Genomic DNA, 110,131 nt, shown 5'->3' with positions numbered 1-110,131 from the left:
GACGAGAGCCCCTCCCGCACGGTGCGGGAGGGGCTCTCGGCGTTCGCGGGGCTCAGGCCTCGGGGGTGTTGGGCATCTTCCCGGTGACCATGAAGACGACGCGTCGGGCGACCGCGACGGCGTGGTCGGCGAAGCGCTCGTAGAAGCGGCCCAGCAGCGTCACGTCGATGGCCGGGGCGACGCCGCTCGGCCACTCCTTGCTCAGCAGCAGCGTGAACAGGTGGCGGTGCAGGTCGTCCATGGCGTCGTCGTCGGACTCCATGGTGAAGGCGAGCTCGACGTCGCGGGTGAGGATCACCTGGCGCGCGTCCTGGGCGAGGTCGAGCGCCACGCGGCCCATCTCGGCGAAGTACGGGGCGACGTCCTCGGGCAGCACCTTGGCCGGGTGACGCCGGCGGGCCGCCTTGGCGACGTGCAACGCCAGGTCCCCCATGCGCTCGAGGTCGCCGGCGGAGTGGATCGCGGCGATCACGGAACGGAGGTCGCCGGCGACGGGCGCCTGCAGGGCGAGCAGACCGAACGCCTGCTCCTCGGCGCGGGTGCGCAGGGCGTCCAGCTTGGTGTCGTCGGAGATGACTTCCTCGGCCAGGTCGAGGTCGCCCTCGAGCAGGGCGGTGGTCGCCTTCTTCATGGCTTCGCCCGCCATCTGGGACATCTCGGCGAGCTCGCCCGAAAGGGCGTCGAGCTTCTCGTGATAGGCCGCGCGCATACCGCGCAACCTACGCGGAGGCGCCATCGCGGACCCGACGGCGGCATGAACCGCGGGTGAACGCGGTCGCCGCGACACCCGCGCCGACCAGCGGTGACGTCAGGCGCAGGTCGCGTCGGCGGCCGTGATGGTCGGGTTCACGGGCGCCGTGGCGGTGCTGCCCTCCGGTGCGGCGGCGGACCGCACGCGGCCGTCGAAGTCGTCGCCGAGGACGAGCGTCAGGACACCGCGTCCGGTCGCGCTCGGTTCGAGGGTCGCGCCCGGCACCGCCGCCGAGAGGGACTGTGCCGCGGCCGCCTGGTCCGGCGAGTACCGGATGGTCGTCGCGCCGCCCGACCCGGCCGACCCGGTTCCCGAGTCGTCGGTGACGACCCCGAAGCCGTCGGCCCGCAGCCGCCCGGCCACCGCGGATGCCGAGGGGCCGTGCGAGGACGACGCCGACCCGTCCCCGCTCTCGTCGCCGTACCCGTCGGAGCCCCCGGAACCCTCGGAGCTCCCGTCGACCGGCGAGCGCCCGTCGACGAGCCGGATGTCGGCCGGCGCCGCCGGGGTGGCGGGCCCGGGCGTGGCGGGGGCGGCGCCGGGCGTCCCGGGCAGCGGGCGCTCGCCGATGATCGCGTCGAAGAGCGCGCGCTCCTCCCCGGCGCGCAGCACCTCGTTGCCGCGGTCGTTGGCGATGCCCGTGGTCGGCACGGTGACGAAGTTGACCGTGCGCGGGTCCAGGCTGCCGAGCGACTGCGCCAGCGTGAGCAGCTGGTCGGAGCCGATGTTCTCGCCGAACGTCGAGCGCGAGACCGCCTCGACCAGGCCCTCGAGGCGGGTCGGGTCGAGCAGCGTGCCGGCGGAGAGCACCGAGCGCAGCAGCGCGCCGAGGAAGCGCTGCTGGCGCTGGATCCGCCCGTAGTCGCTCGACGGGTCGCCCTCGACGTGGCGGGCGCGCACGAAGTCGAGCGCCTGCTGTCCGTTCAGCTGCGTCAACCCGGCCTGCGGGACGATCGGGCCGAGCACGGAGTCCTCGACGGGTCGCTCCACGCAGATCGGCACCCCGTGCACGGCGTCGACCATGCCCTGGAAGCCCTGGAAGTCGACGCCGAGGAAACGGTTGATCGCGAGCCCGGAGAGCTCCTGGATCGCGCGGGTCACGCACCGCGGGCCGCCGGCGGCGTACGCGGAGTTCAGCTTGACCCGCGGGGTGGGCGGCAGCATCTGGGGCGAGTAGGCGCCGCTGACGGGGTCCCACCGCTCGCACGCCGGCCGGGTGATCTCCAGGTCGCGCGGGAACGACACCACGGTCACGCCCGCCCGGTCCTCGGGCACGTGCACGACCATGATCGTGTCCGTGCGCGCGCCGGGGACGTCGGCGGAGTCGCCCGCGTCCTCCGACGGCGGCGCCCCGGCCCGGCTGTCCGAGCCGACGACGAGGAAGTTCTGGTCCCCGGCCTGCGCGGCGGCGTCCTGGATGGCCGGCGAGTCCGGGTCGAGGGCGCCGATCTGACGGACCGCGGCCTCGACCCACGACGCGGCACCCCAGCCGAGCCCGCACACGACGACCACGAGCACGGCGCACAGGGCGGTGAGCACCCGCAGCATCCGCGGCAGCGTCCACCGGCGTCGCCAGGTCGCCACCCGCGCACCGGCCGAGGCCAGCACGGCCGACGTCGCCGCGAAGTGCTCGTCCCCCTCGCGGGCCGCGGTCGCCACCGGGCGCCGCGTGACGGCCACGGGCTCGCGGACGGGGGCCTTCGCGGGAGCCGGGGCCGGCGGGTCGTCCGCCGGCGGGTCGTCGACCGGGGCCGCCGTGTCCTCGGGCGGCGCGGGGACGGACGCGACGCTCGCGGCGCGGACGTGGCGCACCGCGGGCGACTCCGGCGCTGCCGTGGCGCCGCGGTCCTCGGGGGTCGGCTCCGGGGCCGGTGTCGGGATCGGTGTCGCCTCGCGGACCGGTGGGGACGGCGCCGATGGCCGTGCGGGAGGTCCGGCCGCGGCACCGGGGGGCTGCAGGCGAGCGCGGGGTGGTTCGGCGCGGGGTGGTTCGGCCCGGGGCGGCTCCGGGCGCGCCGGCGGGTCCGCGGGTGCCGGGCGGGCGCCCGCCTGCACCGGCACTCGGCCCGCGGGCAGGGTCACGGCGTCGACCGGAGCCCGGGTGGACGGCGGTGCGGGGGCGGCCGGGGAGGACGGGGAGGGCGGCGAGGCGGCGCTGCCGGACGCGGGACCCGGGGGCGGGAGCGTCGTCGGTGACGTCACGAGCGCCGCGCCCGGCGGACGCAGGCCGAGGCGGGGTCCGCGGCGGCGGGTCAGCGGCACCATCGTCGGGCGACGTCCGGCGACCGACGGTGTCGCGACCGGGACGCGGAACGGCACGGACGTCGGCGCCGACCCCCGGGTGGCGGCGCGGTCCGCGTCCGAGCCCGGTGTCGCGGGGCGGGAGCCCCGGACCGGGTCACCGGCGCGGTCGTCGGTCACGCATCTCCTCGCGGGTCGCGCCGTGGGGCCGTCGGCCCAGGTGGTCGGGGGCTCAGCAGCGGAATAGTACGGCGCGGCCGGACCCCGATCCCGCCGGGTCCACTACGCCACGCGGGCATCCGGACACAACCGTCGCCACACGACCGGGCGACACGCGGCGTCCGTTCGCTCACCCGTCCGTTCAGGTTCGGCTCAGGGCCGACCACGGCCGGGTGACGGACCTCAGGACGAGGGGAAGGCGCGGCGTGCTGCGGCCTCGATGCCCCGCCGCGCGGAGGCCGGTCCGGCGAGGCGGACCGCGCCGTCCGCGGCGTCCCGGTAGGCGACCGCGTTGCGGCCGGCGCGCTTGGCGACGTAGAGGAGCGCGTCGGCGGCGTCGAGACCGGGCGAGCCCGGCCGGTCGCCGTCGTCGAGGCACGCGACACCGACGCTGACCGTGACCCGCAGGTCGGCGGCGACCTCGTGCCACGGGTGGGCGTCGACGCGCGCACGGGCCTCCTCGCACACCCGCACGGCGTCGGCGGGCTCGAGCCCGGGCAGGACGAGGGCGAACTCCTCGCCGCCGTACCGGGCGCAGAAGCCGTCCTCGGGGAGCCCTTCGCTCATGAGGTCGACCAGGCGGCGCAGGACCTCGTCGCCCAGGGCGTGGCCGTGGTCGTCGTTCACCGCCTTGAAGTGGTCGACGTCGGCGAGGGCCACGCAGACCGGCGCGTCGACCGACGCGCTGCCCTGGTCGCCACGCAGCGTGCCCAGTCGCTCGTCGAGGTAGCGCCGGTTCCACGTGGCCGTCAGGCTGTCGCGGCGGCTCTGCTCCCGGGCCTCGGCGCGTTCGCGACGGAGACGGTCGACCTCGAGGCGTAACTGATCGGGCACGCTGGCCGGCGCTGTCCGCTCGTCACGGACGATCGAGACGGCGGCCTTCAGGTGCTGGTACGCGCGGCGCCAGTCGCCGCGGTCGGCGAGGACCTCCGCCGCGGCCTCGTGGGCGCGCGCCCGATCGGCGCGACCGTCGGCCGTGGGGGCGTCGGACGGGACGGTGGTGAGCCCGACGATCGGCGAGGTGGGGAAACCGCAGGTGACGGACTTCTCGGCGGGCTCCGGGCCGGTGGCGGTCGTGCCGGTGTCGGTGTCGTCCGGGGACGGCGCGGTCGTCACCGCCGCGTTCCCGCGCCCGTGGGGCAGCCCGGCCAGCCGCACGCACACCACCTCCGTCCCGCCTACCAGTGTCGCCCTCGATCACCGCATCGTCACGGCCATTCGCCGTCACGCCATCAACGTCAATCGTCCGGCGCAGGTGACGCTGCGTAGATGAACCAGTGGCCGACCCGTTCGGCCCACCTTGAGTCGCCCGCAGCGGTGGTCCTGCGGGGCCGTCGCGTGCCGGCGGTGACGTGAGATCGGTGTGTACCCGAGTCCGGGTACGAAGCGTAGCGCTTCCGCGGCGTGTCTAGCCGCCGGAGTGCATGACGTCGGCGGCCGTCGGGACGGTGTCGTCCTCGGGGTCGTCGAGCCAGCCCTCGGGCAGCGTGACGTGCGCGGGCGAGCCCTGCCGGCCGCGGGGTCCGTCGGCGTCGGCGGGGAAGGGGAGTTCGGGGTCGAGGCGGGCCAGCAGCTCGTCGAGGCGCTCCAGCCCGTCGATCATGCCGAGCTCGCGGCGCAGCTCCGAGCCGACCGCGAAGCCGTGCAGGTACCAGGACATGTGCTTGCGGGAGTCGCGGACGCCTTTGTGGTGGCCGTGGTGGGCGATCAGCAGCTCGACGTGCCGGCGCATCACCGCCGCGACCTCGCCGAGCGTGGGCGGCGTCGGGATCGGGCGGCCGGCCAGTGCGGCCTCGAGCTCGCCGAACAGCCACGGCCGCCCCAGGCAGCCGCGTCCGACGACGACCCCGTCGCACCCGGTCTTCTCCATCATCGCGACGGCGTCGGACGCGGCGAAGATGTCGCCGTTGCCGAGCACCGGCGTCGTGGCGGGCAGCGCGTCGCGCAGCTCGGCGATGCGGTCCCAGTCGGCGTGACCCGAGTAGCGCTGGGCCGCCGTGCGTGCGTGCAGGGCCACCGAAGCGGCCCCGGCGTCGGCGGCGATCCGCCCCGCGTCGAGGAACGTCACGTGGTCGTCGTCGATCCCGACGCGCATCTTCACCGTCAGCGGCAGCCCGCCCCGGGACGCGGCCTCGACGGCGGTGCCCACGATCGACGCGAACAGCCGCCGCTTGAACGGCAGGGCCGCCCCGCCGCCGCGGCGCGTCACCTTGGGCACCGGGCAGCCGAAGTTGAGGTCGACGTGGTCGGCGAGGTCCTCGTCGACGATCCGCTCGACGGCGCGCCCGATGGTCACGGGATCGACGCCGTAGAGCTGCATCGACCGGGGCGTCTCGTCGGCGTCGAACGCGATCATCTCGGCGGTGCCGGGGTGCTTCTCCACCAGCGCCCGCGCGGTGATCATCTCGCAGACGTAGAGGCCGGCGCCCTGCTCGCGGCACAGCCGGCGGAACGCGACGTTCGTGATGCCGGCCATCGGCGCGAGCACGACCGGTGTCGGCAGCTCGAGCGGACCGATGCGCAACGCCTCCATGGCCCTCCATTGTGCGCCCCGCCGGGGAGCTCTCGCTCCGAGCCCCGGACGTGGTGGACTCCCCGCATGGCCGCGCCGACCGTCGACGAGCTCGAGGCGCTGCGCGTGCCCCTGGCCGCGCACTGCTACCGGATGCTCGGCTCCGCCGCGGACACCGAGGACGCGGTGCAGGAGGCCATCGTGCGGGCCTTCCGCCACCGCGAGCGCTACGACCCGGACCGGGGCGCCCTGCCCACCTGGGTGTACCGCATCGCGACGACGGTCTGCCTCGACCTGCTGCGCGCCGCGCGCCGGCGGGCGCTGTGCGTCGATCTCGGACCCGCCGCCGTGCCCGGGGCCGACATCGGTCTGGCGCTGCCGGCGGACCGTTTCGTCGAACCGATGCCCGACGCCCGCCTGGTGGCCCCGGCCGACCCGGCGGAGGTGACGGCGCAGCGGGAGACCGTGCGGCTCGCCTTCGTCGCCGCCCTGCAGCACCTCCCGCCCCGACAGCGGGCGACGTTGCTCCTGCGCGACGTCCTCGCGTTCTCCGCCGCGGAGACCGCCGAGATCCTGGGGACGACCACGGCCGCGGTCACCAGCGCGCTCCAGCGCGCCCGCGAGACCCTCGACCGTCACCGGCCGGCCCCCGGGGACCCGCTCGACGAGACCGACCCGGAGCAGCGGCGCCTGCTCGCGCGCTACGTCGACGCCTTCGAGGCCCACGACGTGGTCCGGCTGACCGACCTGCTGCGCGAGGACGCTCGCACCTCGATGCCGCCCTACGGGTGGTGGATCGAGGGTGGCGCGACGATCGCCGGGCTGGTCGGACTCGGCGGGTGCGCGGGCGCGCGCCTCGCGCCGGTCGCGATCAGCGGGCAGCCGGGGTTCGGCCAGTACCGCCCCGACGAGGGCGGCGTGCTGCGCCCCTTCGGCCTGGTGCTGGTCGAGACCCGCGGGGACCGCGTCGCGCACATGACGACGTTCCTCGGTACCGCGGACCGGTTCGCCGCGTTCGGCCTGCCCGCGGTGCTCGACCCGGATTCCTCCCGGGCGACCGATGAATCCGGGGCGGCACGGACGTAGCACCTGGCGGACAGTCCGTCGTCGGAGGAGACCGCCGTGCCGCGTCAGCTCGATCGCACCGACCCGCTCGCCCGCGAGACCGCCGCGGAGCGCGAGCGGCTCGCCGACCTCTACGCCGCGCTCGACCCCGACCAGTGGGCCGCACCGTCGCTGTGCACGGGGTGGCGCGTCCGGGAGGTCCTCGCCCACGTCACGATGCCCTACCGCCACTCGAGCTGGCGGGTGCTGCGGGGGATCGCGGCGGCGCGGGGCGACTTCAACCGCTTCGCCGACCGGATCGCGCACGACGACACCGCGCGGCACGCCGACGCCGAGCTCCTCGCGGCGCTGCGCGACAACGTCGCCCACCCCTGGCGACCGCCGGGCGGCGGCCAGGCGGGCGCGCTGAGCCACGACGTCATCCACGGTCTCGACGTCACCGAGGCGTTGGGCCTGCCCCGCCCGCCCGCCGAGCGCGTCCGTCGGGTGCTGGCCTCCGCGACGCCGAAGATGCTCGCCTACTTCGGCGCCGACCTGGCCGGGACGCGCCTGGTGGCGACCGACACCGACCTGTCCGTCGGCGAGGGACCGCGGACCGTCGAGCTGCCCGCGGTCGACCTGCTCCTGCGGGTGACCGGACGGGCGCCGCTCGAGAGTTAGTCGTCCAGCTTCTGCGCACGGATCTCGTGGCCGGCGCTGGTCAGGCAGCGCCCGGTCGCGAGGTTGAACTTCCAGTTGTGCAGCGAGCAGGTGAGCACGTCGCCCTCGACGGAGCCGAACTTCGACAGGTCCGCCGAGAGGTGCGGACAGCGGGCCTGGACCTGCCAGCCGTCGATGACCACGTCGCGGCCGTCGTCGTTCTGCGCGTCGTACCAGTTCTCCACGTAGTCCATCCGCTCCTCGGACAGACACTTGAAGAACGTGTAGAGGTACTCGTTGTACTGGCCGACACGCGAGGCCCCGAAGCGCACCGACAGGAACAGCGAGTTCGACCAGTCGACCTCGCCGGTCGCGATGTTCGTCGCCACGAGCGTGCCCGGCACGGTCCAGCGGTAGCGGGCCTGCTCGCCGCCCCAGATCCGGATCTCGCGGGCGGTGAAGTCGAACGACAGGGGCAGCGTGCCCTCGTCGTCCACGCCCGGGACGCCGGCGGGCATGTCGGTGAGGTCCATGCGGACCGGGCCGCCGATGCCGTCGCACATGTGGTCGGCGCGCTTCATCAGCGGCTCGATCCACTCCTTGAGCTGGCGCAGGATGTCGGGCTGCGGCGTCGCCCACCGCGCCTTCTGCGCGTCGATCGCCGGGCGGACGCGCTCGGCGAAGTCGCGGAGGTAGCGCTCCTTGTCGACGAAGATCGTCTCGACCTCGTCGTCGGGGAGCGGGTGCGTCAGGTCCTCGACGGTGCCGTGCCCGATCTCCGCGGTGGTGCCCGGCAGCAGCAGGTGCCCACCCTCGTGCCCCAGCTCGCGCATCCGGCCGAGGAACTCCCACTGGTCGGTGAAGATCGACTCGCCCTCGACGCCCTCGTAGCCCAGACCGTTCCACCGGAACAGGTCGTCGTCGAGGAAGCACGGCGGGCCCGCGGTCGGGAAGACGTGCGGCGCCCCGACCTCGCGGATGTAGCGCATCGCCCGGTCCTCCTGGCCGATGCGCTTGCGGCGGGCGAACTCGCGCTTGGCGGCCTTGGGCAGGTCGTAGACCATCGGCCACCAGATCGCGCCGGAGAACTGCGTGAAGTGCGCGTCGTAGGCGCCGAACTCCAGCAGCTTCGGGATGTCCAGCGGGTGCGCGTCGTTCTGGTTGACGACGCGCGCGGTGCCGTCGTCCAGCGAGAGCGCGGAGTCGCCGATGGGCCCGTCACCGGGGCCCTTCAGCGACGTGATCATGAACCGCAGGCCGCCGTCGAGCTCCTGCGGCACGCCGGTCTCGGTGCGCACGAAGTGCCGGAAGCCCAGCGCGCGCAGCTCGTTCTCGAGCTCGTCGGTGGGGTAGTCCGGCAGCAGCACCCGCGCGTCCTTGGCGACGTGGGCCCGCAGGTTCTCCGCGTCGAAGTGGTCGCGGTGCAGGTGCGACACGTAGAGGTAGTCGCAGTCACCGAGGGCGTCCCAGTCCAGCTGCGTGTTGTCGGGGAACGGGACCCACGACGCGAAGAACGTGGGGTTCACCCACGGGTCGCACAGCACGCTGCCGCCCGCGGTCTCGAACCGCATCCCGGCGTGCCCGACTCCGGTCACCCGCACGAGCAGACCACCTCCCAGACGTCGCTCACCGCCGATTGTCCGTGGTGGCGCGCTCCGTGGGGGCTCCGGGTGGGGTATCCCTGGACACGTGACCGCCCTTCCCGTCGACGGCGACCCCGTGGCCGCCCTGCGCGCCGTCGCCTTCTACCTCGAGCGTGAGCGTGCCGAGACCTACCGGGTGAAGGCCTACCGCTCCGCGGCGGACAAGCTGGCGGAGCTGGGGCCGGACGAGGTCGCCACGCGCGCGCGGTCCGGCACGCTCACCGACCTCAAGGGCGTCGGGAAGAAGACGGCGGCGGTCGTCACGGAGGTCCTCGACGGCGGCACCTCGGCGACGCTGACCGACCTCGAGGCCCGCCACACCGAGCCGGTCGGCGGCGGCGCCGCGATCCGGGCGGCCCTGCGCGGCGACTGCCACACCCACTCGACCTGGTCCGACGGCGGCAGCGACGTCCTCGAGATGGCCCGCACCGCCCGCGACCTCGGCCACGAGTGGATGGTGCTCACCGACCACTCCGAGAACCTCACCGTCGCCAACGGTCTGACCCCCGAGCGCCGGCGCCGGCAGTTCGACGTCATCGCCGAGGTGAACGAGGAGCTCGCGCCGTTCCGCCTGCTGCGGGGGATCGAGGTGGACATCCTCGAGGACGGCGACATCGACGCGCCCGACGACCTGCTCGAGGAGCTCGACTTCGTCGTCGCCAGCGTGCACTCGAAGCTCCGGGCGCCCAGCGAGCTGATGACCGCGCGGATGGTCGCGGGCGTGTCGCACCCGCTGGTCGACGTGCTCGGGCACTGCACGGGCCGTCTGGTCACCGGCGGGCGCGGGACCCGCCCGCCGTCGACCTTCGACGCGGAGGCGGTGTTCGACGCGTGCATCGAGAACGGGGTGGCCGTCGAGATCAACTCGCGGCCCGAGCGCCTCGACCCGCCCCGGGATCTCCTGCGCCAGGCCCTCGCCGCGGGCTGCGAGTTCGTCGTCGACACCGACGCCCACGCCCCGGGCCAGCTCGACTGGCAGCCCTACGGCTGCGAGCGCGCCGAGGAGTGCGAGGTGCCGGCCGACCGGATCGTCAACACCCGCTCCGCCGACGCCCTCACCGCCTGGCGTTCCCGGGGCTGAGCGGGGGTTGTCAGCCTGGCGTCCACGCTGACGTTCAACGTCAGGAAAGCCACCACGATCACCCGGTGACGGCGACCTCGCCGGTCTCCAGCACCGACTTGAGGTTCGACAGGATGCCGGGCCAGCCCTGCTCGACGCCCCGCTTCATCTCGCTGTCGGGCACGAAGTCGTCGTGGGTGACGGTGAGCTTCACGGCCTGACCCGCGGGCTCGATGTCGAACGTGACCTTCGAGCGCTTCTCCTGCTGCAGCTCGGCGAGGCGTTCATCGCTCCAGCCGAACATCTCGGCCATCTCCGGCTGGTAGTTGTGCCAACGGTACGACAGCCGACGCGGCGGATCGGCCTCGAGGATCTGCTGGTCCCAGTCGTGCGGGCCGTCGCCCTCCCACATCGACCAGAGGACCTTCGACCCCACCCGGAAGTCCGACCGCGGCCCGCCGCCGTCGAAGTAGCGGCCGATGAAGGCCGGCTCGGTGAGGGCCTGCCAGAGCTTCTCGGGCGTCGTGCGGATGTAGGTCACGTAGACGAAGGCGTCGGACATCGCGGTCTCCTCGGTGTGGTCTTCCAGGGCCGTCCTGAGGTCGGCGAGGGCCTCCGCCCGCGCCCGGTCGTACCGCCGGATCCACCGGTCGGCGACCTCGTTGATCGGCGCGGCGTTGAGGTGGTGGTGCTTCTCCCGCCCGTGCCACGAGGTGACGACGAGCCCCGCCGCCTCCAGGACGCCGAGGTGCTTGGCGACGGCCTGCCGGCTCATCTCCAGCCCCTCGCCGAGCTCGCGCAACGACTGCCCGCCCCGGGCGTGCAGGGCGTCGAGCAGCGCCCGCCGACTGGGGTCGGCGAGGGCGCGGAACACCTCGTCCATCACCACTCCGATCAGGCAACCATGCGGTTGCCTGTCCGACGATAGGGAACCTTCTGGTTGCCTGTCAACGGGCGCCCGCGGAAGCCGTTTGCGGGGTGATCGCGACGCGCCTAGCGTGGCGTGTACACGGGAAAGGAGGTGGTCCAGCGTTGAAGAACGACAGGACTCGTGAGGTGTCCGTCAGCTAGCCGCTCGAAGGCCGTGGAATGGCCGGTCCGCGGGCACGATGATCCCGCGGCAGGGCGGCCAGCGAATCCAGGCAGGACACCAGCCCCCGGAGCCCCCGACCCCAGTCCAGTCGGGGCCCGATCCGCCCGGCACCGCCGGGACGCGACGGGAAACCGCTCCGGGGGCCTGCCTGTCTCCGGGGCCGGGTCGCCGGCCCCGGAGCGGGCGTCAGGAGGCCGACGTCACCAGCGGGCGTGCGGCCGGTCGTCGATCCCGAACGAGGAGCCGTACGGCGCGTCGAAGTGCGAGCCGTAGGGGCGCTCGCCCGTCGCGGTCGGCAGCGCGGAGTCGCCGAGCGGGTCGCCCGCGAAGGGGCGGTCGTCGAACCCGCCGCCCGACGGCCGCGACCAGTCGTTGCTCGAGGGGCTGCTCCAGCTGCCGGTCGAGGGGTAGGAGCTCGCCATCGGCGCGGATCCCCACTCGTCCGACGACGCGCGGGAGGAGCTCGCCATCGGCGCGGAGCCCCACTCGTCCGACGACGCGCGGGAGGAGCCCACGGGCTCGGGCTCGCGCGACGGCTCCCGCGTCGGCTCCGGCGGGCTGACGCGCGTCCGGCTCGGGCCGGGGCCGTGCGGGCCGGTGCCGGGCAGGCCGCCCTCGGCGACCCACTTGGCCTCCTGCGCGATGCGGTAGGTCTGGCACGGCCAGCTCGCCCGGCCTCCGTCGTGGAGGCAGGCGCGGCAGAGCTGGCGCTCGTCCGGGACGTGCTCGGCGAGCACCTTGCGCCAGACGTCGGGCATCTCGGACATGACCACGGCCATCGACATGTCGGTGGCCTCCTCTCCGTGCGGTCGGGGCGGCTGGTGATCAACCGACCCGTCGGGGCCCGCGGGGACCTGCGCCGCGCGGAGGGGTCGAGGCGTCGAAGCCGGGGAGCCGCTCGCACCCATCACGCGGGTCGTGCCCACCGGAGGCGCGACCCGCCGGTGTTCCGTGGTTGGTACTCGTTTCTCGCCCGCGGCACGACCGTGACCTGACGGTGACGTACGGGTACGGTCCGTCACCGGTTGCTCCGGCGCGTCGTCCCGGCGTGTCGGGTGCGGGTGACGTCGCCGTGAGTTTCGTGAGCCGCTGACCAGCGACGATGGGCGGAGGCGGTCTCCTCGGTGACCGCCACTCACCCGTCCGGGAGCAGTCACTGAGCCGACCGGCCGCTCGGATGGAGTACGGGACGACGGCTCGGTGCCCCTGCCCGCGAGGCGCTGAGTGGGCGGCCCGTTGCGCCGGACGGCCTACTCAGGGCCGGTCTCGCGTCGTCCGCCCGTCCGCGTGATGCCGACCCGCGGTGGCCCCGGCGTCCCGCTCGACGGGCCGACCGCAGTGTGACCCGGGCGCCGACCACGGGCCTTAGGATCACCCTCGGCCGTACCGGCCGGGGCCTCTAGCTCAATGGGCAGAGCCGCGGACTTTTAATCCGTTGGTTGTGGGTTCGAGTCCCACGGGGCCCACCAGCCTCTGGCCGACATCGCTGACGCCGAGGCGTCAGACGCTGACCTGCCCGGCGGCCGCGGTGAGCTGGAGCTCGTGTGTCCAGCACGATCGGTCCTGCTGGTGCAGGTAGTGGAAGGCGTCGGCGATGCCGGCGGGGTCGATCAACAGGTCCGGGCGCTCACGCAGTGCGGGGAGTGCCCGCGTCCCGGGCGAGTCGATGAAGCCGTCCACGACGACGTTGGCGACGTGGATGCCGTGCTCCGAGTACTCCTCGGTGAGGGCTTGAGCGAGGGCCCGCATCATGGTGCGGGGGTAGTAGAGCGACTGACCGGTCGACCGCTTGCGCCCGCGCAGCGAGTACTGGTTGTTGGAGAACAGGATCGAGCCACGGCCCCGCTGTCGCATCGCGGGCAGGACCTCCTTCGCCACCAGGAACGGGCCGCGGCACGCGGTGTCGAGGGCGACCTCGAAGAGGTCGACGGGGAAGTGCTCGAGCAGCTCCTCGTCCGCGGACAGTTCACGGCCCGCCATGTAGCCGGCGTTGTAGATCAGCACGTCCGGGGAGCCCGCCTGCTGGCGGATGGACGCGAAGGCGTCGGTGACCGACACCGTCGAGCCCACCTCCAGTTCGACGATCGAGCAGGAACCGCCCGCGCTGTCGATCGTCGCGGCGAGCGCCTCCGCGTTGGCACGTCGTCGCGTCGTCAGGACCACGTGGTGACCCTCGCGCGCGAACCGGTGGGCCAGCGCCCCACCCAGTCCCCACCGGATCTCGGGCGGGAGGTCCTGCCCGATGACCTCGCCGTGCACGAGACCGGTGTTCGGCCCGTCGGGCTGCCACTTCGAGGTCGCGCCGACGATGACGGTGACGGGCAGGTCACGAGGGTTGTCCGCCGTCGTATCCACTCGATCTCCTGTCGTCGGGACGGTGCGCGTCCTACTGCAGCAGAGCTCGAGGTGATGAGCGACCACGCAGCGGTCGTCACCGAGGTCATGATCCGCCCAGCTGCTCCATCGACCCCATGACATCGGGTCGGAGGAGCACCGGCAGCGATCATGGACGGGGACGCCGTCAGGTGGGCTGCACGACGGAGATCACCTGGCCGTCCGGGTCGCGGAACCACGCGATGAGGACGTCACCGAAGTCGGCGATGCCGCGCTCGTCGGTCCGCCACGGGGGTTCGCCGTCCATGGCGATCATGGTGACGCCGCGGTCGCGGAGCTCTGCGACGGTCGCGGGCAGGTCGTGCGCCCGGAACGAGGCGAGCGGCCAGCCGGCCTGACCGGCGTAGCCGGTGCCGGCCATGAGGTAGAGCAGCGTGCCGTCGCCGGCCCGCAGCACGTGACCGCCGCCGGGCACCGGGTCGCCGGCCAGACCGAGCGTCTCCTCGTAGAACGCCCGGGAACGGGCCATGTCCGACACGGGGATGACGGTCGCGACCGGGAGGTCGGCGGGGGACGTCGACGTCATGCTCTTCTCCTTCGCCGGGGCGCCAGGCACGGTAGTCCTACATCAGGATCAGATAGTAGGTCAAAGGTATCGAACAGGCCGGCGTGATGGCGGACCGGAATCGTCCGCCACCTCCGCCAGCGTCGTCGCCGTCCCCACCGCCACGGACCCCGGAGGCCGCCCGATGTACGCACCCGCCCGGCACGACGAGGTCACGGGCCTGGTCAACTACCTCGACGAGCAGCTCACCGCGATCCGTGCCGCCGCGTTCGGTCTGACCGAGGAGCAGGCGCGGGCGACGCCGTGCCGGAGCGCGCTGTCGATCGGTGGCCTCGTCAAGCACGCGGCGTACGGGATGCGCGGCGCGGTGGCGCGGTTGGACCGCCCGGTCGTCGAGCAGACCATCGACGCGGCCGCGTACGCCGCGTTCGCCGACAGCTTCGCCGTGCGCGACGACGAGACCGTGGCCGGCACCATCGAGGAGTTCGACAAGGCCCGAGCCGGGCTGCTGGCCACGGTCGCCGCGACCGACCCGGACGCCGAGACCACGGCTCCTCCCGCGCCGTGGCACGGGATCACCGACGCCCGGCCGATCCGCGCCCGCTACTACCGGGTGCACCTGCTCGAGGAGTACGCCCGGCACGCGGGGCACGCCGACATCGTCCGCGAACAGATCGACGGCGTCGCCGTACCCGCGCTGGTGCTCACCCTGGCCGAGGCGGGCGCGAACGACTTCTTCACGCCGTACCAGCCGGCTCCGGGGACCCTGCTGGCCTGAGCCCACCGCGCCGTTCGGCGACGGATTCCGGCGGTTCGGCGGCAGGGGCGCCGTCCTCGGGACTCCCCGGTTTGGGCCGGCGCGCGGCGAGGAATCGGGTGGGCGTCCACGCCGCCATCGATCTGTTCGACCGTTGTGGTCGCCACCGGGCACGCTCCCCCTCGAGCCCGTCGGCGTCCGTCAAGCTGCCGGGCCCCGAGCCGGCGCTGCCACGGTCCACGGCTCGGTGGCGGCGTGGCGCACGTCGGGGAGGTTCCTGCTTCCGTGGACGGCCCGCGGTGCCGGTCGGAGCAACCCTCCCACTCCTCACCCCCGGACGGGTCACCCGGCGTTCGTCCGGGTGGCGATCCGCGTCGGCGCTGGTACAACGGCCGCGAGGTCGGGGGACCAGGGGCGCCTGAGGAGGCGGCGCCGTGCAGCAGGGGGGAACGTGGGGGCAGGGCAGGATTCGCCGGTGCGGCGGTTCGACGTGGCGTCGTCGGACCCGGAGGTCGCCGACAGGTGGCTGCAGGACACGTACGTCAACTACCGCCGCCGGCTCCACGGTGATCCGTCGGCCTTCTCGTTCACCTTCACCGGCGCTGCCGCGCCGCGCTACTCGATCGCGACCCTGCACCACAGCCTCGGGTTCGAGACGAGGACCGAGCTGCTCGGCGACGCCGTCATCCTCAACACCACCGTCAGCGGGCGGGTCGCGATCTCGGCGGGCCGCACGACGGTGGAGCCCGGGCCCGGCGAGCCCTACCTCATGCCGCCGGGGCACCCGTGGTCGATCCGGTGGGACGACCTCACGAACCGGGCCGTGTGCCTCGCGCACCCGGTGCTGCGGCGGGCCGCGGCCGACCTCGGGTGGGACGGCGGCGAGGTGCGGTTCACCGGGTACCGGCCGGCGTCGCCCGGGCTGGGGCGCTACCTCGAGCTGGAGGTGGCGCACGTCCGCGACGACGTCCTGGCCGCGGAGGACATCGCGTCCAGCCCGCTCCTGCTGGACCAGGCCGGGAGGACGCTCGCCGGCGCGATCCTCGCCGCCTTCCCCAACACCGCGTGCGCGGCGATCGGGGAGCGCGCGCGACGGCCCGACGGGGGCGAACCCGCCGTGGTGCGCCGGGCCGTGGAGTACATCGAGGCGAACGCCCACCGCGACATCGGCACGTCCGACATCGCCCGGGAGGTCCGCATCGGCCCTCGGGGACTCCAGCAGGCGTTCCAGCGGCACCGCGGCCAGACCCCGATGAACTTCCTGCGGTCGGTCCGCATGGAGCGCGCACACCGCGAGCTCGAGACGGCCGATCCCACCCGCGGGGACACCGTCGGCGCCATCGTCGCCCGCTGGGGATTCAGCAACGCCGGGCGGTTCGCCGCGGCGTACCGGCGCGTCTACGGGCGCACACCGCAGGCCACGCTCCGGTCCTAGACGCCGGGTCGAACCCCGTCCACACCCGAGGATCATCCTCCGCGGGTGGGGACGCCCCGGCACGGCGCTTGCTATCACCGCAGCGTGTGCCTGCTCATCCTCCTGCTGGTCTTCGGCCCGCGCTTCGTGATCGTCGTGTGGTGGCTGCTCGCCCCGCTGCAGTGGAGCGTCACGTTCGGGACGCTGCTGTGGCCGATCCTGGGCTTCCTGCTGCTGCCGTGGACGACGTTGATGTACATGCTCGTCGCGCCGGGCGGCGTCGTCGGGCCGGACTGGATATGGCTCGCGGTCGCGGTGTTCGCCGACCTCGCGAGCCACGCCTGGGGCGGGGCCTACCGCCGCCGGCGCAACGCCGTGGCCTGACGCGGCCGCGCGGTCGCCATGACGCGACGCGGGAGTTGTTCACCCGGACGTGGACTAACGGTCCTGATCATCGGTGCGACATCCCGGGCAGATCGCGCGAGCGACGAGCCGGCGGGCCGCACCGGGCAGGGTGCGGCCCGTCGGTGTGCCCGCACCGGGACCGCGCGCACGGCCGGACGCGTGCCGACGCCGGGAAGCTTCGGGCGGCCCCGCCGGCACGTGTCAGAGAACCGGCGGGACCTGAGCCGACGATCAGCCCGCGGGCGTCCGGTCAGCTTGGCCGCGATGTACCCGACGGGGCGGCGGCCCCTAACGTCAGAACCAGCTGTGGAGCTGCCAATCGGGACGGTCGGCGACCCGCCCGCGGGCGTCGGGCTCCGGGCGCCACGCGAGGTCCAGCCCGGAGACGCCGCGCTCGGCCATCACCCGGCGGAAGTCGCCGTAGTGCCGGTGGTCGCGCGGGTCGGCGCCCTCGACCGCGTCGGCCAGGCGCACCAGCAGCCAGAGGCCGACGAACCGCAGCTCGAACCCGGCGACGATCCCCAGGACCGCCGCACTCAGGACGACGAGCACCGTCACTGCTGCTCCTCCGACGACCCGGCGTGACGATCGATCATCGGCGGGACGATCACGGCCGTTACGGTGCGCGTCCCCTCTGGACACACCACGGCCCCGGTACCGGCGTCGTGCCGGTCCGGGGCCGTGGGCGGGGTGTGGCCGACTACTGGTGCTTCTTCTGGTCGGCTTCCTTCTTGTCCGCCTGGGCGCGGGCCTTCTGGGCCTCCGCCTCCTTCTGGCGGGCGGTGTCCTCGGCGTCGGCCTTCTTCTGCTGCTCCTGGCCCTCGCGGGCCCAGTCGTCCTGGCCCGTGATGGCGCCGACGGCCTCCTTGGCGCGGCCCTTCAGGTCCTCGGCGGCGGTGTCCTCCGCCATGGGTGCCTCCTGCGATCGGTGGTCCTCGGTCGTGCGCGGGCCTACCCGATCGTCACCGCGATCGACACCACCGCGGCTGAGAACGCGCGCTACGCCGTCCGGGCTACCCGCCGACCGCTCGTCGTGCCCGACGGCGACGGTCGTCGGACGGGTCGTCGGGGGTTCTCAGCTCCGGGCGCCCGCGCGGAGGCGCCCCCTAGCGTCGCGCCGTCGATCGACGACCGGATGTGGGAGGTGGCGGCGTGGCGACCGACGTCGCGGATCACGCGGGGCCGTCCGGGACCCCGACGGTGACGACGGAGCTGGCCGTCACCGGCATGACCTGCGGGACGTGCGCCGCACGGATCCAGAAGAAGCTGGGCCGGCTGCCCGGTGTCGAGGCGAGCGTGAACTACGCCTCGGGCCGTGCGCGGGTCACCCACCCGCCCGAGCAGGACCCCGCCGAGCTCGTCGCGGCCGTGACCGGGCTCGGCTTCGGCGCCACCCCCGCCGCGCCGCTCGTGCCCGCGGCGACCCCCGGGGCACACGACCCGGCCGACCCCGCCGTCCCGGCACCCCGCCCGGCGCCCGACGGCACCGCCCGGCACGCGACCGCGAGCCCGGCGCCCGGCACGGCGGCCGAGGCGCCGCCCGACCCCGAGATCGGCGTCCTGCGCCACCGCGCGCTGGTGTGCCTGGCGCTGACGCTCCCGATCATCGCCGTGTCGATGAGCCCCGCCTGGCAGTTCCGGTACTGGCAGTGGTTCTGCCTGGTGCTCGCCGCGCCGGTCGTGATCTGGGGCGGGTGGCGCTTCCACAGCGCCGCCGCGCGGCACCTGCGTCACCTCTCGGCGACGATGGACACGCTGGTCTCGGTGGGCACGCTCGCCGCCTTCGGCTGGTCGCTCTGGACGCTCTTCTTCGGCGGCGCGGGCCTGGGCGGCATGCGCCACGGCATCTACCTCGTCCCCCAGCCCGACCAGTTCGACGGCTCCCGCACGATCTACCTGGAGACCGCGGCCGCCATCACGACGGCGGCCCTGCTGGGGCGCTGGATCGAGCGGCGCGGGCGGCGGCGGGCCCTCGGGGTGTCGGCGGCGCTGATGACACCGCCGGCGCTGGAGGCGCGGGTCGTCGCGGGCGCCCGGGAACTGCCGGTCCCGGTCGACCGGGTCCAGCCCGGTGACCACGTCGCGGTCGCCGCGGGCGAGCCGTTCCCCCTCGACGGGCGCGTCGTCGAGGGCCGGTCGAGCGTCGACGCCGGCGCCATGACCGGCGAGTCGACCCCGGTCGACATCGAGCCCGGCGCCGAGGTGCTCGCGGGCACCCGCAACGAGACCGCCCGCGTCGTCGTCGAGACCACCCGCGCGTCCGGCGACACGCAGTGGGCGCGGATGGCGCGCCGGGTGCAGGAGGCGCAGGAGGGCAAGACCGCCATCCAGCGCCTCGCCGACCGCATCTCGGCCTTCTTCGTGCCCGTCGTGATGCTCGTGGCGCTGTTCACGCTGCTGTTCTGGGGCGTCTCCGGCGAGGGCTGGGGCTTCGCGGTCGCCGCGGGGATGGCCGTGCTCGTCGTCGCGTGCCCCTGCGCGCTCGGGCTCGCGACCCCGACCGCGCTCGCCGTCGCGACCGGCCGCGGTGCCCAGCTCGGGATCCTGCTGCGCGGGCCCGAGGTGCTCGAGTCCACCCGCCGGGTCGACACGATCGTCCTGGACAAGACCGGCACGGTGACCACCGGCCGCATGACCCTGCGGGGCCTGGCGACGACGGGCGGCGTCGGGCGCGACGAGGTCCTCGCCCGCGTCGGCGCCCTCGAGGCGCGCCTCGAGCACCCGGTCGCGCGCGCGATCGCCGCCGCCGCCCGCGACGAGATGCCGCGGTACCTCGAGCGGGCCGGCGTCGCCGACGTCGAGGCCCTCGACGGGCTGGGCGTGGTCGGCACCGTCGACGGCACCCGCGTGCTGGCGGGGCGCCGGCGCCTGGTCGACGAGTGGCGCGTCCCGCTGCCGCCCGAGCTGGACGCGGCCCTGGACGACGCCGCCGCCCGCGGCGCGACGACGGTGGTCGTGGCCTGGGACGACGGGTCCGGGACGCTGCGGGCGCGGGCCGTGCTCGCCGTCGCCGACACCGTCCGCGAGGGCTCCGCCGAGGCCGTCGCCGAGATGCGGGCACGCGGCCTGCGCCCCGTGCTGCTGACCGGCGACAACCCCGCCGCCGCGCGGTCCGTCGCCGCCGAGGTCGGTATCGACCCGGCCGACGTCGTCGCGGAGGTGCTGCCCACCGAGAAGGCCGACGAGGTCCGGCGCCTGCAGGAGAACGGGGCGACGGTCGCGATGGTCGGCGACGGCGTGAACGACGCGGCCGCGCTCGCGCAGTCCGACCTCGGCGTCGCCATGGGCACGGGGACGGCGATGGCCATCGAGGCCGGCGACGTGACGCTCGTCCGCGACGACCTGCGCGCGGTGCCCGACGCGCTGCGCCTGGCCCGGCGCACGCTGGGCACGATCCGCGGCAACCTCTTCTGGGCGTTCGCCTACAACGTCGCCGCGCTGCCGCTCGCGGTCGCCGGGCTGCTCAACCCCATGATCGCGGGCGTGACGATGGCGCTGTCGAGCGTCTTCGTCGTCGGCAACAGCCTGCGCCTGCGCCGGTTCCGTCCCTGACGCGTTTCCTCCGCGCGCCGATCGGCAACGCCGTCCGGCGGCGCACGAGGAGGTGCACGGTGTCGGAGGATCCGGAGGAGCTCGCGCGGTCGGTGTCGCAGGTGGCGTCGCGTGACGGGCGTCGGCTGGCGATCGTCGAGTCGCTGACGGGCGGTCTGGTGTGCAGTGACCTGGCGGCCTCGCCGGGGTCGAGCGAGTGGTTCCGCGGTGGCGTGGTCGCCTACGACCGGACGACGAAGCACGGCGCGCTCGGCGTGCCCGACGGGCCCGTCGTCTCGGAGCCCGCGGTGCGGACGATGGCCGAGAAGGCCGCCGACCTGCTCGGCGCGGACCTGACGCTGGCGGTCAGCGGGGCCGGCGGCCCGGAGCCGCAGGACGACCAGCCCCCGGGCACGGTCTGGTTCGCGGTCACCGACCGCGGCGAGACCGAGGCGTGGCTCGAGCAGACCGACTCCGACGACCCGCAGGACGTCCTGCGGCACACGCGCGTGCGGTCCCTGCAGGCGTTGCTGGACCACCTCGACCGGTAGCGGATCATGGGTGTCGTGGTCGACCACGTCGTCTGGGACTGGAACGGCACGTTGCTCGCCGACGTGCACGCGGTCGTCGACGCCTCCAACGCCAGCCTGGAGGCCGTCGGGGCGGCGTCGTCGCTGGACCTCGAGCGCTACCGGTCGACGTTCCGCCGCCCGCTGCGGGCGTTCTACGCCGATCTCGTCGGCCGGGAGGTCCCCGACGAGGAGTGGGCCCGCCTGAACGCGGTGTTCGGGCGGCACTACCGGGACGCGGAGCCCTCGCTGTCGCTGGCCGACGGGGCGCAGGACGCCCTGGAGCGGTTCGCGGGTGCCGGGTTCGGCCAGTCCGTGCTGAGCATGCTCGCCCACGACGAGCTCCACGCGACCCTCGGGCGCCGCGGGCTGCACGACTGGTTCGCCCGCGTCGACGGCGACCACCACCACGACGGGCGCAGCAAGGCCGACGCGCTCGCGACGCACCTCGACACCCTCGGCCTGGACCCGGCGCGGGTCGTGCTGGTCGGCGACACGCTCGACGACGCGGCCGCGACGGCCGCGGTCGGCAGCGCCTGCGTCCTCGTCGCGGAGCACTCCACCCACCACGAGGCCGACCTGCGGACCGTCGCCCCGGCGGTCGCCACGCTGCCCGAGGCCGTCGAGATCGTCCTCGCGCTGCGCTGACCGTCGTACGCTGCACGGGTGGCCGTGCCGTCCGAACCGTCCCCGATGCCCGCCTACGACCGGGTCGTGCTCGTCTACAACCCGCAGAGCAGCGGCGACGGCGAGCAGCGCGCCCGGCAGTGCCGCGCCGCGCTCGAGGAGACCGCGCCGCAGCTGGCGGTCGCGCTGCAGGCCACCGAGTACGCCGGGCACGCGCGCGTCATCGCCGAGCAGGAGGCGCGGGCGGGCCGCACGCTGGTGGTGTCCGTCAGCGGGGACGGCGGCTACCACGAGGTCGTCCAGGGCGTGATGGCCGCCGGCGACGGCACGGTGGCGGCCGCCCCGGCCGCGGTGCTGCCGGCCGGCAACGCCAACGACCACCGCCGCGCGACCCGCGAACGCCCCCTCGTCGACGCCATCGCCGCGGCCCGGCTCCAGCACCTCGACCTGCTGCGGGTGTCGGTGGACGGCGACGAGCCGCGCTGGGCGCACTCCTACTTCGGGCTCGGCATCACCCCGACCGTGGCCCTCGAGCTCGAGCGCGGCGGCAAGGGCTCGGTGCGCGAGATCGTCACCACGGTGCGCGCGTTCTCCCGGTTCCGCCCGTTCGCGGTCGACGTCGAGGGCGAGGGCGAGCGGCGCTTCGACAGCCTGATCCTCGCCAACACCACCGAGATGGCGAAGTACGTGACGCTCTCGGACGGCGACCCGGCCGACGGGCTGTTCGAGGTCGTCACGCTGCCGCACCGCTCGAAGCTGCGGCTGCTGGCGTACGCGGTGCGGGCGGCCGTCGGCGGCCTGGGCCCGCAGCCGCGCACCGACCGCTTCGCGTTCCGCACCCTCTCGCCGCTGCCGGTGCAGCTCGACGGGGAGGTGCTCGACCTGGAGGCCGACCGCGGCGTGACCGTCGAGATCGCCCCGCGGGCCCTGGCGACCGTGGTGTGAGCGGGCTCGACGGGGCGCACGACGACGCGGTCGCGCGCATCGCGGCGCTGGAGGCCCAGCTCGCGGGGATCGTCGAGACGGCCTCGGCGAGCTCCGGCGACGACGAGCACGACCCCGAGGGCCAGACGATCGCCTACGACCGCGCCCAGGTCGCCGCCCTGCTCGCCGCGGCCCGCCACGACCTCGCCGAGGTCGACGCGGCCCGGGCGCGCGTCGACGCCGGCACGTACGGGGTCTGCGAGCGCTGCGGGCGCCCGATCGCCGCCGAACGCCTCGAGGCCCGCCCGGCCGCCCGCACCTGCGTGCGCTGCGCCGACCGTCGTACGTGAGCGAACTTCGGGCCTATGGCACCAAAGTTCGCTCACATGGCTACGGACGGCGGAAGGGGACGGAGGGGTCGCGGTCGGGGCGGGGGCCGCCGGCGGCGGCGAAGCGCTCGCGCGCGGACCGGGCCGTGGCGCCGTCCTCGCGCAGCCCCGGCGCCATCGCGTCGCGCACCGGCCCCAGGAGCAGCTTGCGGTCGGGGTGGAGCACGCTCGACAGGCGCAGGTGCGCGCGCATCCACTCGCTCAGCCGGTCCTCGTCGGCCCGGGTCAGGATGACGTCGGCGGCCCACGTCGGGGCGAGCCCGAGGTCGTCGAGCAGCAGGCCGGCCAGCGCGCGCCGGAACGGGGAGACGCCGGCGCGGTAGAGGTCCTGGCGGGTGACGCGGTTGCGCAGCATCGTGGCGTCGCCGACGTCGAGCAGAGTCCAGCCGTCGTCGGTCGGGTGGGCGGGACCGTCGATCGCGACGTCGGTGCCCCACCACGCCACCAGCCCCGCGTCGCGCCCCAGCGCCGCGACGGCCTCGTCCAGCGGGGCGAGCGGCGCGGCCAGGGCCCTCACGACGTCGTCGAGATCGCTCACCGCGCCAGTGTCCCCCGCGGCCGCAGCGACCCCGCCAGCACGATCGCGACGACCGCGGAGATCGGCACGAGGGCGAGCCCGGCCCCCACGGACACCCGGTCGGCGACGGCGCCGATGACCGGCGGGAACACCAGGAAGCCCAGCCGCGCGAGCCAGCCGACCACCGCGATGCCGTCGCCGGGGCGCACGCCGGGCACCCGGCCGGCGGCGGCGAAGCCGAGGGGGAACAGCGTCGACACGCCGAGCCCGGTCAGCGCGTAGCCCGCGACGGCCGCGACCGGGTGGGCCACGAGCAGCGCCGTGCCCATGGCGACCGCCGCCAGCGCCGCCCCGGTGCGCGCCACCGCGACGGGACCGAAACGGTCGACGACCCGGTCGCCCGCGAGGCGCCCGAGCGTCATGAAGGTCTGGAACGCGACGAACGGCAGGCCGGCGACGAACGCGCCGCCGCCGAGGTCGTCGCGCACGTAGATCGCGCCCCACGACGCCGCCGAGTCCTCGATCCCGCCCGAGGCCACGAGCAGCGCGGCGAGCGCGAGCAGCGGCCCGGCGGCCACGAGGACGGCGCGGATCGGGCCACGACGGCCGCCGGCCTCGTCGGACCCCTCGTCGTGCTCGGCCTCCGGCTCCGGCCCCGGCAGCGCCCACCGCCACGCGAGCACCGAGACGACGACCAGCACCGCCGCGACGACCCCGAGGTGCACCGGCAGCGGCACCCCGAACCCCGCGGCCGCGGCGCCGAGCAGGCCCGCGCCGACCGCGGCCATGCTCCACACCGCGTGCAGGCCGTTGACGATCGAGCGCCCGTAGCCGGCCTGCACCCGCAGGCCGTGCGCGTTCATCGCCGCGTCCGCCCAGGCGTCGGTCAGGCCGAGGACGAACAGCGCCGCGGCGAGAGCGGACCACGACGGCGCCAGGGCCACCGCGGGCAGCAGCACGGCACCGGCGAGCCCGACCCCGGCGCCGGCCCGCCCGCTGCCGACCCGGGCGATGAGCGGGCCCGCGAGGATCCCGAACAGCAGCGCCGCGAGGGGGAAGGCCGCGATCGCGGTGCCCAGGGCCGCGTTCGACAGTCCGAGGTCGTCGCGCAGCGTCGGGAACCGCGGGACGATGCTGTTGTACGTCGCCCCGTTGACGACGAACATCGCGATCACTGCGACCCGGGCGCGGCGCAGCTCGGGGGTCACGGGCTCCACGTGCCCGAGCGCCGGGCGACCTCGAAGATCTGGGCGACGGCGAGGTCGGACAGCGGCGCACCGAACGCCGAGAGCAGCCGGGGCAGCTGGCTGATGCGCGAGACCGTCACCCCGCGCGGGCGCCCCGCCCCGGAGAGGATCGCGCCGACGACGGCGATCACCGGGTGCACGGCGGGCGGGTCGAGGGTCTCGCTCGCGCCCGCGGCGTGGGCCAGCGCCACCGAGACGCGCTCCGCAGCCTCCGCCGCGATCTGCCGGCGCTCCTCCAGGCTCATGATCGTGCCGTCACCGAGCTCGACGGTCTGGTTCTCGAGGACCACCCGGCCCCCGGGGACGTTGACGTCCTCGATGACGAACAGCCCGGGCGGGCCGATGAGCACGTGGTCGAGGACGACGTCGCCGTCGGGCGCCGCCATCGGCACCGCGTGCAGGATGCGCCAGCGGGCGCCGCGCCCGCGGCGCAGCGTCGGGGGGCGGGTCAGCTTGCCCAGCGCCTCGGCCACCGCGTGCTGGCCGTCGGCGCGCAGCCGGTAGGGCCGGTCGGCCCCGGCGCCCTGGGCGGCCCGCACCTCCGCCGCCTCCTCCAGCAGCCCGTGGCCGGGACGGTGCAGGGCGAGGTCGTCCCTCCCCGGATCCCACCCGCCCGCCGGGGGTTCGGCGCCCGCGCCGAGGGCCGCGGGCTCGGCGACCTCGGCCGGGCCGCCCATCGGCGGCAGGCCGTTCTGCCACAGCCAGGCGTTGGCCTCCTGGACGAACCGCTCCCGGTACCCGGCCGGCACGTCGTGCGCGACGCGGGTGACGAGGTCGAGGTGGCCGAGGGGCAGGCCGTCGGACGACGTGACGTAGAGCCGGTCCGACCCGGGCCGGCGACGGCGGCGTGCGGGCATCAGCCCGCCCGCTCGGCGCCGGCGAGCCAGCGCGAGATGCGGTCGTGCTCGGTGCCCGTGAGCCCCCGGATGCCGGTGACCACGGAGCGCTCGATGCCCCCGCCCAGCAGCGGCACCGCGGCCGTGATCGCGAGGTCCACGGCGAGGCGGCTGTGACCCGGTTCCCCGGGCCGCACGGACATGGTGCCCGCGGCGCTGATCGGCGTGCCCGGCACGGCGACCTGGGCGCGGCCGTCGCAGCGGTCGGGTCCCAGGCGCCACTCCTCGGTGCGCTCGATGACGAGCACGCCGGCGAGCAGGCGCTCGACCACCGCCGGGACCTGCCCCGGGGGCACGGGCTGTCGCAGCACGACCCGGACCCGCTGCCGCCCGCCGGGCTCGTCGTCGCGCGCGAACGCGACCACCTCGATGCGGCCGGAGCCGTCGACGTCGAGCTTCACGCGGTGGAACTCCGGGTCGGCGAGCGCGGCCGCGAAGGCGGGGACGCCGTGCGGGTAGTCGCGGCTCAGCGCCAGCCGGGTGCTCACGCGCGCCGAGCCTAGTGCCGACGCGCCGCTCGGTCAGAGCGTGCGGACACCGCGCCGGGCGTGCGTCCTGTGATCGAGGGAACCGGCGGATCCGCGCGAGATCTTGGTCCGTGGAGGGCGCTCGGGGCGGCCGTGCGGTGACCGCTCGTCGGCCGTTCGTCGCCGTGACCTGCGAACTCGGCACGCGTAGCGGTCGCGGGGCTGCGGCCAGCGGCGGGTGCAGCATCTGCACGTGAAAACCGTGATGTTGACCACAAGGGTCGCTGCCGCGTTCAGTGACCTCCGCACGACGGCGAGCGAGCGGCCGGTCGGAGCAGCACGGACCACCCGACGACGGGGCCGACGACGGGGAGGAGGCACCATGATCGAACCGCGCCACGGCCGCGGTGTCGGCGGGGGCCGCTCCCTGAAGACCGCAGCCGAGGCGCTGGCGGCGCTGCGTTTCCTGGGCGCCGCCGACGGCGGTGTCACCGCCGAGGCGCTCGCCGCCGAGCTCGGCAAGAGCACCGCGACCGCGCGCTACCTCCTCAACACGCTGTGCCAGGAGGGCTTCGCGGTCCGCGACCGTCAGGCCGGCACGTTCCGGCTGCAGGAGACCCCGCCGTGGGGCGAGTCCTGGGGCGAGTCCGAGGCACACGACGAGTACTCCCGCTACGAGCTCCCGGAGCGCCTCTCGGACGCGGTGACCGAGCTCTACTGGCGCACCCGCCAGCGCACGTACCTCGCGCGGTGGGAGGACGACGACGCGACGGTGATCGTGGACGCGCGCGGCCACCAGGGCCTGGCGCGCATCCCCGACCTCGCCGAGCGGATCCCGCTCGCCTCCGCCCACGCGCTCGCCGTGACGAAGGCCCTCATCGCCTCGTCCGGCACACGCACCGCGCTCATGACGACGCGGGGCGACCTCGCGGCGTTCACGGGCACCACGATCACGAGCACCCCGGCGATCGAGCTCGAGCTCGCCCGGGTCCGCCGGCGCGGCTACGCGGTGGACCGCGAGGAGTACGCCGAGGGCTTCTGCTGCATCGGGGCACCGATCTTCGCGCCGGACGGGCAGGTCGCGGCCAGCATCGCGATCTCGACCCCGGCGCGGAAGTTCGCGACCGACGCCGACGAGCTCACGAGCGCCGTCCGCGACGTCGCGAGCACCGCGACACGCGGCTGGCTGGAGTCCGACCGGGACCTCCCGCCACCGCTGCCGGCCGATCCCGTCCCCCGGGGGAACTGACACCCCCGCGACGCCCGGCCACACCACCACGAACCACGGCTGCGGAACCCCGTACGCCGAGCTGGAACTCCACAAGGAGAAGAAGATGAGCCGTCAGAGTTTGGCGAAGGCTCACCAGAAGATCCAGGAACTTTCCTGGGAGCCGCAGTACCACGAGCCGTACATGAAGTACGGGACGGACTACACGTTCCGTAAGGCGGCCAAGAAGGACCCGCTCAAGCAGGTCCTCCGGTCCTACTTCCCCATGCAGGAGGAGAAGGACAACCGCGTGTACGGCGCCTCCGACGGGGCGATCCGCGGGAACATGTTCCGCCAGGTCCAGGAGCGTTGGCTGGAGTGGCAGAAGCTGTTCCTCTCGATCATCCCACTGCCGGAGATCTCGGCCGCACGGTCGATGCCGATGCTGTTCCAGGCGGTTCCGAACCCGGAGCTGCACAACGGCCAGGCGATCCAGATGATCGACGAGGTTCGGCACAGCACGATCCAGCAGAACCTCAAGCGGCTGTACATGAACAACTACATCGACCCGGCGGGCTTCAACAACACCCTCCGGAACTTCCACTCGGACTACTGCGGCACCATCGGCCGTCAGTTCGCCGAGGGCTTCATCACCGGTGACGCGATCACCGCGGCCAGCATCTACCTCACGATCGTCGCCGAGACGGCGTTCACGAACACCCTGTTCGTGGCCATGCCGGCCGAGGCCGCGGCCAACGGTGACTACCTGCTGCCCACGGTGTTCCACTCGGTCCAGTCCGACGAGTCGCGGCACATCTCGAACGGCTACGCCACGCTGCTGATGGCGCTGTCGGACGAGGACAACCGCCAGCTGCTCGAGCGCGACCTGCGCTACGCGTGGTGGAACAACCACCGCGTGGTGGACGCCGCCATCGGCACGTTCATCGAGTACGGCACCAAGGACCGGCGCAAGGACCGTGAGTCCTACGCCGAGATGTGGCGCCGCTGGATCTACGACGACTACTACCGGGCGTACCTGCTGCCGCTCGAGAAGTACGGCCTCGTGATCCCGCACGACCTGGTCGAGGAGTCCTGGAACCAGATCTGGAACAAGGGCTACGTCCACGAGGTCGCGCAGTTCTTCGCCACCGGGTGGCTCGCGAACTACTGGCGCATCGACGGCATGACCGACGAAGACTTCGAGTGGTTCGAGTACAAGTACCCGGGCTGGTACGACAAGTACGGCAAGTGGTGGGAGAACTACAACCGTCTGGCGAAGCCGAACGGTCACCACCCGATCGTCGCCGAGGACGTCGACTACGTGTACCCGCACCGCTGCTGGACCTGCATGGTCCCCTGCCTGGTGCGCGAGGACATGGTCGTCGACAAGGTGGACGGCCAGTGGCGCACGTACTGCCACGAGGCCTGCCGCTGGACGGACGCCGAGGCGTTCCGCCCGACCTACCAGGGCCGCGAGACCCCGAACATGGGCAAGCTCGTCGGGCACCGCGAGTGGGAGACGCTGTACCACGGCTGGAACTGGGCCGACGTGGTCTCCGACATGGGCTTCGTCCGCGACGACGGCAAGACCATGACGGCGCAGCCGCACCTCGATCTCGACCCGAAGAAGATGTGGACGCTCGACCACCTGCGGCGCATGCCGCACGTGGCCAGCCCCAACGTCATCCTCAACGAGATGAGCGACGCGGACCGCGAGGCCTTCGTGGCGGACTACAACCGCCAGGGCCCGGCCGGACGTCCGGCCGACGCGACCAGCTAGCAGTGGCCGGCTGGTCCAGACCAGCACGGTGAGGTGAGAGGGGGGCCGGGTCACACCGGCCCCCCTCGATCCCTCACGCCCTCGTCCGGGCATTTCTGACCGATTTGCCCGGATTTCGGCATCTAGCTCCCGAACGGAGAAGCCATCGATGGGTGACAAGCACCGGGTCCGTTTCGAACCGGTGGGCATCGAGATCGAGGTCGACGAGGACCAGACGATCCTGCGAGCCGCCTCAGAGCAGGGTCTGCAACTGATGCACGGCTGCAAGGAGGGCCAGTGCGCCGCCTGTAAGTCGTTCGTCCTCGAGGGCGATGTCGACGACATCGATCTCGACAAGTACTCGACCTTCGCGTTGCCGGACATGGAGCGCGAGGAGGGGCAGACGCTCCTCTGTCGCGCCCACGCCTACGACGATCTCGTGATCGAGCTCCTCAACTACGACGAGGAGATCATCCGGAGTGGCCTCCCGCTGCGGAAAGGCACCGTCGAGGTGGTGTCCAACGAGCCGGTCACCAAGGACATGCGCCACCTGGTGGTGAAGCAGGTGGCCGGCGAGGACATCAAGTTCTTCCCCGGTCAGTACATGGACCTGACGGTGCCGGACACCGGCGAGGTCCGGTCGTTCTCGATGGCCAACCTCCCGAACCGCGAAGGCGTGTTCGAGTTCGTCATCAAGATCTACCCGGACGGCGCGTTCTCGCAGTTCCTGGAGAACAAGGTGGCGGTCGGCGACCGCATCGAGGTGGAGGCCCCGTTCGGGACCTGCACCCTCCGGGAGAACCGGACCTCGGACATCGTCTTCATCGGTGGCGGCGCCGGCATGGCCCCGCTGCTCGGTCTCCTGCGGGCCCTCGCGGAGAAGGACGGCGAGCGCAAGGCGCGCCTGTACTACGGCGCCCGCACGAAGGCCGACCTGTGCTTCGAGGACGAACTGCACGCCCTCGAGGAGAAGATCCCCGGTTTCAAGTACGTCCCCGCGCTCTCCGAGCACGACGGCGACGACTGGGACGGCGAGACGGGCCTCATCACCGAGGTCGTCCGGGCGAACGAGCCGGGGCTGGAAGGGATGGATGCGTATGTGTGCGGGCCGCCGCCGATGGTGGATGCGGCAATCGCCCTGCTGACCCAGCGCGGAATGGACGAGCAGCACATCTACTACGACAAGTTCACCACCACTGGAGAGCCGGAGGACGAGGGCTAACCCATGACAAGCACCGAAGAACGTCCAGAGCGGAGCGTTCCGAAGCCCGTCTTCACCGACGCGGAGGCGGGCGCCAAGGAGTTCCCCGACTCCGGGCCCGGCGCCCGGCGCTACAACTACTTCAAGCCGGCGAAGCGCAAGCAGACCCACTACGAGGACGTGACGGTCGAGGTCCAGCCGGACCCCCGCCACTACCTCTCCCAGGGCTGGATCTACGGCTTCGCCGACGGCTCCCGCGGCTACCCCCTGAACTGGACCAAGCTCAAGGCGTGGGGCGTCGACAACCCCGAGCCCGAGCGCGGCCCCGGCTCCGGCGGCAAGCCGGTCCAGGACTGGCCTGCCCACGGCTGGCACGAGTTCCGTGATCCCAACGAAGAGTGGGAACTCACGATGTACCGGAACAACGCCAACGTTGTCCGGCAGGTCACCCAGAACGTCGAGAACGCCCGCCAGGCCAAGGCCTTCGAGCAGTGGACGCAGAACTGGGTCCGCTTCGTCGAGCGCAACGTCGGCGCCTGGATGCACATCGAGCACATCCTCGGGCTGTACGTGTTCGCCGGCTGCAACCGCTCGGGCCCGACGAACATGCACAACACGGCGATGGTCGTGAACAGCGAGCACAAGATCCGCTTCGCGCAGGACCTGGCGCTGTACAACCTCACCCTCAGCGAGGAGATCGAGGGTTTCGACGGCTCCGCGCACACGGCGGCCTGGAACTCCGACGCCGAGTGGCAGGGCGTCCGCAAGGTCGTCGAGGAGATCACCGCGATCGAGGACGACTGGGGCGAGATGATCTTCGCTACCAACATCGTCTTCGAGCCCCTGCTCGGCGAGCTCTTCCGCTCGAACCTGGTCATGCAGTCGGCCGCCGGCAACGGCGACTACGTGACGCCCACCGTGATGGGCGCCGGCGAGTACGACTTCGCCCAGCGTGACCTGCGCTGGACCGTCGCCGCCTTCGCCCCGCTCACCCAGGACCGCGAGTTCGCGGACCACAACAAGCAGCTGTTCAACAGCTGGCTGGCCAAGTGGGTGCCGAAGTGCCTCGAGGCGGCCCGCACCATGCAGCCGCTGTGGTCGCAGCCCGACGCCAAGCCCCCCCGATTCGAGGACAGCCTCGACCGCGCCAAGAGCCGCTTCGCCGGCATCCTCTCCGACCTCGGACTCGAGCCCCCGAAGGAGCTGAACCAGTGACCAGGAGCTTCAAGACGGCCGAGAGCCCGTTCAAGCAGGACAACACCGAGTCCGGCATGGCCGGCGTGACGCTGATGAACAACCAGGTCGGCGTGGTCGTGGCGGAGGTGATGGACCGCCAGGACAACGTGACGGTCAAGCACCTGCCGTCCATGATCCGCGTGGACTGCCAGGGCCGCATGGACTTCGTCTACGCGGACATCTCCGAGGCGCTCGGCGAGGAGCCCGACTTCTACAACGCCGCCGAGTTCGAGGAGAACATGTCGACCCACTACGGGAAGATGATCCACATGGATGACCGGACGATCATGTTCGGGAATCTGGAGGAGGCCGCCGAGTTCATCGGCGACATGCTGCCTCCGGTGGTGAACAAGTAGGACGCCGGCTCTCGGGTCGTCGCACGTCCGCACGGGGTGGACGTGCGACGACCCGGTGCCGTTCGTGACAGAACCGTTGACTCCCCGTTCGCGCCCCAGAGCACCGGAGAAGTGAGGACATGGCCAAGGAACTGCGATTCGGCGCCGACGCGCGCAGGGCTCTCCAGGCTGGAGTCGACCAGCTCGCCGAAGCGGTCAAATCGACGCTCGGGCCCAAGGGACGCAACGTCATCCTCGAGAAGATCACCGGCACCCCGGAGGTCACGAACGACGGTGTGACGATCGCGCGGGAGATCTACCTGCGCGACCAGTTCGAGAACATGGGCGCGCAGGTCCTCAAGGAGGCCGCCGTCAAGACCAACGACGTGGTCGGTGACGGCACCACCACGTCGACCGTGCTCGCCCAGGCGATCGTCCGCGAGGGCCTCAAGGCCATCGGCCAGGGCGGCAACCCGGTGCTCGTGAAGCGCGGGATCGACGCGGCGGTCGCCCGCGTCGTCGACCACCTCGCCTCGGTCGCGCACCCCGTGGACGACGTCGAGGCGCTCTCGCGCGTCGCCGCGATCTCGGCGAACGACGACGACTCGATCGGCCGCGTGGTCGCCGAGACCCTGCACACGGTGGGCGACGACGGCGTCATCACCGTCGACGACGGCCCGATGCTGGGCCTGCACGTGAACTTCGTCGAGGACTTCGAGTTCGACAACGGCTACGTCTCGCCGTACCTCGTCACCGACCCCGGCTCCATGCTGGCCGTCCTCGACGACCCCTACATCCTCTTCTCGGCCGAGAAGATCACCGACGTCCGCTCCCTGATGCCGGTGCTCGAGCGGATCATGCGCGACCCGCGGCCGCTCGTGATCGTCGCCGAGAAGGTCGAGGGCTCGGCCCTCCAGATGCTCGTGCACAACCACGTCAACGGGCACCTCAAGGTCACCGCGATCCAGGCCCCGGGCTTCGGCGAGAAGCGCGTGCACCTCCTCGAGGACATGGCGGCGCTGTGCGGCGGCAAGGTCTACTCCAAGGCGTCGGCGTTCTCGCTCGAGCAGATGGGCGCCGAGCACCTCGGCCGCGCGACCCAGGTCCGCGCCACCAGCGAGCAGACCGCGATCATCGGCGGGCTCGGTGACCCGGCGGCCCGCGAGACGCGCGTCCAGCAGCTGCGCGCCGAGCTCGACCGCGCGACGATCGGCACCGACGAGGACTGGTTCTCCGAGCGCATCGCGCGGCTCTCCGGCAAGGCCGCGATCCTCGAGGTCGGCGCGCCGACGAACGCGGAGCTCAAGGAGGTCCGCCACCGCGTCGACGACTCCCTGCAGGCGACCCGCGCGGCGATGGCCGAGGGCATCGTCGCCGGCGGCGGCGCGGCCCTGCTGCACGCCGAGGCGGCGCTGGGCAACCTCGACGGACTCACCGGCGACGGGCGCATCGGCGCCGAGATCGTGCGCGCCGCGCTGTCCGAGCCGGCCAACCTCATCGCCACGAACGCGGGCTACGAGGGCGGCGACGTCGTCAAGCAGGCCCGCGACCTGGGGGTCGACGAGGGCTTCGACGCCCTCGAGGGCCGCTTCGGCAACATGGTCGAGCTCGGCATCATCGACCCGCTGCGAGTGGTGCGCTCCGCGCTCCAGAACGGCGCCTCGGTGGCCGGTCTGATCCTCACGACGAACTCGCTCGTCGCCGAGGAACAGACCCCCTGGAACAAGTCCCTCATGACAGAGTTCGGCCAGCTCGACGAGGGCCTGCCGCAGCCTGCGCCCGACTCGAGCACGCCCCAGTCGATGGGCCTCGGCCCGTCCATGGGGTGACCACCGTGACCACCGAGAGGAGCTCATCGTGAAGGCCGTGCGGGTGCATGGGTACAAGCAGGACCCGAGCATCGACGACATCCCGGAGCCCAAGCTCCAGGGGCCGCTCGACGTCATCGTCAAGATCGGCGGCGCCGGTGTGTGCCGCACCGATCTGCACATCGTGGACGGCGACTGGGCGGACATCCAGAACCCCGAACTGCCCTACGTGATCGGGCACGAGAACGCGGGCTGGGTGCACGAGGTCGGTGACGCCGTCACCAACGTCCGCCCCGGCGACACGGTGATCCTGCACCCGCAGCCCTCCTGCGGGCTCTGCCTCGCCTGCCGGGCGGGGCGGGACATGCAGTGCACCGGGGACGCCTTCTTCCCGGGCCTGTCCAACAACGACGGCGGGATGGCGGAGTACCTCCGGACGACCGCCCGCGCCTGCGTGAAGCTGAACCCGGACACCAACCCGGCGGACGTGGCGGCGCTGGCCGACGCGGGCATCACCGCGTACCACGCCGTGCGCAAGGCGGTGCCGTACCTGTACCCGGGGACGTCGGCCGTCGTGATCGGGGCCGGCGGCCTCGGACACATCGGCATCCAGGCGCTGGCCGCGCTGACCGCCACGAAGATCATCGTGGTGGACAAGAACCCCGCCGCGCTGGAGCTGGCCAAGCAGATCGGGGCGGACGAGACCGTGGTGGCCGACGGCAACCACGTCGGCGCCGTGCAGGACCTCACCGGGGGCGGCGCCACCGTCGTCTTCGACTACGTGGCCGAGCAGGGTGTGGAGCTCGAGGCCTGGCAGATGACCGGGCCCGCGGGCTACCAGTTCAACCTCGGCTACGGCGGGGAGTTCCGGGCGCCGACGCTCGATTTCGTCGCCGGCGAGAAGAACGTCATCGGCAACATCGTCGGCACCTACAACGATCTCGCGGAACTGATGGTCCTCGCCCAGAGCGGCAAGGTCACCCTCCACACCGCGCAGTACCCCCTCACCGGGGCGCTGGATGCCCTGCACGACCTGGACGCGGGGAAGGTCCGCGGCCGGGCGATCCTCGTCCCCTAGCCGGCCGAGTACAGGAAGGACACCACCACATGTACGAGAAGGACGGCGAGAAGTACTTCATCGTCGATTCCCACATGCACTACTGGGACGCCTCGCCCGAGAACTGGGTGCAGGGGGCGGAGCAGTACGCCAAGGGCTGGATCGAGTGCTTCCACGCCTACCAGGGACTCGGCCCCGCCGACACGCACCAGCCCCTCGAGGAGTTCCAGAAGGTCTCCGAAGAGCAGCTGATGCGCGAGGAGTTCGAGGAGGGGCACGTCGACGTCGCGATCTTCCAGTCGACGTACCTGCGTGAGTGGTACAAGGACGGCTTCAACACCACCGAGCGCAACGGCTACCTCGCCGAGAAGTACCCGGGCAAGTTCATCCTGAACACGCGCTTCGACCCGCGCGACGGCGACGCCGGCATGCGCGAGTTCGAGGAGAACGTGCGGAAGTTCGGCTGCAAGGGCGCGAAGCTCTACACCGCCGAGTGGAACGGTGACTCGCGCGGCTACAAGCTGACCGACCCGGAGGCCTACCGCTTCCTGCAGCGCGCCGAGGAGCTCGGCGTGAAGAACATCCACGTGCACAAGGGCCCGACGATCTGGCCGCTGGACAAGGACGCGTTCGACGTCTCCGACGTCGACCACGCGGCCACCGACTTCCAGGGTCTGAACTTCATCGTCGAGCACGTCGGCCTGCCGCGCATCGAGGACTTCTGCTTCATGGCGACGCAGGAGCCCAACGTCTACGCCGGCCTGTCCGTGGTCATCGGCGGCCTCATGCACGCCCGTCCCAAGTTCTTCGCCAAGGTCATGGGCGAGCTGCTGTTCTGGGTCGGCGAGGACAAGATGACCTTCGGTTCCGACTACAACATCTGGGAACCGAAGTGGCAGATCGAGGGTCTCGTCGACTGGTCGATGCCCGACGACGACCAGTTCGCCGACTACCCGCGGCTCGACACCAACGGCAAGAAGAAGATCCTCGGTCTCAACGCCGCGAAGCTGTACGACATCGAGGTGCCGGCCGAGTGCCGGATCACCGAGGGTGAGGGCGCCCAGCTCGTCGACGAGCGCGAGGTGGCCCAGGCATGACGCTCACCTCCGACACCCCGCCGGTCACCCTGGCCGGCGGGGTGTGGGAGGCGCTGCGCACCGTGCGCGACCCCGAGCTCGATGCCGACGTCGTCTCGCTCGACTTCGTCGCCGAATGCCGGGTCTCCGACGAGGAGCCCGGCCCCGTCGCCCACGTGCGCCTGCGCCTGCCCACCTACTTCTGTGCCCCGAACTTCGCGTTCCTCATGGTCGCCGATGCGTGGGACGCGGTGTCGCAGGTCCCGGGGCTCGCCGACGTCGACGTCACGCTCATCGACCACTTCGCCTCCGACGCCATCAACGCCGGCGTCGCGGCGCGGGCGGGCTTCGTGCACTCGATGGCCGGCACCGAGGTCGGCGAAGCGGTCGAGGAGCTGCACGACCTCCGGCGCAGCTTCACCGAGCGCGCGATGCTCGCCGGCACCGACCTCGTCGTCCGGCCGCTGATGCGCGCCGGCGCGACGCCCGAGGACGTCGCGGCGATGACCCTCGGCGACGCCCCGGAGAGCGGGGACCTGACACGGCTGCGTGCGCGGCGGCGCGAGCTCGGCATCGCCGCCGACGACGACGCCCCGCTCGTGGTCGACCCGGTCGGGCGGACGGTCGGGCTCGAGGCCCTGCCGCTGCACCTGCGCAAGGCGCGCTCGTACCAGGTCGGGGTCGACGCCAACACCAGCATCTGCCGGGGCCAGCTCGCGGCCCGCTACGGGCTCGCGAGCCCGGTCGCGGCGCCCGAGGACTAGCGCGAGGAGGGAACGCCCGCCATGCCGTGTGACCCGGTGGGGGATCCCGTCCGGCTCGACGCCGGCAACCACGACGACCCCGGATCCGGCCGCTGCCTCATGGAGCACGTCTCGGTGCTCGCGGGCGAGCCGTTCCGGGCGTGGCCCCGGTGCACCCACCCCGCCGTCGCGGCGCTGGCCACCCAGGTCAATGACCGCTGCTCGCCGGCGGGGCGGGCGCGGCTGGCACGCCGGGCCGAGGCGCTGGCCCGCGCCGACAGCGACGACCCGGCGCTGACCTGGCGCCTGGTGGCGCTGGGTGCCGAGGCGGTGCTGGCGCTGCGCCCGGGTGATCCGGTCGCGACCCGGCGGCTCGCCCGCGCCCGCCGGTCCCGGCGGGTGTGGGGCGTGCTCGTCCCCCGTCGGCTGGCCCGCGGGCTCCCGCGCTGGGCCGCGGTCGGGTGCGGCCTCGCCGCGCTCGACGAGCTCGTCGCGGCGCTGCACGCCCTGCTGGCCGTGTCCGGCCCTCCGCAGTCCCCCGAGCGCGACATCGCGCTCGTCGCCCTGCTCGACAGCGTCCTCGACCTCGTCCTCGACGAGGTGCCCGACGAGGACGCCCCCGAGCCCGTCCCCGACACCGGCGCCCGGCGCGGCATCCCCGCGCCCCGGACCGGCAGAGAGGAGCTGTGCGCATGACCGCGCCCAGCGAGACCCCGCGCACCGTCCGGAGGGTCGGATCGCCGGCCGCGTCGGCGCTCGCCGACCTCGCCGCGATCTTCGACGACCTGCAGACCGTGCTCCTGTGCTGCGAGCGGCTCGTCCCGCAGCTCAACGTCCCCGAGCCGGACCCGGTGGTCGTCGAGTCGCTGTGGACCACCGCGCTGCTGTCGTACGCCCGCTGCTTCACGCCGGGCGGACGGGGCATGGGGCTCACCGAGGACGACGTCCAGGGCCTCGAGCTCGAGGGCGAGGTGCTCGGCTGGCACAAGATGCTGCGCCAGCTCAAGAAGCACTACGCCGACCCCGCGGTCAACCCGCGCGAGTCGTTCGAGGTCGGGGTCGCGGTCGTCGACGGCACCCCGCAGGGCGTCGCCATCACCTCGACCCGCCAGGACCTGCCCGACACGATCTCGGTGCACCAGACCGGGGCGATCGCCTACCAGCTCTCCCAGCTCGTCGACCGGCGGATCGCCGAGCACCAGGGGACCGTCCTGGAGGGCGTGCGCAGCCTCAGCCCGGCGGAGCTCGAGACGCTGGACGAGGTGGAGCTCACCGACGTGCCCGGCGACGGGGAGTGATCTCGGAGTGATCGAGAAGTACAACCCGTGGACCGTGGTCAACCTCGTCTTCTCCCACCTCGCGGAGAAGGGGCTGCACCCCGTGCTCGGCGAGTCCGGCGACCCGTCGCAGGCGGCCTCCGAGCTGCTGCGCTCGCTCGGCATCGAGCCCGGGGACCCGTCGTGGGGCGAGGGGCAGGACGCGGTGCGCGTGAAGGACGACCTCGCCAAGCTGCGGGCCGCGTTCGAGTCCGACGAGTCACGGAGCTGAGCCGTGGTCGCGATGCGCTTCGCGCGGCTCGTGGTGCACCGGATGACCCGCGAGCCGCTCGCGCTGCTGGTCGAGGAGGACGCCGACCGGTGTCTCGTCGTCTCGGTGCGCGCACCGCAGGCCGAGGTGATCGACCGCGGGCCCCGTTCCGCGGAGCCGACCGACGACGACCGGATGACCCAGGACCTGCTCGCCGAGCTCGCCGGCCTCCTCGGCCGCCGCCTGGACCGGGGCGAGATCGTCGACCTCGTGGACGACCGGTTCAAGGCCGAGCTGGTGCTCGACGACGGCACCCGCCTGCCCGGGCGCCCCAGCGACGTGCTCGCGGTGGCCGTGCGGGAGGGCCTGCGCATCGAGGTGGCGGACGCCGTGCTCGACGCGGTGGGCCAGTCGTTCTCCGAGCTCGGGGGCGACCGCCCGGAGCCCGCCCGCGAGGCCGCGGAGCAGGTGGAGCAGATGCGGGAGTTCCTCGAGGAGGCCACCGCGCAGGACTTCGCCCGGCCGCCGGACGGCGGCGAGGGCCGAGATCCGGGCCGAAGTCCCGGGTGAGCCCCCGGTGAGCCCCGGCCGGCCGAGGCCCGACCGGCCCTGACCTGCGACATCGCGTCGCCGGTCGTCTCGATCCGAGACAGTCGAAGGTCCCTGCGGAGGCCGTTCGGGCCGTACGATGCCGTGTTAACCATCACTTCGGCGTGGTGGGAGATGGCGAGGTGGCCCATGGACCGACGCGCCCAGAGCGCCCTCGGTCGCGCGCGCGAACACTTCGTCGACGAGGGCTCGGTGAGTGCCCGCGGTGTCGTCCGGCCCGAGATCGTCGACTCCTGGGAGCGCTCGCGGCGCGCCGGCGTCGACGCCACCCACCTCGCGCTGCCCTACGAGCCGGACCTCGACTTCGACGGCAGCCTCGCGAACTGCGCCCGTCCGGTGCTCGACGACCTCGCCGAGCGGCTCTCCGGGATGTCCGTGGCCGTCGTCCTCACCGACGCCGACGGCCGGGTGCTCGAGCGGCGGGTCGGCGAGGGCGAGCTGCAGCGCCGCCTCGACGCGATCTCGCTGGCCCCGGGCTTCTCGTACGCCGAGGAGTTCGCGGGCACCAACGGCGTGGGCACGTCCCTCGAGGGCGCGATGCCGGCCCTGGTCGTGGGCGCCGAGCACTTCAGCGAGCGCCTGCAGGCCTTCGCGTGCGCCGGCGCGCCCGTGCGCGGGCCCGACGGCGGCCTGGCCGGGATCCTCGACGTCACGTGCCTGCGCGCCGAGGCCAACGACCTCATGCGGTTCCTCGCCCAGCAGGCCGCGACGGACATCGAGGACGTGCTGCGCGAGCGCGGCGGCGTCGGCATCCGGCGGGTGATGGCCGCGTTCCGCGCCACCTGTGCGCGCGCCCGCGGGCCGGTGCTCGCGCTCACCGACGACCTCGTGATGGCCAATCGGCCGGCTCGCCTGCTCTCGGCCGCCGACCAGGACCGCATCACGATGCGGGCTCTCGAGCTGGGCTACGGGGCCCGGGCCCACCAGGACCGCGTGCTGCTCGCGGACGGGCCCGCCCGCCTGCTCATCACGCCGGTGCCCTCGGAACGCCCGTCCGGCGTGGTCGTCGAGGTCGTCCCCAGCCGCAGCAACCTGCGCCTGGCGCACGCCGACGACCCGCCCCCGATCATGCTGCCCGCGGCCACGCCCCCGGCCACCGCCTCGCGCGGGGCCGAGATGCCCGCACCCCCGCCGGCCGCGGACCGGCCGCTGCCCGGGCTCGCCGGCAACTCCCGGCCGTGGCGGTCCGCGGCCGCGTCCCTGCGCCTCGCCGCGGGTTCCGCGCGCAGCACCGTCGTGCTCGGGGAGCCGGGCGTCGGCAAGGCCGCCGCGGTCCGGGCCGTGCACGGCGAACTGCGCCCCCACGCCCGGTGGGTCACCGTCGACGGCTCCGACCCGGAGGCCGCCGTCACCCTCGGCGGGTACGCGGCCGAGGCATCCGACCCCCACGCCGGACCCGTCACCGTCGCCGTGCGGCACACCGAGGCCCTCGACGCGGCCGGGGCAGGCGCGCTCACCGCGCTGCTCGGCGAGGTCCCGTCCACGTGGTGGGTCGTCGGGATCGTGACCGCCGACCGGGCGCCCGAGCAGGGCGCGGTCGGCGACGTCCTCGCGGGGTTCGCGACCTCGGTGCTGATCGAGCCGCTGCGCCGGCGCCCGGACGACGTCCCGTTCATCGCCGCCGCGCTGCTCACCCGTCTCGCTCCGTCGCGGCGCGCCTCCTGCACCACGGAGACCGCGGCGCTGCTCGCCGGCGCACGGTGGCCGGGCAACGTCACGCAGCTCGCGGACGTCCTGCGCCGGGCGCTGGCCGCCCGCCCGGCCGGGGACGTCGAACCCGCCGACCTACCCGCCGAGTTCGCGGTGAGCGGCACGCGCCGGCGGCTGACGCCGCTGGAGACCGCCGAGCGCGACCTGATCGTGTCCGCGCTGGTGGAGGCGGGCGGCAACCGCTCGCAGGCCGCGGCCGCGCTCGGGATCGGCAGGGCGACGCTCTACCGGCGCCTGCGCGCCTTCGGCATCACCGACGTGGGCCGCTGAGCCCGCCGACCAGGGACTCGTCGACGCCGTCGGGCGTCGACACGGGGAGGCCCGACGCCTCGACGGCGTCGCGCACCGTGGGGACGGCCGGCACGGGACGGGCCCGGTTCTCCCCGGCCCACTGCGCGCTGGCTCGCCGCGCCACCTCGCGGACGGCGTCGACCAGCTCGTCCTCGTCGAGGGCGAGGCGGCGCGCGGAGCACGAGAGGCCGACCGCGACCGTCGACGACCCGGAGGGCGACACCACGGGCGCCGCGATGGTGCAGAAGCCCTCGGCGTACTCCTCGCGGTCGAGCGCGACACCGGACTCGCCGACGTCGGCGAGGTCGGCGCGCAGATCGTCCAGGTCGGTGAGCGTCGTCGGGGTCAGGGCCTGCAGGGGCTCGGCCTCGATCGCCTCGCGGTAGGAGGGCGACACCGCGAGCAGCACCTTGGTCATGGCCAGCGCGTGGGCGTGGTGCGGCGGCACGTGGGTGCCGAGACCGGGCAGCTTGGCGAGACCCTGGTGGCCGCGGGAGTCGGTCACCGCTGCCACCAGGGTCCCTGTGCGGCGGACGAGATAGGAGCGCTGCCGCGTGCGGCGGTAGAGCTCGGTGGTGGCCTCGGCGAGCACGGCGCCGGGGTCGGGGTCGCCGGGCACCGGGCTCAGCGTCTTCTCCTCGGCGCCCCACGAGCCCCACGGGGGCGCGTCGGTGAGGCGGCAGCGGCCGGAGCCGTCGCGCTCGGCGTAGCCGGCGTCGCACAAGGTGTTGATCATGTAGCGGGCGGTCGCGGCGCTCTTGCCCAGGCACGTGGCGAGCTCCGCCGCGCACAGGCCCGCCGGGTGGTCACCGAGCAGGCGCAGCGCGCGCAGGACCGTCGCCGCGGTCTTCAGGGACCGCGCGCCGCCTCCCGCGGGCACTCCGTCGTCGTCCACGAGGCTCAACGTAGGGCCAATGCGTCGTGATGCCTGTCTCAATGTGGGACGACCTCGGGCTCCGACCCCCGTGTGGGCGATCTCCCCCGACCCGCCCGGACCCCGGCGATCGGGGTTTCCCCGGCGAATGTCCGGGTCGGGCACGTAGGCGGCGCCCCGCACGTTGGAGGAGTGTCGGTCCCGGGGAACCCTCGGGACGGGCCCGGGGGCGAGGAGATCGGAGGCGTCATGGCCACGCTGACCAGGCCGAGGAACAACGCGGTCATCGCCGGGGTGTGCGCGGGGCTCGCGCAGCGCTTCGGTGTCTCGGCGAACCTGGTGCGGGTGCTGTTCGTGCTCTCGTGCCTGCTGCCCGGGCCGCAGTTCGTCATCTACCTGGCGCTGTGGGTCGTCATGCCGAAGCAGTAGGGAGTCGGCGATGGAAGCGTTGCTCGTCGCGCTGATCGTGGTCGTGGTGCTCGCCCTGGTCACGGTGAGCGCGTCGGTGCAGGCCGTGCAGCAGTACCAGCGCGGGGTCGTGCTGCGGTTCGGCCGGCTGCTGCCGGCCGTCCGCCAGCCCGGTCTGCGGGTGATCGTCCCGTTCGCGGACCGCATGCGGAAGGTGCCGGTCCAGACGACGGTGCTCGACGTGCCGTCCCAGAACGCCATCACGCGGGACAACGTGACGATCGGCGTCGACGCCGTCGTCTACTTCCGCGTCAACGACCCGGTGCGCGCGGTGGTCAACGTCGACGACTACCTGCGGGCGACGTCGCAGGTGGCCCAGACCTCGCTGCGCTCGGTCATCGGCCGCGCCGACCTCGACACGCTGCTCTCCGACCGGGAGGCCATCAACTCGGAGCTCAAGGCGGTCATCGACGCGCCGACCGAGGACTGGGGCGTGGCCATCGACCGTGTCGAGATCAAGGACATCGCGCTGCCCGAGGGCATGCGCCGCTCGATGTCCCGGCAGGCCGAGGCCGAGCGCGACCGCCGGGCCCGCGTGATCTCGGCGGAGGCCGAGCTGGAGGCGTCGGAGAAGCTCACCCAGGCGTCCGAGCGGATGAGCGCCGCGCCCGGGGCGCTGCAGCTGCGCCTCCTGCAGACCGTCACCGACGTCGCGTCGGACAAGAACTCGACGCTGGTCATGCCGCTGCCGGTGGAGCTGCTGCGGTTCTTCGAGAACGCCCCGGTGTCGACCCCGACCCCGACCCCGACACCGCCGCCGCCGCCACCGCCGCCACCGGAGGTCGAGGCGGGCGACGACGCGGCTACCAGAGATGACCCGGGAGATCCTCGGTGAGGGCCGCGAGCTCGCTGCGCGTGCGGGCGGCGTAGGCCTTCGCCGAGCGTTCGTCGAACTCCTCGACGGTCAGCCGCCCGGTGCCCACCGCGCGCGCCAGCCGTTCCACGGTGAGTTCCCGCTCCGCGTCGGAGGCCCGGACGTCGCGCTGCACGGCTCCATCATCCCGTGCCCGCCGTCGGGTCGCGGGGGGACAACGGGACGGCGGGCCGACCGAAGCGCGCGTCCTCGGGGTCGGCGAACACGTGCAGGCCGAAGGTCGCGGACAGCTCGCGGCACAGCGCGACCCCGCGCACCGAGTTGCCGTGCACGTCCAGCCCGGGGGAGTACACGCCGAACCCGAAGTACCGGGGCAGCACGCAGACGATGTCGCCGGAGACCCCGCTCTTGGCCGGGATGCCGACGTCGTTGGCCCACTGACCGGCGGCGTCGTACATGCCGCAGGTCATCATCACGCTGACGATGTCGCGGACGTGCTCGCGGGGAACGGCCCGGTGGCCCGTCAGCGGGTTCGTCCCCCCGTTCGCCAGGGTGGCGCCCATGACGCTGAGGTCGGCCGCGGTCACCGTGATCGAGCACGCGGACAGGTAGGTCTCGACGACCTCCTCGATGTCGCCGGTGATCATGCCGAGCGAGCGCATGATGTAGCAGAGCCCGAGGTTGCGGTCGTTGCTGCGCAGCTGCTGGCGCAGGATCCGCTGGTCGACGGCGAGGCCGGGGTTGCCGGCGTACGCGCGGTAGCGCTCGAGGATGCGGTCGACCTTCTCGTCGACGTCGCGGCCCGCCACGAGATCCGCGGCGACCAGCGCGCCCGCGTTGATCATCGGGTTGTAGGGCCGGTGGTGCGCCTCGTCGAAGGTGATCGAGTTGAACGGGTCGCCGGAGGGCTCGACGCCGACCCGGCGCAGGGTCTCCGCGGCCCCGTTGTCCTCCAGCGCGAGCCCGTAGGTGAAGACCTTGGACACCGAGTGCAGGGGGAACGGGACCGAGCAGTCGCCCGCCTGCCACTGCATGCCGCGCACGTTGGTGCCGGCGACCCCGAACAGCGCGCCGTCGGCCTCCGCCTCGGGCGGGTAGTAGCTGACGACCTCGTCGGTGCCGTACGTCCGGAACCGCTCGTGGATCTCGTCGAGCTGCGTCCGGATCAGCTCGGGTTCGCCGGAGGCCGCCACGTCGTCGGATTCTGCCGCGACCGGCCCGGCGTGGGGAGCCCGTCAGGCGCGGGTGAGTCGCGGACCGCCGGTGCGCCGGAGGCGGCCGAAGCGCGTCTGGTCGGGCGTGGCGAACATGTGCAGTCCGTACCGGGCCGAGAGCTCCCGGAACACCGCCTGCCCGCGCACCGAGTTGCCGTGGGCGTCGAGACCGGGCGAGAACGTCGCGATCCCGAGGCGCCCGGGCATGACCGCGACGATCCCGCCGGAGACGCCGCTCTTCGCCGGGATGCCGACGTCGGTGGTCCACTCGCCGACCGCGTCGTACATGCCGCAGGTCATCATCACGCTGACGACGTCGCGGACGTGGGTCGCGTCGAGCGCGCGCTCGCCGGTGACGGGGTTGCGGCCCCCGTTCGCGAGGGTCGCCCCGAGCGCGGAGAGCTCGCACGTCGTGACCCGCACCGAGCACATCGAGAGGTAGACGAGCAGGTTGTCCTCGATGCTGCCGGCGATCATGCCGAGCGAGCGCATGAGGTAGCTGATCGCGAGGTTGCGGTCCGCGGCGGCGAGCTGGTCGGCGAGGAGATCGGTGTCGACCTCGAGGTCGGGCACGCCGGTGAACGCCCGCAGGCGCGCGAGGATCCGCGCGACCTTCTCCTCGGCGGTGTCACCGTGCACCAGGTAGGCGGCCACGAGGGCGCCCGCATTGATCATCGGGTTGTGCGGGCGCTGGTGCTCGTCGTCGAACGTGATCGAGTTGAACGGGTCGCCGGAGGGCTCGACGCCGACGTGGCGCAGGGTCGTCTCGCGCCCGTTGTCCTCGAGCGCGAGCGCGTACGTCACGACCTTCGAGATCGACTGCAGGGCGAAGCGGAACTCGCAGTCGCCGACGGTCCACTGGGTCCCGTCGACCGACGTGCCGGCGAGCCCGAAGACGTCCTCCTCGCCGTCCGCCGCGGGCAGGGCGATCGAGACGATGTCGTCCTCGTGCGCCTCGGCGTGGTGGTCGTGCAGCTGCTCGAGCTGCTCCTGGACCAGTGCCTCCTCGGCGTCGCTCACCACGGGCGGGCATCCTGCCTCCCTCCCACCTGGTGGATGCGCCGCGGGGGGGATCCGGGGCATCCTCGTCGGCGTTCGACAACGACGTCGACGACGCATCCGAGGTCTGCCATGGAAAGCCTGCCCGAGCCCCGACCCTCCGCCCTGACCGACCGCGAGCGGGTGGCGCTCGACCGCCTCGCGGCCCACGAGACCGCCGCGGACCCCGGCTTCGCCCGCCGCCTGCGCGGCCGTCGGACCCGCTTCTCGCCCTGGCTCGTCGTCGCCGGCCTCGCGGTCATCGGCGTGGCCCTGCTGCTCGTCCCGGGCGTGTTCGTCCTGGCCGCCGTCGCGACCCTCGTGCTCGTCGTCGTCCCCGCCGTCCTCGTCGCCTGGGCCCTGCGCCAGGGCGACCTGCCCCCCGGCTGACCCCCTACGTGAGCGAACTTTGGTGCTATGGCACCAAAGTTCGCTCACGTGAGCTTGGCGAGGGCCCGGGTGATGCGCTGGACGGAGACGGGCCCCGAGGTGCCGATCTCCTGGGCGAACAGGCTCACGCGCAGCTCCTGGACCATCCAGCCGACCGCGTCGTACGCGTCGGCGTCGAAGGTCCGCGGTTCGCCGGCCGCGCGGTGGCGCTGCGCCCTGTAGGCGCCCTCCACCTCGTGCACCGTCGCGGTCGCCTCCGCGTCGCGGCGCGGGGCGGTCGGGAGCTTCTCCAGCCGCTTCTGCGCCGCGCGCAGGTACCGGGCGACGTCGGGCAGGCGCGCGACCGGGGTGCGCGCGACGAAGCGGTCGCCGACGAGGACGCGCAGCTGCTCGCGGACGTCGTCGAGCGCCGCGCCCAGCGTGCCGCCCGGGCGCTGGGCGAGCTCCTGGAGCGCGAGCTCCACCCGCCCGGCCTCGCCGAGCACGGTCTCGGCGCGCGAGAGCACCTCGGCGGCCGCGGCGGGCAGGCGCGCGGCGACGTGGCCGCGCAGGGTCTCGAACGCGGCCGGGTCCCACGCCGGCCCGCCCCCGGTGGCGACGAGCGCGTCGATCGCGGCGTCCACGCAGTCCTCGGCGAGCGCGTCGACGTCGCGGTAGCCGCCGGTGCTCATCGCCCCGCGCAGCCGCAGCACCGCGCGGTTGTCGAGCGAGCGCACCAGCGAGCGCGCGGGCGACGACAGCGCGAGACGCAGCAGCCGGCGGGTCCCGGCGCGCATCGCGTCGCGGGCCTCGAGCGCCGAGTCGAACACCCGCACGTCGACCGCTCGGCCGGTGTCGACCAGCGCGAGGTGCGCGGTCACGGTGCCGCCGGCGCGGCGCTGCTCGCGGGTGCGCGGCAGCTCGCCGATCTCCGCGAACGACGTCAGCCCCCGGCGCTCGGCGCCGTCGGCGACCGCCGCCACGGCCGCCCTCGTCGCCGCGGCGTGCCGCCGGCGCAGGGCGCCGAGGTCGGGACCCTCCGCCACCACCCGCTCGGCGCCGGCTCCGCTGCGCTCCGCGTCGCTGCCGCCCGCGTCGTCGGTCACCCTGAACGTCAGCCGCAGGTGCGAGGGCAGGCCGGCGACGTTCCACGCGTCGACGGGGACGTCGAGCCCCGAGAGCCGGCGCACCGCGTCCGACAGCGCCGGCAGCAGCGGCTCGTCGGCCTTCGGCCGCCCGTCGTGGGCCAGGCGCGCCAGCAGGGCGCGCGCGGAGTCCGGCGCGGGTACCAGCGAGCGCCGCAGGTTCTTGGGCAGCGAGCGCACCAGCGCGGTCAGCATCTCCTCGCGCAGGCCCGGCACCTGCCACGCGAGGTCCTCCGCGCGCACCTGCCCGAGCACCGCCAGCGGCACCGTCACCGTCACGCCGTCGCTCTCGTCCCCGGGCGCGAAGGCGTACGACAGCGGCAGTGTCAGCCCGCCCGAGGTCCACGTGTCCGGGTACTGCTCGGCGGTCGGCGCCTCCCCGGCCAGCAGCGCCGCCGGGTCGAGGTCGAGCAGGTGCGGGTCGCGGCGTGACGCCTTCTGCCACCACCGGTCGAAGTGGCGCACCGAGACCACGTCGGCGGGCACCCGCGCGTCGTAGAACGCCACGATCGTCTCGTCGTCGACGACCAGCTCGCGGCGGGCGCGACGCTCCATCTCGGCGACCTGCTCGAGGCGCTCGCGGTTGCGCGTGACGAACGCGTGGCGGGTGTTCCACTCGCCCGCGACGAGGGCGTGGCGGAGGAACAGGTCGCGCGAGACCTCGGGGTCGATCCGCGCGTAGTCGACGGTGCGGTCCATGGCCAGAGGGACGCCGAACAGCGACACGCGCTCGGTGGCCACCGCGGCGCCGCGGCGCTTCGACCACCGCGGCTCGGAGTGGGTGCGGGTGACGAGCTCGCCCGCGGCCGCCTCGACCCACGCCGGGTCGACACCGGCGACCGTGCGGGCCCAGAGCCGCGAGGTCTCCACCAGCTCGGCGGCCATCACCATCGTCGGCGGCCGCTTGGCGACGGTCGAGCCCGGCCAGATCGCGAACCGCGCGCCGCGGGAGCCCTCGTACTCGATCAACGCGCGCTTCCGCGGCTTCCCCGTCCTCGGGTCCTTCGGGGGCTCCTGCGCCAGCCCGATCTGCGAGAGCAGGCCGGTGAGCAGCGCCTGGTGGACGCGCTGCGCGAGATCCTTGGTGATCTCCGGCGACGGCTCGTTGCGCGTGAGCCCGAGCTCGTCGCCGAGCTGGCGCAGCTGTGCGGCGAGGTCCTGCCACTCGCGGATGCGCAGGAAGTTGAGGAACTCCGCCTGGCAGCGCTTGCGGAACTGGTTCGACGAGAGCTCTCGGCGCCCCGAGCGCACGTGCTCCCAGAGGTGCACCCAGGACAGGAAGTCCGAGCGCGGGTCGGTGAACCGGGCGTGGGCGGCGTCGGCCTCGTCCGTCTTCTCCGCCGGCCGCTCCCGCGGGTCCTGCGCCGAGAGCCCGGCCGCGATCACCGTGACCTCGTGCAGGCAGCCCAGCTCGTCGGCCGCGAGCACCATCCGCGCGATGCGGGGGTCGACGGGCAGGCGCGCGAGCCGCCGCCCGGTGTCGGACAGCCGCGTCGCGTCGCCGTTGACCAGCGCGCCCAGCTCGGTGAGCAGCCGGACGCCGTCGCGGACCGCGAGCCGGTCGGGCGGGTCGACGAACGGGAAGTCCTCGATCGGGCCGAGCTTCGCGCCCGCCATCTGCAGGATCACCGAGGCGAGGTTGGTGCGCTGGATCTCGGGGTCGGTGAACTCCGGGCGGGCGTCGACGTCCGACTCCGCGTAGAGCCGGATGCAGATGCCGTCGGCGACGCGCCCGCACCGCCCGGCGCGCTGGGTCGCCGACGCCTGCGAGATCGGCTCGATCGGCAGGCGTTGCACCTTGGTCCGCCGCGAGTACCGCGAGATGCGCGCGAGACCCGGGTCGACGACGTAGCGGATGCCGGGGACGGTCAGCGACGTCTCGGCGACGTTGGTGGCGAGCACGACCCGCCGCCGGCCACCCGTCGCGGGCTCGAAGACGCGATGCTGCTCGGCCGCGGACAGGCGCGCGTAGAGCGGGAGCACGTCCAGGTCCTCGACGTGCGCCTGCTCGGCGTGCTCGCGCAGCGCGTCGGCCGCGTCACGGATCTCTCGCTCGCCGGAGAGGAACACGAGGACGTCGCCCTCCGGTCCCTCGCGCCGCAGCTCGTCGACCGCGTCGACGATGCCGTCGACCTGGTCGCGCTGGTCGCCCTCTTCGTCGACGAGCGGCCGGTACCGGATCTCGACCGGGTAGGTGCGGCCGGAGACCTCGACGATCGGCGCGTCGCCGAAGTGCCTGCTGAAGCGTTCGGGATCGATCGTCGCCGAGGTGATGATCACCTTGAGATCGGGTCTGCGGGGCAGCAGCTGGGCGAGGTAGCCGAGCAGGAAGTCGATGTTCAGGCTGCGCTCGTGCGCCTCGTCGATGATCAGCGTGTCGTAGCGGCGCAGCAGCCGGTCCTGCTGGATCTCGGCGAGCAGGATGCCGTCGGTCATGAGCTTGACCAGCGTGTCCTCGCTCGCCCGGCTGGTGAAGCGGACCTGGTAGCCGACCGTGTCGGTGCCGGTGGTGCCGAGCTCCTCGGCCACGCGCTCGGCCACGGTGCGGGCCGCGATCCGGCGGGGCTGGGTGTGCCCGATCGTGCCGAGCACCCCGCGCCCGAGCTCGAGGGCGATCTTCGGCAGCTGCGTGGTCTTGCCCGAGCCGGTCTCCCCGGCGACGACGACCACCTGGTGCTGCTCGAGCGCGGCCCGGATGTCGCCGACGCGCTCGGTGATCGGCAGGTCCGCGGGGTAGGTGACGGACGGGACCGACGCCCGACGTCGCCCGAGGCGCTCCTCGGCGGCGGTGACGTCGCCCGCGATCTTCTCGAGGGTGCCCGCGCGCCGGGTGGTGTCGTCGATGCGCTCCGCGCCGGCGAGGCGCCGCCGCAGCCGGTGCGCGTCCGCGGGCCCGAGGGCGCCGACGCGGGCACCCAGGTCCGCCTCGACGGCGGTCGCGCGATCGGTGGCAGCGGGCACCGGGCGGTCTCCTCCTGGTGGGACGGTGGGTGTGATGACGGGTGGTGTGGCGGCCTCGACAGTCTGCGTGTGTCGACCGGCGGCCTCGACTCCATTGTCAGCGCCGGCGCGCGCTGCGCTGTTCCCGGCCGTTCTGGTCACGCAGCGAAACCAATACTAGGCCGTACGAGTGAGTCATGTGGCTGTCGTGGTCGACAGAACGTAACCTCTGGGCCTGGGTCAGGGCGTTCCGGTCACCCCGGGTGACGCCACGGAGAGCGAGTCGGCGGAGGGGTCGTGGCGGTGGGTGCGGACGAGCGGCCGGACACCGAGCTGGCCGTGCTCGCCGCGGGCGGCGACCAGCCGGCCTTCGCCGAGCTCATGACCCGGCACCGCCCCCGTCTGTACGCGGTCTGCCGGCGGATCACCACCAACGACCAGGACGCCCAGGAGGCCCTCCAGGAGACGATGATCATCGCCTGGAAGCGGCTCGCGGAGTTCGACGGCCGGTCGGCGGTCGGCACGTGGCTCTACCGCGTGGCGACCAACGCCGCGATCGACGAGGTCCGCCGCCGCAAGCGCACGCCCGAGCCCACCGACGCCGAGGCGATGCCCGAGCCGACGCCGAGCCGCGGGGCCGACCGGGGGGTCGTCGCCCGGATGGACGTCGACCGTGCGCTCGCGCAGCTCCCGCCGCAGTACCGTGCCGTCGTGGTGCTGCGCGAGCTCTGCGACCTGACGTACGCCGAGATCGCCGAGCTGCGCGACATCCCCATCGACACCGTGAAGTCCCAGCTCTCCCGCGGGCGGCAGGCCCTCGTCGAACTGCTGAGCGACCGGCCGGCCACCCAGAAGGCATGAACCAGGGTCCCGTCGGGCCGGTGACGTCCCGTCTCGTCGCGCTGTGCGCGCAGACCCGCGACCGGCTGCGCACCCCCGAACTGCGCGACCGGCTCGACGGCCTGGTGACGCGGCTGTCCGAGCCGCGGATCCGCGTGGCGGTCGGCGGCCGGATGAACGCCGGGAAGTCGACGCTCGCGAACGCCCTGCTCCAGGAGCGCCTCGCGGCCACCGGGGCCACCGAGACGACGCGGCTGGTCACCTGGTTCTGCCACGGCCACCAGGCCCGTCTGCGCGTGCACCGCCGCGACGGCACCGAGCGCGTCGTGCCCCTCGCGGCGACCGGCGGGGTCGGGGCGTCGATGACGGGCGCGGACCCCGGGGAGATCGGCCACCTCACCGTCGAGACCCCGAACGACGCCCTGAGCCGCCACACGCTCATCGACACCCCGGGGATGGACTCGCTCTCGCGGCTCGACCCCGACTCCCTCGCCGCCCTGGGCGACGCCGACGCCGTCGTCTACCTCATGCCCCACCCCGGCGAGCGGGACGTCGAGGCCATCGACGCGGTCCGGTCCTGGACCGGCGACCTGCGGCTCGGCGCCGCGAACATGATCGGCGTCCTGTCCCGCATCGACACGCTCTCCGGCGAGGACGACCCGTGGCCCGACGCCCGCCGCGTCGCCGGGCGCTACGCCCGCGAGCTGCGCGCGGTGCTCTCCGACGTCGTGCCCGTCGCCGGGCTGCTCGCCGAGACCGCGCGCGGCCCGGACTTCGGCGAGCCCGACGCCCGGGCGCTGCGGGCCCTCGCCGAGGCCGACCGGGGGACGGCCACCCGCAAGCTGCGCACCGTGCAGCGCTTCCGGGGGTGGGAGGACGGCCCGGTCCCCGCGGAGGAGCGCGAGCGGCTCCTCGAGCTGCTCGGCCTGCACGGCATCCGGGTGGGTCTCGCGCTGCTCGACGACGGCCGTCGCTCGACGCCCGCGCTGCTGGAGGGCTTCGCCGCGCGCTCCGGGATCGACACGGTGCTCGAGCGCATCGACACCGTGTTCGTCGCGGGCGCCGACCGGCTCCGGGCGAGCGCCGGCATCGCCGCCCTCGAGCACCTCGGGTGGGACACCCCCGACGAGCTCGACCGCCGCGTCCTGCTCACGCTGCAGTCCGACCTCGACCGCCTCCGCCTCGAGCCCGCGCTGCGCCAGGTGGACCTCGCGGCGGCGCTCGTCGACCTCGAGGCCGGGCGGATGCGCCTCGGCGACGACGACGTCGCCCGCCTGCGCGACCTCGCCACCGGGGTCGACGACGCGCGCCGTGTCGGCCTCGATGCGGGAGCGGGGCGCGAGGAGATCGTCGCCGCCGCGAGGGCCCAGATCCCGCAGTGGCGCCGGCTGGAGGCCCGTCCGTCGCGCGTCCTGCAGCGCCACGTGCGCACCGCCCGCGAGCTCTGCGAGCGCATCCTCTTCTCCGGAGCCGACGAGCCCGACGATCCTGCGGCGCCCACCTCGCCGAGCTGGCAGGCTCGGACACCGAGTCCGTGATCGTCGCGCGACACGGAGCGCAGCGGGGGCCGGAGCCGAGGGGCGGGGAGGAGGCCGCGGTGGGGGTGCCATCCCGGGCCGGTCCGCCGGCCCTCGGGCCCTACGTGGTGTCCGACGTCCTCCACCGCGGGCGCTCGGGCGAGGTCGTGCGCGCCCACGACCAGGCGCACGACCGCGTCGTCGCCCTCAAGATGCTCGCCCCCGACGGCGCCGACCGGGAGTTCCGCACCCGCTTCGAGCGCGCCTGCGCCGTCGCCCGCACGCTGCACGAGCCCCACGTCCTGCCGGTGCTCGACCACGGCGAGCTCGCGGGCCGCCTGTTCGTCGCGACCCCGCTGCTCGCCGGGCCCGACCTGCGCACAGTCCTCGGCCGCGACGAGGTGCTCGACCCGGCGCGGGCGGTCGCCCTCGTCGAGCAGGTCGCGGGCGCCCTGGCCGCGGCGCACGCCCGGGGCCTCGCCCACCGCAACGTCAAGCCGTCCAACGTGCTCTTCGCCGACCCGCAGGCCACCGAGGTCCGCGTCGGCGACTTCGGCCTCGTCTCCCGCAACGGCCTGTCGCTGGACCACACGGCGCCCGAGCGCTTCCGCGGCGGCCCGACCGACCACCGCGAGGACGTCTACGCCCTGGGCTGTGTGCTCTTCACCTGCCTCACCGGCGAGCGCCCCTACCCCGGGCGCAGCCTGCCCGAACGGATGCGCGGGCACCTCGAGAGCCCGGTGCCGAAGCCCTCGGAGCACCGCCCCGGCGTGCCGGCCGCCTTCGACGCCGTGATCGCCGGCGCCCTGGCCAAGACCCCCGCCGAGCGCACCGCCACCGTCGGCACCCTCGCCGCCGCCGCCCGCGCGGCGCTCTAGGAGACGACCCGCCGAGAAATCTCGGCCCACGCCGGAACATCCGGGGGTGCCCGGACCGTCTGACGGCGTGAACGGTCCGCCGACGGCGACGGACCCCGCGACGAGGACGGGACGCGATGAGCGGCACCACCGGCACCGGCGACATGTACTTCAGCGCCGACGGCGGGGTCTACGACGCCTCCGGCACCATGATCGGCACGTACGAGACCGACGCGTCCGGCCAGGTCGACCTCGTCACGACCGACACCGACGCCGACGGCCGGCTCGACACGTCGATCTCCGACACCGACCACGACGGGACCTTCGAGACCGGCGTGGTGGACACCGACGGCGACGGCTACTACGACACCATGATCATGGATACCGACGGCGACGGCGACTACGACACCGCCGCGGTCGACGCCGACCACGACGGCACCGCCGACACGACCGCGTACGACCCCGCCGGGTTCTGAGTCCGGGATCCCGACATGACGGCCACCTCCGCGACCCTCGCGTCCGACCGGACGGTCCTCGTCGATCTCTGCATCGACCTCGCCGACCGTCTGCGCGACACCGGGCCCGGCCTGCGGGCCCGGGTGCACCGCGGGCTCGCCGAGGTGGGGGTGCACCCGGTCGAGCCGGACGGGCGGCCCTTCGACCGCGCCGCGCACGACGCCGTCGACCGCGAGCCCACCACCGACCCCGCGCGTGACCGCACGGTCGCGAGCACCGAACGCACCGGATACCTCGACCACGGCCGCGTCCTGCGCCGGCCCGAGGTCGTCGTGTACGCCCTGGAGAACCGATGACCACCGACTCGCGCACGGCACCGGCCGGGACGGGGCGCCGCCCCCACCCGATGGCCGACGACGTCCTGCGGCTCGTCGCCGAGGTGCGCGCCGCGGCCGAGGAGGACGGCGAGACCGAGGCGGCCGCGGCGCTCGACGCCGACGTCGCCCGGGTCGCCCGCGCCAGTGCCGCGGTGGTGGTCGTCGGGGAGAAGAAGCGGGGCAAGAGCTCGCTGATCAACGCGCTCGTCGGGCGCACGGGGCTGCTGCCCGTCGACGCCGATGTCGCCACCTGCACCCACATCGTCGTCAGCCACGGCCCCGACGGCGCGTCGGTGGTGTTCGGCGGCGGGACCGAGGGCCGCGAGGTGCCCCTCGAGGGCGTCGCGGAGTACGCGGCCCTCGACCCCGGCGCCCGCGCCCCCGAGCACGAGGACGTCAGCCAGGTGCAGGTGCGGGTTCCCGCGCCGCTGCTGGCCGGCGGGCTGGAGCTCATCGACACCCCCGGCGTCGGCGGTCTCGTCGCCGGGCACGCCGCCCTGACGCTCGCGACGCTGGAGCGCGCCGACGCCCTCGTGTTCGTCCTCGACGGGTCGAGCGAGATCACCGCGTCCGAGCTCGCGTTCCTCGAGCGGGCCACCGAGCGGGTCGCGACCGTCGTCTTCGCCCTCACCAAGATCGACCAGTTCCCGGCGTGGGAGGCCGTGCGCGCTCGCGACGTCGAGCTCATCGCCCGGCACGCCCCGCGCTATGCCGACGCGCCGTGGTTCGGCGTGTCGAGCCGCGCCGTCGCCGACGCCCTGGCCGCCGAGGCCGACGGGGAGCCGCAGGAGGCCGCCGAGGAGTGGGAGGCGAGTGGCATCGTGCCCCTGTCCGGCCACCTCGCCGGCCTCGCCGAGGGCGCCGACGGCCTGCGGCTCGCGAACCTGCTGCACCAGACGCAGGCGCTGGCCAAGCGCCTGGCGGCGCTGCAGGTCCGGCGGGCCCTGTCGCTGTCGCTGAGCCCGGAGTTCGCCGCGTCGGTCAAGCGCGAGAAGGACGCGCTGACCGCGCTGCAGGGGCAGAACGCCACCTGGCGCCAGACGCTCTCGGAGCGGGCGGTGCGCCTCGAGCAGCGCATGCGCACCGAGCTCGCCCGGCGCCTCGAGGACGTGCGCAAGGAGGTCGGCGACCGGATCGCCTCCGGCGACCACAAGGTGTTCGACGAGGTCGCGACCGACCTGCCGCCCCGCGCGCAGGCGATCTGGATCGACCTCGACACGATGCTGCGCCGCGAGCTGACCGAGCTCGCCGCGGCCCTGCTCGCCGACCTCCAGGGTGTCGAGGCCGACCTCGGCGGCGTCATCCCGGAGACCCCCGAGCGGCTCGCCCAGCTGCCCGAGGCCGCCCGCGGCCAGGGCAGCACGAGCTTCGCCGAGCAGGGCGTGATGTCCGCGAGCCTCGGCATGGGCATGGGGCACATGGCCTACCTCGTCATCCCCGCCGTGCTCGGACCGTTCGCGGTGGTCGGCGCGGTCGCCGCGGGCGTCGGCGTCGTCGGCTTCTTCACCTGGCGGCGCTGGGCGAAGGAGCGCGGGGCGCGCAGCCGTGAGGACGCGCGCCGCTACCTGCAGGACGTCACCGCGCGGCTGAACAACGAGATCCCGCCGGTCGTGAGCCAGGCCGTGGCCGGCGCCCGTGAGGTGCTCTCGCAGAGGATCACGACCGCGCTGACCGCGGAGAAGGACCGCCTGACCGCGAGTCTGGCCGAGCACGAGAAGAACCTGGCGGGCGAGAAGAGCGCACTGGCCCGCCGCAAGGCCGAGGTCGAGGCCCGGCTCAAGAAGCGCAACCAGATGCGGGAGAACGCCGAGCAGCTGGCCCACACGCTGCCGGCCCGGACCGGAGAGGAGTCGTCGTGACCGCGCCGCAGGAGGCCGGGGGAGCCGGATCGGACACCTGGCTGGACATGTCCCGCTACCCCGACACGGACCCGGACGCCGTGCTGAGCCCCGACCAGCACGAGCTGCTCAGCTCGTCGCTCGCGGTCGACGACGCCGCGCTCCCGGACGCCGTGTGGGAGCACATGCTCGCGGTGGTCACGGGGGATCCCGCGGGCGACGACGCGACCGACGGCGCCGATGACCCGGACGCCGCCGCCGGTGCGGACGACCCCGCCGTCGACGACGCCTGGTCCGAGGACCTGGCCCGCGCGTTCGGGCTCTCCGACGAGCACGACCCGGGTGGGCACGACCCGGGCGAGGACGGCGTGCACGACGGCCACACCGACCCCCACGACCACGGCGGCTGGGTGTGACCTCTCCCGGCTGGGACCTGGCGATCGACTTCGGCACGTCGTTCACCACGACCGCCACGCTGGCGGGCGGCCGCGTCGAGGTGCTGGAGATCGACGGCTCGAAGTACGTGCCGTCGCTGGTGTGCCTCGACGACGACGGCGCGATCCTCGTGGGACGGGACGCGCTCACCGAGGCGGCGATGGCCCCGGACCGCACCGAGCGGGTGCCGAAGCGGGCCCTGGTCGCCTCGGAGCAGGTGCTGCTCGGCGACCGCACGATCGCCACGGTCGACCTCGTCGCGGCGGTGCTCGCCCGCGTGGCCGGCGAGGCGGTCCGCCGGTTCTCGGGGCGCCGGCCCTCGCGGGTGGTCCTGACCCACCCGGCGCGCTGGCAGGCCGGGGGCCTCGAGCTGCGACGACTCGCCGAGGCCGCCGAGCGCGCCGGGCTCGGCGAGCCCGACCTCGTCGCGGAGCCCGTGGCCGCGGCGCACCACTACGTGCGCAGCGGTGACACGGTCCCGGACGGCGGCATGATCGGTGTCTACGACTTCGGCGGCGGCACCTTCGACACCGCGGTGCTGCGCCGCCGCGGCGACGGGTTCGAGCTCGCCGGGTCGCCGGGCGGGGACGTGGCGCTGGGCGGCGAGGACCTCGACGCCGCGTTCATGGAGATCCTCGCCGAGCACGCCGAGGCGCTCGACGCCGACCGGTGGTACGCGCTGTGGGAGGCCGAGGGGCGCACCGCGGAACGCCACCGCACGCTGCTGCGCCGCGACGTCACCCAGGCCAAGGAGACGCTCTCGCGCCGGCCCGCGGTGAACCTCTGGGTCCCCGGCTACGACGACGAGATCCGCGTGACGCGCCGCGAGTACGAGAGGGCCGTCGAGCCGCTGCTGGCGCGCAGCGTCACCGAGCTGCGCGACACCGTCGCGCGGGCCGGCACCACGCCCGACGGGCTCGTCGACGTCTACCTCACCGGCAGCACCAGCCGGACCCCGCGGATCAGCACGCTGCTCGCCGACGTGCTCGGCCACGTGCCGGGGATGCGCGACGACCCCAAGGCGGTCGTCGTGCTCGGGGCGCTGTCCACGGTGCCCGGCTCGGTCAGCGCCACCCAGCACGTCCGGATCGCCGTGCGGCCGCGCCGCCCGTCCGGTCCGCCCGCCGATCCGACGCCGCCGCTGACACCCGCCGGGTTCGAGGTGCCGGCGGCACCCTCGTCCGACGAGACCGAGACGGTCCGGCGGGCTCCCGCTGCCCGTCACGCCGCGCCCCCCGACCGCGACGTCACCGGGGAGATCGCCCGCGAGATCGCCGCGATCGCGGAGGCCGCCGGCGTCACCGACCTCGTCGGGACCGTGGCGCCGACCGTGCGGGCCGGGGGGCCGCCCGAGGTCCGGGCGAACCTGGCCGCGGCCGCCGACGGCGTCGGGACCGCGATCGGCACGCGCCACACCCCGTTCCCCGGGCTCCCGCCGCACGTCGCGCTGCAGGTGCTGCGCGAGGGCCGCGGCGAGCTGGAGACGCTGGGCCCGTGCCTCACGCGTCTCGACGCCGTGGTGGAGCGGGTCCAGGCGCTGTGACCGGTCGGCGTCCTAGAAGACCGGGACCGCCGCCTCGCCGCCGGACAGGACGGCGCCCGCCGCGGTCAGCACGTCGCGCTCGACCAGGAAGTGCTGGCGCAGGACCCCGATGTCGCGCAGCCGGCGCGCGAGCGTGCTGTCGGCGTGGACCGCGTCGCTGCCGGCGGCCGCGCTGTGAGATCGCTGTGGAATCCGGCATCGGTGATCGAGCCGGACACGATCCGGGTAGACCCGGGGGCGACCACCACGAAAGGTTCGTCCATGACCCACACCGCGACCGCGCGCCCGACCTCGGCGCCCGCCGTCACGGCCCTGCGTGTCCTCTCCGTGCTCACCGTCGTCGTGCTGCTGTGGCAGTTCGTCACGGCCGGCTCCCTCCTCGGCCCGCAGGGCTCCGAGGCGGCCGAGGGGCTCCACGCCACCGGCGCGATCGTGCTGCACGTCGTGTCCGGGCTGGCGATGATCGCCGCGGCACTGGTGTGGCGGGGCGGGGCGGCGCTGTGGCCGACGGTCGTGGCCGCGCTCGTGTTCGTGCTGAGCTTCGTCCAGGCGTACTTCGGCAGCGGCGCGACGCTCGCCGTCCACGTCCCCGGCGCCATGATCCTGACCCTGGGCGCGACGCTCCTCGCGGTGTGGTCCTTCACCGGGGGCGCCCTCCGGGCCCGCTAGTCGTTCGGGTTCGCCTGCCGCACGGGGCCGTAGAGCTGCCCGACGAAGTCGCACGTGGGCGCGGCGTCCGGGACACCGCTGCCGGCACAGGCCTCGAGGCCCTTCTGGAAGACGTCGACCTGCTGGGCCTCGCCGGGGTCGGCAGGCCCCGGGAGCGGTCCGCCGACGCCGGTGAGGTTCGGCGCCCGGCAGCCGCTGCTGGTCGGGTCGCACGGCGGCGGGTCGGCCGGGGCGGCGACCGCGACGCCGGCGGCGCCGATCGAGCCGGAGAACGCGGCGAGTCCGAGCACGCCGCCGACCAGCGTCCGGGACAGCGTGCGGGGCAGGGTGTGGGTCATCCGGGGCACCTCGATGTCGACGTCGTCGGGGGAGCACATGCGAGCCGGGACGGGCGGCGCGGGGAGCGGTGACGTCGTCACGGTCGCGAGGTGGGCGGGACGCTAGATCACCGGCGCCGCCGCCGGACCGGTGACGGCACCCGACCCTCCGGACGAGTGACGGGTGCCTACGGCACGTGAGCACTTCGGAGTGCTGGGGCACTCCGAAGTGCTCACATGCGCGACGCGCACCCCGGGGAACTCGGCGGGCCGGTGGCTGACGACGAGCATCGTGCGATCGCGCCCGGCGGCCAGGAGGTCGGCGCACAGTTCCTCGGCGGTGGCGGGGTCGAGGTGGGCGGCCGGCTCGTCGAGCACGAGCACCGGGCGGTCGGCCAGCAGCACGCGGGCGACACCGAGGCGCTGGCGCTCGCCGCCGGACACGGCGCCGCCGTGCGCGCCGATCGGGGTGTCGAGCCCGTCGGGCAGCTCGGCGAGCCAGGAGCCGAGGCGGGCGCGCCGCAGCGCGTCCACCAGATCGTGGTCGGTCGCGTCGGGCCGGGCGAGCAGCAGGTTCTCCCGCACGGTGGAGTCGAACAGGTGGCTCGACGCGCCGCACCAGGCCTGCCGTTCCCTCACCTCGTCGCCGGCGCACGATGCGACGTCCACCCCGTCGACCGTGGCCCGCCCGGCCCGCGCCGGCAGCGTGCGCGCGAGGGCGGCGAGCAGCGTGCTCTTGCCGGCGCCGGACGGTCCGGCGACCACGAGGGCGTCGCCGGGGGCCAGGTCGAGGTCGACGCCGTGCACCGCGTCCCGCGTCGCCCCGGGCCAGCGCACGGCGAGGTCCTCGGCGCCGAGGTGGTCGCCCGCCCCCACTGCCGCGGGCGCCACGGGATCGGCCACCGGCGCGGGCGTGCCCTCCAGCTCGGCGAGGCGACGCACCGCCGGCCCTGCGGTCGCGAGCCGCGTGGCGGCCTCGGGCAGCCCGGCCACGGCGTCGGTGCACGCCAGCGGGACCAGCGCGAGCACCGCCAGCGCGGTGCCGGCAAGGTCACCGCGCGCCAGGGCGGCGAGACCCAGCCCCGTGGTCGCCACGGTCGTCGCCCCGAGGGCGAGCACCCCGAGGCCCGCGCCGAGGCCGGTGGAGAACGCGGCGCGGCGGGAGGCGGCCGTGAGACGGGCGTCGACGGCGGCGAGGTCGCGGCGACGGTCCTCCGCGGCCGAGAACGCGACGATCTCGGCGGCGGCCTCGAGCGTCTCGGTCGTGCTCGCGAGCACCTCGCCTCGCAGCCCGGCGGTGCGCGCCGCCGCCGTGCGGACCGCGCGCAGGGCCAGGGCGGGCGCGACCACGCCGGCGACGAGCAGCCCGAGCGCGAGCGCGAGCCCGGCCGAGGGCAGCAGGAGCGCGAGCGCCGCCACCGCCGCGAGACCGACGAGGGTGGCGCGGGCGGCGGGCAGCGCCACGCGCACCACGATGTCCTCGGCCGCGTCGACGTCGCCCACGAGGCGGGCGAGCAGGTCCCCCCGGCGGCGCCGGGCGGTGGCCGCCGGGCCCAGGCGCACGAGCGCGCTCCAGATCCGCACGCGCAGGTCGGCGCCGAGGCGCAGCGCGGCGTCGTGGCCGACGAGCTGCTCGCCGTAGCGCAGGACGCCCCGGGCCAGGCCGAAGGTGCGCACCGCGACGATGGCGACCATCAGCGTCAGCACCGGCGGGTGCAGCGCGGCGGCGGAGATCAGCCAGGCGGACGTGCCGGTCAGGGCGATGCCGCAGCCGGTGGCGAGCGCGCCGAGGAGCACGGCGAGCGCCCAGCGTCCGATGCGCGGGCGCAGGAGGCGGGCGAGCCAACGCCACGTGCCCTCCGGTCCGGACGGGGTCACGAGGTCGGTGGCCGACGGGATCGGGACGGGGGCGCGGCGGGTCGTGGCGGGCGGGGCGACCTCCCCAGCGGTCGACGGCGCTGCGACCACGCGGTGCGGCACCTCCACGACCCGGTCGCACAGCGCCAGCACGGCGTCGCGGTGGCTGACCACGACCGCGCTGCGCCCGGCGAGCGCGGCGGGCAGGGCGTCGAGGATCGCCGCCTCGGTGTCGGCGTCGACGCCCTCGGTCGGCTCGTCGAGCAGGAGCAGCGGCCGGTCGGCGAGCAGGGCGCGCGCGAGCGCGACGCGGCGCCGCTGCCCGGTGGACAGGCCGGCGCCGCCGTCGGAGACCGGCGTGTCCAGCGGGACGTCGAGTGCCGCCGCCGCGGCCGCGGCCGCCACCTTCTCCCCGGAGGCGCCGGGCGCGCCGAGACGCAGGTTGTCGCCGACGGTGCCGGCGAGCAGCACCGGTCGCTGTGGCACCCACGCCACCCGGTCCCGCCAGGCCGCCGGGTCGATCGCGGTGAGGTCGACCCCGCCGACCTCGACGCGGCCGGTGTGGGGCCGGCGGGCACCGCGCAGCAGGTCGAGCAGCGTGGTCTTGCCCGCGCCGCTGGCGCCGGCGACCCCGACGACCTCGCCGGGGGCGACGTGCAGGCAGAACCCGGAGAGGACGGGATCGCCGCCGCGCCCGGCGACCCCGACCTCCCGGACGCGCAGCGGGACGCGGCGCGGGTCGGGGGCGGGCCGGCGCTCGCCCGCCCCGGCGGACAGGGGTTCGAGCTCGAGGACCGCGAAGGCCTCCTCGGCGGCGGTGAGGCCGCCGAGGCTGTCGTGGAACCGGGCGCCCACCGCCCGCAGCGGGAGGTAGACCTCCGGCGCCAGGACGATCACCAGCAGCGCGGTGTGCAGGTCGAGGTCGCCGTGCACGAGGCGCAGGCCGACCGCGACCGCGACGAGTGCCACCGACAGGGTGGCGAGCAGCTCGAGCGCCAGCGCGGAGAGGAACGCGACCCGCAGCGTGGCCATCGTCGCGGCGCGGTGGCGCTCGGCGATCTCGCGCATCCGCCCGGCCTGGCGCCGGGCGCGCCCGAAGGCCACGAGCACGTCGAGCCCGGCGACGAGGTCGAGGAAGTGGTGCCCGAGCACCGCGAGAGCCCGCCACCGCCGGGCGACCGCCCGCTGGGTGTACATGCCGATGAGGATCATGAAGATCGGGATCAGCGGGACGGTCACCGCCACGACGACCGCCGAGAGCGGGTCGGCGCCCAGGACGAACACCCCCACCGCGAGCGGCACGACGGCCGCCACCAGCAGCGTCGGCAGGTAGCGGCGCACGTAGCCGTCGAGCCCGTCGACACCGTGGGTCGCGAGCGTCGCCAGCCGGCTCGGCTCCGGCAGCCGGGGGTCGTCGGGCCCGAGCTCCAGCGCCTTCGCGACGAGACGGCCGCGCAGGCTCGCGACGACCGACGCGGCCGCCCGGGCGCCCGCGACCTCGCCGCCCCCGGCGAGCAGGGCCCGACCGGCGACGACGGCGAGCAGCGCCGCGAGCACCCCGATCAGCGCGGTGGGGCCCTCCCCGCCCAGGAAGCCGCGTGTCACCGCGGTGGCGAGGAGATCGGCCTGGACCACGACCAGCCCGGCGGTCGCGATCCCGATCCCGGCGCAGAGCACGACGTGGCGCCGCACCGGCGCCACGTGGCGCAGCAGGCGCGGGTCGAGAGGCCTCACGCGTGCTCCTCGACGGCCGGGTCCTGTACCGGCTGCCGCTCCCGGCGGGGCTCCGGGCGCGGCTCCGGTGTCCGGGCGGGCGGCGCGATGTGGGTCCTCGCGATCCGCTGGCGGAACACCCAGTACGTCCAGGCCTGGTAGCACAGGACGATCGGGGTCATGATCGCGGCGACCCAGGTCATGATCGTCAGCGTGTAGGGCGTGGACGCCGCGTTGGTGGTCGTCAGCCCGAACGCCGGGTTGATCGTCGAGGGCAGCACGAACGGGTAGAGCGCGGTGAACAGGAACGCCGTCGCCGCGACGATCGTGCCCGCGGTCAGCGTGAAGCCCCAGCCCTCGCGTCCGGCGCGGGTGGTGAGGATGCCGCCGACCAGCGCGGCCGCGGCGACCAGCGCGAGCACCGCGGTGACGACGGTCGCGCCGTGGGCGAGCCAGGTCCAGAGCAGGAACGCGGCCGCCACCGGCACCGCGACGACACCGACGCGCACGGCGAGCGCCCGGGCACGCGTCCGGATGTCCCCGTCGGTCTTGAGCGACAGGAACACCGCGCCGTGCAGGACGAACAGCGCCAGGGTCGTGAGGCCGCCGAGCAGGGCGTAGGGGTTGAGCAGCGTGAGGAAGGTGCCGACGTACTCGTGGTCCGCGTCCAGCGGCACGCCGCGGACGATGTTGCCGAACGCGACGCCCCAGAGCAGGGCGGGGACGGCGGAGCAGACGATGATGACGCGGTCCCAGGTCGCCCGCCAGCGCGCCGAGTCGACCTTGCCGCGGTACTCGAAGGCCACGCCGCGCCCGATCAGCATGACGAGCACGAGCAGGAGCGCGAGGTAGAAGCCCGAGAACAGGCTCGCGTACCACTCGGGGAACGCCGCGAACGTCGCGCCGCCGGCGACGAGCAGCCAGACCTCGTTGCCGTCCCACAACGGCCCGATCGTGTTGATCATGACGCGGCGGTCGGTGTCGTCGCGCCCGAGCACGCCCAGGAGCGCGCCCACGCCGAAGTCGAACCCCTCGAGGACGAAGTAGCCGGTCCAGAGGATCGCGATGAGCAGGAACCAGACGTCGGTGAGTGCCATCTCTCCTGCCTCTCAGTAGGCCACGGCGAAGGGGCGGTCGGCGGCGTCGTCCTCCCGGGGCGACACCGCCTCCGGGGGCGGTGCGGGCGCCGGGCCGGCGGTGATCGTGCGGATCAGCAGCCAGCCCTCGATCACGGCGAGCCCGCCGTAGAGCAGGGTGAACACGATCAGCGAGGTCAGGACGGACGCGATGCCCACCGACGGCGAGACACCCGAGGCCGTGCGCATCTGCCCGTAGACGACCCACGGCTGGCGGCCCATCTCGGTGAAGATCCAGCCCATGGAGTTGGCGAGCAGCGGCAGCGCCATGGACAGCAGCGCCACGCGGGCGAACCAGCGCGCGGGGACCCGGTCCCGGCGGCCGAACCACAGCGCCGCGATCGCCACGAGGGCCGCGAGGGCGCCGAAGCCGATCATGAAGCGGAAGGTCCAGTACGTCACCGGGATCATCGGCCGGTAGTCGCCGGGGCCGAAGCGGGCCTGCTCGGCGCGCTGGACGTCGTTGATGCCCTCGACCGTGCCGTCCGTCGACCCCGTGGCCATGTAGGACAGCACTCCGGGCACCCGCACGCTCCACAGCTCCTGGGAGCCGTCGAGGCTGCCGATCGTGAACAGCGAGAACGAGGCCGGTGTGGAGGTCTCGTAGAGCGCCTCGGCCGCGGCCATCTTCATCGGCTGCTGCTCGGTCATGATCTTGGCCTGGAGGTCGCCGCTGACGATGACCGCGACGCTCGCGACGAGCACCGTCCACGCCCCGAGCCGCATGGCGGGCCGGAAGAGGCCGTCCTCGCGGCGCCGGGCCAGGAACCACAGGCTGACGCCCATCACCGCGGCGCCGGCCACGACGAGGGCCGCGGTGATCGTGTGCGCGAACGTCACCAGCGCGGTCTTCTGCGTCAGCACCGCGAGGAAGTCGGTGAGCTCGGCGCGTCCGGAGACCGGGTTGAACCGGAAGCCGACCGGGTGCTGCATCCAGGAGTTCGCGGCGAGGATGAAGTACGCCGAGAGCACGGTGCCGATCGCGGCGAGCCAGATGCACGCGAGGTGCACGCGACGTGGGAGGCGGTCCCAACCGAAGATCCAGAGGCCGAGGAACGTCGACTCGAGGAAGAACGCCACGAGGCCCTCGATGGCCAGCGGCGCGCCGAAGACGTCACCGACGAAGCGGCTGTAGTCGCTCCAGTTCATGCCGAACTGGAACTCCTGGACGATGCCGGTCACGACACCCATCGCGAAGTTGATCAGGAAGAGCTTCCCGAAGAACTTGGTCGCCCGCAGCCAGTGCTCCGACCCGGTGCGGTGCCAGGCCGTCTGCATGACGGCCACCAGGAGCGCGAGGCCGATCGTCAACGGCACGAACAGGAAGTGGTAGACCGTGGTGATCCCGAACTGCCATCGGGCCGCATCCAGTGGAGACACCGTGCGCTCCGCCCCGTCTCGTGGTGGTGGCTGACGCCGGTCAGGATCACCCGCACCGCGTGGTCGAGATCAGGTCCGCGAGGTCCCCGGTCGCCGGGACCTCGGTCCCTCCTGCGCCGGGACCCCCGTGCCGGCGGCGCCTAGGCTGAGGGGCGTGATCCGCGTCTTCCTCGTCGACGACCACGAGATCGTCCGTCGCGGGGTCGCGGGCCTGCTCGCCGACGATCCCGACCTCGAGGTGGTGGGCGAGGCGGGCACGGTCGCCGAGGCCGTCGCGCGCGTCGGGGCGGCCGTCCCCGACGTCGCCGTGCTCGACGTGCGCCTCCCCGACGGCAACGGCATCGAGTTGTGCCGGGAGCTGCGCTCGCGTCATCCCGACCTGGCGTGCCTCATGCTGACGTCGTTCACCGACGAGCAGGCGATGCTGGACGCGGTGCTCGCGGGCGCGGCCGGTTACGTGATCAAGGACGTGCGGGGCAGCGACATCCCGGCCGCGGTGCGGGCGGTCGGCTCGGGGCGCTCGCTGCTCGACCACCGCGCCGCCGCCGCGCTGATGGCCGAGCTGCGTACCCCGGCGGAGGCGCCGGACCCCACCGCCGGGTTGACCCCGCAGGAGCACGCGGTGCTCGAGCTCATCGGCGAGGGCCTGACCAACCGCCAGATCGGCGAGCGGCTGTTCCTGGCCGAGAAGACGGTCAAGAACCACATCACGCGCCTGCTGGCCAAGCTCGGCCTCGAGCGCCGCGTGCAGGCCGCGGTGCTGGCGACGGAGGTCCGGCGCCGACGCGGGTGATCACCGGCGGAAGTAGTGGCCCTCGTCGAGGTCGGCGAGGACACCGGGATGCGTCGGCTCCCAGCCCACCAGGACGCGGGTCTCCGCGTTGTCCATCGTGAAGTCGAAGCCCATGAAGGCGCCGAACGCACCGAAGTGCTCCGTGGCCCGCTCGGCGGGGACGCTGACGGCGGGCACGTCGATGTGGCGTCCGATGCGCTCGGCGATCGCGCGGACGGTGACACCCGGCTCGGTGGCGCCGCGCAGCGTCGTGCCGGACGGGGCCTTCTCCAGGCCCAGGCGGTAGAGCGCCGCGAGGTCCAGGGTGTGGGCCGCGGGCCAGTGCTGGGTGCCGTCGCCGACGTAGCCGGACACCCCGGTGCGCCGGGCGATCCCGATCAGCGTCGGGAGGAAGCCGCCGCGGTCCCGGTCGCTGTGGACGACCGGCGGGATCGCGACGAGCAGGGTCCGCACGCCGCGGTCGGCGAGCGCGGTGACCGCGCCCGCGACGGCCGACCGGGGGTTCGCGTCCATGACGCGGTCCAGGTCCGCGTCGCCGGTGCGGGTCATCCCGACCCCCACCAGGGTCCCGCCGGTCGGGGCCAGCGCCTCGCCGAGCGCCCGGACCACCGCGACGTCCGCCGCCGCGGCGTCCGCGAGCGCCCCGCGGTGGACGGCGTCGTGGTCGTAGGCGAGGTGCACGACGGCGTCCACCCCGTCCGTGGCCGCGCGCAGGCCGTCGAGGTCGGCCACGTCGCCGCGGCGGGCCTCGGCGCCGAGCTCCTTCACGGTGATCGCCGAGGCCTCGGAGCGCGCGAGGCCGACGACGTCGTGGCCCGCCCGGAGCAGCTCGGGGACGACGGCCGAGCCGATGTGGCCGGCGGCGCCGGTGACGAGAACGCGCATGATGCCCTCCAGGGACATGACGGTACTGAGTACCGTCACCGTAGCACTGTGACGGTACTGAGTCGCATCACTAGGCTGGGACCGTGGCCCGCTGGGAACCGGACGCCGGTCCGCGGCTGGTGCGCGCCGCGCTCGACCTCATCGGCGAGCAGGGCTACGCCGCCACCACCGTCGCGCAGATCGCGGAGCGGGCCGGGCTGACGCGGACGACGTTCTTCCGGCACTTCGCCGACAAGCGCGAGGTGCTCTTCGCGGGTCAGGAGGTCCTCGGGCGGCTCCTCGCCGAGGGCATCGCCGGGGCGCCCCCCGACGCGACGCCGCTGGGGGCGGTCGCCGCGGGCCTCGACGCCGCCACCGGGGTGTTCACCGCCGAGCAGCGGGAGTACGGCCCGCGCCTGCGGGCCGTCATCGCCGAGAACGGCGAGCTGGCCGAGCGGGCGGCCTTCAAGCAGGCCTCGTTGCGCGCGGCGATGGCGGACGCGCTGCGCGCCCGCGGCGTCGCCGACCCGAGCGCGGGACTCGCGGCCGACCTCGGCGTGGACGCCTTCTACCGCGCCTTCGAGCGGTGGTGCGCCGGGTCGTCCGGGCCGACCTACCCCGAGCTCGCCCGCGACGAGCTCGCGGCGCTGCGGGCGGCGGCGGCCGCGCTCGGCTGAGACCCGGCCGGCGAGGTCAGCGCTTGCGTGAGCTGATCACGCCGGTGTCGAAGCCCGCGAGGTGCAGGCCGCCGTGGAAGCGGGCGTGCTCGACCTTGAGGCACCGGTTCATCACGACGGTGAGACCGGCCGCCTCGGCCCGCGCCGCGAGGGCCTCGTCGTAGAGCCCGAACTGCAGCCAGAACGTCGACGCCCCCGACGCGATCGTCGCGTCCAGGACGTCCGGCAGGTCCTCCATGCGGCGGAAGACGTCGACGAGGTCGGGCGTGACGGGCAGCGCGTCGAGCGACGGGTAGATCGGGTGCCCGAGCATCTCGGTGGCGTTCGGGTTGACGAAGTACACGTCGAGGTCGGTGGACAGCAGGTAGGTGGCGACGAAGTTCGACGCCCGCGCGGGGTTCGGCGACGCGCCGACCATCGCGACGGAGTGCGTCTTGCGCAGGATGGCCTGGCGCTCCTGCGCGCTCGGCGGGGTCCAGGTCACGCGCTCTCCTTGGTGGCTTCGGTGAGCGCCTGGTCGAGGTCCCAGAGGATGTCCTCGGGGTCCTCGATGCCGACGCTGATGCGGATGAGGTCGGGCCGCACGCCGCCCTCGCGCAGCTGCTCGGCGGTGAGCTGCTGGTGGGTGGTCGACGCCGGGTGCAGCACGAGCGTGCGGGCGTCGCCGATGTTCGCGAGGTGGCTGCACATCTGCACCGACTCGATGAAGCGCCGGCCGGCCGCGCGGGCGGCGTCCTCGTCGTCGGACGCGCCCCGGACCCCGAAGCTGAACACCGCGCCGGGGCCCCTGGGCAGGTAGTGCTGCGCCCGGGCGTGGTGCGGGTGGCCCGGCAGCCCGGCGTAGCTGACCCACGCGACCCGCTCGTCGGCGTCCAGCCACTCCGCGACCCGCTGGGCGTTGGCCACGTGGTCGTCCATGCGCTGCGGCAGCGTCTCGAGGCCCTGGAGCAGCAGGAACGCGGAGTGCGCGGACAGGGTCGCCCCGATGTCGCGCAGCTGCTCGGAGCGCACCTTGGTGAGGAAGCCGTACTCCTGGAAGTTGCCCCACCACGTCAGCCCGCCGTACGACGGGATCGGCTCGGTCATCTGCGGGAAGTTGCCGTTGCCCCAGTCGAACCGGCCGGACTCGAGGATCACCCCGCCGATCGTGGTGCCGTGCCCGCCCAGGAACTTGGTGGCCGAGTGGATCACGATGTCGGCGCCGTGCTCCATCGGGCGGCACAGGTACGGCGTCGCCATCGTCGCGTCGATGATCAGCGGCAGGCCGCGCTCGTGGGCGACCTCCGCGAGCGAGGCCACGTCGGTGACGTCGCCCGACGGGTTCGCGACGATCTCGGCGAACACGAACCGCGTCCGCTCGGTGATCGCGGCGCGGAACGCGTCGGGGTCGTCGCCGGCGACGAACGTGGTGTCGACCCCGAAGCGGCGCAGGGTCACGTCGAGCTGCGTGACCGTGCCGCCGTAGAGCGCGGCGGACGCGACGATGTGGTCGCCGGCGCCCGCGAGGGTGGCGAAGGTGAGGAACTCCGCGGCCTGCCCGGAGCTCGTCGCCACCGCCCCGAGCGCCCCCTCGAGGCTCGCCATCCGCTCCTCGAACGCCGCGAGTGTCGGGTTCGCGATCCGGCTGTAGATGTTGCCGTACTTCTGCAGCGCGAAGAGGTTCGCGGCGTCCGCGGTGTCGTCGAAGACGAAGCTCGTCGTCTGGTAGATCGGCACGGCGCGCGCGCCGGTCGACGCGTCGGGCACCGCGCCGGCGTGCACCGCGCGCGTGCGGAAGCCCCAGGGGCGGTCCTGTCCAGCCACCCCGCCGTTCTACCGCACCCGGGCGACGTCGGCTCCGCTCAGAACCCGAGCTTTCCGAACCAGGCGGTCGACGCGGCGTTCCATGCGTTGATCAGCGCGAGGGTGCCCCCGGCGAGCACGACCGCGCTCGTGGCGAGCGCGATGATCCCGTAGACGGGCAGGAAGGCCAGGAGCACGAACGCGCCGAAGAACGAGAAGACGCTCGACAGCATCGCGAGGCCGGTCAGGACCGTGAGCACGATGCGCGCCCACTGCGCGCGACCGCGGAAGTGCAGGGCGAGGAACACGCCGATCGCGCCGCCGAGCAGCGCGAACACGATCCCGACGCCGGAGAACACGTCGCCGACCCCGATCGTCGACAGGACCGTGCCGACGACGTTGACGGCGATGATCCCGATCCAGAGCAGGAACGCGCGCTGCACGGTCGGCGGGATGTCGACCGGCAGCGGGACGCCGCCGAAGCCCGGGGGGATGAGGGCGTTGGCGCCGGGGGTCGAGGGAGCGGACGGCCGTGGCTGACCGGCGGGTGGCGGCGGGCCGAACGACTGCTGACCGAACGGCTGCTGGCCGGGCTGCTGGCCGAACTGCTGCTGGCCGAACTGCTGCTGGCCGCCGGTGGGCGGGCCGTACTGCTGGCCGCCGGTGGGCGGGCCGTACTGCTGGCCGCCGGTGGGCGGGCCGTAGCGGGGTGGGCCGTACTGGGGTGGCCCGTACTGGGGTGGCCCGTACTGCGGGGACGGGCCGGACGTCGGGGGCGGGCCGTACGGCGGTCCGCCGGCGGGGGGCTGCTGGCCGTAGGGCGGGTTCGGGGCGCTCATGGCGAGAACGTAGGGCGCCCGTCATGACCCGGACAGACGAAGCGAATACTCAAAATCTGCGTGACCGGCGCCACCGATTACTCATGCGCGGGCGCGGAAGTACGGGTTCGCCGTGGCCTGGTAGGAGAAGATGATCGCCGCGACGATCAGCGCCGCCTGCACGAGGTTCGCGATCGTCGGCACCAGGGGCAGGCTGAAGCCGATGCCGGCCGAGAGCAGCAGGCCCAGCACCGTGAACAGCACCGAGATGCCGCCGACGATCGCGAGCGTCAGCCGTGCCCAGTTCATGCCCTGGCGCATCTTGACGGCGCCGACGACGAACAGCACGAGGAAGACGACGCCGACGACGAGGCCGCTGACGGCGCCGGCCGTCGCTCCGGGCAGGTCCGGGATCGGCGGGGCGGTGACGAAGCCGATGACACTGCCGAGGAGTCCGACCACCACGGCGGCGATCCAGAGCACGAACGAGCGCTGCACGGGGGCGGGCGGGGCTTCGCGGGGCGCGGTCACGGCGGCACGGTAGATCATCAAGGGGAGTTCAGGGGACCGTTCGGCTCAATCGAGGTCCCGCACCCAGCGCCACACCGTGCCCTCGTCGGAGTCGTCGGCCTCGCCGTCGAAGGTGAAGCCGCACCGGCGCAGGACGCGCACCGAGGCGTTCTCCTCGGCGCGCGTGTGGGCCCGGACCCGCCGCACGCCGCCGGCCCGCGCGCGCTCGAGCCACTGCCCGACCGCCGCCGTCGCGATGCCCCGACCCTGCCGCGACGGCGCCACCGAGTAGCCGATCTCGACCTCGCCGTCGGTCGGCGGACCCGTGAAACCGCCGAGCCCGACGACCTCGCTGCCCTCGACGAGCAGGTGCGCGAACCACGACGGGTCGACCCCGCCCTCGAGCGCGCGCACGGTGGGCTCGAGGGCCTCGGGGAAGGCGAGGTAGCCGTCCACGAGCGTGAGCCCGAAGCGTTCGGTGAACGCCTCCGGCTCCGTCAGCAGCGTCACCGCCTGCTCCGGCGGCAGCGGCACGACCCGCACTCCCATGTGAGTAGTTAACGCCCTCACCGGGGCGCCAACTGCTCACATGCCGTGCATCTTCGCGATGACCTGGAGCATGACCTCGTCGGCGCCGCCGCCGATCGAGGTGATGCGCATGTCGCGCAGGAACCGCGCCGTCCACGTCTCCTCGATGTAGCCCAGCCCGCCGTGGTACTGCAGACAGGTCCGGGCGACGTCCTCGCAGAGCCGGCCGATCGCGAGCTTGGCGATCGTCGCGAACCGCGACGTGTCCTCGCCGCGCATGAACGCCTCGGCGCACGCGTAGTTGTAGTGCCGGCACATGTCGACGCGGGCGTAGAGCTCGGCGAGCTGGTAGCTCAGGTACTGGTTGGTGATCAGCGGGCCGCCGAACGCGTGCCGGTTGCGCAGGTAGGTCGCGGTGCGGTCGAGGGCCCGCTCGCAGGCGCCGACGCGGCCGTAGCAGGCGACCATGCGCTCGTTCTGGAACTGCGCCATCTGCTGCTGGAAGCCGCGGCCCTCGCGGCCGATGGTGTTGCTCAGGGGGACACGGGCACCGTCGAACGACAGCTCCGCGGTGTCCGAGCAGCGGTTGCCCAGCTTGTCGAGCGTGCGCGAGACCGACACCCCGGGCGTGTCCGTCGGGACGATGATCTGCGACATCCCCCGCGCACCCCCCTCGTCGGACGTGCGCGCGAGCAGGCACAGCCAGTCGGCCTGCACCCCGTTGGTGATGTAGAGCTTCGACCCGTGGATCACCCAGTGGTCGCCGTCCCGGACCGCGCGGGTGCGCAGCCCGGCGACGTCGGACCCGGCGTCGGGCTCGGTGACCGCGATGGCGGTGACGTGCTCGCCGCGGATCGCGGGCGCCAGGTACCGCTGCTTCAGCTCCTCCGACCCGAAGCGGGCCAGCGAGGGCGTCGCCATGTCGGTCTGCACGGCGATCGCCATGCCGACCCCGGCGGCGTCGGCGCGCCCGATCTCCTCGGCGAGCACCACGGAGAAGAGGTGGTCGGCACCGCCCCCGCCGTAGGCCGGGTCGTACTCGAGGCCCAGGAAGCCCAGCTCGCCGAGCTTGCCGAACAGCTCGTGGGTGGGCATGCGCTCGTCGCGCTCCCACTGGTCGACGTACGGGTCGATCTCCCGCTCGACGAACGTCCGGACGGTCTTGCGGAACGCCTGGTGCTCCTCGGTGAAGGCGACCACTACTTCCCTCCCTGCAGGTGCGCCAGGGCCGGCCCCCAGCGGTCGGTCTGGGAGCCGGTCGGCGCGTAGAGCGGGATGCGCTGGGCGATGCCGCCGAACCGCGCCTCGAGCGCCGGACCGACCTGGTCGGGCTCGGCGACGATCGCGATGGTGTGCAGGACCTCGTCGTCGACGGCCTCCCCCATCGCCTCCCACTCGCCCCGCTTGGACAGCGTGTTGAGCTCCCGGGCGAGGTCGCCCCAGCCGTGCAGCTCGAGCACCGGGTGGTACGCCGGGGTCGAGCCGTAGAAGGCGACCTGGCGGCGGACGTCGCGGACGCTCTCCGCGAACTCCTCCTCGGTGTTGCCGGTGGCGATCAGCGCCGTCGCCGAGAACTCGAAGCCGGTGCCGTCGCGGCCGCTCGTCTCGAAGCCCTGGTGCAGCGCCGGCAGGGTCACCTCGTGCAGGTAGCGCTCGGTGGAGAACGCGTGCGCCATGAAGCCGTCCGCGACCTCGCCGGCGACCGCCGTCATCCGCGGGCCGACCCCGGCGAGGTGGATCGGCGGGGTGCCGTACGGATTCGGGTCGGGCGAGAAGAACGGCGTCATCAGCGTGTGCGTGTAGAACTCGCCGCGGAAGTCCAGCCGCTCACCCGTGTTCCACGCGGCCCAGATCGCGCGGACGGCGCGGATGTACTCGTGCATGCGGTCGGCGGGCCGCGACCACGGCATCGAGAAGCGCTTGGTGACGTGCGGCTTGATCTGGGTGCCGAGGCCCAGGATGTAGCGCCCGCCGGTGACCTGGTGCAGGTCGTTGGCGGTCATCGCCGTCGTCATCGGGGTGCGGGCGAACGCGACGGTGATCGCCGTGCCGAGCGTGATCGTCTCGGTGCGGGTGGCGGCCAGGGTGATCTGGACGGCGGGGTCGTGCTGGGTCTCCGACGCCCAGACGGCGTCGTACCCGGCCTTCTCCGCGGTGACCGCGTCGTCGGCGAACGCGTCCAGCCCACCCGTGACCACGGTGGCGTCGACCTTCATCGCAGCAGCTCCTCCGGGACCTCCGTGCAGCGAACGAGCTGTTCGCTGCTTCTCTGCGCGCGAACTCCCCGTTCGCGCCCGGCGCCGTCGCTCACTCGGCCACCGCCAGGGTCACGAGTGTCGCGTGCGCCTCGACGTACTGGCCGACCGCGACGTGCACGGTCTCGACGACGCCGTCGGCGGCCGCGAGCGCCGGGTGCTCCATCTTCATGGCCTCGAGGACGACGAGCTTCTGACCGGCGACGACAGGGTCACCCGCGCGGACGAGCACCTCGACGACGGTGCCGGGCACCTCGCTCACGGGGCCGGCGCCACCGGCCGCAGCATCCGGTGCGGGCAGGCGCGGCATTTCCCGCCAGGCGCTGTGCCCCTCGCCGTCGTCGACGTGGGCGGTTCCGTCGTGCTGGGTGACGCGGCAGCGGAACTCGACGCCGTCGAGGGTGACGCGGACGCTCTCGGGCGACAGGTCGCGCAGGCCGAGGTGTCGGCCGTCGAGGTCGATCCCGTCCGCGGTGTGGCGCGCGGCGACCGCGACCTCGCCGTCGGGGCCGGCCCAGGTGACGGTCGGGCGGGGCGCGCCGCGCAGGGGCCGCCAGCCGGGCGGGGCCAGCACGGCGAGTGGGTCGTGCCCCCGCCGGGTGGCGGACGTGCACGCGACGGCGGCGGCGAGGTGCACGAGTCGAGGGGTCGCGGGCTCCGGGGCGCGGAGGCCGGGGTGCTGATCGAGGAAGTCGGTACGGGTCCGCCCCGCCAGGAAGTCGGGGTCGCGCAGCACCGCGACGAGCAGGTCGCGGTTGGTCGCCGGGCCGTGGATCTCGGCGGCGGCGAGACCCGCGGCGAGCCGGCGCGCGGCCGCGACGCGGGTCGGGGCGTGCGCGATCACCTTGGCGATCATGGGGTCGTAGAAGGCGCTGACCTCGCCCGACGTCCCGAGCGCGTCCTCCCAGCGGAGCTCCGCGTCGTGGGAGTAGCGGTGGAGCGTCCCCGGGCTCGGACGGTCGCCGGCGGCCGGGTCCTCGGCGTAGAGCCGCACCTCGACGGCGTGGCCCCGCGGCTGCAGGTCCTCCTGGGTGAACGGCAGCGGCTCCCCGTCGGCGATCGCGAGCTGGAGGGCGACGAGATCGACGCCGTACACCTCCTCGGTCACCGGGTGCTCGACCTGCAGCCGGGTGTTCATCTCGAGGAAGTAGTAGCTCGCCGGTGTCAGCCTGGCGTCCACGCTGGCGTCAGACGTCAGGAAATCCGCATCCTCGAGCAGGAACTCCACGGTGCCCACACCGACGTAGCCGAGCTTCTCCGCGAGCGCGACGGCCGTCGCGCCCATCTGGTCGCGGAGCTCCGGCGTCACCACGGGCGACGGCGCCTCCTCGACGACCTTCTGGTGCCGGCGCTGGATCGAGCACTCGCGCTCGCCGAGGTGCAGGACGTGGCCGTGGGTGTCGCCGGCGACCTGGATCTCGACGTGTCGGGGCGCGTCGAGGAGGCGCTCGAGGAAGACGGTGTCGTCGCCGAAGCTGCGCGCGGCCTCGGCGCGGGCGGAGCGGACGGCGTCGGCGAGCGCGTCGGGCGACCGGACCTCCCGCATCCCGCTGCCCCCGCCGCCCGCGCTGGCCTTGACCAGCAGCGGGAAGCCGACGCCCTCGGCCGCCCGCCCCCAGCCGTCGGGGTCGTCGGTCTCCAGCAGGGCGTCGGGCAGCGTCGGGACGCCCGCCTCGCGCGCCAGCGCCTTGGCGGTGTGCTTGACGCCCATCGCCTCGATCGACGCCGGGTCCGGACCGACCCACGTGAGCCCGGCGTCGCCGCACGCCCGCGCGAACGACGCGTTCTCCGAGAGGAACCCGTAGCCCGGGTGCACCGCGTCGGCGCCGGTCGCCCGCGCGGCGGCGAGGACCTGCTCGGCATCGAGGTAGGTCTCGGCGCTCGTCGAGCCGCGCAACGCCACGGCGCGATCGGCCTCGGCGGCGTGCGGCGCGTCGGCGTCGGGCTCGGAGTAGATCGCGACGGTGCGGATCCCGAGCGTGCGCGCGCCGCAGATGACCCGTCGCGCGATCTCGCCGCGGTTGGCGACGAGCAGCGTACGGATCACCGGCACTCCCCTGTGATCGAAGTACCGATACGGACGCTCAGTGTCTGCAACGGCACTTCGCTGACACACCCGCCCACCCCGCTCACATCCGGAACGGCGCGAAGCGGGTCGCGCCGGTGACGGGGGCCGAGTGGACGGCCGAGAGCGCCAGTCCCAGCACGGTGCGGGTGTCGCGGGGGTCGATGACGCCGTCGTCCCACATCCGCCCCGACGCGTAGATCGCGTTGGACTGCGCCTCGACGCCGTCCTCGATCGCCTTCCGGGTGGCGCGGTCGGTCTCGTCCGAGTACCCGCGCCCCGCCCGCTCGGCCGACCGCCGCTGCACCATCGACATCACGCCGGCGAGCTGGGTGCCGCCCATGACCGCGATGCGGTGGTTCGGCCACGTGAAGACGAAGCGCGGGTCGTAGGCGCGCCCGGACATGCCGTAGTTCCCGGCGCCGTAGGACGCGCCGACCATGAGCGTCAGGTGCGGGACCTCGGAGTTCGACACCGCGTTGATCAGCTTGGCGCCGTCCTTGATGATCCCGCCGCGCTCGTAGGCCGACCCGACCATGAACCCGGTGATGTTCTGGACGAACAGCAGCGGGATCGACCGGGCATTGGCGAGCTGGACGAACTGCGCGCCCTTCTGGGACTCCTCGCTGAACAGGATGCCGTTGTTCGCGAGCACCCCGACCGGGAAGCCGCCGATCGAGCCCCAGCCGCAGACGAGCGTCGTGCCGTAGAGCGGCTTGTGCTCGTCGAAGCGCGAGCCGTCGAGCACGCGGGCCAGCACGTCGCGGACCTCGACCGAGCGTTTCGGATCGGACGCCGCGCACGCGAGCAGCTCCTCGGCCGCGAACACGGGGGCGTCGGGCGCTGCCGACGGTCCCGGCCCCGCCTTGCGCCACCCCAGGTCGGCGACGATCCGCCGCCCGATGCGCAGGGCGTCGCGCTCGTCGGCGGCGAGGTGGTCGGCCAGCCCGGACTCGCGGGCGTGCATCTCCGCGCCGCCGAGCGTCTCGTCGTCGACGTCCTCGTTGATCGCCATCTTCACCAGCGGCGGCCCACCCAGGTAGACCGTGGCCTGCCCGCGGACGAACACGGTGTACTCGCTCATCCCCGGCATATAGGCCCCGCCCGCGGTGGACGAGCCGAAGACGACGGCGATCGTCGGGATGCCCGCCGCCGAGAGCCGCGTCATCTCGCGGAACGTGCGGCCGCCGGGGACGAACAGGTCGGCCTGGCGGGGCAGGTCGGCGCCGCCGGACTCGACGAGGGCGACGACGGGCAGCCGGTTGCGCTCGGCGATCTCCAGGGCGCGCAGCTGCTTGGTGACGCCGATCGGGGTGATCGAGCCGCCCTTCACCGTCGGCTCGTTGGCGATGACCAGGCACTCGACGCCGCTGACCGCCCCGATCCCGACCACGAGGCCCGCGCCGGGCGTCGTCAGATCCGGCTCGTGGGCCCCGGCCAGCGCGCCGATCTCGAGGAACGCGGCGTCGGGATCGAGCAGGAGGTCGACGCGCTCCCGCGCCGTCAGCCGGCCGCGGTCGTGGTGGCGGTCGACGTACTTCGCCCCACCGGCGGCGAGCACCGTCGCGGCCACCTCGTCGACCCCGGCCAGCGCGTCGAGCATCGCGGCGCGGTCGGCGGCGTACTCCGGGGTCGACGGGTCGAGCCGCGAGCCCAGCACCGCCGGCGGCGAGATGTCGGGGGCGCTCACGACTCCAGCCCCAGGCGCCCCGCGACGACCTCGGTCATGATCTCGTTCGCGCCGCCGCCGATGCCGAGGATGCGCGCGTCGCGGTAGTGGCGCTCGACCTCCACGCCGTGCATGTAGCCCATGCCCCCGTGCAGCTGGACGGCCCGGTCGACGACGGCGTCGCACGCCGCGACCGCGGTGTTCTTGGCCATCGCGAGCTCGGTGACGACGTCGGCGCCCGCCTGCCAGCGTGCCAGGACGTCCCGGACGTAGGTCCGCGCCACCGTCGCCGTGCGCGCCATCTCGGCGATCTGGTGGCGCACGACCTGGCGCCGGGCCAGCGGTTCGCCGAACGTGCGCCGCGTCCGGGCCCAGTCGATGGTGAGGTCGACGCAGCGCTGGGCCGTCGCGTAGGCCTGCACGGCCATCGACATCCGCTCGGCCGCGAAGTTGACCATGATCTGGCGGAAGCCCGTGTTCTCGGCGCCGACCAGGTTCGACGCCGGCACCCGCACCCCGTCGAAGCGCAGCTCGGCGGTGTCGCTGCAGTGCCACCCCATCTTGCGCAGCCGCGAGCGTGACACCCCGGGGCGGTCGGTCTCGATCACCAGCAGGGAGATGCCGCGATGCCCGGGTCCGCCGGTACGCACGGCGGTGGTGACGATGTCGGCGCGCGTTCCGGAGGTGATGAACGTCTTCGCCCCGTCGACGACGAACTCGTCGCCCTCCCGCCGGGCGCGCGTGCTCAGTGCGGCGACGTCCGAGCCGGCCTCGGGCTCGGTGATGCCGAGGCTCGTGATCGTCCGTCCCGCGAGCGCCGGACGGACGAAGCGCTCGATCTGGTCGGGGTCGCCGGCCGCGGCGATGTGGGGGACGCCGATGCCGTGGGTGAACAGGCCCGCGCAGACCCCGCTCGACCCGCCGGACAGGATCAGCTGCTCGGCGACGAGGCAGGCGTCGAGGTGCTCGCCGGTCCCGCCCGCGGCGGCCGGGAAGCCCAGCTCGAGCAGGCCCAGGTCGCCGGCGCGCTCGTGCAGCGACCGCGGCAGCGCACCCTCGTCCTCCCAGCCGTCGAGGTGCGGGACGATCTCGCGCGCCGTGAAGTCGGCGACCAGCTCGCGCAGCGCCCGGCGCTCGGGCGTCGCCCACGCGTCGTGCGCCGAGCCGGTGGAGCGAGGGTGACCCTCGCTGCCTCCCACGCACCCAGGGCGTCCCTCGCTCCTCGCACTCGCCGACCCCGTCACCGGCGGACCGCCTCGGCCTGGCCGGCGAACTGCTCGCGCAGGACCCGCTTGAGGAGCTTGCCCGTGGCGTTGCGGGGCAGCTCGTCGACGATCTCGACGCGCCGCGGCGCCTTGAAGTGCGCGATGTGCTCGCGGGCGTACGCGATGACCTCGTCCGGGTCCAGCGGCCCGGAAGCGACCACCACCGCCAGCACCGTCTCGCCCCACTGCGCGTCACCGACGCCGACGACCGCGACGTCCGTGATCCCGGGATGGCGGTGCAGCACCTGCTCGACCTCGATCGGATAGACGTTCTCGCCACCGGTGATGATCATGTCCTTCTTGCGGTCGACGAGCGTCACGAAGCCCTCGGCGTCCCGGACCCCGAGGTCGCCGGAGTGGAACCAGCCGTCGCGCATGACCTCGGCGGTCGCCTCCGTGCGGTTCCAGTAGCCCGCGAACACCGTCGGCCCCCGCAGCACCAGCTCCCCGACCTCGCCGACCCCGACGTCCTCGCCGCGCTCGTCCACCAGCCGCGCGTCGACGTGCATGAACGGCCGGCCCACCGATCCGGCGTGCGTGAGCACGTCGGCGGCGTCGAGGAAGAGCGCGGCGGGCGAGAGCTCGGTCATCCCGAAGCCCTCGGTGAACGTCCAGCCGAGGCCGGTGAAGTGCTCGATGACGGTGACCGGGCACGGCGCGCCGCCCGAGATCGCCCAGCGCAGGCCGGGCAACGGCGGCAGGGACGGCAGCCGTGTCAGCGCCGCCCACATCGCCGGGACGAGGAACTGTGTGGTGACGCCCTCGCGGGCCATGAGATCGACGAACGCCGCGGGGTCGAACGACGGCACCACGACGACCGTCCCGCCGGCGTAGATCAAGGGGAGCGCGGAGAGGCCCAGCGCGCCGATGTGGAACAGCGGTGCCGCCGCGATCGTCACCTCGGTGCCGCCGATGCCCGGACCCGCGGTGACCATGTTGATCGCGTTCCACAGCATGTTGTCGTGGGTGAGCACCGCGCCCTTCGGGACGCCGGTGGTGCCCGAGGTGTACATGATCACGCAGGGGCTGCCGCCGTCGACCGGCTGTCCCGCGGCGGGCTCGTGCCCCGGCTCCGCCCCCAGCTCGACGACCGCCGCGCCGGGCTGCTCGTCGAGGGCCGCCTCGGCCAGGGCCGTGAAGGTCGTCGAGCGCACCAGCACCGACGCGCCGGAGTCGGCGAGCACGTGGGCCACCTCGGCGGGCGCGAGGCGGTGGTTCACGGGCACGGTCACCGCACCGAGCCGGGCGGCGCCGAAGAGCCACTCGAGGTACGCGGCCGAGTTCTCGCCGAGCAGCGCCACCCGCGTCCCGGCTCCGACGCCGAGCGCGGCGAGCGCCCCGGCGCGGGCGCCGACGCGACGGTCGAGCGCGGCGTAGGTGTGGCGGGCGCCCGTCGCGACGTCCACGAGGGCCGTCGCGTCGGGCCGGCGCTGTGCACGCCGGGCGACCCAGTCGGCGATCCCACCGTCCACGTCCGCTCCTCCCGCCTCGACGCGACCTCGGCTACTCTGCCCGTACGTGCGGTCAGTCCACAAGGGAGTGCCATGAGCGAGCCGGCCGTGGCCCCGGGACGTCCGCGCGGCGGGCGCCGCGACGAGATCCTCGAGACGTTCACCCGCCACGTCGCCGAGCGCGGCTACGACCGCGCCAACTTCGGTGACGTCGCCTCCGAACTGGGGATGAGCAAGGGCACGATCGTCCACCACTTCGGGACGAAGGACCGGATGCTCGCCGAGGTGCAGGAGCGCTACATGCGCCGCCGGCTCGACGAGGCCCACGGGCTCCTGGCCCGGCTCCCGGCACCGGCGGAGCGGATCGCGGCGTTCGTGCACGCCGGCGTGCGCTACTCGGTCGACGAGCCCGCGACCACCGTCGCCTTCCAGCGCGAGGTCGTCCGGCTCACCGACGAGCCCGGGATGGAGACCGCGCGCGCCCAGCGCGACGCGTACCGGGACCTCGTCGTCGCCGTCCTGCACGACGGCGAGGCCGCCGGCGTGTTCGTGCCCGGCGACGCGCGGCTGCGCAGCCTGCAGATGTTCGGCTCGCTGCACTGGATGTGGACGTGGTTCGACCCGCGGGGCCGGCTGTCCGCCGCGGACGTGGCCGCCGAGTTCTGCCGCACGCTGCTGCGGGGTCTCGGCGTCGACGAGCCGACCCTCGCCGCGACCGCCGACCCGGACGGTCCCGTCGCCCGCTGCGTCGCCGAGGTGTGCGCTCCGCGCACGTGAGCACTTCGGAGTGCCAGGACACTCCGAAGTGCTCACATGCGCTAGCGCACCCGGCGGTACGACGCGATCAGGGTGCCGGTCGCGGCCTGGGTGACACCGGTCAGCTCGAGCGGGCGGGCGACGCCGGTGGTCGGGAAGACGCCCTTGCCGCCGCCGAGCAGGATCGGCTCGATCATCAGCCTGTACTCGTCGACGAGGTCCGCCTCGGCGAGTGCCGCCGCGAGGGACGCGCTGCCCTGCACGAGCAGCGCCCCGCCGTCGCGGTCCCGCAGTTCGCGCACGGCGCCCACGGCGTCGTCGGCCGGCAGGAGCACCGAGCCCGACCACGTCATGTCCGCGTCGGTGAGCGTGCGGGAGGCGACGTACTTCGTGATGCCGTTGATCCGGTCGGCGAACGGGTCACCGGCCTGCTGGGGCCACGCGCTCGCCGAGACCTGCCACGTCCTGCGACCGAAGAGCATCGCCTCGGCCTCCTGCAGCGCGGCGTCCCAGGCGGCGCCCATCGTCTCGGGATCGAAGTAGGGCATCGACCAGCCGCCGTGGACGAACCCGCCGTCGGTGTCCTCCTCGGGACCGCCGGGCGCCTGGGTGACGCCGTCGAGGCTCGTGAACTGGGTGACGAGGACGCGCATCGTGCTCTCCTCCCGGACCGGTGGGTGGGTGATCAGTGCCGCGTGTACGCCGGGATGAGGACGGCGGCGACGGCGAGGTGGACCAGCGTCAGCCCGATGCGGGTCGGCGTCGTGGCCTCGACGAGCACGATCGGCACCAGCGACGCGGCGGTGACCACGACGGCGAGGACGGTCCAGGCGGCGCGGCCGTGGCGCGAGACCTTCTCGGCGAGGGCCAGGACGCCCCACCCGAGCAGCCCGAGGACGACCGTCGTGCCGATCGTGGCGGTGACGTCGACGCGGGCCGAGCCCATCGAGTCGGTGATCCAGTAGTCGGCGCCGACGAGGGCACCGACACCCCACGCGACCAGGGCCGCGGCGACGGCGCCGACGATGCCGAGCGCTCGGGTGCGGACGCGGGATCCGGTGGTGGGGGCGGCGGTGGCGGCGGGAGCGGTGATCGCGGACATGGTGACCTCCGGTGGGGCGCCTGGTGGGCGGTGCTGCCCTCAGGTCGAACGGCGGCCACGGTCCTCGACACGGGCCCGGAGATTTCTCGAGACTGTGTCCGCTGTAAACAGTATCTACAGGACACAGTAAGGCTGCAAGCCCCTGGACACACACCCGCCCGCACCGGAGGGACCGGTGCGGGCGGGCTCGGGGGAGTAGCGGGACTCGGGCGGGCTCAGACGGAGGCGCGGCTCCCGCGGTGCATCAGCAGGTACACCGCGCCGCTGACGAGGAAGCCGACCTCGAAGGCGATGTCGCCGACGGAGGGCACGGCCGACGCGACGAGACCGGTGAACGCCACCTGGTTGGCGAACAGCACGATCGACACGACGATCCCGGCGAGCATCGCGACGGGACCGGCGATGTTCCGGTGGGTCACGTCGAAGAGCAGGCCCTCGGCCTCTGAACCGCGGCGCAGCCACCAGTCCGCGAAGACGACCGCCAGCCACGGCCCGATCCAGTAGGCGATGATCAGCAGGAAGCTCTCGTAGGCGTGCCCGGCGTCGGCGAGGCCGAACAGGGCCACGACGAACCCGAGCACCCCGAAGGCCCCGACGGCGAGCGCCCGGCGCAGGTGCAGGGGCATCCGGAGGCCCATGGCGACGAACGACATGGCGCCCGAGTAGATGTTGATCGCGTTCGCGGCGACGGCGCCGACGGCGATGCACAGCAGGGTCAGCGCGGCGAGCCAGCCGGGCAGGTGGGCGGTGAACGCGCCGGTCGGCGTCGCGTCCGGGTCGCTGACGAGCGTCGCCGACGCCGCGCCGACGGTCTCGAGGATCACGCACGGCACGAACACCCCGAGCCCGGCGGCCCAGCCGGTGGCGCGCGGGCTCGTCGCCGGCGGGAGGTAGCGGGTGTAGTCGGTGGCGTAGGGGTTCCAGCCGGCGGCGTAACCGAACGTGGCGCCGACCGTGAGCAGGAACCCCGCGACCGGCCCGGCGGGCTGGCCGTCGGTGGGGACGAATGACGGGTCGACCTGGCTGAGGATCACCACCGACGTGATCGCGAAGACCACCGCGAGCACCGGCAGCACGACCTTCTCGAAGCCGTGGATGAGGTTGTGCCCGAGCAGGGCCACCCCGATCTGCACCGCCGCCACGATCAGCAGGCCGAGCCAGGCCGGCATGCCGGTCAGCGTCGCGAGCGCCAGCGCGCCGGACACGCTGTTGACCGCGAACCAGCCGATGCCGCCGACGATCGCGTTCAGGCCGGCGGGCAGCGCGTTGCCGCGGAACCCGAACCCGAGCCGGGAGAGCACCATCATCGGTACGCCCGTGGCCGGACCGCGCGACGAGAGCAGCCCGTGGGTCAGCGATCCCAGCGCGGTGCCGACGACGATGCCCAGCACGGCGCCCCAGAACGACAGGCTGAACGCGCTGACCGCGAGGACCCCGACGAAGATCGTCGCGAACTCGAGGTTGGGGGAGCACCACGTCCAGAACAGCTGGCGCGGGTGCCCGTGCCGCTCGGCGAGCGGGATGAACTCGGCGCCGCCGGGCTCGACGGCGACGACCTTGTCGCCGTAGACGCCCTCGCGGACGACGACGTCGGACGGATCCTGGGCGATCGACATCGCGGGGTCTCCCCTCACTGCACGGTGATCGCCGCCAACTTCGCGGCGAGGTACTCGCGGGCGCGCACCGGTGCAGCGGCCACGTGTCCGACGGGCGGGCCGAGGGCCTCCACCGTCGTGTCCGGGTCCAGCTCGTAGAAGTAGACGAGCGAGACCAGGTCCTCATCGGGCGCGACGTCCTGCGGCGGGAGCACGCGGTGCCGGGTGGAGCGCCAGCGCTCCCCGGTCCACCGCGCCAGCAGGTCGCCGATGTTGATCGTGAAGGCGCCCGCGTGGTGCGGGGCGTCGACCCAGCCCAGGCCAGGGACGTCGACCTGCAGCCCGCCGGCCCCGACCTCGCGGTCGAGCACGGTCACCGTCCCGAAGTCGGTGTGCGCGCCGATGCGGAACTGACCCGCGGCGGGCTCACCGGTCTCGGTCAGCGGCGGGTAGCGGTTGACGTTGAGCGTGTAGGACGGGTGCCGGGTGCGCCGGGTGAAGAAGTCCTCCGCCAGCCCCAGCGCGCAGGCCCCGATCACCAGCAGCTTGTCGGCCAGCGCGCGCATGTGCGCGAGGTGCTCGGTGAGCGCCGGGCGCAGCGCCGGCACCTCGCGCGGCCAGACGTTCGGGGCGAACCAGACGGCGTCCACCTCGGGGTCGCCGGTGGGCGTGTCCGCGCCGCAGGACCAGCTCTCCTTGAGGTCGGGCGGGGTGGTCACGCCCTCGGCACCCGCGTTCGCCTCCGCGCCGGGCGGGAGCCAGCCCCGGCCCCCGACGCCGACGGCGTACGCGTTCTTGACCTCGGCGGGCATGGCGAAGAACTGCCGCGCCGCCGACCGGGCCGCGGCGCGCACCGCGCCCGGCACCTCGTGCCCGGTGACGAGCAGGAAGCCCGAGGTGCACAGGGCCTCGTCGACGCGGCGCGCGACCGCGGCACGGTCGTCGGCGGTGCCGTGGAACCACGGCTGGAGATCGACCAGGGGGACGGGAGCGGTCACTCCGGCCCCCCGATGTCCTCGAGCCACGCCTCGGGGTGGTCGGCGGCGAAGCGCGCCATGAGTGCCGCGCACTCGGCGTCGTCGAGCACGCTGACCTCGACGCCGAGGTCGGCGAGCCAGGCGTGCTGGCCGCCGAAGTTCTCCGCCTCGCCGACCACGAGGCGCGGGATGCGGAACTGGCGGATGAGGCCGGCGCAGAACCAGCACGGCGACAGGGTCGTGACCATGGTCGTGTCGCGGTAGTGGGGGCGTCGCCCGGCGGCGCGGAACGCGGCGGTCTCGCCGTGGGTGGCGGGGTCGCCGTCCTGGATGCGGCGGTTGTGACCGCGCCCGAGGATCGCGCCGTCGGGGCCGAACAGGGCCGCGCCGACCGGCACGCCTCCCGCCGCCGCACCGGACCGGGCCTCCTCGAGCGCGACGGCGAGCATCGCGGTGGGGGTGAGCACGACGGTCACGCTGCCACCCTGCGCCTGCGCACCGGCCCGGAGGTGTCGTGGCTGTTACGTGTCGGTCGTGCACGACCGGGCATGCTGGTGCCGTGCCCGAGCTGCCCGAGGTCGAGAACGCGCGCCAGGTCGTCGAGAAGGCCCTGGACCGGGTGATCGCGCACGTCGACGACACCGACGAGTACGTGTGCCGCCCGCACCACCCCGGCGAGATCGACCAGGCCCTCAAGGGCGGCCGCCTGGTGGCCGCGCACCGGCGCGGCAAGACGATGTGGTGCGACACGGTCACCGCCGACGGCGCCGCGGGTCCGCACCTCGGCATCCACCTCGGGATGGGCGGCCGGATCTTCGTGACCGGGCCGCAGGGGGACGCGTCGAGCCTCTACGCCGGCGGCGACCCGCACGTCGGCGGCATGCCGAAGAAGCCCGGCGAGCGCCCGGACAAGCCGGAGTGGGACCGGGTCACGATCAGCTTCGACGACGGGGGCGCGCTGCGCCTGTTCGACAAGCGCCGGCTCGGGCGCGTGCACCTCGAGCCCGACGTCGACGCGCTCGGCCCGGACGCCGCCGAGATCACCCGTGACGAGTTCCGCGCCCGGGTCGGCAAGGGGATCGTCGCGATCAAGGCGAAGCTGCTCGACCAGTCGGTGCTCGCCGGCGTCGGCAACCTGCTGGCCGACGAGACGCTCTGGGAGGCGAAGCTCTCGCCGTCGCGCCCGGCGGGGGAGCTGTCGGTCGACGAGCTCGACGACCTGCGCCGCGTCCTGCGTAAGGCCACTCGCGACGCGATCAAGCGCGGCGGCGTGCACACCGGCGAGGTCATCCCGCACCGCGCGAAGGACGAGACGTGCCCGCGCTGCAGCGCGCCGATGGAGCGCGGGACCGTCGGCGGCCGGACGACGTGGTGGTGCTCGGCCGAGCAGGCGGACTGAGTCCGCCGACCGGCGGGTAACAAGCCCAGCGCACCGTACGGAACAACGACGTTTCGGAGGACCGCGATGGCGCGCGCCCAGGACGACGACCTCGGTCGGCTCCGGGAGGTGTGGCGCGACGTGCTGCGCCGCGACCCGGACCAGGAGCTCTTCCACGGCGTCGTGCGCGCGGTGCTGGAGAGCATCGGTCCCGTGCTCGTCGAGCACCCCGAGTACGCCGAGGTCGTCGGGCGGCTCTGCGAACCGGAGCGGGTGATCTCGTTCCGCGTGCCGTGGGTCGACGACGCCGGGACCGTCCGGGTCAACCGCGGGTTCCGCGTCGAGTTCAACTCCGCGCTCGGGCCGTACAAGGGCGGCCTGCGGTTTGCGCCGTCGGTGACGCTCGACGTCGTCAAGTTCCTCGGCTTCGAGCAAGTGTTCAAGAACGCGCTGACCGGCCAGGACATCGGCGGGGGCAAGGGCGGCGCGGACGTCGACCCGAAGCAGCTCTCGCCGGGCGAGATGATGCGCTTCTGCCAGTCGTTCGCCACCGAGCTCGCCGGCCACGTCGGCTCGTCGACCGACGTCCCGGCCGGCGACATGGGCGTCGGGCCGCGCGAGATCGGCTGGATCCTCGGGCAGTACCAGCGCGTCGTCGGCCTCCACGAGCCCGGCGCCTTCACCGGCAAGCCGGCCGCGCTCGGCGGGTCCGCGCTGCGCCCCGAGGCGACGGGTTACGGCACCGTCTACTTCACCCAGCGGATGCTCGCCGAGCAGGACCGCGACCTCGACGGCGCCCGCGTCGTCGTCTCCGGCAGCGGCAACGTCGCGCTGTTCGCGATGGACAAGGTGATCGCCGCGGGCGGCACCGTCGTCGGGTGCTCGGACTCCCGTGGCTCGGTCGCCGAGCCCGACGGCGTCGACGTCGACGCGCTGCGCGAGGTGAAGGGCCAGGGCGGGTCGGTCGCGGACTACGCCGAGAAGCGCGCCGGCGCCACGGCGGGCGACGGCTCACCGTTCACCGTCGACTGCGACGTCGCGCTGCCGTGCGCGACGCAGAACGAGATCGGTCCCGACGAGGCTCGCGCGCTCGTGGAGAACGGGTGCTGGGCGGTCGCCGAGGGCGCGAACGGCCCGGTGACCCCGGAGGCCCTCGCCGTGCTGCGTGACGGCGGGGTCGCGTTCGGGCCCGGCAAGGCCGCCAACGCCGGCGGTGTCGCCGTGTCGGCGCTGGAGATGCAGCAGGCCGCGGGTCGGGAGCGCTGGAGCGCCGAGGTCGTCGACGAGCAGCTCGCCGCGATCATGACCGACGTCCACGCCCGGGCGCGCGACGCGGGCGAGCGCTACTGCGGCGACCCGTCCGACATGGAGAACGGGGCCAACGCCGCCGGCTTCCTGCGGGTCGCGGAGGCGATGACCAGCCTCGGCGTGGTGTAGGACTCGGGTCATGTCCCACGCCGCACCCGTCACCCCGGCCGCGTTCAGCTTCGCCGAGCTGACGCCGACGGCGTTCCTGGACCGCTCGGCCCACGCCTTCGCCACCCGCGACGCGATCGTCGACGGCGACGGCCGCTTCACCTACGCCGAGTTCGGCGCCCGCTCCCGGCGCCTGGCCGGCGCCCTGCACGAGATGGGCATCGAGCCCGGCGACCGCGTTGCGGCGCTGGCGACCAACAGCCACGTCATGCTCGAGTGCCACCACGGCGTGCCGTACGCGGGCGCGGTGCTCGTGCCGCTCAACACGCGGCTCTCGGTCGACGAGATCGTCCACATCGTCGAGCACTCCGGCGCGCGGCTGCTGATCGCGACCCGCGAGCTGGTGGAGAACGCGCGGGCCGTGGCCGAGCGGACCGGGGTCCAGCTCGTCGAGGAGGGCGAGCGCTACGAGTCGCTCGTCGACGACGCCGACGAGCGCGTCGTACCGGTGTCCGACGAGCGGAGCCTCCTCGCGATCAACTACACCTCGGGCACCACCGGCCGGCCCAAGGGCGTCATGTACCACCACCGGGGCGCGAACCTCCAGGCGCTCGCGATGGCGTTCCACCTGCGTCTCGAGCCGGCGTCGCGCTACCTGTGGACGCTGCCGATGTTCCACTGCGACGGCTGGTGCTTCCCGTGGGCGGTCACGGCGGCGGGCGGGCTGCACGTGTGCCTGCGCGCGGTCGACGCGGAGGAGATCTGGCGGCTCATCCGCTCCGAGGGCGTCACGCACTACTGCGCCGCGCCCACCGTCCTGACGATGATCGCCCACGCCGACGCGGCGAAGGACGGCCCGGCGCCCGAGCGCGTCACGGTCGCGACCGGCGGCGCCCCGCCCTCGCCGACGCTGCTCGCGCGGATGGACGAGCTGGGGATGTCGGTGACCCACCTCTACGGGCTCACGGAGACGTACGGGCCGGCCAGCGTCAACGACTGGCACCCCGAGTGGGACGACCTCCCCGCCGACGAGCAGGCCCGGCTCAAGGCGCGCCAGGGCGTGGGCAACGTCGTGGCCCAGCGGCTGCGAGTGCTCGACTCCGCGGGCGGCGACGTGCCCTCCGACGGCGAGACCCTCGGCGAGCTCGTGCTGCGCGGCAACGACGTCATGCTCGGTTACTACCGCGACCCCGAGGCCACCGCGGAGGTCGACGCCGACGGGTGGTTCCGCACCGGCGACCTCGGCGTCGTGCACCCCGACGGCTACGTCGAGATCCGCGACCGGAGCAAGGACGTGATCATCTCGGGCGGCGAGAACATCGCCTCGGTCGAGGTCGAACGGGTGCTCGACAGCCACCCCGCGGTCATCGAGTCCGCCGTCGTCGGCGTGCCGGACGAGCGATGGGGCGAGATCCCGGTCGCGTACGTGACGGTCGCGCAGGACGTCGAGCCCGACGAGCTCGTCGAGCACGTCCGCACCCACCTGGCCCGGTTCAAGGCGCCGAAGCGGATCGTCTTCGGCGACCTGCCCAAGACGTCGACCGGGAAGATCCAGAAGAACGTGCTCCGCGAGCAGACGGAGTAGTGCCCGTGTCAGCGAAGTGCCGTCGCAGACTCTCAGCGTCCGTATCGGTACTTCGATCATGGGTGCCTACGGTGGCGGCGTGACCCCGCTGCCCTACGGCTCCTGGCCGACACCGATCACGTCCGAACTCGTGGTCGCCGCCGCGGTCCGGATCGACGGCGTCCGCCCCGACGGTCGCGGCGGTGTCGTCTGGGGCGAGGCGCGCGCGACCGAGGGCGGGCGCACGCAGCTCGTCCGCCGCGACGCCGAGGGCTCCGTGGCGGACCTGCTCGCCGACGACGCCAACGTCCGCACCGCGGTCCACGAGTACGGCGGCGGGGCCTGGTGGCTCCACGGGGACGTGGTCTTCCACGTCGACTGGTCCGACCAGCGCCTGCGCCGTCGCGCGGCGGACGGGTCCGTCACGGTCCTCACCCCGGAGCCCGCCGCCCCTCGCGGCGACCGCTTCGCCGACGGCGACGTCGCCCCGGACGGCACGTGGATGGTCTGCGTCCGCGAGCACCACCCGCGCGAGGGCGCCCCGGCCACCGAGGTCGCCAACGAGATCGTCCGCCTCGACGCCCGGGCACCCGGCACGCCGGAGGTCGTCGTCACCGGGACCGACTTCGTCGCGGCCCCGCGCCTCTCACCGGACGCGTCCCGGCTCGCCTGGATCTCCTGGGACCACCCGTCGATGCCGTGGGACGAGACCGTCCTCACGGTCCGCGACCTCGCCACGGGCGCCGACACCGTCGTCGCCGGCGGGCCGGGCGAGTCGGTCGGCGAGCCCGCCTGGCAGCCCGACGGCGCGCTGCACTTCCTGTCCGACCGCTCCGGCTGGTGGAACCTCTACCACTGGGAAGGAGCCACGGTCAGCCCGCTCGTGGTGGTGGACGCCGAGATCGGTCTGCCGGCCTGGCAGCTCGCCGGCTCGCGGTTCGCCACCGTCGGCGACCGGGTGGTCTTCGCCCGGTCGTCCCAGGGCTTCGACGCCCTCGCGGTGCGGGCCGCCGACGGCACCGTCACCGAGATCGACACGCCGTTCACCGCGATCCGGTCGGTGCGCGCGGACGGCCCGGACGCCGTGGTGTGCGTCGCCGGGTCCCCGACCGCGGAGCCCGGGGTGCACCGCATCGGGATCGACGGCACCGTCTCGACCCTGCGCCGACCCCGCGACCTGGGTCTCGACCCCGCGATGGTCTCGGTGCCCGAGCCGTTGACGTTCTCCTCGCTCGACGGCCAGGGCCGCCCGCGCGACGCGCACGCCCTGTACTACCCGCCCGCGGGAGACGGAGCGGAGCGGAGCTCGACCCGAGAAGGCGACGACGGGCCGGCGGACGAGCTGCCGCCCCTGCTCGTCGTCATCCACGGCGGCCCCACCGGATCGGCGCAGCCGGTGCTGGCCATCACCACCCAGTACTGGACGAGCCGGGGCTTCGGCGTCGTCGACGTCGACCACGGCGGCTCCACCGGCTACGGCCGCGCGTACCGCGAGCAGCTCCGCGGCGCCTGGGGCGTCGTCGACGTCGCCGACTGCCTCGCCGCCGCCCGGGCGCTCGCCGACGCCGGCCGCGTCGACCCCGCGCGGATGGCCATCCGCGGCGGCTCGGCGGGCGGCTTCACCACCCTCGCCGCCCTGGCCCGGGACGACACCCCGTTCGCGGCGGGTGCCGACCACTTCGGCGTCGCCGACCTCGAGGCGCTCGCGCGGGACACGCACAAGTTCGAGTCGCGCTACCTGGACGGGCTCGTCGGGCCGTATCCCGCGGCCCGCGAGGTCTACGTCGAGCGCTCCCCGATCACGCACGTCGAACGGTTCGCGACGCCGTTGATCGTGCTGCAGGGTGACGAGGACGAGATCGTGCCGCCCAACCAGTCGGAGGCGATCGTCGGGGCGCTGCGCCGCCGCGGGGTGCCCGTGGCGTACCTGCTCTTCGCGGGCGAGCAGCACGGGTTCCGGCGCGCGGAGAACATCCGCCGGGCGCTCGACGCCGAGCTCGCCTTCTACGCGCGGATGTTCGGTTTCGCGCTGCCGCCGGGCGAGGACATCGCGCCGGTGCCGATCGAGGGGTGAACGTCGGGTCCGTCCGCTTCCGTCCGGACCCCTCCGAGGTGCACAGTGGTCGATGTCACTCCGGGTGAGGAGGGGATCGCCATGGCGGGCTCACGACTGGGTCGGCTCTTCGGGCGGGGCCGGGACGACCGGGCGGCCGACACCGCGCCGCCCGAGTACACCGGCATCGGGGCACCGCGCCCGTACGACGCACCGCGCGGCGCGCCGGGCCACGGCCTCGCGGGGTACGGGCAGTCCGTTCCCCCGCCGCGTCCGGCGTCGCCACGCACGCGGTACGACGAGGCCGCGCGGCACCGGCGCGACGCCGACCAGCAGGTGGGCGTCCTGGAGCGCTTCGACGCCAAGCTGAGCCACCAGATCCACGAGGCGACCCAGGAGGAGCGGTTCGACTACGTGCGCGAGCTGCTCTCCCGCCAGCGCGCGGTCCGCTCGCGGCTCGAGGAGGCCACGATGCGCCGCAACCGGCTGCTCGCCCGCGAGGAGGAGCTCGGTGCCGACCGGGCGGGCGGGACGGCCGGCTGGGGTCGCTGAGCGTTACCGCTGCGCGGACGGCACGACGTAGACGGCGGTGCCGTACGCCGCGATCTCGCTGGCCGACTGGGCGATCTCGTTGCAGTCGAACCGCAGGGCGAGCACCGCGTTGGCGCCGTGCGCCATGGCCTCCTGCGAGAGCCGGCCGAGCGCCTCGTGCCGCGAGTCCGACAGCAGCTTCGACAGGCCCTTGAGCTCGCCGCCGGCCATCGCCTTGAAGCCGGCGCCGAGGTTCGAGAACATGTTCCGGCTGCGCACCGTGAGGCCGAAGACCTCGCCGAACACGCGCACGACCTGGTAGCCGGGCAGGTCGTTCATCGTCGAGAGCAGGATCGGGTACTGCTGGCCTGGCTGCTGCCCCGGGTGCTGGGGGAGGGCCTGGCCCGGAGGCTGCGAGGGCGGCTGCTGAGGCTGGTTCACGATCAGGAGAGTAGCCCCGATCACACCCGGATCCGGCCGTCTCGACGCGGCCGATCGGGTCAGGCGTGCTGGGCGTGCAGCGCAGCGCGGGTCATCGCGACGAGCACGGGCGCGGCCACCTCGGGGTGCGTGTGCCCGGCGCTGCGGGGCGTCGAGTTCATCAGGCCGAACGCGGCGTGGGCCCGGACGCGCGCCGCCTCCCCGCTCGCGGCGAGCCCGGCCCGCTGCAACGCGTCGACCCAGATCTCGACGTAGGCCCGCTGCAGCCCGCGGACCCGGCGGCGTGCCTGGTCGGGGAGGTTGGCGAGGTCGCGGTCCTGGACGGTGATCAGCTCGGGCTGGCGCAGCGCGAAGTCGGTGTGGAACGCGACGAGGGCGTCGAGCAGCTCCACGGGGTCGGCGTGCTCGGCCGCCCGCTCCTGACCGCCGGCGAGCAGGTGCTCGCTGATGCCCACCAGCATCTCCGCGAGCAGCCCCTCCTTCGACGGGAAGTGCCGGTAGAGCGCGGGGCCGCTGACCCCGACCGCCGCGCCGATCCCGTCGATGGACACGCCGTGGAACCCGTGGGCGGCGAACAGGCGCGCGGCCTCGGTGAGGATCTGCTCGCGGCGGGACACGGTGACGGGCACCCTCGGGAGCCTACGGCCTCCTTGCCGCCGACGTGAACGCTTGCTAACGTCGTGTTAGTCATCGTTAACTCGCCGGCGAGGAGGCCGACCGTGGCCGCGCCCAGCACCGACCATGTGAGCGAAGTTCCGGGCTATAGCACCGAAGTTCGCTCACATACCGGCCACCGCGCCCTCGTCGCCGACCTGCGCGAGCGGCTGGCGACCGCACGGCTCGGCGGCCCCGAGCGGTCGCGGCAGCGGCACGTCGAGCGGGGCAAGCTCCTGCCGCGCGACAGGGTCGACGCGCTGCTCGATCCGTCGAGTCCCTTCCTCGAGCTCTCGCCGCTCGCCGCCACCGGCATGTACGGCGACGCCGCGCCGGGCGCCGGGATCATCACCGGCATCGGGCGCATCGCCGGGCGCGAGTGCGTCGTCGTCGCCAACGACGCCACCGTCAAGGGCGGCACCTACTACCCGATGACGGTGAAGAAGCACCTGCGCGCCCAGGAGGTCGCGCTGCACAACCGCCTGCCGTGCATCTACCTCGTCGACTCCGGCGGCGCCTTCCTGCCCGAGCAGGACCAGGTCTTCCCCGACCGCGAGCACTTCGGGCGCATCTTCTACAACCAGGCGACGATGTCCGGGCTCGGCATCCCGCAGATCGCGGCCGTCCTGGGCTCGTGCACCGCCGGCGGCGCTTACGTCCCGGCGATGAGCGACGAGGCGATCATCGTCCGCGACCAGGGCACGATCTTCCTCGGCGGCCCGCCGCTGGTGAAGGCCGCGACGGGCGAGGAGGTCACGGCCGAGGAGCTCGGCGGCGGGGTGCTGCACGCGCGCACGTCCGGCGTCGTCGACCACCTCGCCGAGGACGACGCCCACGCCCTGTCGATGGTGCGCGACATCGTGGACACCTTCGGCCCGCGCGCGCCGGTGCCCTGGGAGCGGCGCTCCACCGTCGAGCCCGAGCACGACCCGACCGAGCTCTACGACGTCGTCCCGGTCGACGGCCGCACCGCCTACGACGTGCACGAGGTGATCACGCGGCTCGTCGACGGCAGCGCGTTCACCCCGTTCAAGCCCGACTACGGCACGACGCTGGTCACCGGGTTCGCCCGCCTGCACGGCCACCCCGTCGGGATCGTCGCCAACAACGGCGTGCTGTTCCGCGAGTCGGCGCTCAAGGGCGCGCACTTCGTCGAGCTGTGCGACCAGCGCGGCATCCCGCTGGTGTTCCTGCAGAACATCACCGGGTTCATGGTCGGCCGCGAGTACGAGGCCGGCGGCATCGCCAAGGACGGCGCGAAGATGGTCACCGCCGTCGCCACCACCCGCGTGCCGAAGCTGACCGTGGTCATCGGCGGCTCCTACGGCGCCGGCAACTACGCGATGAGCGGACGCGCGTACTCGCCGCGCTTCCTGTGGATGTGGCCGAACGCGCGGATCAGCGTCATGGGTGCCGAGCAGGCCGCGACGGTGCTGGGGACGGTCGGGTCGTCGGACGCTGAGGGCGTGCGCGAGCAGTACGAGCACCAGGGGCATCCGTACTACTCCACCGCGCGCCTCTGGGACGACGGCGTGATCGACCCTGCCGACACCCGCACCGTCCTCGGCCTCGCGCTCTCCGCCTGCGCCAACGCCCCCCTCGACGCGCCGCACTTCGGCGTCTTCCGGATGTAGCGGGGGGTTGTCAGCGTGGCGTCCACGCTGACGCTCGACGTCAGGAATCCACCCAGCTCGAGAGGCCACTGTGTTCACCAGCGTGCTGATCGCCAACCGCGGCGAGATCGCCGTGCGGATCACGCGGACCCTGCACGCGCGGGGCCTGCGCGCCGTGGCGGTGTACACCGACCCCGACGCCGGGGCGCCGCACGTGCGCGCGGCCGACGTCGCGGTCCGCGTGCCCGACTACCTCGACGGCGCCGCGATCGTCGAGGCCGGCCGCTCCGTCGGCGCCGACGCGGTCCACCCCGGCTACGGCTTCCTCGCCGAGAACGCCGCGTTCGCCCGCCAGGTCGCCGACGCCGGGATGACGTGGATCGGCCCGCCGCCCGAGGCCATCGAGGCGATGGGCGACAAGATCCGGGCGAAGGCCACGGTCGGGCCCGCGGGCGTGCCGCTGGTGCCCGGGTCCGACGGCTCCGGGCTCGACGACGCCCAGGTGGCCGCGGCCGCCCGTGAGATCGGCTTCCCGGTGCTGCTCAAGCCCAGCGCCGGCGGCGGCGGCAAGGGCATGCACGTGGTCGAGCGCGCCGAGGACCTCGAGCAGGCCGTCGCCGCCGCGCGGCGCGAGGCGCGCGGGAGCTTCGGCGACGACACGCTGCTGGTCGAGCGCTACGTCACCGACCCCCGCCACGTGGAGATCCAGGTCCTCGCCGACCGGCACGGCGGCGTCGTCCACCTCGGCGAGCGCGAGTGCTCGCTGCAACGCCGGCACCAGAAGGTCGTCGAGGAGGCGCCGTCGGCGGTGCTCGACGCGACGCAGCGCCGGGCGATGGGGCAGGCGGCGGTCGAGGCCGCGCGCGCCTGCGGCTACGTCGGCGCCGGGACCGTCGAGTTCGTGACGAACGCCGACGCGAGCGAGTTCTTCTTCCTCGAGATGAACACCCGGCTACAGGTCGAGCACCCCGTGACCGAGGAGGTCGTGCGGGTCCGCGGGCAGCGCCTCGACCTCGTCGCCGAGCAGCTGCGGGTCGCCGCCGGCGAGGAGCTGGGCTACGACCAGGGCGACGTGACGCTCGAGGGCCACGCCGTCGAGGTGCGCCTCTACGCCGAGGACCCGGCCCGCGGCTTCCTGCCGACCGGCGGGCGGATCCTGGACATCGAGTGGCCGGCGAACGCCCGCGTCGACGCGGGCGTCGCGGCCGGCACCGAGGTCGGGTCCCGCTACGACCCGATGCTCGCCAAGATCATCGCGAGCGGGCCGGACCGCGCCACCGCGCTCGACCGCCTCGACGCCGCGCTCGCCGCCACGGCCGTGCTCGGCGTGCGGACCAACCTCGCCTGGCTCCGGATGCTGATCACGGATCCGGACGTCCGCGCCGGGCGCCTCGACACGGGGCTCATCGGGCGCCTGCCGGCGTTCGAGGACCCCGTGCCCGAGGACGTCCTCGCGGCCGCGGCCCTGGCCGGCCTGCTCGACCTCCCGACCGGCGACGCCCCGTTCGACCGCCTCGGCGGCTGGCGTCTGGGCGCCGACCCCGCGCCCGCGCGCTGGCGCCTCGTCCCCGCCGCCGGCGCGACCGGCGACCCCGTGGACGTCGCGGTGGCCGGCCCGCCCGCCGGCGCCGTCGTCACCGTCGGCGAGGAGGGCACCCCGCGCCCGGCGGCGGCACTGCGGGACGGCGGCGGGACGCTCGTCGTCACCTTCGACGGCGCGACCCGCCACTACCGCGGGGCGGTCGCCGACGGCGTGCGCTGGCTCGCCCGCGACGGCGGCGCCTGGGCCCTGCGCGAGCAGGAGCGGCTGCGCGCCGCCCGGACCGCCGGCGGCCACGGCGACGGTCCGCTGACCGCGCCGATGCCCGGCACCGTCACCGCCGTCGAGGTCGCCGAGGGCGACCACGTCACCGCAGGCCAGCGACTCGTCGTGGTCGAGGCCATGAAGATGGAGCACGTCGTCTCCGCGCCGACCGACGGCGTCGTCAAGGACCTGGCCGCGAAGGCCGGGGCCGCCGTCGCCCTGGACGCGCCGCTGGTCACCGTCGTGCCCGAACCAGGAGAATGATCATGCAGTTGTCGGAGGAGCACGAGGCCCTGCGCGCGACGGTCGAGGACTTCGCGCAGAAGGAGATCGCGCCGGTCATCGGCGAGTACTACATCAAGGAGAAGTTCCCCTACGACATCGTCGCCTCGATGGGCGAGATGGGCCTGTTCGGCCTGCCCGTGCCCGAGCAGTACGGCGGGATGGGCGGCGACTACGTCGCGCTGTGCGTCGCGCTCGAGGAGCTGGGCCGGGTCGACCAGTCGGTCGCGATCACGCTCGAGGCCGGGGTGTCGCTGGGGATCATGCCGATCCTGCGGTTCGGGTCCGACGCCCAGAAGGACCGGTGGCTGCCCGACCTCGCCGTCGCCCGCACCCTGGGCGCCTTCGGGCTCACGGAGGCCGGCGGCGGCTCCGACGCGGGCGCCACGCGCACCACGGGCAAGCTCGACGGCGACGGCTGGGTGATCAACGGGTCGAAGGCGTTCATCACCAACTCCGGCACCGACATCACGTCGCTGGTGACGGTGACCGCGGTGACGGACCGCGCCGACGACGGGAAGAAGGAGATCTCGGCGATCCTCGTCCCGTCCGGCACGCCGGGGTTCACGGTGGCCCCGAGCTACTCGAAGGTCGGGTGGAACGCCTCGGACACCCACGAGCTCGCGTTCGACGACTGCCGCGTGCCGGAGGAGAACCTCGTCGGGCAGCGCGGGCGGGGCTACGCGCAGTTCCTCTCGATCCTCGACGAGGGCCGTGTCGCGATCGCGGCGCTGTCCACCGGCGCCGCCCAGGGCTGCGTGGACGAGTCGCTGCGCTACGCCCGCGAGCGCGAGGCGTTCGGCGCCGCGATCGGGTCCTACCAGGGCATCCAGTTCAAGATCGCCGAGATGGAGGCGCGCACCGTCTGCGCCCGCCTGGCCTGGCACGACGCAGCCGCGAAGATGGCGGCCGGGGCGCCGTTCAAGAAGGAGGCGGCCGTCGCGAAGCTCGTGAGCTCGAACGCGGCCATGGACAACGCCCGCGACGCCACCCAGATCTTCGGCGGCTACGGCTTCATGAACGAGTACCCCGTGGCCCGGCACTACCGCGACTCGAAGATCCTCGAGATCGGCGAGGGCACCAGCGAGGTCCAGAAGATCCTGATCGCGCGCCACCTCGGGCTGTAAGGCCCCTCAGCAGCGCGTGAACGCGTGGGGCAGGGCGTCGACCGCGGCCAGGAGCGCCTTGTAGCGCGTCCCGGGCACCGAGCGGGTCCGGCCGCGATCGCGGTCGGCCAGCGCCTGGTCGACGACCTGGTCCGCGTCGAGCCACCAGGACGACGACGCCTCGGGTGAGTCGCTGCCCGAGCGCGCGTGCAGCTCCGTCCGCGTCCAGCCGGGGCAGATGGCGAGCACGCGGACGCCGGTGATGCCCTCGGCCGCGCCGATCCCGGCGGTCGCTCCGGTGATCAGTGCTGTCGCCATGGCTCCATCTCCTTGCTGGCGTTCGGAAGTTATCACGTGTAACGCCAGCGAACAGCGGACGCGGAAGCGCTGCGGAGGGAACCCTCATGCCACTGGACACGGGTTACGGTGTCCCGATTCCGAGGTCATCGGGGCCGTCGGCCGCACGGGCGTCGGGATCAGGGAGGCGTGATGACCAGCGCAGCGAGGACGTCGGTGGGCTCGGACGAGACGCCGAGCCGCCGCGAGCGCATGCGCGCGCTGACCGTGCGGGAGATCCTCACGATCGCGCGGGAGCTCGTCGTCGAGCTCGGGCACACCGGGCTGACGACGCGTGCCGTCGCCCGCCGGATGCAGATGAGCTCCCCGGCGCTGTACCGCTACTTCGCGAGCCACGAGGAGCTCAAGGACGTCCTGCTGGCGGAGCTCTTCGACGAGCTGAGCGCGCACCTGCGCGAGGCGGCGGCGGCCGCGGACGACACGACGCCGCTCGATCCCCTCGTCGCCGCCAGCCGGGCGATGCGCGGCTGGGCGCTGGCCCACCCCCACGAGTTCGAGTTCATGCTCGTGCACCCCATGGGCGACCCGAGCGTCGAGTCCGACCAGCTGCGGGCCCGCCGGGAGTTCGGCGGCGTGATGCTCTCGCTGCTCGCGGACGCGGCCCGGCCGGAGACCATGCCCGCGCCCACGCCCGTCCCGCCACCGGACTCGGTCGACGCGATGGTGCGCTACTGCGCGAACACCGGGGTGGACCTCGAGCCGGCGGTCGCGCCGATCGCCGTGCAGTGCTGGGTGCGCCTCTACGGCTCGGTCTCCATGGCGACGATGGGCCAGCTGGAGCCGCTCGGCGAGCACTCCGCGGCGGTCTTCGAGCAGGAGCTGGACGCGATGGCGCGCCTGCTCGGCCATCAGGGCGGCCTCCCGGAGGACACCGCGCCCGCACCCGACCGGCGGACCTGACCACCTCCGGGTCCCCGGCCACCGTCTCCGACGTCACGGCCCCCGGGGGGAACCCGAGTGGGGCGAACACGCGCAGCGCGCCGCTCGCGCCAGGCGGCAGCCGCGCGCCGCGAGCAGCACGATCCGCAGGCGCGTGGTCCTCCCGATCATGCGCGACGTGCCGGTCGTGCCGACGAGATCTCGGGATCCGTGGCGAGCTCCTGGCACTGAAGGCCTGGTGGGTAGGTCAGCCCGCCGGGACCGGGGCGCTGTCGTGCGCGCGGTCGCCGATGCGGCTCGCCGAGGTGCTGGACGCGTCGAGCGTGCGTCCGCCCGTGGCCGCCCGCAGCCCGACCTCGGGCATGTGGCTGTAGACCGTCTCCCACGTGCCCTCCGTGACCCGGTACGTCTCGTGGAACACCCCGACCGCGTCGGTGTGGCGGGCGGCCCGGTTGAACGCGCGCCAGGCGGGGACGTGGCGCTCGTCGGCGCTGCGCGCGTAGGCGATGAGCTGGTCGTAGGAGCGCCAGTACTGCAGGACGGCGGGGCCGCCGAACATCCAGCCGAGCTCGGCGCGCAGCATGCCGAGCTCGGGCCTGCGCTGGAGCTCGACGATCATCGGGCGCATCGCGGTGGCGACCGGGAGCCACTCGCGGACCCGCCACGGGCGATTGATGTGCATCCCGAGCACGAACACGACGAAGTCGCCCTCGATCTCGGCGCTGACACGATGGTTCACGGCGTCCTCCTCGGACGGTGGGTACAGCAATATGGATAGTCCTACTATCCGATAGTGTCAAACGACGACGTTCCGGAGGTGTGCGGTGCGCGTGGGTGAGCTCAGCCGGCAGTCGGGCGTGAGCGTCCCGTCGATCAAGTACTACCTGCGCGAGGGCATGCTCCCCGCGGGCGAGCGCACCGGTCCCAACCAGGCCGACTACGGCGAGGACCACGTCCGCCGGCTGCGCCTGGTCCGCGCGCTGCTCGACGTCGGCGGCCTCTCGGTGGCCGCCGCCAAGGACGTGCTCGCCGCCGTCGACGGCGACGTGCCGCTCTACGAGGCCCTCGGCGCGGCCCAGGACGCCGTCGTGACCGTGCCCGAAGGCGTGAGCGACGAGGCGGCCGCCGAGGCCCGGGCGAAGGTCGACGGTCTCGTGGCGCGCCGGGGCTGGCGGGTCACGGAGGCCAACCCGGGACGGCGCGCCGCCGCCGACGTCCTGGCCACCTACGCGCGGCTGGGCTGGCCGCAGTTCGGCGAGGCCATCGACGACTACGCCGCGGCGATGGAGCAGCTCGCGGCGCGGGAGGTCGAGTCCGTGCTGTCGGGCACCGACGGCGGCGGGCGCGAGCGCGCCGTCGAGGGGGCCGTGACGGGCACCGTGCTCGGCGGCTCGCTGCTGCTGGCGCTGCGGGTGATGGCCCAGGCCGACGCCTCGGCCCGGCTGCTCGGCGCCGATCCATCGGCTAAGTTCACTACGGATAGTTGAATTATCGGGCGAAGCGGGCGAAGGTGGAGGCGCCCGTCGAAGGAGGAGTACTACCGAGCCAACCCGGTCGTGCGCCGCCTCTTCCGCGTCAGCGCGCTCGTGTGGGGGCTGGGGCTCGGCATCGAGTCGGTGGCCCGCATCCCGCTCGTCTACGCCCTGCCGGTCGAGGTCATGGTCGGGGTGTCGGCGGCGCTGCTCATCGCCACCAACGCCGGGCTCGCGGTGTGGAACGTCGTGTACGGCATCCGCCAGGGCCGCCGCGCGACGGCGTGGGCCGCCGAGCACGCGCCCGCGCCCGCCGGGGGTTAACGTCCGGGCCGTGGCCGCACCGATCGATTTCCCGTCCCGCATCGGCGTCTGGTGGACCAGCGACAGCTGGTCGATGCCCGACGCCCAGCAGGCCGCCCGCGACATCGAGGCGATGGGCTACGGCTCGCTGTTCTACGGCGAGGCCTACGGCAAGGAGACGCTGACCCAGGCCGGCGCCTTCCTCGCCGCCACCGACCGCCTCGTCGTGGGCACCGGCATCGCGAACATCCACGCCCGCGACCCGATCGCCGCCGAGAGCGGCGGGCGGACCCTCACCGCGCTGCACCCGGGCCGGTTCGTCCTGGGTCTGGGCGTGAGCCACGCCCCGCTCGTCGAGCGCGGCCGGGGCGGGACGTACGCCAAGCCGCTCGCCACGATGCGCGACTACCTCGAGCGGATGGCCGCCGTGCCCGAGCAGATCGAGCCCGGCGTGGGCCGCCCCGCACGCCTCGTCGCCGCCCTCGGCCCGAAGATGATCGAGCTGGCGGGCGCCGAGACCGACGGCGTGCACCCCTATCTCGTCACCCCGGGCCAGACGCGGGTCACCCGCGACGCGCTCGGCCCGGACAAGTGGGTCGTCTCCGAGCAGGCCGTGGCCGTGGGCGGGGACGCCGACGACGCCATGCGCCGGGCGCACACCCACCTCGAGATCTACTCGGGCCTCCCGAACTACCGGAACTCCTGGCTGCGCCAGGGCTTCGACGAGTCCGACCTGGTCCGTGGCGGCTCGGACCGCCTGAAGAAGGCCCTGGTCGGCATGGGCGACATCGACACCGTCGCCGCCTCGGTGACCGCCCACCTCGACGCCGGCGCCGACCACGTCCTCGTCCAGGCCCTCGGCGACAACCCGATGGCCGACCCCCGCGAGCACCTGCGCGAGCTGGCCTCGGCCCTGGGTATGTGAGCAGCTCTCAGCGGGTGTCGGTGCGGATCGGGTGGCCCGGGGGGATCTCGACGAGGACGATCGCGCGGCCGTCGGGGTCGGCGATCCAGCACTCGTCGAGGCCCCATGGCTCGCGGACGGGCTCGCGGGTGATCGTGACGCCCTTGTCCCGGAGCTCCTCCACGGCGGACGGCAGCGAGCGCACCTGCAGCCACAGGGCGTCGTCGCCGATCGCCACCGCACCGGCCTTCGACAGCTCCAGGTAGCCCGTGCCCAGGAAGAACACGACACCGCCGGGGAACTCGCGGGCCACCGCCAGCCCGAGGGTGTCGGCGTAGAAGGCCCGCGAGGACGCCCAGTCCCGCGGCCGGACGAGGATGCGGCTCGAGAGGATCTCCACGGTCGTTCCCTCCGTCGCGTGTCACGATTGGCCAGGTGGCGGCAGGGAAACTCACGGGCGTGAGTTCTCCCGAGCCCGACCCACGACGCTGGCACGCCCTCGCGGTGTGCCTGATCGCGGGCTTCATGACGCTGCTCGACGTCAGCATCGTCAACGTGGCGCTCCCCGCCATGCAGCGGGGCATCGGCGCGTCGTCCGCCGAGCTGTCGTGGGTCGTCTCCGGCTACGCCCTGACCTTCGGTCTCGTCCTCGTCGCGTCGGGCCGTCTCGGCGACGACCGCGGCCGCAAGAAGATGTTCATGATCTCGCTGGCGCTGTTCACGCTGACCAGCGCCGCCGCCGGGTTCGCGCCGAACGCCGCGTCCCTCGTGGTCTTCCGGCTCCTGCAGGGCGCCGCGGGCGGCATGCTGAACCCGCAGGTCATCGGCTTCATCCAGCAGCTGTTCACCGGACGCGAGCGCGGTCGGGCGTTCGGTTTGTTCGGCGCCGCGATCGGCATCTCGACGGCCATCGGCCCGCTGCTCGGGGGCCTGCTGCTGCAGTGGGGCGGCGACACCGACGGCTGGCGCTGGGTCTTCTACGTCAACGTGCCGATCGGGATCGTCGCGCTCGCCCTGGGCGCGCGCCTGCTGCCGCGGGACACGGCGGGCGACGGCGTGCGGCGCCCCCTCGACGTCGTCGGCGCGATCCTGCTCGGCGGGGCTGTCGTGGCGCTCATGGTGCCGCTGGTGCTCTCCGAGCAGGACCGCTCCGGCGCGCCCTGGTGGCTCATCGCCGTCGCCGTGGTGCTGCTCGCCGTGTTCGTCGCCTGGGAGCGCCGGGCGCGCCGGACCCACGGGCACCCGCTCGTCAACTTCGCCCTCCTGCGCACCCGCAGCTACGCCCTGGGGACCTCACTGGGCCTGCTGTACTTCGCCGGCTTCACGGCGATCTTCTTCGTCGTCACGCTCTTCCTGCAGAACGGCCGCGGCTACACCCCGCTCGAGGCCGGGCTGGCGCTCACCCCGTTCGCGCTCGGCTCGGCGGTGACGTCGGCGGTCGGGGGCCGGCTGGTCTCGCGCCTGGGCAAGTCGCTCGTCGTCACGGGGCTCGTGGCCGTCGGGGTCGGGCTCGTCGCCGTCGACCTGGTGCTCCGGCTCGATCCCGCCCAGGTCGGCTGGGCGATCGCCGGGCCGCTGCTCCTCGCGGGCATCGGCAGCGGCTTCGTCATCGCGCCCAACCAGACCCTCGCGCTCGAGGAGGTCCCCGCCCGCGAGGGCGGCACGGCCGCGGGCGTGCTGCAGACCGGTCAGCGCGTCGGCTCCGCGATCGGCATCTCGGCGGTCGGCGCCGTGTTCTTCGGTCAGCTGACGAGCACCGGCGGCGACTGGTCGCTCGCGATCAGCCGCGGCCTGGTGGGTGCGGTCGCGTTCGTCGTGCTGGCGCTGGTCCTGGGCGTCACCGACCTCCTGCTCGGGCGCCGGCGCCGCTCCCGCGCCGCCCGGGAGGAACCGCCGCCTCCGGTCGCCCACGCCCCGGCGCACGCCGCCGATCACGATCCCGACCCCGCCGACGAGGCCACCGACGGGTCGGGCCTGCGCGGGCACGTCACCGACGAGGCGGGAGCCGGGGTGGGCGGCGCGCGGCTCACCCTCGTCGACCCCGACGGGCGCGAGGCCGCCACGGCGGCGACCGACGCCGCGGGCGCGTTCGCCCTCGTCCCGCGGGGCGCGGGCCGCTTCCAGCTCCTCGCGCGGGCCGACGGGCACCATCCCGCGGTGTCGTGGGTCGACGTCCCCCGCGCGGGGCGGGCCGTGCGCGACGTGGTCCTCCCGGGCGTCCTCCCGAGCGCGAACGGGACGAACGGAGCAGCACGGGCCGCCGAACCGGCACGCGGATTGCCCTCCTCGGACGGGGGGTAATGGTCCTCCTACCGGAGGACGTCCGTCGGTGGCGTCGGAGAGGAGCCCACATGTCGGCCGAGGACAAGTTCGACCACAAGGCCCAGGAGCTCAAGGGCAAGGCCAAGGAGGCGCTCGGCGACGCCACCGACAACAAGGAGTGGCAAGCCGAGGGCAAGAAGGACCAGACCGCCGGCAGCCTCAAGCAGGCCGGCGAGAAGATCAAGGACGCCTTCAAGAGCTGACGTCAGCGCGTCGCCGTCCCTCAGAGCCGTTTGAGGGGCGGCGGCGCGGCGCCGTCGTCACCGGAGAGCGAGGCCTGGGCGGGCGAGCGGGCCAGCACGACGACCCCGCCCAGCGCGAGCACCAGCCCCAGCAGGAACCACGGGACCCATCCCGGCCGCACGCCGTCGCCGAGTGCGACGAGCCCGAGCAGGCCCGGCGCGAGGGTCTCCGTCACCGCCAGCACCGCGACGACCGGCCCGACCGCGCCGCGCCCCAGGGCCACCGTGTAGAGCCCGAGCCCGAGGGCGGCGAACCCGAGCAGGCACCACACCACGGGGTCGGTGGCCGCGTCGCCGGCCATCTCGGCCAGGGATCCCCGCAGGTCGACCATGCGCACCGCGACGGCCGTGCCGCCGAACGCCAGCCCGGCCAGGAACGAGACGAGGATCGCCCGCCGGCTGCGGATCGCCACCGGCACCGACACGGCCGCGAGCACGACGAAGACGGCCACGAGGGCGACCACGCCCGCCGTCGACGGCGTGATCAGCGACGTGTCGGTCCGCGCGCTGGCCACGAGCAGGGCGAGCCCCACGATGTTGGCGCCGGCCGCCACCAGGTCCACCCGCCGCAACGGGGTGTCGAACACCCAGTGCGACGCGATCACCGTGATGCCCACCTGGCCCGCGACGATCGCCTGCACCGCCACGATCGGCATGTAGCGCAGCGCGAGCACCGTGAGCACCCAGCCGCCGATGTCGAGGGCGAGCCCGCCGAGGTACATCGGGTGCAGCACCACCGTCGCCGCCCGGGTGGCGCGCCGTGTCGCGCTCGCCTCGAGCAGCGCGGCACCGGCGTTGGCGCCCGCCGACGCGAGCGCGGCGAGCAGCCCCAGGAGGAGCACCCGCACAGTCTGCCCCGGGATGATCGGCTCAGCGCGGCGCCGACCCGGCGTTTCGCCCACCGCCCCGCGGGACACCACCGGGGCACCCGGTCCCGAGGAGGTCGTCCGTGGCCCTCGACGTCACCGCCGTGTCGCTGCTGGTGCTCGGTGTCCTCCTCGGCGTGGCCGCCCTGGCCGACCGGCTCGCCGGCGGCGCCCTCGCGGCCGTGCCCGGGGCGCTGCGGGACACCACGATCGTGGCGGGCCTCGTCCTGGCAGCCGGGCTCGTGTTCACCCTCGTCGCCACCGACGAGGCCCTCGCGGACGCCGACGCCCCGGTGCTCGCCGTCGCGGTCGCCCACCGCACGCCGGGCCTCACCGCCGCCGCCGAGGCCGTCTCGCTGATCGGCGGCACGGCGGGTACCGGCGGGCTCGCGGTGGTCGCCGCGGTGGTGCTCTTCGCCCGCGGCCACCGGCGCACGGCGGTGATCTGGGTGGCCGGGGTCGCGGTCGGGGCCTCGACGATCCGCCTGGTGAAGCTCGCCGTCGAACGTCCGCGTCCCCCCGAGGCCACCCGCCTCGCCGTGGAGACCACGGCGTCGCTGCCCTCGGGTCACGCGCTCATGGCCGCCCTCGGCCTGGGCCTCACCGCCGCCGCCGTGGCGGCGCTCGCCGCCGGCTCCCCACGGGAGGGGACCGTCCGGGTGGTCGCCGTCGTGCTCGCGGTCCTCGGCGCCCTCGTCGTCGGCGCCAGCCGGGTCTACCTCGGCGTCCACTGGACCACGGACGTGCTCGCCGGGTGGCTGCTCGGCGCCGCGCTGGCGATCACCTGTGTCACGCTCGCCCGGGTGCTCGACGCGCGGTCACGCCTCGGCGACGCCCCGGATCCGGCGCCCTCGCTGCCCGGTGACCACCCCGACGGGTCTCATGCGTCGGAGTGACCCCTGTCCGAGTGTCGGTGACACAGCTCGCACACAGATCGACCTCGGATTGCTCCGTCCGAGAAGCTTTGCCTACGCTTGTCTCGTCCGCGCGGGTGAACGAGGTGAGCCGTGGTTGCCGTACCGCTGCTCGTGCTCGGCTCCCGCTTCGCGGGCCTGACCACGGCGCTCTTCCTCGCCCACCAGGGTTTCCCCGTGCACGTCCTGGAGCGCGACCGGGCCGACGACGTCGACACCGGGCTCGCCGTGCTGACCCCCGCCGCCCTGCGCGAGCTGTCGGTGCTCGGCCTGGCCGACCCCGTGGCCGCCGCCTCCTGGGAGCCGCGACGCCTCACCCACGGCGACGCCGGGTCGGGCGCGGTCCTGCGCGTCGCCGAGCTCGGGCCGGTCGTGCGGGCCCGCTTCGGGCGCCCGTACGTCCTCGCGCCCTACGCCGCGCTGCGCCGGCGGCTGGTCGCGGCCTGCGACGCCGACGAGATGATCACCGTCGAGTACGGCCGGAGCGCGTCGGCCGTGGAGGACCTCGGCGACGCCGTGCTCGTCACCGACGACACCGGGGCGACGTACCGTGCGGAGGCGCTCGTCGGCGCCGACGGCCCCGGCAGCCGGGTGCGCCCGTTCCTGGGGGGCGGTCACGCCCTCTCCAGCCCGTACCTCGTCCACCGGGCGCCCGGTCCGGCCCCGCCGGACGACGTGCTGCGGCTCTGGTCCTCGCCGTCGCTGCACGTCACGCAGTCCGCGACGCCGGGCGGCGGGGGCGAGGTGTCGGTGACGGTCCGGGTCGACGCCCTCGACGACATGCACCGCGACGGTGTCGCGGCTGTCGTGAGCCGGCTGCTCGCGGGCACCGCGGCCGAGGTCCGGGCCGCGGCGGGCGACGCCGTCGCGTGGGCGCCCTCGCGGGTGCACCGCCACCACGCCCCGCTCGAGCGGGGCGCCCGCCACCGCATGACCGTGATCGGCGGCGCCGCGCAGCCGATGCTGCCCCACTCGGCGCAGGCCGCCGCGGTGGAGATCGTCGACGCCGCCACGCTCGGACGGGCCTTCGACCACGCCGACGGGCGCATCGTCCCGGCGCTCGAGGAGTACGCGTACGTCCGCGAGACGCCCCGGGCGGTGACGGCCGCCCGCGCGCAGGACTTCGCGGCCCTCTGCCATGCCGAGGGCCTCGTCCGCCGCATGCGCGACCGGTTGTGGCGCACCGGGACGGTGGACGCCACCTCGGCGATCGTCGACGCGGGTCGGACCCCGGGGTCCGGTCCAGGACGCGGTGCGTCGCGCCCTGACGGCGGAGGTGAGGCGCACCGGCCCGCTGCCGTCCACCCGCACCCCGGAACGACCGCGGACCGGCCGGGGCCGGGGCCGGGCGGCCCTGCCGGTCCACCCGCCGGCCCCATGGCCGGCTGAGCCCTCCCGATCCGCGTGGCCCGGCGACCGCCGTGCCGGGCAGGATGCGGCCGCGTGACGATCCCCGGACCCCTCACCCCCGACACCGCCGTCGTCCACGGCGTCCGGCTGCACTACCGCGTCGGCGGCAGCGGCCCGCCGGTCGTGCTGCTGCACGGCTGGCCGCAGACGGGGTACTGCTGGCGCCACGTCGCCGGCCCGCTCGCCGCCGACCACACGGTCATCGTCCCGGACCTGCGCGGCTACGGCGCCAGCGACAAGCCGACCGGCGGCTTCGACAAGCGCACGATGGCCGCGGACGTCTCCGCGCTCGTGCGCGGCCTGGGGTTCGACCGTGTCGCGGTCGTCGGGCACGACCGGGGCGGGCGGGTCGCCCACCGGTGGGCCCTCGACCGTCCCGACCAGGTGACCCGCCTCGCGGTCCTCGACATCGCCCCCAGCCGGGCCACCTGGCAGCGGATGGACGCCGACCTGGGCGCCAAGTACTGGCACTGGCTCTTCCACCTCCAGCCCGACCTGCCCGAGCGCCTGGCGGGTGCCGACGTCGAGGGCTACCTGCGCTACTTCCTTGAGAAGTGGACCTACGCCCGCGAGGGGCTCGAGCCCGCCGCGGTCGCCGAGTACGTCCGCGCCTTCTCCCAGCCGGGCGCGCTGCGCTGCGGGTTCGACGACTACCGCGCCCACCCCGTCGACTCCCGGCACGACGAGGAGGACTTCGCCGCCGGGAAGCGGGTGGCCCAGCCCCTGCTGGCGCTGTGGGGCGCCGAGGGCGTCATGGGTACGACGCTGCCGCTGCTCGAGATGTGGCGCGAGTACGCCGACGACGTGCGCGGGCGGGCGATCGAGCGCTGCGCCCACTTCGTGCCCGAGGAGCGGCCCGACGAGGTGCTCGACGAGTTGCGGGCGTTCCTCACGGAGGCATAGTGGCGGGAGTGACGAGCGCGCTGAAGATCGAGGCCGATCCCGAGGAGCTGGGCTTCGACCCGGCCCGCCTGTCCCGCATCGACGAGCACTTCGGCCGGTACGTCGACGACGGCCGCCTCGCGGGGTGGCACGCGGTCGTGGCCCGCGACGGGCGCGTCGTGCACTCGTCGACCGCCGGGCACCGCGACGTCGATGCCGGTCTGCCGGTCACCGACGACACGCGCTGGCGCATCTACTCGATGTCGAAGCCGATCACGTCGGTGGCCGTGCTCATGCTCTGGGAGCGCGGCGCCTTCGAGCTCACCGACCCGATCAGCCGGTGGCTGCCGGAGTTCGCCGAGCCGCGGGTGTACGTCAAGGGCTCGGCGGCCAAGCCGTTGCTCGAGCCCGCCACCGAGCCGATCCGCATCTGGCACCTGCTGACCCACACCGCGGGGCTGACCTACGGGTTCCACCACGCCCACCCCGTGGACGCGCTCTACCGCGCCGCCGGCTTCGAGTGGTCGGTGCCCGAGGGCCTCGACCTCGCCGGGGTCGTCGAGGCGTGGGCGCGGCTGCCGCTGGTGTTCCAGCCCGGCACGGAGTGGAACTACAGCCACGCCACCGACGTGCTGGGCCGGCTGATCGAGGTCGTGTCCGGGCAGTCGCTGGACGTCTTCCTCGCCGAGAACCTCCTCGGGCCCCTCGGCATGGACGCCACCGGCTTCGTCGTCGACGACCCCGACCGGCTCGCCGCGCTCTACGTCAACAACCCGGCCACGGGTCGCGCCGTGCTCGCCGAGTCGGCCGGCATGGGCGCCATGGCCCGCGAGGTCCTGGAGCCGACGTGGCTCGGCGGCGGCGGCGGACTCGTGTCGACGGCCGCGGACTACCACCGGTTCACCCGTCTGCTGCTCGGTCGCGGCGAGGTCGACGGGGTCCGCCTGCTCGGCAGCCGCACCGTCGACTACATGGGCCGCAACCACCTGCCCGGCGGCCTCGACCTCGAGCAGGTCGGCCGCCCGCTGTTCGCCGAGATGCCGTTCAACGGCGTCGGCTTCGGGCTGGGGGTCTCCGTGGTCACCGATCCGGTGGCCTACCGGACGCTCGCCAGCGCCGGGGAGATGGCGTGGGGCGGGGCAGCGAGCACCGCGTTCTGGGTCGACCCGGTCGAGCGCGTGACCGCGATGTTCTTCACCCAGCTGCTGCCCTCGAGCGCCCACCCGATCCGGACGCAGCTGCGCGGTCTCGTCTACCAGGCACTCGTCGACTGATCACTCTCCTGCTCCCGCCCGCGTCGCCCCGCGAGGGAGCGCGGACACCGCACGGCGGCAGTTCGTCGCACTCCGTAGCGGATTGGGGACGAAGCGGTCACGCGAGAATCTTCGGCACCGTCACTCGGGAAGGGGGCTGCATCCCGACGGGCGTCTGGGTAGCGTCGGCGCGACTCGGACGAGGGACGGCACCGGGCACGCGCAGTGACCGACGCCGTCCCCCGTTACGGGTGTCCCGCCGCGTGACGTGATGCTGCGGGTCGGGACCAGGCGGCCACCGGGAGCCAGCATGAACGCCACGTCAGGACCGCGTCGACGACCGAACGGACCCCACCCCGAGCGCACCGCGCCCGAGGAACCGTCGGTGCCCGCGCAGCGCACCGCGGCCGACGTCTACGGGGTGAGCGACGAGCAGGTGCACCGCGCGCGCATCGCCGTCGCCCGCAACTCGCTCGACTCCGACGACTGCCGCGAGCTGCTGGACATGCTCGGGCTGATCGGCGAGGGCGGCGACCCGCCGCCCGTGCGGCGCTGACCGGGAGCTGAGCCGGGGCCGACCGGCGAGGTCGTCCGAGCCGCGACGACCTCCCGCGTGGCGGCCCTGCCGGCGCCACCGGGCCGCTACCGTATGCGCCGATATGGTCGAGCTCGCGGATGACCCGTCGCACGCGTCCTCCGGGGCACGTGCCGAGGGACCGCGCGCCGAGGCGCCGCGCCAGGCACGGGCCCTGGCCACCCGCGGCGCCATCCTGGCCGCGGCCGCCGAGGAGTTCGCCGCGGCGTCGTACCACGAGGCGTCGCTGTCGCGGATCCTCGAGCGCAGCAACGTCACCAAGGGCGCCCTGTACTTCCACTTCGTGTCCAAGGAGAGCATCGCGCTCGCCGTGGTCGACGAGATGGAGCTCGTCTGCCGCACGATGGTCGAGCGGTGCCGCGCGCTCGATCTCGACCCGTTGCGCACCGCCGCCCAGCTCGCCCGCGCGATGCAGGACGAGCTCGACGGCCCGGTGCTGCGAGCCGGCCAGCGGCTGTGCTCGGAGGGCTTCACCGGCCCGCACCGCCCGGGATGGCCGTACCGCTTCTGGCAGGACGTCTTCGCCGATCTCTTCGGCCGCGCCGCGACCGCCGGCCTGCTCCGGCCCTGGGCGGACCCGGCGTCCCTCGCGCGCACCGTCGTCGACCTCTCCGGCGGCGCGTTCGTCGCCTCCCTCGCGATCAGCGGGCTCGACGACCTCGCGCAGCGCGTCTGCGAGAACTGGGAGCTCCTGCTCGGCGCCGCGGCCGACCCCACCTGGCTCGACACCTGGCGCCACGACGGGGGCATGGGCGCCGTCCTCGGGCCGCACCTCGCTCGCCGCCGCGACGCGCCGGCGATCGAGCCGATCACCGGCGACGGGGGGTGGGTGCCGGAGTCCTGAGACCGGTCACCTATGCTTGGCGTGCTCCCAACGGGTCCGCCGTTGCGGGGTAAGGTCCTCAGCCAGAGGGTCGCGCCCCCATCGTTCAGCGGCCTAGGACTCCGCCCTTTCAAGGCGGCAACGCGGGTTCGAATCCCGTTGGGGGTACGGTGGTGCAGCAACATCAAGGCCCAGTGGCGCAGTTGGTTAGCGCGTCGCCCTGTCACGGCGAAGGTCGCGGGTTCGAGTCCCGTCTGGGTCGCTCTCCGGTCGAGGTGGTTCCTCGGCCGTCCGGCCAGGTAGCTCAGTTGGTACGAGCGATCGCCTGAAAAGCGATAGGTCGGCGGTTCGACCCCGCCCCTGGCCACCCCGCTCACCAGCATCGTCGGCGGTGAGACTCGTGCTGGCACGATCACGTCAGCCACGACGTCAGCCGAGGAGGACACATGGCCGGCGCCTACTGGATCAGCGTGTACCGCGAGATCCGCGATCAGGCCAAGCTCGACGCCTACGTCGAGCTGGCGGTGCCGGCGATCCGGGCGGGCGGTGGACGTTTCCTCGCTCGCGGGAAGGCCGCCGCGGCGTACGAGAGCGGCACGACCGAGCGCACGACCGTGATCGCGTTCGACAGCGTGGAGCAGGCCGTCGCCACCCACGACGGTCCGGCGTACCAGGAGGCGCTGCGCGCCCTCGGCGACGGCGTCGACCGGGACATCCGCATCGTCGAGGCGCAGCCGGA

Annotated in this window: 109 protein-coding genes and 4 tRNA genes; 65 read left to right on the top strand and 48 right to left on the bottom strand. The window is 74.0% G+C overall.

The genetic code is table 11. The features are described 5' to 3' along the window. Positions 1 to 52: 52 nt before the first annotated feature. From phoU to dusB, 4 genes are all read right to left on the bottom strand, one after another. On the bottom strand, positions 53 to 709 hold the full coding sequence (gene phoU / locus ACR9E3_RS29040) for a phosphate signaling complex protein PhoU (RefSeq protein ID WP_460384340.1): 657 nt from the start codon (positions 707 to 709) through the stop codon (positions 53 to 55). 99 nt (positions 710 to 808) lie between these two features. After that, positions 809 to 3,172: an LCP family protein gene (locus ACR9E3_RS29035; RefSeq protein ID WP_460384339.1), complete on the bottom strand. Its 2,364-nt coding sequence runs from the start codon at positions 3,170 to 3,172 to the stop codon at positions 809 to 811. Positions 3,173 to 3,394: 222 nt separating this feature from the next. After that, the gene (locus ACR9E3_RS29030) at positions 3,395 to 4,369 is read right to left on the bottom strand and encodes a GGDEF domain-containing protein (RefSeq protein ID WP_460384337.1); all 975 of its coding nucleotides are present in this window, start codon (positions 4,367 to 4,369) and stop codon (positions 3,395 to 3,397) included. A gap of 250 nt (positions 4,370 to 4,619) precedes the next feature. After that, on the bottom strand, positions 4,620 to 5,744 hold the full coding sequence (dusB, locus tag ACR9E3_RS29025; RefSeq protein WP_460384336.1) for a tRNA dihydrouridine synthase DusB: 1,125 nt from the start codon (positions 5,742 to 5,744) through the stop codon (positions 4,620 to 4,622). A gap of 66 nt (positions 5,745 to 5,810) precedes the next feature. Here dusB and ACR9E3_RS29020 point away from each other — a divergent pair, with 66 nt between their 5' ends. Then, positions 5,811 to 6,809: an RNA polymerase subunit sigma-70 gene (locus ACR9E3_RS29020; protein WP_460384335.1), complete on the top strand. Its 999-nt coding sequence runs from the start codon at positions 5,811 to 5,813 to the stop codon at positions 6,807 to 6,809. Between the two features lie 36 nt (positions 6,810 to 6,845). After that, entirely contained in the window at positions 6,846 to 7,448 is a 603-nt protein-coding gene (locus ACR9E3_RS29015) for a maleylpyruvate isomerase family mycothiol-dependent enzyme (protein WP_460384334.1), read from the top strand. On the opposite strand, the gene ACR9E3_RS29010 is transcribed toward ACR9E3_RS29015, so the two are convergent. Continuing rightward, complete coding sequence (locus ACR9E3_RS29010; protein WP_460384333.1) at positions 7,445 to 9,028, bottom strand: Rieske 2Fe-2S domain-containing protein; 1,584 nt, start codon at positions 9,026 to 9,028, stop codon at positions 7,445 to 7,447. The genes ACR9E3_RS29015 and ACR9E3_RS29010 overlap by 4 nt on opposite strands. An 88-nt stretch (positions 9,029 to 9,116) precedes the next feature. Here ACR9E3_RS29010 and ACR9E3_RS29005 point away from each other — a divergent pair, with 88 nt between their 5' ends. After that, the gene (locus ACR9E3_RS29005; RefSeq protein WP_460384332.1) at positions 9,117 to 10,151 is read left to right on the top strand and encodes a PHP domain-containing protein; all 1,035 of its coding nucleotides are present in this window, start codon (positions 9,117 to 9,119) and stop codon (positions 10,149 to 10,151) included. A gap of 58 nt (positions 10,152 to 10,209) precedes the next feature. On the opposite strand, the gene ACR9E3_RS29000 is transcribed toward ACR9E3_RS29005, so the two are convergent. Both ACR9E3_RS29000 and ACR9E3_RS28995 read right to left on the bottom strand, forming a co-directional pair. Continuing rightward, on the bottom strand, positions 10,210 to 11,013 hold the full coding sequence (locus ACR9E3_RS29000; protein ID WP_460384331.1) for an ArsR/SmtB family transcription factor: 804 nt from the start codon (positions 11,011 to 11,013) through the stop codon (positions 10,210 to 10,212). Between the two features lie 410 nt (positions 11,014 to 11,423). After that, positions 11,424 to 12,008: a hypothetical protein gene (locus ACR9E3_RS28995; RefSeq protein ID WP_460384330.1), complete on the bottom strand. Its 585-nt coding sequence runs from the start codon at positions 12,006 to 12,008 to the stop codon at positions 11,424 to 11,426. A 608-nt stretch (positions 12,009 to 12,616) separates the two neighbouring features. Here ACR9E3_RS28995 and ACR9E3_RS28990 point away from each other — a divergent pair. Further along, positions 12,617 to 12,692: transfer RNA gene (locus tag ACR9E3_RS28990), tRNA-Lys, on the top strand. 31 nt (positions 12,693 to 12,723) lie between these two features. On the opposite strand, the gene ACR9E3_RS28985 is transcribed toward ACR9E3_RS28990, so the two are convergent. Next, positions 12,724 to 13,578 carry an SDR family NAD(P)-dependent oxidoreductase gene (locus ACR9E3_RS28985; RefSeq protein WP_460384328.1) on the bottom strand — a complete coding sequence of 285 codons (855 nt, stop codon included), beginning with the start codon at positions 13,576 to 13,578 and terminating at the stop codon, positions 12,724 to 12,726. 166 nt (positions 13,579 to 13,744) lie between these two features. Continuing rightward, positions 13,745 to 14,143, bottom strand: coding sequence for a VOC family protein (locus tag ACR9E3_RS28980; RefSeq protein ID WP_460384326.1), 399 nt, complete (start codon positions 14,141 to 14,143; stop codon positions 13,745 to 13,747). Between the two features lie 163 nt (positions 14,144 to 14,306). On the opposite strand from ACR9E3_RS28980, the gene ACR9E3_RS28975 reads away from it, so the two are divergent. The 3 genes from ACR9E3_RS28975 (at position 14,307) to ACR9E3_RS28965 (ending at position 16,677) form a co-directional block, all read left to right on the top strand. Beyond that, complete coding sequence (locus ACR9E3_RS28975) at positions 14,307 to 14,900, top strand: mycothiol transferase (RefSeq protein WP_460384325.1); 594 nt, start codon at positions 14,307 to 14,309, stop codon at positions 14,898 to 14,900. A gap of 454 nt (positions 14,901 to 15,354) precedes the next feature. Continuing rightward, positions 15,355 to 16,314 (top strand): AraC family transcriptional regulator, encoded by a 960-nt coding sequence (locus ACR9E3_RS28970; protein ID WP_460384323.1) that lies wholly within the window; start codon positions 15,355 to 15,357, stop codon positions 16,312 to 16,314. 84 nt (positions 16,315 to 16,398) lie between these two features. Then, a complete protein-coding gene (locus tag ACR9E3_RS28965; protein WP_460384322.1) occupies positions 16,399 to 16,677 on the top strand; it encodes a hypothetical protein in 279 nt (92 codons plus the stop codon). Between the two features lie 315 nt (positions 16,678 to 16,992). On the opposite strand, the gene ACR9E3_RS28960 is transcribed toward ACR9E3_RS28965, so the two are convergent. Beyond that, the gene (locus ACR9E3_RS28960) at positions 16,993 to 17,256 is read right to left on the bottom strand and encodes a hypothetical protein (protein ID WP_460384321.1); all 264 of its coding nucleotides are present in this window, start codon (positions 17,254 to 17,256) and stop codon (positions 16,993 to 16,995) included. A 142-nt stretch (positions 17,257 to 17,398) separates the two neighbouring features. Beyond that, positions 17,399 to 17,608 carry a CsbD family protein gene (locus ACR9E3_RS28955; protein ID WP_460384320.1) on the bottom strand — a complete coding sequence of 70 codons (210 nt, stop codon included), beginning with the start codon at positions 17,606 to 17,608 and terminating at the stop codon, positions 17,399 to 17,401. A 242-nt stretch (positions 17,609 to 17,850) separates the two neighbouring features. Between ACR9E3_RS28955 and ACR9E3_RS28950 the strand changes: the two genes are divergently transcribed. From ACR9E3_RS28950 to ACR9E3_RS28930, 5 genes are read left to right on the top strand one after another with little or no spacing between them, the layout of a single operon-like run. After that, complete coding sequence (locus tag ACR9E3_RS28950) at positions 17,851 to 20,250, top strand: heavy metal translocating P-type ATPase (protein WP_460384318.1); 2,400 nt, start codon at positions 17,851 to 17,853, stop codon at positions 20,248 to 20,250. Positions 20,251 to 20,309: 59 nt separating this feature from the next. Then, entirely contained in the window at positions 20,310 to 20,780 is a 471-nt protein-coding gene (locus ACR9E3_RS28945; protein WP_460384317.1) for a CinA family protein, read from the top strand. 15 nt (positions 20,781 to 20,795) lie between these two features. Beyond that, positions 20,796 to 21,446 (top strand): HAD family hydrolase, encoded by a 651-nt coding sequence (locus ACR9E3_RS28940; protein ID WP_460384316.1) that lies wholly within the window; start codon positions 20,796 to 20,798, stop codon positions 21,444 to 21,446. 18 nt (positions 21,447 to 21,464) lie between these two features. After that, on the top strand, positions 21,465 to 22,370 hold the full coding sequence (locus tag ACR9E3_RS28935; protein WP_460384314.1) for a diacylglycerol/lipid kinase family protein: 906 nt from the start codon (positions 21,465 to 21,467) through the stop codon (positions 22,368 to 22,370). Then, positions 22,367 to 22,699 carry a TraR/DksA family transcriptional regulator gene (locus tag ACR9E3_RS28930; RefSeq protein WP_460384312.1) on the top strand — a complete coding sequence of 111 codons (333 nt, stop codon included), beginning with the start codon at positions 22,367 to 22,369 and terminating at the stop codon, positions 22,697 to 22,699. The genes ACR9E3_RS28935 and ACR9E3_RS28930 overlap by 4 nt, the downstream gene beginning before the upstream one ends. Positions 22,700 to 22,739: 40 nt before the next feature. On the opposite strand, the gene ACR9E3_RS28925 is transcribed toward ACR9E3_RS28930, so the two are convergent. From ACR9E3_RS28925 to ACR9E3_RS28910, 4 genes are read right to left on the bottom strand one after another with little or no spacing between them, the layout of a single operon-like run. After that, positions 22,740 to 23,276: a GIY-YIG nuclease family protein gene (locus ACR9E3_RS28925; RefSeq protein WP_460384311.1), complete on the bottom strand. Its 537-nt coding sequence runs from the start codon at positions 23,274 to 23,276 to the stop codon at positions 22,740 to 22,742. After that, positions 23,273 to 24,463 (bottom strand): MFS transporter, encoded by a 1,191-nt coding sequence (locus tag ACR9E3_RS28920; RefSeq protein WP_460384309.1) that lies wholly within the window; start codon positions 24,461 to 24,463, stop codon positions 23,273 to 23,275. Before ACR9E3_RS28920 ends, ACR9E3_RS28925 begins: the two co-directional genes overlap by 4 nt. Then, the gene (locus ACR9E3_RS28915; protein WP_460384308.1) at positions 24,460 to 25,359 is read right to left on the bottom strand and encodes a nuclease-related domain-containing protein; all 900 of its coding nucleotides are present in this window, start codon (positions 25,357 to 25,359) and stop codon (positions 24,460 to 24,462) included. Before ACR9E3_RS28915 ends, ACR9E3_RS28920 begins: the two co-directional genes overlap by 4 nt. After that, positions 25,359 to 25,886 carry a DUF2505 domain-containing protein gene (locus tag ACR9E3_RS28910; protein ID WP_460384307.1) on the bottom strand — a complete coding sequence of 176 codons (528 nt, stop codon included), beginning with the start codon at positions 25,884 to 25,886 and terminating at the stop codon, positions 25,359 to 25,361. Before ACR9E3_RS28910 ends, ACR9E3_RS28915 begins: the two co-directional genes overlap by 1 nt. Before the next feature lie 361 nt (positions 25,887 to 26,247). Between ACR9E3_RS28910 and ACR9E3_RS28905 the strand changes: the two genes are divergently transcribed. The 14 genes from ACR9E3_RS28905 to ACR9E3_RS28840 all read left to right on the top strand — a co-directional run bounded on the left by ACR9E3_RS28905 (position 26,248) and on the right by ACR9E3_RS28840 (position 40,403). After that, the gene (locus ACR9E3_RS28905; RefSeq protein ID WP_460384306.1) at positions 26,248 to 27,114 is read left to right on the top strand and encodes an IclR family transcriptional regulator; all 867 of its coding nucleotides are present in this window, start codon (positions 26,248 to 26,250) and stop codon (positions 27,112 to 27,114) included. Between the two features lie 85 nt (positions 27,115 to 27,199). Then, positions 27,200 to 28,852: a ferritin family protein gene (locus tag ACR9E3_RS28900; RefSeq protein ID WP_285649147.1), complete on the top strand. Its 1,653-nt coding sequence runs from the start codon at positions 27,200 to 27,202 to the stop codon at positions 28,850 to 28,852. A 148-nt stretch (positions 28,853 to 29,000) separates the two neighbouring features. Further along, on the top strand, positions 29,001 to 30,053 hold the full coding sequence (locus ACR9E3_RS28895; protein ID WP_460384304.1) for an FAD-binding oxidoreductase: 1,053 nt from the start codon (positions 29,001 to 29,003) through the stop codon (positions 30,051 to 30,053). A gap of 3 nt (positions 30,054 to 30,056) precedes the next feature. Further along, a complete protein-coding gene (locus ACR9E3_RS28890) occupies positions 30,057 to 31,247 on the top strand; it encodes a ferritin family protein (RefSeq protein ID WP_460384303.1) in 1,191 nt (396 codons plus the stop codon). Further along, entirely contained in the window at positions 31,244 to 31,624 is a 381-nt protein-coding gene (gene mimD / locus ACR9E3_RS28885; protein WP_460384302.1) for a propane 2-monooxygenase effector subunit MimD, read from the top strand. Before ACR9E3_RS28890 ends, mimD begins: the two co-directional genes overlap by 4 nt. Positions 31,625 to 31,743: 119 nt before the next feature. Beyond that, positions 31,744 to 33,432, top strand: a complete 1,689-nt coding sequence (gene groL, locus ACR9E3_RS28880; protein WP_460384301.1) for a chaperonin GroEL — start codon at positions 31,744 to 31,746, stop codon at positions 33,430 to 33,432. Positions 33,433 to 33,460: 28 nt separating this feature from the next. Continuing rightward, positions 33,461 to 34,489, top strand: coding sequence for an NAD(P)-dependent alcohol dehydrogenase (locus ACR9E3_RS28875; protein WP_460384300.1), 1,029 nt, complete (start codon positions 33,461 to 33,463; stop codon positions 34,487 to 34,489). A gap of 29 nt (positions 34,490 to 34,518) precedes the next feature. After that, positions 34,519 to 35,565, top strand: coding sequence for an amidohydrolase family protein (locus ACR9E3_RS28870; RefSeq protein WP_460384299.1), 1,047 nt, complete (start codon positions 34,519 to 34,521; stop codon positions 35,563 to 35,565). After that, positions 35,562 to 36,308: an iron-sulfur cluster assembly protein gene (locus ACR9E3_RS28865; protein ID WP_460384298.1), complete on the top strand. Its 747-nt coding sequence runs from the start codon at positions 35,562 to 35,564 to the stop codon at positions 36,306 to 36,308. Before ACR9E3_RS28870 ends, ACR9E3_RS28865 begins: the two co-directional genes overlap by 4 nt. A 21-nt stretch (positions 36,309 to 36,329) precedes the next feature. Continuing rightward, positions 36,330 to 36,983, top strand: a complete 654-nt coding sequence (locus ACR9E3_RS28860) for a hypothetical protein (protein WP_460384296.1) — start codon at positions 36,330 to 36,332, stop codon at positions 36,981 to 36,983. Beyond that, complete coding sequence (locus tag ACR9E3_RS28855) at positions 36,980 to 37,585, top strand: hypothetical protein (protein WP_460384294.1); 606 nt, start codon at positions 36,980 to 36,982, stop codon at positions 37,583 to 37,585. The genes ACR9E3_RS28860 and ACR9E3_RS28855 overlap by 4 nt, the downstream gene beginning before the upstream one ends. A 7-nt stretch (positions 37,586 to 37,592) precedes the next feature. Further along, the gene (locus ACR9E3_RS28850) at positions 37,593 to 37,835 is read left to right on the top strand and encodes a hypothetical protein (protein ID WP_285649130.1); all 243 of its coding nucleotides are present in this window, start codon (positions 37,593 to 37,595) and stop codon (positions 37,833 to 37,835) included. Between the two features lie 12 nt (positions 37,836 to 37,847). Beyond that, positions 37,848 to 38,384, top strand: a complete 537-nt coding sequence (locus ACR9E3_RS28845) for a bifunctional nuclease domain-containing protein (protein ID WP_460384344.1) — start codon at positions 37,848 to 37,850, stop codon at positions 38,382 to 38,384. A gap of 168 nt (positions 38,385 to 38,552) precedes the next feature. Continuing rightward, positions 38,553 to 40,403 (top strand): sigma-54-dependent Fis family transcriptional regulator, encoded by a 1,851-nt coding sequence (locus tag ACR9E3_RS28840; protein WP_460384292.1) that lies wholly within the window; start codon positions 38,553 to 38,555, stop codon positions 40,401 to 40,403. Here the strand turns inward: ACR9E3_RS28840 and ACR9E3_RS28835 are convergent. Continuing rightward, positions 40,384 to 41,319: an IclR family transcriptional regulator gene (locus tag ACR9E3_RS28835; protein ID WP_460384291.1), complete on the bottom strand. Its 936-nt coding sequence runs from the start codon at positions 41,317 to 41,319 to the stop codon at positions 40,384 to 40,386. The genes ACR9E3_RS28840 and ACR9E3_RS28835 overlap by 20 nt on opposite strands. A gap of 228 nt (positions 41,320 to 41,547) precedes the next feature. Here ACR9E3_RS28835 and ACR9E3_RS28830 point away from each other — a divergent pair, with 228 nt between their 5' ends. Next, positions 41,548 to 41,727, top strand: a complete 180-nt coding sequence (locus ACR9E3_RS28830) for a PspC domain-containing protein (RefSeq protein ID WP_285649123.1) — start codon at positions 41,548 to 41,550, stop codon at positions 41,725 to 41,727. 10 nt (positions 41,728 to 41,737) lie between these two features. Next, positions 41,738 to 42,601: a slipin family protein gene (locus ACR9E3_RS28825; RefSeq protein WP_460384290.1), complete on the top strand. Its 864-nt coding sequence runs from the start codon at positions 41,738 to 41,740 to the stop codon at positions 42,599 to 42,601. On the opposite strand, the gene ACR9E3_RS28820 is transcribed toward ACR9E3_RS28825, so the two are convergent. Genes ACR9E3_RS28820 through glsA (ACR9E3_RS28810) form a run of 3 tightly spaced genes read right to left on the bottom strand, consistent with a single transcriptional unit; the run spans position 42,570 to position 44,817 of the window. Next, positions 42,570 to 42,755 carry a DUF1707 SHOCT-like domain-containing protein gene (locus ACR9E3_RS28820; RefSeq protein ID WP_285649116.1) on the bottom strand — a complete coding sequence of 62 codons (186 nt, stop codon included), beginning with the start codon at positions 42,753 to 42,755 and terminating at the stop codon, positions 42,570 to 42,572. The genes ACR9E3_RS28825 and ACR9E3_RS28820 overlap by 32 nt on opposite strands. Before the next feature lie 7 nt (positions 42,756 to 42,762). Continuing rightward, complete coding sequence (gene glsA, locus ACR9E3_RS28815; RefSeq protein ID WP_460384288.1) at positions 42,763 to 43,773, bottom strand: glutaminase A; 1,011 nt, start codon at positions 43,771 to 43,773, stop codon at positions 42,763 to 42,765. Between the two features lie 42 nt (positions 43,774 to 43,815). Next, the gene (glsA, locus tag ACR9E3_RS28810) at positions 43,816 to 44,817 is read right to left on the bottom strand and encodes a glutaminase A (protein ID WP_460384286.1); all 1,002 of its coding nucleotides are present in this window, start codon (positions 44,815 to 44,817) and stop codon (positions 43,816 to 43,818) included. A gap of 108 nt (positions 44,818 to 44,925) precedes the next feature. On the opposite strand from glsA (ACR9E3_RS28810), the gene ACR9E3_RS28805 reads away from it, so the two are divergent. Next, on the top strand, positions 44,926 to 45,222 hold the full coding sequence (locus tag ACR9E3_RS28805) for a DUF3040 domain-containing protein (RefSeq protein WP_460384285.1): 297 nt from the start codon (positions 44,926 to 44,928) through the stop codon (positions 45,220 to 45,222). 44 nt (positions 45,223 to 45,266) lie between these two features. Here the strand turns inward: ACR9E3_RS28805 and hrpA are convergent, their stop codons facing one another. Continuing rightward, a complete protein-coding gene (hrpA, locus tag ACR9E3_RS28800; protein WP_460384284.1) occupies positions 45,267 to 49,307 on the bottom strand; it encodes an ATP-dependent RNA helicase HrpA in 4,041 nt (1,346 codons plus the stop codon). 276 nt (positions 49,308 to 49,583) lie between these two features. Here hrpA and ACR9E3_RS28795 point away from each other — a divergent pair, with 276 nt between their 5' ends. The 8 genes from ACR9E3_RS28795 (at position 49,584) to ACR9E3_RS28760 (ending at position 57,149) form a co-directional block, all read left to right on the top strand. Continuing rightward, entirely contained in the window at positions 49,584 to 50,147 is a 564-nt protein-coding gene (locus tag ACR9E3_RS28795; protein WP_460384283.1) for an RNA polymerase sigma factor, read from the top strand. Then, a complete protein-coding gene (locus ACR9E3_RS28790) occupies positions 50,144 to 51,664 on the top strand; it encodes a dynamin family protein (protein ID WP_460384282.1) in 1,521 nt (506 codons plus the stop codon). The genes ACR9E3_RS28795 and ACR9E3_RS28790 overlap by 4 nt, the downstream gene beginning before the upstream one ends. A 59-nt stretch (positions 51,665 to 51,723) precedes the next feature. Continuing rightward, a complete protein-coding gene (locus ACR9E3_RS28785) occupies positions 51,724 to 52,521 on the top strand; it encodes a serine/threonine-protein kinase (protein WP_460384281.1) in 798 nt (265 codons plus the stop codon). 116 nt (positions 52,522 to 52,637) lie between these two features. Continuing rightward, a complete protein-coding gene (locus tag ACR9E3_RS28780; RefSeq protein WP_460384280.1) occupies positions 52,638 to 52,976 on the top strand; it encodes a hypothetical protein in 339 nt (112 codons plus the stop codon). A 15-nt stretch (positions 52,977 to 52,991) separates the two neighbouring features. Then, a complete protein-coding gene (gene grpE, locus ACR9E3_RS28775; RefSeq protein ID WP_460384278.1) occupies positions 52,992 to 53,312 on the top strand; it encodes a nucleotide exchange factor GrpE in 321 nt (106 codons plus the stop codon). Then, positions 53,309 to 55,192, top strand: coding sequence for a dynamin family protein (locus ACR9E3_RS28770; RefSeq protein ID WP_460384277.1), 1,884 nt, complete (start codon positions 53,309 to 53,311; stop codon positions 55,190 to 55,192). The genes grpE and ACR9E3_RS28770 overlap by 4 nt, the downstream gene beginning before the upstream one ends. Continuing rightward, the gene (locus ACR9E3_RS28765; protein WP_460384276.1) at positions 55,189 to 55,587 is read left to right on the top strand and encodes a hypothetical protein; all 399 of its coding nucleotides are present in this window, start codon (positions 55,189 to 55,191) and stop codon (positions 55,585 to 55,587) included. Before ACR9E3_RS28770 ends, ACR9E3_RS28765 begins: the two co-directional genes overlap by 4 nt. After that, the gene (locus ACR9E3_RS28760) at positions 55,584 to 57,149 is read left to right on the top strand and encodes an Hsp70 family protein (RefSeq protein ID WP_460384275.1); all 1,566 of its coding nucleotides are present in this window, start codon (positions 55,584 to 55,586) and stop codon (positions 57,147 to 57,149) included. Before ACR9E3_RS28765 ends, ACR9E3_RS28760 begins: the two co-directional genes overlap by 4 nt. 12 nt (positions 57,150 to 57,161) lie before the next feature. Here the strand turns inward: ACR9E3_RS28760 and ACR9E3_RS28755 are convergent, their stop codons facing one another. Further along, positions 57,162 to 57,419 (bottom strand): hypothetical protein, encoded by a 258-nt coding sequence (locus tag ACR9E3_RS28755; RefSeq protein ID WP_460384274.1) that lies wholly within the window; start codon positions 57,417 to 57,419, stop codon positions 57,162 to 57,164. Here ACR9E3_RS28755 and ACR9E3_RS28750 point away from each other — a divergent pair. Next, complete coding sequence (locus ACR9E3_RS28750) at positions 57,411 to 57,818, top strand: hypothetical protein (RefSeq protein WP_460384273.1); 408 nt, start codon at positions 57,411 to 57,413, stop codon at positions 57,816 to 57,818. The genes ACR9E3_RS28755 and ACR9E3_RS28750 overlap by 9 nt on opposite strands. Here ACR9E3_RS28750 and ACR9E3_RS28745 read toward each other — a convergent pair. From ACR9E3_RS28745 to ACR9E3_RS28730, 4 genes are all read right to left on the bottom strand, one after another. Next, complete coding sequence (locus ACR9E3_RS28745; RefSeq protein ID WP_460384271.1) at positions 57,815 to 58,156, bottom strand: hypothetical protein; 342 nt, start codon at positions 58,154 to 58,156, stop codon at positions 57,815 to 57,817. The two genes, ACR9E3_RS28750 and ACR9E3_RS28745, sit on opposite strands and share 4 nt — an antisense overlap. A gap of 102 nt (positions 58,157 to 58,258) precedes the next feature. Next, entirely contained in the window at positions 58,259 to 61,726 is a 3,468-nt protein-coding gene (gene cydD / locus ACR9E3_RS28740) for a thiol reductant ABC exporter subunit CydD (protein ID WP_460384270.1), read from the bottom strand. Next, a complete protein-coding gene (cydB, locus tag ACR9E3_RS28735) occupies positions 61,723 to 62,802 on the bottom strand; it encodes a cytochrome d ubiquinol oxidase subunit II (protein WP_460384269.1) in 1,080 nt (359 codons plus the stop codon). The genes cydD and cydB overlap by 4 nt, the downstream gene beginning before the upstream one ends. Positions 62,803 to 62,814: 12 nt before the next feature. Beyond that, complete coding sequence (locus ACR9E3_RS28730; RefSeq protein WP_460384268.1) at positions 62,815 to 64,221, bottom strand: cytochrome ubiquinol oxidase subunit I; 1,407 nt, start codon at positions 64,219 to 64,221, stop codon at positions 62,815 to 62,817. 154 nt (positions 64,222 to 64,375) lie between these two features. Here ACR9E3_RS28730 and ACR9E3_RS28725 point away from each other — a divergent pair, with 154 nt between their 5' ends. Next, on the top strand, positions 64,376 to 65,014 hold the full coding sequence (locus ACR9E3_RS28725) for a response regulator (RefSeq protein ID WP_460384267.1): 639 nt from the start codon (positions 64,376 to 64,378) through the stop codon (positions 65,012 to 65,014). On the opposite strand, the gene ACR9E3_RS28720 is transcribed toward ACR9E3_RS28725, so the two are convergent. After that, positions 65,015 to 65,938 carry an NAD-dependent epimerase/dehydratase family protein gene (locus tag ACR9E3_RS28720; protein WP_460384265.1) on the bottom strand — a complete coding sequence of 308 codons (924 nt, stop codon included), beginning with the start codon at positions 65,936 to 65,938 and terminating at the stop codon, positions 65,015 to 65,017. It abuts the gene before it with no gap. 44 nt (positions 65,939 to 65,982) lie between these two features. Between ACR9E3_RS28720 and ACR9E3_RS28715 the strand changes: the two genes are divergently transcribed. Beyond that, positions 65,983 to 66,555, top strand: a complete 573-nt coding sequence (locus ACR9E3_RS28715; protein WP_460384264.1) for a TetR/AcrR family transcriptional regulator — start codon at positions 65,983 to 65,985, stop codon at positions 66,553 to 66,555. A gap of 16 nt (positions 66,556 to 66,571) precedes the next feature. On the opposite strand, the gene ACR9E3_RS28710 is transcribed toward ACR9E3_RS28715, so the two are convergent. From ACR9E3_RS28710 to ACR9E3_RS28660, 11 genes are all read right to left on the bottom strand, one after another. Next, positions 66,572 to 67,039, bottom strand: coding sequence for a CoA-binding protein (locus ACR9E3_RS28710; protein WP_460384263.1), 468 nt, complete (start codon positions 67,037 to 67,039; stop codon positions 66,572 to 66,574). Then, entirely contained in the window at positions 67,036 to 68,358 is a 1,323-nt protein-coding gene (locus ACR9E3_RS28705; RefSeq protein WP_460384262.1) for an O-acetylhomoserine aminocarboxypropyltransferase/cysteine synthase family protein, read from the bottom strand. Before ACR9E3_RS28705 ends, ACR9E3_RS28710 begins: the two co-directional genes overlap by 4 nt. A gap of 38 nt (positions 68,359 to 68,396) precedes the next feature. Further along, complete coding sequence (locus ACR9E3_RS28700; protein ID WP_460384261.1) at positions 68,397 to 69,176, bottom strand: hypothetical protein; 780 nt, start codon at positions 69,174 to 69,176, stop codon at positions 68,397 to 68,399. An 81-nt stretch (positions 69,177 to 69,257) separates the two neighbouring features. Continuing rightward, entirely contained in the window at positions 69,258 to 69,686 is a 429-nt protein-coding gene (locus ACR9E3_RS28695; RefSeq protein WP_460384260.1) for a hypothetical protein, read from the bottom strand. A gap of 45 nt (positions 69,687 to 69,731) precedes the next feature. Beyond that, entirely contained in the window at positions 69,732 to 70,214 is a 483-nt protein-coding gene (locus tag ACR9E3_RS28690) for a GNAT family N-acetyltransferase (RefSeq protein ID WP_460384258.1), read from the bottom strand. A gap of 36 nt (positions 70,215 to 70,250) precedes the next feature. Continuing rightward, positions 70,251 to 71,393 carry an acyl-CoA dehydrogenase family protein gene (locus tag ACR9E3_RS28685; protein ID WP_460384257.1) on the bottom strand — a complete coding sequence of 381 codons (1,143 nt, stop codon included), beginning with the start codon at positions 71,391 to 71,393 and terminating at the stop codon, positions 70,251 to 70,253. Next, a complete protein-coding gene (locus ACR9E3_RS28680) occupies positions 71,393 to 72,409 on the bottom strand; it encodes a TIGR03617 family F420-dependent LLM class oxidoreductase (RefSeq protein ID WP_460384256.1) in 1,017 nt (338 codons plus the stop codon). The genes ACR9E3_RS28685 and ACR9E3_RS28680 overlap by 1 nt, the downstream gene beginning before the upstream one ends. A 91-nt stretch (positions 72,410 to 72,500) precedes the next feature. Further along, a complete protein-coding gene (locus ACR9E3_RS28675) occupies positions 72,501 to 74,495 on the bottom strand; it encodes an acetyl/propionyl/methylcrotonyl-CoA carboxylase subunit alpha (protein WP_460384255.1) in 1,995 nt (664 codons plus the stop codon). A gap of 82 nt (positions 74,496 to 74,577) precedes the next feature. Beyond that, the gene (locus ACR9E3_RS28670; RefSeq protein ID WP_460384343.1) at positions 74,578 to 76,116 is read right to left on the bottom strand and encodes an acyl-CoA carboxylase subunit beta; all 1,539 of its coding nucleotides are present in this window, start codon (positions 76,114 to 76,116) and stop codon (positions 74,578 to 74,580) included. An 83-nt stretch (positions 76,117 to 76,199) separates the two neighbouring features. After that, positions 76,200 to 77,381 carry an acyl-CoA dehydrogenase family protein gene (locus ACR9E3_RS28665; protein ID WP_460384253.1) on the bottom strand — a complete coding sequence of 394 codons (1,182 nt, stop codon included), beginning with the start codon at positions 77,379 to 77,381 and terminating at the stop codon, positions 76,200 to 76,202. Positions 77,382 to 77,422: 41 nt separating this feature from the next. After that, on the bottom strand, positions 77,423 to 78,919 hold the full coding sequence (locus ACR9E3_RS28660; protein WP_460384251.1) for an acyl-CoA synthetase: 1,497 nt from the start codon (positions 78,917 to 78,919) through the stop codon (positions 77,423 to 77,425). A 72-nt stretch (positions 78,920 to 78,991) separates the two neighbouring features. Here ACR9E3_RS28660 and ACR9E3_RS28655 point away from each other — a divergent pair, with 72 nt between their 5' ends. Further along, positions 78,992 to 79,675 carry a TetR family transcriptional regulator gene (locus ACR9E3_RS28655; protein ID WP_460384250.1) on the top strand — a complete coding sequence of 228 codons (684 nt, stop codon included), beginning with the start codon at positions 78,992 to 78,994 and terminating at the stop codon, positions 79,673 to 79,675. Positions 79,676 to 79,716: 41 nt separating this feature from the next. Here ACR9E3_RS28655 and ACR9E3_RS28650 read toward each other — a convergent pair whose 3' ends face one another. From ACR9E3_RS28650 to ACR9E3_RS28630, 5 genes are all read right to left on the bottom strand, one after another. Next, positions 79,717 to 80,307 (bottom strand): dihydrofolate reductase family protein, encoded by a 591-nt coding sequence (locus tag ACR9E3_RS28650; protein WP_460384249.1) that lies wholly within the window; start codon positions 80,305 to 80,307, stop codon positions 79,717 to 79,719. 32 nt (positions 80,308 to 80,339) lie between these two features. Beyond that, positions 80,340 to 80,756 (bottom strand): DUF6069 family protein, encoded by a 417-nt coding sequence (locus ACR9E3_RS28645; RefSeq protein WP_460384248.1) that lies wholly within the window; start codon positions 80,754 to 80,756, stop codon positions 80,340 to 80,342. Between the two features lie 215 nt (positions 80,757 to 80,971). After that, positions 80,972 to 82,372 (bottom strand): purine-cytosine permease family protein, encoded by a 1,401-nt coding sequence (locus ACR9E3_RS28640; RefSeq protein ID WP_460384247.1) that lies wholly within the window; start codon positions 82,370 to 82,372, stop codon positions 80,972 to 80,974. 14 nt (positions 82,373 to 82,386) lie between these two features. Beyond that, on the bottom strand, positions 82,387 to 83,349 hold the full coding sequence (locus ACR9E3_RS28635) for an isopenicillin N synthase family dioxygenase (protein ID WP_460384245.1): 963 nt from the start codon (positions 83,347 to 83,349) through the stop codon (positions 82,387 to 82,389). Beyond that, positions 83,346 to 83,777: a nucleoside deaminase gene (locus ACR9E3_RS28630; protein WP_460384342.1), complete on the bottom strand. Its 432-nt coding sequence runs from the start codon at positions 83,775 to 83,777 to the stop codon at positions 83,346 to 83,348. Before ACR9E3_RS28630 ends, ACR9E3_RS28635 begins: the two co-directional genes overlap by 4 nt. Before the next feature lie 110 nt (positions 83,778 to 83,887). Between ACR9E3_RS28630 and ACR9E3_RS28625 the strand changes: the two genes are divergently transcribed. The 5 genes from ACR9E3_RS28625 to ACR9E3_RS28605 all read left to right on the top strand — a co-directional run bounded on the left by ACR9E3_RS28625 (position 83,888) and on the right by ACR9E3_RS28605 (position 90,291). After that, positions 83,888 to 84,727 (top strand): Fpg/Nei family DNA glycosylase, encoded by an 840-nt coding sequence (locus ACR9E3_RS28625; RefSeq protein ID WP_460384244.1) that lies wholly within the window; start codon positions 83,888 to 83,890, stop codon positions 84,725 to 84,727. A 66-nt stretch (positions 84,728 to 84,793) separates the two neighbouring features. Next, positions 84,794 to 86,143 (top strand): NADP-specific glutamate dehydrogenase, encoded by a 1,350-nt coding sequence (gdhA, locus tag ACR9E3_RS28620; protein WP_460384243.1) that lies wholly within the window; start codon positions 84,794 to 84,796, stop codon positions 86,141 to 86,143. Positions 86,144 to 86,153: 10 nt separating this feature from the next. Further along, entirely contained in the window at positions 86,154 to 87,707 is a 1,554-nt protein-coding gene (locus ACR9E3_RS28615; protein WP_460384242.1) for an acyl--CoA ligase family protein, read from the top strand. Positions 87,708 to 87,786: 79 nt separating this feature from the next. Beyond that, positions 87,787 to 89,760, top strand: coding sequence for a S9 family peptidase (locus ACR9E3_RS28610; protein WP_460384241.1), 1,974 nt, complete (start codon positions 87,787 to 87,789; stop codon positions 89,758 to 89,760). Between the two features lie 81 nt (positions 89,761 to 89,841). After that, a complete protein-coding gene (locus ACR9E3_RS28605; protein ID WP_460384240.1) occupies positions 89,842 to 90,291 on the top strand; it encodes a hypothetical protein in 450 nt (149 codons plus the stop codon). 3 nt (positions 90,292 to 90,294) lie between these two features. Here the strand turns inward: ACR9E3_RS28605 and ACR9E3_RS28600 are convergent, their stop codons facing one another. Together ACR9E3_RS28600 and ACR9E3_RS28595 are read right to left on the bottom strand one after the other, a co-directional pair. Continuing rightward, entirely contained in the window at positions 90,295 to 90,711 is a 417-nt protein-coding gene (locus ACR9E3_RS28600) for a YbjQ family protein (RefSeq protein ID WP_460384239.1), read from the bottom strand. Between the two features lie 59 nt (positions 90,712 to 90,770). Beyond that, entirely contained in the window at positions 90,771 to 91,340 is a 570-nt protein-coding gene (locus tag ACR9E3_RS28595; protein WP_460384237.1) for an SACE_7040 family transcriptional regulator, read from the bottom strand. A 114-nt stretch (positions 91,341 to 91,454) separates the two neighbouring features. Here ACR9E3_RS28595 and ACR9E3_RS28590 point away from each other — a divergent pair, with 114 nt between their 5' ends. From ACR9E3_RS28590 to ACR9E3_RS28580, 3 genes are all read left to right on the top strand, one after another. Beyond that, positions 91,455 to 92,999: a carboxyl transferase domain-containing protein gene (locus ACR9E3_RS28590; RefSeq protein WP_460384341.1), complete on the top strand. Its 1,545-nt coding sequence runs from the start codon at positions 91,455 to 91,457 to the stop codon at positions 92,997 to 92,999. A 70-nt stretch (positions 93,000 to 93,069) separates the two neighbouring features. After that, complete coding sequence (locus ACR9E3_RS28585) at positions 93,070 to 95,046, top strand: acetyl/propionyl/methylcrotonyl-CoA carboxylase subunit alpha (RefSeq protein ID WP_460384236.1); 1,977 nt, start codon at positions 93,070 to 93,072, stop codon at positions 95,044 to 95,046. Next, positions 95,043 to 96,191, top strand: coding sequence for an acyl-CoA dehydrogenase family protein (locus ACR9E3_RS28580; RefSeq protein WP_460384235.1), 1,149 nt, complete (start codon positions 95,043 to 95,045; stop codon positions 96,189 to 96,191). Before ACR9E3_RS28585 ends, ACR9E3_RS28580 begins: the two co-directional genes overlap by 4 nt. Before the next feature lie 6 nt (positions 96,192 to 96,197). On the opposite strand, the gene ACR9E3_RS28575 is transcribed toward ACR9E3_RS28580, so the two are convergent. Next, positions 96,198 to 96,488 (bottom strand): hypothetical protein, encoded by a 291-nt coding sequence (locus ACR9E3_RS28575; RefSeq protein ID WP_460384234.1) that lies wholly within the window; start codon positions 96,486 to 96,488, stop codon positions 96,198 to 96,200. 171 nt (positions 96,489 to 96,659) lie between these two features. Between ACR9E3_RS28575 and ACR9E3_RS28570 the strand changes: the two genes are divergently transcribed. Next, a complete protein-coding gene (locus ACR9E3_RS28570; RefSeq protein ID WP_460384233.1) occupies positions 96,660 to 97,427 on the top strand; it encodes a TetR/AcrR family transcriptional regulator in 768 nt (255 codons plus the stop codon). 226 nt (positions 97,428 to 97,653) lie between these two features. Here ACR9E3_RS28570 and ACR9E3_RS28565 read toward each other — a convergent pair whose 3' ends face one another. After that, on the bottom strand, positions 97,654 to 98,145 hold the full coding sequence (locus ACR9E3_RS28565) for a DUF4188 domain-containing protein (protein WP_460384232.1): 492 nt from the start codon (positions 98,143 to 98,145) through the stop codon (positions 97,654 to 97,656). Positions 98,146 to 98,236: 91 nt separating this feature from the next. Here ACR9E3_RS28565 and ACR9E3_RS28560 point away from each other — a divergent pair, with 91 nt between their 5' ends. From ACR9E3_RS28560 to ACR9E3_RS28550, 3 genes are all read left to right on the top strand, one after another. Beyond that, positions 98,237 to 98,893: a MerR family transcriptional regulator gene (locus ACR9E3_RS28560; protein WP_460384231.1), complete on the top strand. Its 657-nt coding sequence runs from the start codon at positions 98,237 to 98,239 to the stop codon at positions 98,891 to 98,893. Positions 98,894 to 98,962: 69 nt separating this feature from the next. Then, complete coding sequence (locus ACR9E3_RS28555; protein ID WP_460384229.1) at positions 98,963 to 99,202, top strand: hypothetical protein; 240 nt, start codon at positions 98,963 to 98,965, stop codon at positions 99,200 to 99,202. Between the two features lie 10 nt (positions 99,203 to 99,212). Beyond that, positions 99,213 to 100,106, top strand: a complete 894-nt coding sequence (locus ACR9E3_RS28550) for an LLM class F420-dependent oxidoreductase (protein ID WP_460384227.1) — start codon at positions 99,213 to 99,215, stop codon at positions 100,104 to 100,106. 7 nt (positions 100,107 to 100,113) lie between these two features. On the opposite strand, the gene ACR9E3_RS28545 is transcribed toward ACR9E3_RS28550, so the two are convergent. Next, the gene (locus tag ACR9E3_RS28545; RefSeq protein ID WP_460384226.1) at positions 100,114 to 100,485 is read right to left on the bottom strand and encodes a VOC family protein; all 372 of its coding nucleotides are present in this window, start codon (positions 100,483 to 100,485) and stop codon (positions 100,114 to 100,116) included. 59 nt (positions 100,486 to 100,544) lie between these two features. Between ACR9E3_RS28545 and ACR9E3_RS28540 the strand changes: the two genes are divergently transcribed. Beyond that, entirely contained in the window at positions 100,545 to 102,386 is a 1,842-nt protein-coding gene (locus tag ACR9E3_RS28540; RefSeq protein WP_460384225.1) for an MFS transporter, read from the top strand. 50 nt (positions 102,387 to 102,436) lie between these two features. Beyond that, positions 102,437 to 102,610 (top strand): CsbD family protein, encoded by a 174-nt coding sequence (locus ACR9E3_RS28535; RefSeq protein WP_285649001.1) that lies wholly within the window; start codon positions 102,437 to 102,439, stop codon positions 102,608 to 102,610. Positions 102,611 to 102,630: 20 nt separating this feature from the next. On the opposite strand, the gene ACR9E3_RS28530 is transcribed toward ACR9E3_RS28535, so the two are convergent. Further along, complete coding sequence (locus ACR9E3_RS28530) at positions 102,631 to 103,491, bottom strand: hypothetical protein (RefSeq protein ID WP_460384224.1); 861 nt, start codon at positions 103,489 to 103,491, stop codon at positions 102,631 to 102,633. A 107-nt stretch (positions 103,492 to 103,598) separates the two neighbouring features. Here ACR9E3_RS28530 and ACR9E3_RS28525 point away from each other — a divergent pair, with 107 nt between their 5' ends. From ACR9E3_RS28525 to ACR9E3_RS28480, 10 genes are all read left to right on the top strand, one after another. Beyond that, entirely contained in the window at positions 103,599 to 104,411 is an 813-nt protein-coding gene (locus ACR9E3_RS28525; protein ID WP_460384223.1) for a phosphatase PAP2 family protein, read from the top strand. A gap of 111 nt (positions 104,412 to 104,522) precedes the next feature. Beyond that, positions 104,523 to 105,818: an FAD-dependent monooxygenase gene (locus ACR9E3_RS28520; protein WP_460384221.1), complete on the top strand. Its 1,296-nt coding sequence runs from the start codon at positions 104,523 to 104,525 to the stop codon at positions 105,816 to 105,818. A gap of 54 nt (positions 105,819 to 105,872) precedes the next feature. After that, positions 105,873 to 106,742 carry an alpha/beta fold hydrolase gene (locus ACR9E3_RS28515; RefSeq protein ID WP_460384220.1) on the top strand — a complete coding sequence of 290 codons (870 nt, stop codon included), beginning with the start codon at positions 105,873 to 105,875 and terminating at the stop codon, positions 106,740 to 106,742. An 8-nt stretch (positions 106,743 to 106,750) separates the two neighbouring features. Then, entirely contained in the window at positions 106,751 to 107,995 is a 1,245-nt protein-coding gene (locus ACR9E3_RS28510) for a serine hydrolase domain-containing protein (RefSeq protein WP_460384219.1), read from the top strand. 364 nt (positions 107,996 to 108,359) lie between these two features. Continuing rightward, positions 108,360 to 108,530: a hypothetical protein gene (locus ACR9E3_RS28505; protein WP_285648988.1), complete on the top strand. Its 171-nt coding sequence runs from the start codon at positions 108,360 to 108,362 to the stop codon at positions 108,528 to 108,530. Positions 108,531 to 108,633: 103 nt separating this feature from the next. Then, positions 108,634 to 109,413, top strand: a complete 780-nt coding sequence (locus ACR9E3_RS28500) for a TetR family transcriptional regulator (protein ID WP_460384218.1) — start codon at positions 108,634 to 108,636, stop codon at positions 109,411 to 109,413. Positions 109,414 to 109,487: 74 nt separating this feature from the next. After that, positions 109,488 to 109,560 (top strand) — tRNA-Glu (locus ACR9E3_RS28495). Between the two features lie 20 nt (positions 109,561 to 109,580). Continuing rightward, positions 109,581 to 109,654 (top strand) — tRNA-Asp (locus tag ACR9E3_RS28490). A gap of 31 nt (positions 109,655 to 109,685) precedes the next feature. After that, positions 109,686 to 109,759 (top strand) — tRNA-Phe (locus ACR9E3_RS28485). 79 nt (positions 109,760 to 109,838) lie between these two features. Next, the coding region (locus ACR9E3_RS28480; protein WP_460384217.1) for a DUF1330 domain-containing protein at positions 109,839 to 110,131 on the top strand (293 nt) is incomplete at its 3' end.

The sequence above is a fragment of the Actinomycetospora sp. C-140 genome, assembly GCF_054796175.1.
This window is presented reverse-complemented; position numbering and strand designations above follow the sequence as displayed.

Bases quoted from the DNA above. Each gene is read 5' to 3' on its own strand.
- phoU (WP_460384340.1), bottom strand. From the start codon at position 709: ATGCGCGCGGCCTATCACGAGAAGCTCGACGCCCTTTCGGGCGAGCTC.
- dusB (WP_460384336.1), bottom strand. From the start codon at position 5,744: ATGGAGGCGTTGCGCATCGGTCCGCTCGAGCTGCCGACACCGGTCGTG.
- ACR9E3_RS29020 (WP_460384335.1), top strand. From the start codon at position 5,811: ATGGCCGCGCCGACCGTCGACGAGCTCGAGGCGCTGCGCGTGCCCCTG.
- ACR9E3_RS29000 (WP_460384331.1), bottom strand. From the start codon at position 11,013: ATGGACGAGGTGTTCCGCGCCCTCGCCGACCCCAGTCGGCGGGCGCTG.
- ACR9E3_RS28995 (WP_460384330.1), bottom strand. From the start codon at position 12,008: ATGTCGATGGCCGTGGTCATGTCCGAGATGCCCGACGTCTGGCGCAAG.
- ACR9E3_RS28980 (WP_460384326.1), bottom strand. From the start codon at position 14,143: ATGACGTCGACGTCCCCCGCCGACCTCCCGGTCGCGACCGTCATCCCC.
- ACR9E3_RS28975 (WP_460384325.1), top strand. From the start codon at position 14,307: ATGTACGCACCCGCCCGGCACGACGAGGTCACGGGCCTGGTCAACTAC.
- ACR9E3_RS28955 (WP_460384320.1), bottom strand. From the start codon at position 17,608: ATGGCGGAGGACACCGCCGCCGAGGACCTGAAGGGCCGCGCCAAGGAG.
- ACR9E3_RS28915 (WP_460384308.1), bottom strand. From the start codon at position 25,359: ATGCCCGCACGCCGCCGTCGCCGGCCCGGGTCGGACCGGCTCTACGTC.
- ACR9E3_RS28905 (WP_460384306.1), top strand. From the start codon at position 26,248: ATGATCGAACCGCGCCACGGCCGCGGTGTCGGCGGGGGCCGCTCCCTG.
- ACR9E3_RS28900 (WP_285649147.1), top strand. From the start codon at position 27,200: ATGAGCCGTCAGAGTTTGGCGAAGGCTCACCAGAAGATCCAGGAACTT.
- ACR9E3_RS28895 (WP_460384304.1), top strand. From the start codon at position 29,001: ATGGGTGACAAGCACCGGGTCCGTTTCGAACCGGTGGGCATCGAGATC.
- ACR9E3_RS28890 (WP_460384303.1), top strand. From the start codon at position 30,057: ATGACAAGCACCGAAGAACGTCCAGAGCGGAGCGTTCCGAAGCCCGTC.
- groL (WP_460384301.1), top strand. From the start codon at position 31,744: ATGGCCAAGGAACTGCGATTCGGCGCCGACGCGCGCAGGGCTCTCCAG.
- ACR9E3_RS28870 (WP_460384299.1), top strand. From the start codon at position 34,519: ATGTACGAGAAGGACGGCGAGAAGTACTTCATCGTCGATTCCCACATG.
- ACR9E3_RS28865 (WP_460384298.1), top strand. From the start codon at position 35,562: ATGACGCTCACCTCCGACACCCCGCCGGTCACCCTGGCCGGCGGGGTG.
- ACR9E3_RS28860 (WP_460384296.1), top strand. From the start codon at position 36,330: ATGCCGTGTGACCCGGTGGGGGATCCCGTCCGGCTCGACGCCGGCAAC.
- ACR9E3_RS28855 (WP_460384294.1), top strand. From the start codon at position 36,980: ATGACCGCGCCCAGCGAGACCCCGCGCACCGTCCGGAGGGTCGGATCG.
- ACR9E3_RS28845 (WP_460384344.1), top strand. From the start codon at position 37,848: ATGCGCTTCGCGCGGCTCGTGGTGCACCGGATGACCCGCGAGCCGCTC.
- ACR9E3_RS28840 (WP_460384292.1), top strand. From the start codon at position 38,553: ATGGACCGACGCGCCCAGAGCGCCCTCGGTCGCGCGCGCGAACACTTC.
- ACR9E3_RS28830 (WP_285649123.1), top strand. From the start codon at position 41,548: ATGGCCACGCTGACCAGGCCGAGGAACAACGCGGTCATCGCCGGGGTG.
- ACR9E3_RS28825 (WP_460384290.1), top strand. From the start codon at position 41,738: ATGGAAGCGTTGCTCGTCGCGCTGATCGTGGTCGTGGTGCTCGCCCTG.
- ACR9E3_RS28805 (WP_460384285.1), top strand. From the start codon at position 44,926: ATGGAAAGCCTGCCCGAGCCCCGACCCTCCGCCCTGACCGACCGCGAG.
- ACR9E3_RS28790 (WP_460384282.1), top strand. From the start codon at position 50,144: ATGAACCAGGGTCCCGTCGGGCCGGTGACGTCCCGTCTCGTCGCGCTG.
- ACR9E3_RS28780 (WP_460384280.1), top strand. From the start codon at position 52,638: ATGAGCGGCACCACCGGCACCGGCGACATGTACTTCAGCGCCGACGGC.
- grpE (WP_460384278.1), top strand. From the start codon at position 52,992: ATGACGGCCACCTCCGCGACCCTCGCGTCCGACCGGACGGTCCTCGTC.
- ACR9E3_RS28770 (WP_460384277.1), top strand. From the start codon at position 53,309: ATGACCACCGACTCGCGCACGGCACCGGCCGGGACGGGGCGCCGCCCC.
- ACR9E3_RS28750 (WP_460384273.1), top strand. From the start codon at position 57,411: ATGACCCACACCGCGACCGCGCGCCCGACCTCGGCGCCCGCCGTCACG.
- ACR9E3_RS28745 (WP_460384271.1), bottom strand. From the start codon at position 58,156: ATGACCCACACCCTGCCCCGCACGCTGTCCCGGACGCTGGTCGGCGGC.
- cydB (WP_460384269.1), bottom strand. From the start codon at position 62,802: ATGGCACTCACCGACGTCTGGTTCCTGCTCATCGCGATCCTCTGGACC.
- ACR9E3_RS28700 (WP_460384261.1), bottom strand. From the start codon at position 69,176: ATGAGCGCCCCGAACCCGCCCTACGGCCAGCAGCCCCCCGCCGGCGGA.
- ACR9E3_RS28690 (WP_460384258.1), bottom strand. From the start codon at position 70,214: ATGGGAGTGCGGGTCGTGCCGCTGCCGCCGGAGCAGGCGGTGACGCTG.
- ACR9E3_RS28680 (WP_460384256.1), bottom strand. From the start codon at position 72,409: ATGAAGGTCGACGCCACCGTGGTCACGGGTGGGCTGGACGCGTTCGCC.
- ACR9E3_RS28670 (WP_460384343.1), bottom strand. From the start codon at position 76,116: ATGCTCGACGCGCTGGCCGGGGTCGACGAGGTGGCCGCGACGGTGCTC.
- ACR9E3_RS28655 (WP_460384250.1), top strand. From the start codon at position 78,992: ATGAGCGAGCCGGCCGTGGCCCCGGGACGTCCGCGCGGCGGGCGCCGC.
- ACR9E3_RS28650 (WP_460384249.1), bottom strand. From the start codon at position 80,307: ATGCGCGTCCTCGTCACCCAGTTCACGAGCCTCGACGGCGTCACCCAG.
- ACR9E3_RS28645 (WP_460384248.1), bottom strand. From the start codon at position 80,756: ATGTCCGCGATCACCGCTCCCGCCGCCACCGCCGCCCCCACCACCGGA.
- ACR9E3_RS28640 (WP_460384247.1), bottom strand. From the start codon at position 82,372: ATGTCGATCGCCCAGGATCCGTCCGACGTCGTCGTCCGCGAGGGCGTC.
- ACR9E3_RS28630 (WP_460384342.1), bottom strand. From the start codon at position 83,777: ATGCTCGCCGTCGCGCTCGAGGAGGCCCGGTCCGGTGCGGCGGCGGGA.
- gdhA (WP_460384243.1), top strand. From the start codon at position 84,794: ATGGCGCGCGCCCAGGACGACGACCTCGGTCGGCTCCGGGAGGTGTGG.
- ACR9E3_RS28615 (WP_460384242.1), top strand. From the start codon at position 86,154: ATGTCCCACGCCGCACCCGTCACCCCGGCCGCGTTCAGCTTCGCCGAG.
- ACR9E3_RS28605 (WP_460384240.1), top strand. From the start codon at position 89,842: ATGGCGGGCTCACGACTGGGTCGGCTCTTCGGGCGGGGCCGGGACGAC.
- ACR9E3_RS28580 (WP_460384235.1), top strand. From the start codon at position 95,043: ATGATCATGCAGTTGTCGGAGGAGCACGAGGCCCTGCGCGCGACGGTC.
- ACR9E3_RS28575 (WP_460384234.1), bottom strand. From the start codon at position 96,488: ATGGCGACAGCACTGATCACCGGAGCGACCGCCGGGATCGGCGCGGCC.
- ACR9E3_RS28570 (WP_460384233.1), top strand. From the start codon at position 96,660: ATGACCAGCGCAGCGAGGACGTCGGTGGGCTCGGACGAGACGCCGAGC.
- ACR9E3_RS28535 (WP_285649001.1), top strand. From the start codon at position 102,437: ATGTCGGCCGAGGACAAGTTCGACCACAAGGCCCAGGAGCTCAAGGGC.
- ACR9E3_RS28500 (WP_460384218.1), top strand. From the start codon at position 108,634: ATGGTCGAGCTCGCGGATGACCCGTCGCACGCGTCCTCCGGGGCACGT.